The 115,343-nt window shown below is 41.1% G+C and carries 82 protein-coding genes, 2 rRNA genes and 3 pseudogenes (2 of these 87 cut by a window edge); 43 read left to right on the top strand and 44 right to left on the bottom strand.

The genetic code is table 11. The annotated features are described in order from the left end of the window. Both IPO83_06295 and IPO83_06290 read right to left on the bottom strand, forming a co-directional pair. On the bottom strand, positions 1 to 1,785 hold the 5' portion of the coding sequence (locus IPO83_06295; GenBank protein ID MBK9730878.1) for a TonB-dependent receptor. The gene continues 1,056 nt to the left of window position 1, outside the view; 1,785 of the gene's 2,841 nt are visible here — the first part of the coding sequence; it begins with the start codon at positions 1,783 to 1,785; the stop codon falls past the left edge of the window. A 486-nt stretch (positions 1,786 to 2,271) separates the two neighbouring features. Further along, the gene (locus tag IPO83_06290; GenBank protein ID MBK9730877.1) at positions 2,272 to 2,679 is read right to left on the bottom strand and encodes a hypothetical protein; all 408 of its coding nucleotides are present in this window, start codon (positions 2,677 to 2,679) and stop codon (positions 2,272 to 2,274) included. A 272-nt stretch (positions 2,680 to 2,951) separates the two neighbouring features. Between IPO83_06290 and IPO83_06285 the strand changes: the two genes are divergently transcribed. Further along, positions 2,952 to 4,772: a hypothetical protein gene (locus tag IPO83_06285; GenBank protein MBK9730876.1), complete on the top strand. Its 1,821-nt coding sequence runs from the start codon at positions 2,952 to 2,954 to the stop codon at positions 4,770 to 4,772. Between the two features lie 278 nt (positions 4,773 to 5,050). Here IPO83_06285 and IPO83_06280 read toward each other — a convergent pair whose 3' ends face one another. From IPO83_06280 to IPO83_06265, 4 genes are all read right to left on the bottom strand, one after another. Continuing rightward, positions 5,051 to 6,901: a tetratricopeptide repeat protein gene (locus IPO83_06280; protein MBK9730875.1), complete on the bottom strand. Its 1,851-nt coding sequence runs from the start codon at positions 6,899 to 6,901 to the stop codon at positions 5,051 to 5,053. Positions 6,902 to 7,047: 146 nt separating this feature from the next. Beyond that, the gene (locus IPO83_06275; GenBank protein MBK9730874.1) at positions 7,048 to 7,458 is read right to left on the bottom strand and encodes a VanZ family protein; all 411 of its coding nucleotides are present in this window, start codon (positions 7,456 to 7,458) and stop codon (positions 7,048 to 7,050) included. 53 nt (positions 7,459 to 7,511) lie between these two features. Beyond that, positions 7,512 to 7,892 carry a glycine cleavage system protein GcvH gene (gene gcvH, locus IPO83_06270; GenBank protein MBK9730873.1) on the bottom strand — a complete coding sequence of 127 codons (381 nt, stop codon included), beginning with the start codon at positions 7,890 to 7,892 and terminating at the stop codon, positions 7,512 to 7,514. 70 nt (positions 7,893 to 7,962) lie between these two features. Further along, positions 7,963 to 8,166, bottom strand: coding sequence for a hypothetical protein (locus IPO83_06265; protein ID MBK9730872.1), 204 nt, complete (start codon positions 8,164 to 8,166; stop codon positions 7,963 to 7,965). A 105-nt stretch (positions 8,167 to 8,271) separates the two neighbouring features. Between IPO83_06265 and IPO83_06260 the strand changes: the two are divergent. The 13 genes and pseudogenes from IPO83_06260 (at position 8,272) to IPO83_06200 (ending at position 34,164) form a co-directional block, all read left to right on the top strand. Then, positions 8,272 to 8,780, top strand: a pseudogene (locus IPO83_06260) (PhzF family phenazine biosynthesis protein). Between the two features lie 118 nt (positions 8,781 to 8,898). Continuing rightward, on the top strand, positions 8,899 to 10,065 hold the full coding sequence (locus tag IPO83_06255; protein ID MBK9730871.1) for an IS4 family transposase: 1,167 nt from the start codon (positions 8,899 to 8,901) through the stop codon (positions 10,063 to 10,065). Between the two features lie 16 nt (positions 10,066 to 10,081). Further along, positions 10,082 to 10,369, top strand: a complete 288-nt coding sequence (locus tag IPO83_06250) for a PhzF family phenazine biosynthesis protein (GenBank protein MBK9730870.1) — start codon at positions 10,082 to 10,084, stop codon at positions 10,367 to 10,369. A 123-nt stretch (positions 10,370 to 10,492) separates the two neighbouring features. After that, positions 10,493 to 12,085: a T9SS type A sorting domain-containing protein gene (locus IPO83_06245; protein MBK9730869.1), complete on the top strand. Its 1,593-nt coding sequence runs from the start codon at positions 10,493 to 10,495 to the stop codon at positions 12,083 to 12,085. A gap of 244 nt (positions 12,086 to 12,329) precedes the next feature. Further along, on the top strand, positions 12,330 to 13,418 hold the full coding sequence (locus IPO83_06240) for a beta-lactamase family protein (GenBank protein MBK9730868.1): 1,089 nt from the start codon (positions 12,330 to 12,332) through the stop codon (positions 13,416 to 13,418). A 1,484-nt stretch (positions 13,419 to 14,902) separates the two neighbouring features. Continuing rightward, on the top strand, positions 14,903 to 17,173 hold the full coding sequence (locus tag IPO83_06235; protein ID MBK9730867.1) for an NADP-dependent malic enzyme: 2,271 nt from the start codon (positions 14,903 to 14,905) through the stop codon (positions 17,171 to 17,173). 4 nt (positions 17,174 to 17,177) lie between these two features. After that, positions 17,178 to 17,777, top strand: coding sequence for a Holliday junction branch migration protein RuvA (gene ruvA, locus IPO83_06230; GenBank protein ID MBK9730866.1), 600 nt, complete (start codon positions 17,178 to 17,180; stop codon positions 17,775 to 17,777). Between the two features lie 251 nt (positions 17,778 to 18,028). After that, positions 18,029 to 25,357, top strand: a complete 7,329-nt coding sequence (sprA, locus tag IPO83_06225; protein MBK9730865.1) for a cell surface protein SprA — start codon at positions 18,029 to 18,031, stop codon at positions 25,355 to 25,357. A gap of 382 nt (positions 25,358 to 25,739) precedes the next feature. Beyond that, complete coding sequence (locus IPO83_06220) at positions 25,740 to 26,999, top strand: MFS transporter (GenBank protein MBK9730864.1); 1,260 nt, start codon at positions 25,740 to 25,742, stop codon at positions 26,997 to 26,999. Between the two features lie 232 nt (positions 27,000 to 27,231). Next, the gene (locus tag IPO83_06215; GenBank protein ID MBK9730863.1) at positions 27,232 to 29,178 is read left to right on the top strand and encodes an alpha-1,4-glucan--maltose-1-phosphate maltosyltransferase; all 1,947 of its coding nucleotides are present in this window, start codon (positions 27,232 to 27,234) and stop codon (positions 29,176 to 29,178) included. Positions 29,179 to 29,279: 101 nt separating this feature from the next. After that, complete coding sequence (locus IPO83_06210; protein ID MBK9730862.1) at positions 29,280 to 30,878, top strand: putative maltokinase; 1,599 nt, start codon at positions 29,280 to 29,282, stop codon at positions 30,876 to 30,878. Positions 30,879 to 30,967: 89 nt separating this feature from the next. After that, positions 30,968 to 33,034, top strand: a complete 2,067-nt coding sequence (gene glgB, locus IPO83_06205) for a 1,4-alpha-glucan branching protein GlgB (GenBank protein ID MBK9730861.1) — start codon at positions 30,968 to 30,970, stop codon at positions 33,032 to 33,034. 299 nt (positions 33,035 to 33,333) lie between these two features. Continuing rightward, on the top strand, positions 33,334 to 34,164 hold the full coding sequence (locus tag IPO83_06200; GenBank protein MBK9730860.1) for a class I SAM-dependent methyltransferase: 831 nt from the start codon (positions 33,334 to 33,336) through the stop codon (positions 34,162 to 34,164). Between the two features lie 347 nt (positions 34,165 to 34,511). Here the strand turns inward: IPO83_06200 and IPO83_06195 are convergent. After that, positions 34,512 to 35,030 (bottom strand): annotated as a pseudogene (locus IPO83_06195) (transposase). A gap of 41 nt (positions 35,031 to 35,071) precedes the next feature. Here IPO83_06195 and IPO83_06190 point away from each other — a divergent pair. Both IPO83_06190 and IPO83_06185 read left to right on the top strand, forming a co-directional pair. Then, positions 35,072 to 35,383, top strand: a complete 312-nt coding sequence (locus IPO83_06190; GenBank protein ID MBK9730859.1) for a T9SS type A sorting domain-containing protein — start codon at positions 35,072 to 35,074, stop codon at positions 35,381 to 35,383. 667 nt (positions 35,384 to 36,050) lie between these two features. Beyond that, positions 36,051 to 37,763 carry a T9SS type A sorting domain-containing protein gene (locus IPO83_06185; GenBank protein MBK9730858.1) on the top strand — a complete coding sequence of 571 codons (1,713 nt, stop codon included), beginning with the start codon at positions 36,051 to 36,053 and terminating at the stop codon, positions 37,761 to 37,763. 233 nt (positions 37,764 to 37,996) lie between these two features. Here IPO83_06185 and IPO83_06180 read toward each other — a convergent pair whose 3' ends face one another. Beyond that, positions 37,997 to 38,515, bottom strand: coding sequence for a transposase (locus IPO83_06180; GenBank protein MBK9730857.1), 519 nt, complete (start codon positions 38,513 to 38,515; stop codon positions 37,997 to 37,999). Positions 38,516 to 39,174: 659 nt separating this feature from the next. Here IPO83_06180 and IPO83_06175 point away from each other — a divergent pair. Then, a complete protein-coding gene (locus tag IPO83_06175) occupies positions 39,175 to 39,606 on the top strand; it encodes a hypothetical protein (protein MBK9730856.1) in 432 nt (143 codons plus the stop codon). 162 nt (positions 39,607 to 39,768) lie between these two features. Here IPO83_06175 and IPO83_06170 read toward each other — a convergent pair whose 3' ends face one another. The 10 genes from IPO83_06170 to IPO83_06125 form a co-directional block, all read right to left on the bottom strand. After that, positions 39,769 to 40,542 (bottom strand): hypothetical protein, encoded by a 774-nt coding sequence (locus tag IPO83_06170; GenBank protein ID MBK9730855.1) that lies wholly within the window; start codon positions 40,540 to 40,542, stop codon positions 39,769 to 39,771. Then, positions 40,539 to 42,761, bottom strand: a complete 2,223-nt coding sequence (locus IPO83_06165) for a M48 family metallopeptidase (protein ID MBK9730854.1) — start codon at positions 42,759 to 42,761, stop codon at positions 40,539 to 40,541. The genes IPO83_06170 and IPO83_06165 overlap by 4 nt, the downstream gene beginning before the upstream one ends. Before the next feature lie 158 nt (positions 42,762 to 42,919). Further along, the gene (locus tag IPO83_06160) at positions 42,920 to 43,960 is read right to left on the bottom strand and encodes a hypothetical protein (GenBank protein MBK9730853.1); all 1,041 of its coding nucleotides are present in this window, start codon (positions 43,958 to 43,960) and stop codon (positions 42,920 to 42,922) included. Positions 43,961 to 44,450: 490 nt separating this feature from the next. Next, positions 44,451 to 44,633 (bottom strand): hypothetical protein, encoded by a 183-nt coding sequence (locus IPO83_06155; GenBank protein ID MBK9730852.1) that lies wholly within the window; start codon positions 44,631 to 44,633, stop codon positions 44,451 to 44,453. 191 nt (positions 44,634 to 44,824) lie between these two features. After that, the gene (locus IPO83_06150) at positions 44,825 to 45,520 is read right to left on the bottom strand and encodes a hypothetical protein (GenBank protein MBK9730851.1); all 696 of its coding nucleotides are present in this window, start codon (positions 45,518 to 45,520) and stop codon (positions 44,825 to 44,827) included. Between the two features lie 34 nt (positions 45,521 to 45,554). Continuing rightward, positions 45,555 to 48,779, bottom strand: coding sequence for a type I restriction endonuclease subunit R (locus IPO83_06145; GenBank protein ID MBK9730850.1), 3,225 nt, complete (start codon positions 48,777 to 48,779; stop codon positions 45,555 to 45,557). Continuing rightward, a complete protein-coding gene (locus tag IPO83_06140; protein ID MBK9730849.1) occupies positions 48,776 to 50,062 on the bottom strand; it encodes a restriction endonuclease in 1,287 nt (428 codons plus the stop codon). The genes IPO83_06145 and IPO83_06140 overlap by 4 nt, the downstream gene beginning before the upstream one ends. A gap of 1 nt (position 50,063) precedes the next feature. Continuing rightward, the gene (locus tag IPO83_06135; GenBank protein MBK9730848.1) at positions 50,064 to 51,524 is read right to left on the bottom strand and encodes an AAA family ATPase; all 1,461 of its coding nucleotides are present in this window, start codon (positions 51,522 to 51,524) and stop codon (positions 50,064 to 50,066) included. A gap of 1,454 nt (positions 51,525 to 52,978) precedes the next feature. Further along, a complete protein-coding gene (locus IPO83_06130) occupies positions 52,979 to 54,124 on the bottom strand; it encodes a restriction endonuclease subunit S (protein ID MBK9730847.1) in 1,146 nt (381 codons plus the stop codon). After that, the gene (locus IPO83_06125; GenBank protein ID MBK9730846.1) at positions 54,121 to 56,223 is read right to left on the bottom strand and encodes an SAM-dependent DNA methyltransferase; all 2,103 of its coding nucleotides are present in this window, start codon (positions 56,221 to 56,223) and stop codon (positions 54,121 to 54,123) included. Before IPO83_06125 ends, IPO83_06130 begins: the two co-directional genes overlap by 4 nt. Before the next feature lie 104 nt (positions 56,224 to 56,327). Here IPO83_06125 and IPO83_06120 point away from each other — a divergent pair, with 104 nt between their 5' ends. The 5 genes from IPO83_06120 (at position 56,328) to IPO83_06100 (ending at position 60,045) form a co-directional block, all read left to right on the top strand. Beyond that, positions 56,328 to 56,828: a hypothetical protein gene (locus IPO83_06120; GenBank protein MBK9730845.1), complete on the top strand. Its 501-nt coding sequence runs from the start codon at positions 56,328 to 56,330 to the stop codon at positions 56,826 to 56,828. 68 nt (positions 56,829 to 56,896) lie between these two features. Beyond that, positions 56,897 to 57,700: a hypothetical protein gene (locus IPO83_06115; GenBank protein MBK9730844.1), complete on the top strand. Its 804-nt coding sequence runs from the start codon at positions 56,897 to 56,899 to the stop codon at positions 57,698 to 57,700. Between the two features lie 205 nt (positions 57,701 to 57,905). Further along, positions 57,906 to 58,598, top strand: coding sequence for a hypothetical protein (locus IPO83_06110; GenBank protein ID MBK9730843.1), 693 nt, complete (start codon positions 57,906 to 57,908; stop codon positions 58,596 to 58,598). A 609-nt stretch (positions 58,599 to 59,207) separates the two neighbouring features. After that, positions 59,208 to 59,636, top strand: coding sequence for an HD domain-containing protein (locus IPO83_06105; GenBank protein ID MBK9730842.1), 429 nt, complete (start codon positions 59,208 to 59,210; stop codon positions 59,634 to 59,636). An 85-nt stretch (positions 59,637 to 59,721) separates the two neighbouring features. After that, positions 59,722 to 60,045, top strand: a complete 324-nt coding sequence (locus IPO83_06100; protein MBK9730841.1) for a hypothetical protein — start codon at positions 59,722 to 59,724, stop codon at positions 60,043 to 60,045. 303 nt (positions 60,046 to 60,348) lie between these two features. Here IPO83_06100 and IPO83_06095 read toward each other — a convergent pair. After that, positions 60,349 to 60,530 (bottom strand): annotated as a pseudogene (locus IPO83_06095) (DUF4142 domain-containing protein). A gap of 544 nt (positions 60,531 to 61,074) precedes the next feature. On the opposite strand from IPO83_06095, the gene IPO83_06090 reads away from it, so the two are divergent. From IPO83_06090 to IPO83_06080, 3 genes are all read left to right on the top strand, one after another. Further along, positions 61,075 to 63,981, top strand: a 23S ribosomal RNA gene (locus tag IPO83_06090). A 123-nt stretch (positions 63,982 to 64,104) separates the two neighbouring features. Next, a 5S ribosomal RNA gene (rrf, locus tag IPO83_06085) occupies positions 64,105 to 64,216 on the top strand. 411 nt (positions 64,217 to 64,627) lie between these two features. Further along, positions 64,628 to 65,203 carry a hypothetical protein gene (locus tag IPO83_06080; GenBank protein MBK9730840.1) on the top strand — a complete coding sequence of 192 codons (576 nt, stop codon included), beginning with the start codon at positions 64,628 to 64,630 and terminating at the stop codon, positions 65,201 to 65,203. Positions 65,204 to 65,397: 194 nt separating this feature from the next. On the opposite strand, the gene IPO83_06075 is transcribed toward IPO83_06080, so the two are convergent. From IPO83_06075 to IPO83_06060, 4 genes are all read right to left on the bottom strand, one after another. Beyond that, the gene (locus IPO83_06075) at positions 65,398 to 67,551 is read right to left on the bottom strand and encodes a GH92 family glycosyl hydrolase (protein MBK9730839.1); all 2,154 of its coding nucleotides are present in this window, start codon (positions 67,549 to 67,551) and stop codon (positions 65,398 to 65,400) included. A 285-nt stretch (positions 67,552 to 67,836) separates the two neighbouring features. Further along, a complete protein-coding gene (locus IPO83_06070; protein MBK9730838.1) occupies positions 67,837 to 69,822 on the bottom strand; it encodes a glycoside hydrolase family 127 protein in 1,986 nt (661 codons plus the stop codon). After that, positions 69,819 to 70,652 (bottom strand): sugar phosphate isomerase/epimerase, encoded by an 834-nt coding sequence (locus tag IPO83_06065; GenBank protein MBK9730837.1) that lies wholly within the window; start codon positions 70,650 to 70,652, stop codon positions 69,819 to 69,821. Before IPO83_06065 ends, IPO83_06070 begins: the two co-directional genes overlap by 4 nt. After that, the gene (locus tag IPO83_06060; GenBank protein ID MBK9730836.1) at positions 70,642 to 71,475 is read right to left on the bottom strand and encodes a phytanoyl-CoA dioxygenase family protein; all 834 of its coding nucleotides are present in this window, start codon (positions 71,473 to 71,475) and stop codon (positions 70,642 to 70,644) included. Before IPO83_06060 ends, IPO83_06065 begins: the two co-directional genes overlap by 11 nt. 128 nt (positions 71,476 to 71,603) lie before the next feature. Here IPO83_06060 and IPO83_06055 point away from each other — a divergent pair, with 128 nt between their 5' ends. Further along, positions 71,604 to 72,446, top strand: coding sequence for an AraC family transcriptional regulator (locus tag IPO83_06055; protein MBK9730835.1), 843 nt, complete (start codon positions 71,604 to 71,606; stop codon positions 72,444 to 72,446). A gap of 210 nt (positions 72,447 to 72,656) precedes the next feature. Here IPO83_06055 and IPO83_06050 read toward each other — a convergent pair whose 3' ends face one another. After that, entirely contained in the window at positions 72,657 to 73,010 is a 354-nt protein-coding gene (locus IPO83_06050; protein ID MBK9730834.1) for a nuclear transport factor 2 family protein, read from the bottom strand. A gap of 355 nt (positions 73,011 to 73,365) precedes the next feature. Between IPO83_06050 and IPO83_06045 the strand changes: the two genes are divergently transcribed. From IPO83_06045 to IPO83_06015, 7 genes are all read left to right on the top strand, one after another. Beyond that, positions 73,366 to 74,157, top strand: coding sequence for an ABC transporter permease (locus IPO83_06045; GenBank protein ID MBK9730833.1), 792 nt, complete (start codon positions 73,366 to 73,368; stop codon positions 74,155 to 74,157). Positions 74,158 to 74,173: 16 nt separating this feature from the next. Further along, positions 74,174 to 74,947, top strand: coding sequence for an ATP-binding cassette domain-containing protein (locus IPO83_06040; protein MBK9730832.1), 774 nt, complete (start codon positions 74,174 to 74,176; stop codon positions 74,945 to 74,947). Positions 74,948 to 74,949: 2 nt separating this feature from the next. Further along, positions 74,950 to 75,921 (top strand): MCE family protein, encoded by a 972-nt coding sequence (locus IPO83_06035; GenBank protein ID MBK9730831.1) that lies wholly within the window; start codon positions 74,950 to 74,952, stop codon positions 75,919 to 75,921. A 154-nt stretch (positions 75,922 to 76,075) separates the two neighbouring features. Continuing rightward, on the top strand, positions 76,076 to 77,266 hold the full coding sequence (locus IPO83_06030; protein MBK9730830.1) for a molybdopterin molybdotransferase MoeA: 1,191 nt from the start codon (positions 76,076 to 76,078) through the stop codon (positions 77,264 to 77,266). 66 nt (positions 77,267 to 77,332) lie between these two features. Continuing rightward, positions 77,333 to 77,815 (top strand): cyclic pyranopterin monophosphate synthase MoaC, encoded by a 483-nt coding sequence (gene moaC, locus IPO83_06025; GenBank protein ID MBK9730829.1) that lies wholly within the window; start codon positions 77,333 to 77,335, stop codon positions 77,813 to 77,815. Continuing rightward, positions 77,796 to 78,959: an NTP transferase domain-containing protein gene (locus tag IPO83_06020; GenBank protein ID MBK9730828.1), complete on the top strand. Its 1,164-nt coding sequence runs from the start codon at positions 77,796 to 77,798 to the stop codon at positions 78,957 to 78,959. Before moaC ends, IPO83_06020 begins: the two co-directional genes overlap by 20 nt. 77 nt (positions 78,960 to 79,036) lie before the next feature. Then, complete coding sequence (locus IPO83_06015) at positions 79,037 to 80,110, top strand: HesA/MoeB/ThiF family protein (protein MBK9730827.1); 1,074 nt, start codon at positions 79,037 to 79,039, stop codon at positions 80,108 to 80,110. Positions 80,111 to 80,146: 36 nt separating this feature from the next. Here the strand turns inward: IPO83_06015 and IPO83_06010 are convergent, their stop codons facing one another. The 7 genes from IPO83_06010 to IPO83_05980 form a co-directional block, all read right to left on the bottom strand. Next, positions 80,147 to 80,530, bottom strand: coding sequence for a hypothetical protein (locus IPO83_06010; protein MBK9730826.1), 384 nt, complete (start codon positions 80,528 to 80,530; stop codon positions 80,147 to 80,149). Positions 80,531 to 80,532: 2 nt separating this feature from the next. Continuing rightward, positions 80,533 to 81,414, bottom strand: a complete 882-nt coding sequence (gene fdhD / locus IPO83_06005) for a formate dehydrogenase accessory sulfurtransferase FdhD (GenBank protein MBK9730825.1) — start codon at positions 81,412 to 81,414, stop codon at positions 80,533 to 80,535. A gap of 36 nt (positions 81,415 to 81,450) precedes the next feature. Continuing rightward, positions 81,451 to 83,175, bottom strand: a complete 1,725-nt coding sequence (locus tag IPO83_06000) for a hypothetical protein (protein MBK9730824.1) — start codon at positions 83,173 to 83,175, stop codon at positions 81,451 to 81,453. Between the two features lie 85 nt (positions 83,176 to 83,260). After that, entirely contained in the window at positions 83,261 to 83,917 is a 657-nt protein-coding gene (locus IPO83_05995; GenBank protein ID MBK9730823.1) for a phosphatidylserine decarboxylase family protein, read from the bottom strand. A gap of 48 nt (positions 83,918 to 83,965) precedes the next feature. Then, the gene (locus tag IPO83_05990; GenBank protein ID MBK9730822.1) at positions 83,966 to 84,823 is read right to left on the bottom strand and encodes a phosphatidate cytidylyltransferase; all 858 of its coding nucleotides are present in this window, start codon (positions 84,821 to 84,823) and stop codon (positions 83,966 to 83,968) included. A 46-nt stretch (positions 84,824 to 84,869) separates the two neighbouring features. After that, positions 84,870 to 85,085: a DUF2007 domain-containing protein gene (locus tag IPO83_05985; protein MBK9730821.1), complete on the bottom strand. Its 216-nt coding sequence runs from the start codon at positions 85,083 to 85,085 to the stop codon at positions 84,870 to 84,872. 110 nt (positions 85,086 to 85,195) lie between these two features. Further along, entirely contained in the window at positions 85,196 to 86,140 is a 945-nt protein-coding gene (locus IPO83_05980; GenBank protein MBK9730820.1) for a CPBP family intramembrane metalloprotease, read from the bottom strand. A 145-nt stretch (positions 86,141 to 86,285) separates the two neighbouring features. On the opposite strand from IPO83_05980, the gene dusB reads away from it, so the two are divergent. Together dusB and IPO83_05970 are read left to right on the top strand one after the other, a co-directional pair. Next, positions 86,286 to 87,281 (top strand): tRNA dihydrouridine synthase DusB, encoded by a 996-nt coding sequence (gene dusB, locus IPO83_05975; protein ID MBK9730819.1) that lies wholly within the window; start codon positions 86,286 to 86,288, stop codon positions 87,279 to 87,281. Between the two features lie 89 nt (positions 87,282 to 87,370). Next, a complete protein-coding gene (locus IPO83_05970; protein MBK9730818.1) occupies positions 87,371 to 88,456 on the top strand; it encodes a hypothetical protein in 1,086 nt (361 codons plus the stop codon). Between the two features lie 63 nt (positions 88,457 to 88,519). Here IPO83_05970 and IPO83_05965 read toward each other — a convergent pair whose 3' ends face one another. The 12 genes from IPO83_05965 to IPO83_05910 form a co-directional block, all read right to left on the bottom strand. Continuing rightward, positions 88,520 to 89,548 carry a sulfotransferase gene (locus IPO83_05965; protein MBK9730817.1) on the bottom strand — a complete coding sequence of 343 codons (1,029 nt, stop codon included), beginning with the start codon at positions 89,546 to 89,548 and terminating at the stop codon, positions 88,520 to 88,522. A 24-nt stretch (positions 89,549 to 89,572) separates the two neighbouring features. After that, positions 89,573 to 90,829 carry a chromate efflux transporter gene (gene chrA / locus IPO83_05960; protein ID MBK9730816.1) on the bottom strand — a complete coding sequence of 419 codons (1,257 nt, stop codon included), beginning with the start codon at positions 90,827 to 90,829 and terminating at the stop codon, positions 89,573 to 89,575. 163 nt (positions 90,830 to 90,992) lie between these two features. Continuing rightward, a complete protein-coding gene (locus tag IPO83_05955) occupies positions 90,993 to 93,059 on the bottom strand; it encodes a LysM peptidoglycan-binding domain-containing protein (GenBank protein ID MBK9730815.1) in 2,067 nt (688 codons plus the stop codon). A gap of 238 nt (positions 93,060 to 93,297) precedes the next feature. Further along, positions 93,298 to 94,728, bottom strand: coding sequence for an Asp-tRNA(Asn)/Glu-tRNA(Gln) amidotransferase subunit GatA (gene gatA, locus IPO83_05950; GenBank protein ID MBK9730814.1), 1,431 nt, complete (start codon positions 94,726 to 94,728; stop codon positions 93,298 to 93,300). A 29-nt stretch (positions 94,729 to 94,757) separates the two neighbouring features. Beyond that, entirely contained in the window at positions 94,758 to 94,970 is a 213-nt protein-coding gene (locus IPO83_05945) for a twin-arginine translocase TatA/TatE family subunit (GenBank protein ID MBK9730813.1), read from the bottom strand. Positions 94,971 to 95,085: 115 nt separating this feature from the next. Further along, positions 95,086 to 95,595, bottom strand: coding sequence for a hypothetical protein (locus IPO83_05940; protein ID MBK9730812.1), 510 nt, complete (start codon positions 95,593 to 95,595; stop codon positions 95,086 to 95,088). 16 nt (positions 95,596 to 95,611) lie between these two features. Beyond that, a complete protein-coding gene (locus tag IPO83_05935; GenBank protein MBK9730811.1) occupies positions 95,612 to 96,178 on the bottom strand; it encodes a hypothetical protein in 567 nt (188 codons plus the stop codon). 301 nt (positions 96,179 to 96,479) lie between these two features. Beyond that, the gene (locus IPO83_05930) at positions 96,480 to 96,989 is read right to left on the bottom strand and encodes an RNA polymerase sigma factor (protein ID MBK9730810.1); all 510 of its coding nucleotides are present in this window, start codon (positions 96,987 to 96,989) and stop codon (positions 96,480 to 96,482) included. Positions 96,990 to 97,125: 136 nt separating this feature from the next. Then, positions 97,126 to 98,091 (bottom strand): transketolase family protein, encoded by a 966-nt coding sequence (locus tag IPO83_05925; GenBank protein MBK9730809.1) that lies wholly within the window; start codon positions 98,089 to 98,091, stop codon positions 97,126 to 97,128. A gap of 118 nt (positions 98,092 to 98,209) precedes the next feature. Continuing rightward, positions 98,210 to 99,625, bottom strand: coding sequence for a VWA domain-containing protein (locus IPO83_05920; protein ID MBK9730808.1), 1,416 nt, complete (start codon positions 99,623 to 99,625; stop codon positions 98,210 to 98,212). Between the two features lie 56 nt (positions 99,626 to 99,681). After that, positions 99,682 to 101,112 carry a VWA domain-containing protein gene (locus IPO83_05915; GenBank protein MBK9730807.1) on the bottom strand — a complete coding sequence of 477 codons (1,431 nt, stop codon included), beginning with the start codon at positions 101,110 to 101,112 and terminating at the stop codon, positions 99,682 to 99,684. 82 nt (positions 101,113 to 101,194) lie between these two features. Then, positions 101,195 to 102,037 carry a transketolase gene (locus tag IPO83_05910; GenBank protein MBK9730806.1) on the bottom strand — a complete coding sequence of 281 codons (843 nt, stop codon included), beginning with the start codon at positions 102,035 to 102,037 and terminating at the stop codon, positions 101,195 to 101,197. Positions 102,038 to 102,396: 359 nt separating this feature from the next. On the opposite strand from IPO83_05910, the gene IPO83_05905 reads away from it, so the two are divergent. From IPO83_05905 to IPO83_05875, 7 genes are all read left to right on the top strand, one after another. Further along, complete coding sequence (locus IPO83_05905; GenBank protein MBK9730805.1) at positions 102,397 to 102,759, top strand: hypothetical protein; 363 nt, start codon at positions 102,397 to 102,399, stop codon at positions 102,757 to 102,759. 209 nt (positions 102,760 to 102,968) lie between these two features. Next, positions 102,969 to 104,477, top strand: a complete 1,509-nt coding sequence (locus tag IPO83_05900; GenBank protein MBK9730804.1) for an oligosaccharide flippase family protein — start codon at positions 102,969 to 102,971, stop codon at positions 104,475 to 104,477. 878 nt (positions 104,478 to 105,355) lie between these two features. Next, complete coding sequence (dut, locus tag IPO83_05895; GenBank protein MBK9730803.1) at positions 105,356 to 105,790, top strand: dUTP diphosphatase; 435 nt, start codon at positions 105,356 to 105,358, stop codon at positions 105,788 to 105,790. A gap of 153 nt (positions 105,791 to 105,943) precedes the next feature. Further along, positions 105,944 to 106,945, top strand: coding sequence for an NTP transferase domain-containing protein (locus IPO83_05890; GenBank protein MBK9730802.1), 1,002 nt, complete (start codon positions 105,944 to 105,946; stop codon positions 106,943 to 106,945). A 207-nt stretch (positions 106,946 to 107,152) separates the two neighbouring features. Next, positions 107,153 to 108,916: a tetratricopeptide repeat protein gene (locus IPO83_05885; protein MBK9730801.1), complete on the top strand. Its 1,764-nt coding sequence runs from the start codon at positions 107,153 to 107,155 to the stop codon at positions 108,914 to 108,916. Beyond that, the gene (locus tag IPO83_05880) at positions 108,909 to 109,655 is read left to right on the top strand and encodes a DUF4292 domain-containing protein (GenBank protein ID MBK9730800.1); all 747 of its coding nucleotides are present in this window, start codon (positions 108,909 to 108,911) and stop codon (positions 109,653 to 109,655) included. The genes IPO83_05885 and IPO83_05880 overlap by 8 nt, the downstream gene beginning before the upstream one ends. A 19-nt stretch (positions 109,656 to 109,674) precedes the next feature. Continuing rightward, on the top strand, positions 109,675 to 110,988 hold the full coding sequence (locus IPO83_05875; GenBank protein MBK9730799.1) for a peptidoglycan DD-metalloendopeptidase family protein: 1,314 nt from the start codon (positions 109,675 to 109,677) through the stop codon (positions 110,986 to 110,988). A 246-nt stretch (positions 110,989 to 111,234) separates the two neighbouring features. Here the strand turns inward: IPO83_05875 and uvrA are convergent, their stop codons facing one another. Then, complete coding sequence (gene uvrA / locus IPO83_05870) at positions 111,235 to 114,117, bottom strand: excinuclease ABC subunit UvrA (protein ID MBK9730798.1); 2,883 nt, start codon at positions 114,115 to 114,117, stop codon at positions 111,235 to 111,237. Positions 114,118 to 114,458: 341 nt separating this feature from the next. Between uvrA and IPO83_05865 the strand changes: the two genes are divergently transcribed. Continuing rightward, positions 114,459 to 115,343 carry the 5' portion of an alpha-amylase gene (locus tag IPO83_05865; protein ID MBK9730797.1) on the top strand. Its footprint extends 492 nt past the window's final position, so 885 of the gene's 1,377 nt are visible here — the first part of the coding sequence; the start codon lies at positions 114,459 to 114,461; the stop codon falls past the right edge of the window.

Genomic DNA, 115,343 nt, shown 5'->3' with positions numbered 1-115,343 from the left:
TTTGAAGTTATCAGCTTTGTCGTAGCGCAAAGCAGCTAAAAGTTTCAGCCGGTCTTTAAAAATTTGTTTAGTTGCCTGTGCGTAGCCTGCATATTGATTAATATACAAAGGTTCACCAGGTTCATCAATAAAAATGGTGCCTTCTGAATTCAGACGGGTGAGCCTGTAGTCGGCGCCTGCAATAAGGTCAAAGACTTTAATCAGATAGCTGAAATCATATTCACCCTGGGCGATATAACGGGAAGATCGATCAATCACTTTAGCTCCACCACTACTGAAAGGAATGCTTTTCTGGGTCTCCATCACTTGATTAAAAGCATCAGTTCCGGGAAATAACCTTCCGCTGTCCGCATAGTTTCTTGCCGCATTGAAATCATAGCTGGTTACGCCATCAACTTGTCCATAATAAGCTTGCTTATAAGCATTAAACCAATCGGTATCTGGTTGCCAATCTTTGTTAATTGCGGTTGCAAGCACACTAGCATTATAGGTATCACCTAAATCATTGAAAACTGCTGCTGTGCGAATAAAAAATCGCGGACCTGTAAGCTCCAGCTTATTAGTGTACATCGAGATATTCTTCAAATTGAAAAAGCTAAGACTACTATACGACGTGGTAGCCTTCGCATAATTAAAATCGTAGGAGAGCTGCAGGCGATCATTCAGTTTATAGTATAAGGCAGTATTAATTTTGGCTGAATAAGAACTATTGTCAATCAGTTCAGTCGCATCATAACCTGTTCTTGATATATCCACCTTTGCACCAGCTGTGTCTGTAACCCAGTCAACCCTTGCTACCTCATCGCCGTAAATATTTACCGCATCGCGTGCCGGGTTATCTGAACCGCGCTCGTCTGCAGTTACATCTTTATAGATGTCAGAAGAGTCGGTGATCAGCCAGTCATCACCGCTCAAATAACCAACATTTACTTTAAAGGCAAAGCGGTCGTTAAATGCTTTTGCATAGCGCAATTGCAGATCCGAATATAAAGCCGGATCATGGGCATCAGTACCCAAATGGTTGACACCGGTTTTCACTGTTACAGCAATTCCCTGGTAGCGAAACGGATCTTTGGTAGTAACTGATAGCAAGCCATTGAATGCGTTGGCACCATACAATGCTGATGCCGGACCCGGAACCAGTTCCACTTTTTCTACATCAAGGTCAGTGGCTCCCAATACATTACCCAATGGCCAGCCCAGGCCAGGAAGTGAATTATCAACGCCATCGATCAATTGCGCCAGCCGGAAGTTTGCGTTGTTGTTAAAGCCACGCGTATTGATCGTTTTGTAAAGAATGGAATTCGTAATCACATCCACTCCTTTATATCCTGATAAGGAAGCGTAAAAATTTTCCGAAGGAATTTCTTTTACTGCATTGGCATCCATTTTAAGAATGGTCACCGGTGCTTCTAGTATCGTTTCGCTGATGCGGGAGGCTGTTACAACGACTTCTTTTGCTAGTTGTTGATTCTTCGTCATTTTAATATCGATATTAGTGGAGCCTCCTGTAACTTCTATTTTTTGTGTTTCATAGCCTACATAGCTGATGAGCAGCAACACGGCTTCTTTTGATTCAGGAATCTGAATTTGAAAATGGCCAAGCTGATCTGTAATAGTCCCTGTCGTTTTATGCTGAACTGAGATGCTGGTGCCGGAGAGCAGGTCGTTAGTGCTGGCATCACGCACCGTGCCGGTAACCGTCCATATAGTTTGAGCATAGGCCGTTATTCCATTTAGTTGGAATAACATTATAACAACGAGGTTCAATGATGACGTTTTCATATAAAAGAAAATCAATTTGATAAAGTGAGTATCAACAACGAATGCTTTGTTGCTATTTCCATCAAGTACTGCAGGCAGCAATTTTAAGGAGAACAGCCAACAGATTCTTTCGACAGCAGTATATCGGTATTAAATGTAATAAATGTTACAGCAGTTTTACAAAAATCATATAATAAATAATCGTAGAATTATTTAAGAAATTTGAAACCATCTGTTAAGATTTTTTAGCATTGAATATGGTAGTGCAAAAAAGAATTGCAGGATATTTTAGCATATCAACGGCAAAATTTTTCATAAGCTTTGAAGAATTAATCTTTGATCTTTAACGATCATTTTGCTGACTTTGGCAGCTGATTGCTATTGACACAGATCTACCTTCTTCAGCATTACAAAAAGGACGGAATGAAAAGGTAAGTGTAACAAATTTATGTAACTCACTTTTTGAAGGAAAAAAACCTACCAGTTATGTTCTGCTATGAAAATGAGTTACATCTTCATCACATCAGCCGGTGAAATTGGAGTTGGAACGGCATTGCTGATTGGAGGCAAAGATTTAAGGTAAGCAAATACTGATTTCAGATCGTCGTCTGTCATCTGGCCTACAAAAGCCCATGGCATCGGTGGCATTATTAATCTTCCTCCGGGTAATCCAAGATGATGGCCTGTTCTGAGTGTACCCATAAATGCATCTTCGCTCCATGCACCAATGCCTGTAGTTGAATCAGGAGTGAGATTGGCAGTAAACGACATTCCCCATGGGCCTACCCATGCAGTTAAGTCCGGACTTCCGGTAACCCAATAACCCGGATGCAAAGCATTTGTATCAATTTTGGGCAATGGGCTATTCGCGGGATGACCGGAAAGCAAACGTGTGCTATCTAAAATTGGTCCCATTGCAGTAAATATTTTCGGAGAATGACAGTCATTGCAGGAGGCTATCGTAACCAGGTATTTTCCCCTTGCAATTTTTTGCTCGTTGGTTAATTCCTTTGGAGTTGAATTATTTGTGCACCGGGTCTGTAGAAAAATAATCGCGACAAGACCAACGCATGCCAGAATGCCTAAGGGAAGTCTGAAGTTTTTCACTAAATTCGTTGCATTAGATTCTTGAACTGAAGATAGTAATTTATACGACGGAATAGTTAATAATTTTAAAATACTGTGCTATGGTTCAAAAATTATTTATGGTGAGTATCATCTTTTTCTCAGCGCTCAGTTTCACCAATGAGTTAAAGGGACAAACAACCATCTTTATTCAATACGCTGACGATTCTTTGTACAGTTCGCATTGCCCTATACCATTAATGCTTCCATTTCAATTAAGCGGACAATGCTCGGGATATAACTACCTGACTGATTCAATAGAAATCAATGTCAATTTTGGAGATGGCAGTGACACGCTTTTTAAAGTAAATATTATTCCTTCATTTGACATCGATTATTTCAGTGCGTATTTTTTCAAACATAAATATCTTTTCGCGGGAAGCTATTCAGTAGCCTACGTTGCCACAGGACCTGATGGCAATGCAGATACTTTGATTCACAATGATGAGGTGCTTGCGGGAGACACTTGTGGAAATGTTTCCGGGTTGGTTTTTCTTGATCAAAACAATAACTGTATTTATGATGCAACCGATCTTGCTGAAACCTACGTGCCCGTTCTTCTGTATGTAAATGGAAATTATGAAGCGTGGAGTTATACAGATGCTAATGGTTATTATTGGTTTTCGGTGCCAAACGGACTTGATTGCGAAATAAGGTTGGATACAGTTGCAATCAGCAGTTCCGGTTATGCTTCCGGTTGTCCTTTGTCTGCCGGTTATTTTATTACTGCACCGGCAAGTGGAAATAATTTTGGACTGGTATGTAATTCAATAACTACCTCTTATGACCTTTGGGGTGGATTAAATGGACCTTGTAATGGAGTGATTTCCTTTGTACCAGGGAACATCCGTACCATAGAATCATTTGTTTCCAACCGTAGTTGCATCCCTTCGAATGGCATTGCTAAATTGATATTGGATGATCCTAACCTGATCTATATTTCCACAACACCGCCTGCGGATTCTATTAGCGGTGATACATTGATGTGGAACTTCAATGCGAACAACAGCAATAGTTTCTGGGCATTTTGGAATAACACAGTGTCCGCTACCATCGTGCAAATAGATTCATTTGCTGTAATTGGAGATACGATTTGCATCACGTTGATTATAGACCCTATTGCGGGAGATCAAAACCCTTCTGACAATGTTTTTATTTTTTGCGATACCGTACGATCATCGTATGATCCAAATTATAAGTCTGTAATGCCGGCGGGCATTGGGTTGGAAGGTAAGATTCCTCCTGACACAGATCTTTCATATACCATTCACTTTCAAAATACAGGAACTGCACCAGCTACAGATATATTTATTCTCGATACACTTGATTCGGACCTGGATATTCCCTCTTTCCGGCCGCTCATGTCGAGCCATCCTGTCACTTTTGATGTACTCGGCAATGTGGTAAAATTTTCATTCAACAATATTATGTTGCCTGACAGTTCCAGCGATGAAGCCGCAAGTGAAGGTTATGTTTCCTATTACATTGATCAAAAACCTGAACTTGAAAGCGGGACTCAAATTTTCAACAGTGCAGGGATTTATTTTGATTTTAATCCTCCCATTATTACCAATACCACCTTAAATACTATTGATTTGGGAATTAATGTGAATGATCTTTTTTCAAAACAGAATTTTCTACAAGTGTATCCAAACCCCTTTTCTGATGAAGTCACTTTTGATTATCAACTTCCCGCTGAGACAAAAGAGGGAAGACTTCTGGTTTATAACTTCCTCGGAAATTTGCTTTTGGATGCAAAACTAAAAGAGAATAGCGGCACCTATTCCTGGACATCAAATACACAAACAAGTAATGTTTTAATTTACCATTTAACAGCAGATGGAATCAGCATTTCCAATGGGAAACTTATTTTGATTAAATAATTCAGAAACATTTTTTGCAAGTATACTGCAGTCAATTCGGATTTTTAATCCTTTTTCCTTGACTTCATTATTTAAAAGGTAGTTTCAAGGATACTAACTCAATAATCCAAATGAGATTTGTTTCGCAGTGCTGTTAACTGATCAGTAAAATGAACAATTTTGCATTCTGTTATTTCTGATATGAATTCAGCGTTAATTTCCGATTATAAAAAAACACCGGCAGAAATAATCTCCTCAATTCCGACAAGTATTTCAACCGGATTCTTTATTCTCAATTCTCAATTCAACTCATCACCTCTCAATTCCCTGAACCGTTTCCTCGCTTCCACCACATAAATACTGCCTTTATATTTCAGCAGAATATCTTTATAAAGGTCCATCGCTTTTGTTTTATCGTTGAGATAGTTTTCATATAATTCCGCCAACTGAAATAATGCATCATCAGCCAACAGATCCGTGGAATAGTTTTTATCTAACTGATCAAACACTGCTGCTGCATTCGCGTAATCCTGTTTCGCGAGATAAATTCTTCCTTTGGAAAACAGCACGTCATCTGCCAGTGAATTGTCCGGAAATGTTGTAGTGATAGAATCCAATGCCTGAATGGCTGATTGAAATTTATTCTGAAAAATAAACAGGTCGGCACGTGAATACATTTCCATCGGAACGGTGGTTGTATCCAATCCTATATTATCGGTCATGAAGACAGATAAGGCCAGCGCATCATTCGCCACTAATTCAGAAGTAGAACCCTTCAGCACATCCAATTGCGCCTGCGACCATGGAAAATCACCCATGTAAAAACTGAGCTGCGCATTTTTAAAACGCGCTTCTTCTCCCAATTCATCTTCTTTGAATGCTTTGTCAACCTGCGAATAAAGCAAGGTAGCTTCCCACACTTCATTTTTAATCAGGTTATAATCACCGAGGTCCAGCTTAAGAAATCCGGTCAGTTTTTTTTCATTGGTCGGAATTTTCAGCGCTTCCTCGGCGATGTCAATAGCTTTGTCAATATTGTGCAGATACTTCGCTTCGAGGTTAGCATAATCGCGCATCGTGACGGCAGTTTGTGCGCTCTTACCGAACTCAACAAAATAGGATTCGTAATTGCTTTCGAGCCTTGTGAGTTCTTCAGTCGTGTAAGTATGCTGAATGGTAATTTTTGTTTTCTCCGTAGTAAGCTCACTCGTTCGCGCTGGTAAGTAAAGCATGCTGTTTTTTCCTTTTTCCGTAACGATATAACGATAGGCAATCAACGCTGCTTCATAATTACCTTCATCATATGCGGATTGCGCAAACTGGAACACGCGCTGACCTTCTTCCTTGTTGCGTTTGTCAAGGGCCTTCACTTGTTGAAATGCGGATGTGAAATCTTTCTTCTGAATAAAATACCAGATCAGCATTTCTGCAAATACTTCATTGTCCGTTTTTTTCTGAATCCTTTTATATAACTCTGACTGCAATGCACTTGCATAATCTGCCGATTCAATCAGCGGTTGAAGCTGGCCTTCCACATCATCAACCATAGATGGATTGTAATTCACAATATCGAGGTAGGTTTTGATCACATTGGGAACATCATTTTGTTTCCGGTAGAGTGAGGCCAGCTCCGACAAAAACAAATCAGAATTTTCAGCATTAAAAATCCTGCGGGCTTTCATATAAGATTCAATCGCGTAATCATTTAATGCTGCACTTTGAAATTTGTACGCCAGCTTATTTACCATCGGCATATCAGGGCCAATCAATTTGAGCGCTTCTTCATATTGTTCAGTCGCCGCTTTGTCGTCTCCTTTCAGATGATATACATTTCCAAGGTCAACATAAAAGGTAAGGTCGCCGGGGAATTTTTTGATTTGTTTTTTTATCGTCTTTATCGCATCGTCATATTGTGTTAATGCGTTGAGACTTTGAATATAGTTTTGGAAAAAAAGTGTATTGTCTGGTGCCTTAGTATACAACTTCTCGTACATCACTGCCGACTTCTCAAACTCGCCATTCTTAAAATATTCAAGTGCGAGTTGAACATCCTGTTGTGTTTGCGCATGCAATACTGTCGATAGGAACAAAACCAATGCGAACAGTCCTGCTTTTTTAAACGAAACAACTTTCAAGAATACCTTCTTCATCTTTTCAAAATTACATTAAACAGTATATATCACCACTTTAAGTACCGCGACTTTAAATCATACGTCCCGTTTTTCTTTGCATGATTAAATTTCCATATTATCAATCTCCTATTCAAGTATGAGAAACAGTGCATGCCAAAAAACTATTATTTTCTATATGCCGCTTTCCATCCCATCTTTCTTCTTGAGAGCAGCCATTTGAAAATAAACACGCCACCCAAAGCACCCGCAGCGTTTGCCACCATATCCATCCATTCAAATTTCCGGTATTCGGTAAGCATGGGCTGCAGAAATTCTACTGCTACGCCCACGCTTGCAGAAAAAATGAATGCAATTAAAAGCGCTTCATAACGTGGCAGTTGTTTGATTTGTTGCCGGAACATACTCCGGATCAAAAGAAAACTCAATACGGAATACATGATAAAATGCACTACTTTATCAATATATAACTTTTGAAAAATGGTCGGTTGCGGCCAGCTTTTCAATGGCGTAAATGACAAATAAAGAATCAGCACCAACCAAAGAAGGAAGAGCACATACTGTTTTACCAATGTCATAAGAGGAAATATGAATTCAATTGAAAGCCGGATCAGTGTGTCGAACTCACTAATTACTGCCCGATCAATTGCTTGTAGGCTACAGCATCCATCAGCTCGCTGAGCTCTGCAACATCAGTAATGGAAATTTTCACCATCCATCCGGCACCATAAGGATCTTTATTTACTGCATCAGGCTGATCATTCAGCGCGGCATTTACTTCCAGAATTTTTGCGCTGACAGGCAGCAAAAGGTCTGATACCGTTTTAACTGCTTCCACTGTACCAAACACTTCGTCTTTTGAAAGTGTTTGTCCGGTGCTGCCGATATCAACATACACAATATCACCCAGCTCGCCCTGGGCAAAATCGGTGATGCCCACATATCCGTCATTGCCTTCTACCCGAATCCATTCATGATCCTTGGTATACTTTAAGTTGTCAGGGAAATTCATATTGTGTATTTTTTTACGGAGGTAAAGGAACTTTAAAAAAGGTAAATAGACAATACCAGGTCATAAAAATCTATTCTTCAATTTCTTTGGAAGCAGTGGAACGCCTCTTCAACACCATGCGCAAGACACTCATCACGATTAAACCGGATCCCAATCCGATCAATATGCCAGCGGTAAGATCATTGGTAAGGAAACCAGTGGCAGTGCCAATAAAAAAGCAGGCAGCCAATGCAATTCCGGGTACGGCTTTTCGAATGCTCCGTTTTTCTGTCATGGTGTAAAAATAGTAGAAACCACTGCTTATGGACTAATTGCTGAATTGTACTTTTGAAGCAATTGAGAATTAGAAATTAGGAATCAGGAATGAAAATTTTCCACCATGAAACTTAAAATATTCCAGGTTGATGCTTTCACAGATCATTTATTTGGTGGTAATCCCGCGGCAGTTTGTCCATTAAACGAATGGCTCCCAAAAGAAAAAATGCAGCAGATTGCATTCGAAAATAACTTATCGGAGACTGCCTTTTTGTTCCGGTGAAAGACGGATTTGATCTTAAATGGTTCACACCTGTTACTGAAGTGAATTTGTGTGGACATGCAACGCTGGCAACTGCACATGTTTTGTTTCGTCACATGAATTATGCTGGTGAATTAAATTTTCACTCCAACAGCGGTTTGCTCGGTGTAAGAAATGATGGAGAATGGCTGACATTGAATTTTCCAACTGATCATCCAAATCCTGTTGAAGTGCCTGACGCATTATTGAAAGGCTTGCACCTTACTCCCAAAGAAGTATATAAAGGATTTGAAAACTATCTGGTCGTGTTGAACACGCGGGAAGAAGTCTATCAATTGAAACCGGATTTTCAAATGCTTCGGCAACACTAGCGTTGCGTTGTTTTTGAGGTTTGTTCTTTGAAATCCTTATCAGTAAAGGCATACAGCCATTTTGAAGTTGGCGTTGATTTGAATTCATTCCTGGCGTTCTTTGTATAAAACGCTGATTATGAACCAAGGAAAAATGACATTTTCCCAAATTATGGATTTTGCAAGCCAAGATATCTTCAAAAATATAGTTCGACAGTATGATGGCAATTACAAGACAAAGGAGTTTTCAAGTTGGAAACATTTTCTGTGTTTAGTCTTTGGCCAACTAACTCATCGTGAAAGCATGAGTGATACCCTATTGTGTCTTAAACTAAATGCTCCTAAATTATTTCACCTCGGAATCGGAAAAGTGTTTGATAAATCTACCGTTTCGCGAGCAAATGAAAATCGAGATTGGAGAATTTTTCAAGATTTTGGAATGAAGCTAATTGAGCAAGCTAAAGAACTCTATGCGGACACCAATCAGCTAGATTTAGATTTGAAAGGTGATATTTTTGCTCTTGATTCAACAACAGTTGATCTGTGCCTGGATGTCTTTTGGTGGGCTACATTCCGATCAACAAAGGGCGCGGTTAAAATTCATACTCTATTGGATTGTAAGACCGCAATTCCTGAATTTATTTTTATTTCAGAAGGAGATGTTCATGATGTTAATGTGTTGGATAAAGTACCTATAACAGCAGGTGCATATTATGTTATGGATAAAGCCTACGTGGACTTTGAGAGGTTATTTGCTCTTCACACAAAGAAAGCTTTCTTTGTTGTTAGAGCTAAGGAAAATCTCCAATTCTGTCGAGTGAAATCTAAGCTGATAAATAATAAAATGAATGTACGTTGTGATCAGGAAATAAAACTAAAGGGGTTTTACAGCAGGAAAAATTATCCTCAACTTCTTCGGAGAATAAAGTATTACGACTACGAATTTGATAGAACTTTTGTTTTCCTAACAAATAACAAAAAATTAAAACCACAAACGATTGCTAAGCTTTATAAAACCAGATGGAATGTGGAATTATTTTTTAAATGGATAAAACAACATCTGAAAATAAAATCATTTTGGGGTCAAAATGAAAACGCTGTAAGATCTCAAATTTGGGTTGCAATTTCAGCTTATGTTATTGTAGCAATAGCTAAAAAGAAATTAAACATTCCAAATTCTCTATATGAATTCTTGCAGTACATTAGTATAGCTCCATTTGAAAAAATGCCATTGACAGAAACATTCTCAGAAATAAATTTGGAAGGAAAAATGAAATCAAATGATAACCAGCTGATAATGTTCTGACTAAGACGCAACGCTAGTGCTTCGGCAACTGAAATCACTCGGTGTAATTGTAACTGCTAAAGGAAGTGACGTTGATTTTATTTCCCGTTTTTTTGCTCCGAATGCAGGTGTTGATGAAGATCCTGCCACCGGTTCTGCGCACACCACTTTAACTCCTTACTGGTCTCATCAACTCAATAAAACGGAGCTCTCCGCACTCCAGGTTTCAGAACGTGTCGGAACCTTCAGATGTAAACTGCTTGGCGAACGGGTTGAAATCTATGGAAATGCGATTACCTATCTGGAAGGAGAGATTACTATTTAGTAAGCAGAAGCGATAAACCAGGACTAAATAACAGAAATGTCGTACACCCGTTTCTCAAACCGAAAACTGAATTTTTCAATTTGTTTACTTTTGTTTTTTCTACAATCATTCAATTAATCATAGATGAAATTTTATTACTTATTGTTGTGTTTTGTTTTATTCCAATTCAGTAGTCAATTGGCTTTCTCTCAAACACCTCCATCGATTGCCTGGCAAAAAACACCGGGCGGTCCGGGCAACGATATTATTGAAGATATTTACCCGACAGCGGATGGCAATTACATTCTCTTCGGACTTATAACTGACAATGGTGGTGATGTTTCATCCGACTGTGATGTTCATGGTGTGCATGATGTTTGGATTGTAAAAATGGATCCGGCCGGAAATATCATCTGGCAACATTGCTATGGTGGCAGCAAAGAAGAAGGCAATCCATTTTCAAAAATTATTCAAACCAGCGATGGCGGATATCTTTTTGTAACGGAATCATGGTCAAACGACTTTGATGTTGTTGGTCATCACGCCTACAGCGATGCCTGGACCATGAAACTGGATGCAAATGGTAACATGCTTTGGGCGAAGTCATTCGGAGGATATATTTACGATGTGCCGAGAAATCTTTATGAATTGCCCGGACACAAATACATGGTAATGTCCCGGACCAGTTCATCCGATGGCGATGTGCCGCCGAGCATGGATTCCGTTTTGTTTGATGCCTGGGTTTTTATTATTGACGATTCGGGAAATATTCTTACGAATAAAATATACGGGGGCAACGGATATGATGATTTTTACAAAGCATTGCCGGCAGCTAATGGAAATATTGCTTTATTCGGCCTTACCTCTTCTACGGACGGCGACCTTGAAGGGCAAAGTGTAGATTCCACTGATGCCTGGGTGCTTACGATCGATACGCTTGGAAATATTGTTTCCAGTTTCACCTATGGCAGTCCGCACAACGAATACATTTTTGATGCGCTGAACACTGATGATGGCGGTTATATGTGTTTTGGTGAATCCGGTGATCCCGGCATGCCGGTTGAAAATGGTTCATGGCATGGTGACATGGATTTCTGGGCCATGAAACTCGATGCGGCCGGCCTTGTGCAATGGCAGGGTATATATGGTGGCAGCGACCGCGAGCAATTCAGAAGAGCTTGTAAATTATCCGATGGTTCAGGTTATTTTATGGCCGGATCTACCAATTCTGTTGATGGTGATGTGGTGAATGAAGACGGATCAGGCAAGGACTTTTGGATTGTACAAATTGGTAACAATGGTAACCTCGCTTCCAGTGTAGCTTTGGGTGGTTCGGGTTCTGATTTTGCCTATGCAATCGTTGAACCTGGAATTGTTGCTGGAGCAGCTTTTTCAGACGATGGAGATGTGATTGATTTACAGGGAACATCAGACGGGTGGGTAATGCAACTTGATTATGCCACTGGTATTAATGCGTCCGCACAGCAACCTGCTGAAATTTCCCTTTATCCAAATCCGGTAACTGACAGGTTAACTATTGATTTGAAAAACAATTCCGGCTGTGCCACTTTTGCTATAAAAAATGTGTTGGGGCAAAACATATCTTTTGAATCGTCAAATGAAAAAAGACTCTTTTTGGATGTCAGCGGCTATCCTCAGGGTATTTATTTTATGGAAGTAGTATTGAACAATGGTGGGGGCCAACATTATTTTACTTCATTTGAAGTAAATAAATAAAGGCAATGTGATAAATAATTTGTTTTAAGGATAGCGCGTTTTCCACAGTTCTGAGAAGATTTGGAAAGATTAAATGTGTTTCCTCAATGGCTTTGGATGTTTTGAATCATTCCAAAATCAATAAAAATTACTGCTCAGAAATCAGACTTCAGAAACAGGAAACCAGTAAACACCCATGACCAAAAGCATCCTGTTTTTCATTTACGTGTTCAGTTCCTTGCTATTGTGTTTATCACAAATTTCCTTGGCCCAATTGCCTGAGTTTAATAGTATCGATTCCGTGGTGTGGAAAGAAATGGCTGATCATAAAATAATCGGACTTTCAATTGGAATCGTCAAAGACGGCAGCATATTTTATACAAAAGGTTATGGAACAAGAGAAGTCCGTAAAACAGCACCTATTGACAGCACGACCAATTTTTTGACCTGCTCCATTTCAAAACTGTTTACAGCATCAGCAATAATGCATCTAAATGAGCAGGGAAAAATTGACATTCATAAAAAACTCATTGATTATGTTCCTGAGTTTGAAATGAAAGATGAACGTTACAAGAACATTACGATAGAACAAATGCTCACGCATACTTCAGGGTTGCCAAATATTTTTAACAGGCATTTTATCAGGACAGAAAATGACAGTCTTGCTTTAACTGAATTTGCAAGAAAACTCAGGAGTAAAAAGTTGCGTTTTGAACCCGGCGTTCAGTTAAGTGAAAAAACATACAGCAATACAGGATATGATCTTTTAGGTCTTGTTATAGAAAGAGTAACCCACAGGGCTTACAGTAATTACGTTCGTGAAAATGTGCTGCTTCCTGCAGGCATGGACAGCAGTAGTTTTTTTTATAACCAGATTAGTGAAAACAGGAGAAGTAAGCCACACAAAAAAAACTGGCTTACAGGCCGGATAAAAACAGCCGGCTATTATCCGGATATTCCGCAGGACAAACCGTGTGGTAACCTCAATTCCTGTTCTTATGATTTATGCAAATGGATGTTGTACAACCTTGCTATTTACAATGAAACAATTTCATCAAATGCTATAGTTGAGCATTCGACACTCATGGATATGTGGACCACCAGGAAGGAAATACCATCGTTTAAAACCTCGATTGGATTAGGATGGTGGGCATTTCAGTCCGATCAATATGGAAAATATGTTTTTCATGTCGGAAATGATCCAGGGTATTCCGCACAACTGATCATTTCGCCTGCTAATAATTTTGGAATCGTAGTCTTATGTAATGCCCTTTATCCAAAAGACATCGTATGGAATAAACTGCCTTTCGAAATCATCGACTTGTTTAATAGCGAATGGAAATGTACTCCCTGAGTTTAGCTCGTAACTATTTCTGTGTTCTAAATAATTTACTACGGAGTCATGTAATGAAGGTGAATAGATTTTCCGTGTTTATCGTTGATTCCGTTGCTATTATTATTTGAAGTAAGTGGAGATACAAACTGTGAACAGCTTCGAAAAAAAATTGCCATCTATCCGTGTTTCCGTGGCAAATGCAATCTGAATCTGTGAATCCTGACTATTTTTAATTTTTCCGTATAAATCCGTGTTTTCCGTGGCAAATACAATTTGAATCTATGAATCCTGACTATTTTTTATTTTCTCCGAGTAAATCCGTGTTTCTGTGGCAAATGCAATCTGAATCTATGAATCCTGACTACTTTTTTATTTTCTCCTTATAAATCCGTGTTTCCATAGCAAATGCAATCTGAATCTGTGAATCCTGACTATTTTTTATTTTCTCCGTGTAAATCCGTGTTTCCGTGGCAAATACAATTTGAATCTATGAATGTGCTTCCGTGGCAAATGCAATTTGAATCTTTGAACCCTGACTATTTTTAATTTTTCCGTATAAATCCGTGTTTTCCGTGGCAAATACAATTTGAATCTGTGAATCCTGACTACTTTTTAATTTTCTCCGTGTAAATCCGTGCTTCCGTGGCAAATGCAATTTGAATCTATGAATCCTGACTACTTTTTTATTTTCTCCGTGTAAATCCGTGTTTCCGTGGCAAATGCAATCTGAATCTATGAATCCTGACTATTTTTTATTTTCTCCGTGTAAATCCGTGTTTCCGTGGCAAATACAATTTGAATCTATGAATCCTGACTACTTTTTTAATTTCTCCGTGTAAATCCGTTCTTCCGTGGCAAATGCAATTTGAATCTATGAATCCTGACTACTTTTTAATTTTCTCCGTGTAAATCCGTTCTTCCGTGGCAAATGCAATTTGAATCTATGAATCCTGACTACTTTTTTATTTTCCCCGAGTAAATCCGTTCTTCCGTGGCAAATGCAATTTGAATCTATGAATCCTGACTACTTTTTTATTTTCCCCGAGTAAATCCGTTCTTCCGTGGCAAATACAATTTGAATCTATGAATCCTGACTACTTTTTAATTTTCTCCATGTATATCCTGTTTCCATGGCAAAGGTTTTCCGAATTTATAATCACTGAGGCAAAAAGAATATCCAATTTTCAGTACACCACCTCCCATTTTCCAACTTGATTTATCTCCGAATTCCCTATCTTCGGCCTTCCAAAAAAATCGTCGCTTATCGATTCTAACTTTTACCTGCAGTTTAAAATCAACTTACAAGTCGAACAGCTATTTATTCCTACCGGGAAGACGCATCACATTTACGAAAGTCAACCTGAACAGAAAGTTTGATCCTTGTTCATTTTAGTAACCTTGCTCATCCATGCTTTGATACAGTATCAATCATGTTTTGCCTAGGTTCTAAATGTCTATTTTAGCGGCCTTTTACTTTTTGATTTCTTTGGAAAATAATAATCATGGCGGTAAAGATCAGTAAGCAGGACGCGCTTAATTATCACAGTAAAGGGCGCCCGGGAAAGATTGAAGTGGTGCCTACCAAGGAGACAAAGACCCAGCGCGATCTTGCGCTGGCCTATTCTCCAGGCGTAGCTGAGCCATGTCTCGAAATTGCAGAAAACAAAGACAAGGTTTACACCTATACTGCGAAGGGTAACCTCGTCGCAGTAATCACTAATGGAACCGCCGTATTAGGTCTGGGCGATATAGGTCCCGAAGCGGCCAAACCTGTTATGGAAGGCAAAGGGATCCTGTTCAAGATATTTGCTGATATCGATGTCTTTGACATAGAACTAAACACTACAGGCATTGACCATTTTGTGGAAGTGGTAAAAGCCATGGAACCAACCTTCGGAGGCATCAATCTCGAAGATATCAAATCGCCTGATTGCTTTGAAATTGAAGCGCGGCTACGTAAAGAGATGAATATTCCGGTTATGCACGATGATCAGCATGGTACGGCAATCATTTCCGGTGCAGCGTTACTCAACGCTCTTGAAATCGTAAATAAGAAAATTGAAGAAGTTCAGGTAGTGGTTTCCGGTGCCGGTGCTTCCGCTCTTTCCTGTGCAAAGCTTTACATGTTTTTAGGAGTTAAAAAAGAAAATATCCTTCTTATAGATCGTACCGGTGTAATACGAAGCGACAGAACCAAAATTGATAAATACAAAAAACCATTTGCTACCAATCGGAATGTACATACACTTGATGACGCGTTAAAAGATGCAGATGTCTTTCTTGGGTTGTCCAAAGGAAATATCGTTTCGAAAGAAATGGTAAAAACAATGGCAGAGAACCCAATCATCTTTGCACTCGCCAATCCTGATCCTGAAATTCCTTACAATGATGCATTCGAAGCACGTCCGGATGCAATCATTGCTACGGGCCGTTCCGATTTCCCCAACCAGGTAAATAATGCATTGGGTTTTCCCTTTATTTTTCGTGGCGCGCTTGACGTAAGAGCCAAAGAAATCAACGAAGCCATGAAGCTGGCAGCAGTGCACGCATTGGCTGATCTTACGAAAAAGCCGGTGCCTGACATGGTAAATATGGCTTACAATGAGAAGAATATTTCTTTCGGGAAAGAATACATCATTCCTAAACTCATCGACCCAAGGCTACTCGCCACAGTGGCACCCGCCGTTGCAAAGGCGGCAATTGATTCAGGTGTAGCCAGGCATATTATTTCAGATTGGGATGCTTACGCGAATGAATTATCCCAACGTCTTGGAAGTGATGATGCCATTGTAAGGGTGATGGTGAACAAAGCTAAGCGGGATCCCAAAAGGGTGGTTTTTTCTGAGGCCGACAATTATAAGATTTTGAAGGCTGCTCAGATTGTTAGCGAAGAAGGTATTGCAAAACCAATTCTTTTAGGGCCTGTAAAAAAGATACAGGATCTGATTAAAGAAAACGGCCTTGATCTCGAAGACGTATTGATTATTGATCCCAATGTTACAGAAATGGAACCGGTGCGTTCCAATTACGGTGCGTGGCTTTTTGAAAAAAGAAAGCGCAAAGGCCTTACGCTGTATGAAGCAAAAAAGCTGATGCGCGACCGCAACTATTTCGGTTCCATGATGGTGATGGAAGGTGAAGCTGATGCATTGATTTCGGGGCTTACCAGGAATTATGCGCAAACGATCCGGCCTGCCTTGCAGGTGATCGGCACACGCGATAGTGCAAAGAAAGTGGCAGGCATGTACATCATGCTTACCAAGCGCGGTCCGTTATTTTTTGCTGATTGTACAGTAAACGTTAGTCCCACGGCTGAAGACCTGGTTGATATCACCACTCTTGCAGCCAATGCTGTGCAGCAACTCAATATTCAGCCACGTATCGCCATGCTTTCCTATTCTAACTTTGGATCTACAAAAGGAAAAGAACCGGAAGCTGTTGCGCAAGCGGTGCAAATGCTGCGCTCAAAATATCCGGGCATGATCGTGGATGGAGAGATGCAGGCCAACTTCGCTTTTAATGCAGAACTACTGAAAGACAATTATCCGTTTTGCGAATTGATTAACGGGGGCGCTAATACCTTAATTTTCCCGAATCTGTCAGCAGGTAATATTGCGTATAAGATGATGCAATCGCTCGGAGCAGGAGAAGCGATTGGCCCTATTCTTCTGGGATTGAAGAAATCGGTTCACATTCTGCAACTTGGAAGTTCCGTTCGTGAAATTGTAAATATGGTTACCATTGCTGTAATAGATGCACAGTCAAAGCCCTGATCGAATGATAGCTTATTTACAAGGAAATATAACTGTAAAAACGCCGACGCATGTAGTGATTGAATCCGGTGGACTGGGTTATTTTGTAAATATTTCATTGAACACCTATGCCAGGATTCAGAACAAATCATTTTGTAAACTCCATACCTATTTGCATCTTGGCGGCAGTGTGCAAAGTCCCATTACAGTATCTCTGTATGGTTTTTTTGAGGAATCAGAACGACATATTTTTACTGAGTTGCTCGGCATTTCGGGTGTAGGTGCATCCACTGTTCGCATGATCCTATCAGCCATGTCACCTGAGGAAATTCAACGGGCAATCGTAACCGATAATGTGAAATTGCTGGAGAGCATCAAAGGCATTGGTCCGAAAACAGCCAAGAGGATTATACTTGAGCTGAAAGACAAACTGGGAAAGAATTTTACAGCAACTTCAGCTATCGTTCCCGGAGGTAATAATGTAAAAGAGGAAACGTTAGCTGCGCTCGTAATGCTCGGGTTTTCAAGGATGCAGGCAGAACAAGCGGTGCAAAAAGTAATGTCCGGCAGCAACGAGGAGCGGAGTACCGAGGAGTTGATAAAACTAACATTAAAGGCGATCTGAAATGGGTACATATAAGTCAGCTTTGGAAGCGTATGAACGTGAAAGGTGTGATCAGATTGGGCACATAAAGGCTTCCAAAGTTTGCATAGAAGTGTAGTAGTTCATTTTTCAAACAAAAATTAACAATTTGCCCCCGATAAATGCGTTCAACAACACTTTTCAATTTGTTTGCTGTCATATCCTGTAACAGTAATCATGTATCTGTGTGATCCGGCGTTCCATTTTATCAAGGGCTTAAAAAATTGCGTGGCTTGAATCTCAAAGTAAATAGTGCTTTCCTGGTTGTAGCGTCTGTTGTTTCCTTTACCATCATTGCGGCGGTTGGGAAAAATGGTGGCATGAAATGGCCGTTGAATTCATCAACTGCCACGAGTGAATCTTTAGAAACCAACCTAAGTCAGCTTGCGACTCCTGATGTTTCAATGGAAGCTACGGTTGATACGCCACCGGAAGATAACAATCAAATCGATCTTGCCTATCCGATCTATGACCGGTTTACTGACTGGCTCACTACACCCTCCAATGCTTTCGATCTTCAGGATCCATCCATCGTTGAGAAGAACATTGATTACGATCCCGAAACCAATCAATATATTTTAACGGAAACCATCGGTGGACAGTTTTTCAGGAATCCAACCTACATGTCATTTCAGGAATACCTCGATTATCAGTCAAAAAATTCCGAACAACAATATTGGTTTGACAGGAGCAATGCTGCTTCCGCGCTGTCACAAAAAGGCGTAATTCCGGAAGTGAACGTAAACAACCGGATCTTCGACCGCATATTCGGTGGCACAGCCGTAGACATTCGTCCACAGGGAAATATCGATCTCACTTTTGGCGGTAACTATCAGAATATCCTAAATCCCATTCTTACTAAAAGTCAGCGTCACCAGGGTGGTTTTGATTTCGATATGAATATTCAGATCAATGTGATTGGCAAGATTGGTGATAAATTAAAAATAACGACGAATTACAATACTGGTGCAGTTTTCAATTTTGAAAACCAGGTGAAGCTTGATTATACTGGTTACGAAGATGAAATCATTAAGAAAATTGAAGCGGGTAATGTTTCGCTTCCGCTGAAGGGCTCACTGATTACAGGCAACCAGAGCCTCTTCGGATTGAAAACGCAATTACAGTTCGGCCGGCTTACTGTTACCAATGTGATTTCGCAGCAGCAGTCTCAGGCAGAGAATATCACTGTGCAAGGCGGTGCCCAAACACAAGTATTCCGAATTACAGCTGATCAGTATGATGAAAACAGAAATTTCCTGCTCTCACAATATTTCCGTCAACATTATAATGAAGCACTTGCCGGAATACCAATCGTAAACTCCCAGGTAACCATCAATAAAATGGAAGTGTGGGTGACCAATAAAACAGGCGCCACTGTAGATGTTCGTGATGTAATTGCTTTTATGGATTTGGGCGAATCATCTCCTTATTCAACGTCGCCTGCCGTGGGTCCGCCAACTAACAATGTGTTACCATATGCGAATAACCTGACTCCTGCTTTAAATTCAAACAACCTTTATCCTACTATATCTCACGATCCTTCAGTACGTTCTCTTGATTTTGCCTTGCAGACCTTAACAGGGCCTTCCTATAACCTGCAGCCCATTCAGGATTTTGAGAAAACATACGCCCGCAAACTGGCTCCCAATGAATATACTTTTGATTCCCGTGTCGGTTTTTTGATGCTGAATCAGCAGCTCAATCCTGATGAGGTACTTGGTGTTGCTTTTCAATATACAGTAAACGGCCAGGTTTACCAGGTGGGAGAATTTGCTGCTGATGTTCCTCCCAATGTAGACACGCCTTCTGTATTATTCTTAAAAATGTTGAAGAGCACTTCTACCCGCACCAAGCTTCCAATCTGGGATCTGATGATGAAAAACGTATATTCTCTCGGAGCTTATCAGGTAAATTCACAGGATTTTTTCCTCGATGTTTACTACCTCGATCCCGGAGGAGGCGAAAAAAGATATGTGCCTGCTGATAATATTAATGGAACACCTCTGATTCAGGTGCTCGGATTGGATCGTCTTAATAATAACAACGATCCGCAACCTGATGGTGTATTCGATTTTATCAATGGCATCACCATTAATCCGGCCAATGGCAAAGTGATCTTTCCTGTGTTGGAACCCTTTGGATCAGACTTAGCCAAGAAATTTTCTTCAGCCGTTGCAGCGCAGCCCTACGTATATCAGGTGCTATATGATTCCACCAAAACCATTGCTTACCAATTTCCGGAGTTTAACCGCTATTCCATCAAAGGGTCTTACAAATCAAGTGTTTCTTCTGAAATTTCTTTGGGAGCATTCAATGTACCCAGTGGATCGGTAACTGTAACTGCGGGTGGTCAGAAGTTAACCGAAAACGTGGATTTCACGGTCGACTATAATCTTGGTCGTGTAAAAATCCTGAACCAAAGTCTGTTGAATTCCGGTGTGCCCATCAATGTAGCATTTGAAAACAATGAGTTATTCAGTTTTCAAACCAAAACCCTGTTCGGCGCACGATTCGATTATTATATCAATGATAAATTTACGCTTGGAGGTACCTTCCTGAAATTGTGGGAACGCCCTTACACGGTAAAATTAAATGCAGGCGACGATCCGATATCAAATGCCATTTATGGAATTGACGGAAGCTATACCTCTGAATCCGCCTGGCTTACGAAAATGGTAAATGCCATTCCACTCATCAATACGAAGGAAGTTTCTTCTATTACGCTTTCGGGCGAGGGAGCACGGCTTGTTCCCGGCCATTCAAATGCTATTGGTGATGAAGGAACTGTTTACATTGATGATTTTGAAGGAACACAAACTTCTTATGATTTACGTTTTCCGTTTGCCAGCTGGTCTCTCGCCAGCACACCGCAAGACCCGCAGGGAGGCCTGTTTCCGGAAGGAACCCGCATCAATGACCTTAGCTATGGCTTTAACAGGGCTAAGTTATCATGGTATAATATCGATCCCTACTTTTGGGGAACACGCGCACCAGATGGCATAAAAGGGATTGGAGAAGAACAGAATAACTTTTATTCACGCCCTGTAGAGTCCATTGAGATTTTCCCGCAACAGGACAACAGCAATGAGCCATTCAACCAGAATGAAAATACTTTTGATATACGCTTTGAACCCTCCAAGCGCGGACCTTATAACTTCGACACCGATAGTGCAGGTCAGCAGCTCACAGTTGATGCAAACGGAGAAATTCAACTTCCAAATCCTGAAAAAAGATGGGGAGGCATTCAGAGATCTATAGACCAGACTGATTTTGAAGAAGCAAATATTGAGTACATCCAGTTTTGGGTGCTCGATCCATTCTTAAATTCTGCTACAGAGGGTGGAGATCTCTACATCAACCTCGGCAATATATCGGAAGATGTGTTGAAGGATTCAAAATTTCAGTATGAAAACGGGTTATCCCCGACAGGCGATACCACAATTGAAAATAAGAGTGCCTGGGCATACAATCCAAAAGTGCCACCGGTTACAAGGGCATTTGATAACGATCCTAATGCACGACAGTATCAGGATGTTGGATTTGATGGCAACAGAACCATTGATGAGGGACGCTTTTTCAAGTCTTATCTCGATGCGCTGGGAAATATTTACGGCTTCAACTCTACCCTTTATGAAGTCGCGGCAGCAGATCCGTCAAACGATAACTATCGCTACTTCGACGATCCATTTTACACCGATGCACAAACCGGTATTCTTGACCGCTATTCAAGGTACAATGCAACAGAAGGAAATTCACCCATATCGAGTGGCAATCAGGCAGTTTCTTATGCTGCTACCAACGAACCGGAATCGGAGGATCTGAACCGTGATAATACCATCACTGAAAATGAAGAGTATTTTCAATATAAAGTGCATGTAAGCCCGCAATCACTATCGCTTATCGGACAGAATTATGTAACCGATATGGTTACCTATGATGTTCCTACAGTGAATGGCTACAGTCCGGGACAGGAAAGATGGTATCAAATTAAAATTCCGATCAACGAATACAATAAAAAAGTAGGGAGCATTCCCGATTTTAAATCCATTCGGTTCATACGCATGTATATGACAGGATTCGACACAACCGTGATCATGCGATTTGCACGGATGGAATTGATCCGTAACCAATGGCGGAAATACCTGTTTTCTCTCGAACAACCGGGCGAATATCTTCCAGGAGATAATTCAGGGAGCACTTTTTTCAACCTAACCTCCGTGAGCCTTGAAGAAAATTCCAGCAAATTGCCTTTCAACTATGTGCTGCCTCCCGGCATTCAGCGTGAACAGATTGTTGGCCAGGTAAGTACAACCTATCAGAATGAGCAATCACTGTCTTTGGAAGTGTGCAACCTTAATAATGGTGATGCACGTGCTGTTTATAAAAATATCAACCTTGATCTGCGGCAATATTTTAACCTCAAAATGTTTGTACACGCAGAATCAGAGGCAGGCAATGATCCCTTGAGTAACGGCGATGTTACCGCTTTCCTGAGATTGGGCAGCGATTTTACCAGTAACTACTATGAATATGAAGTACCGCTCATTATTTCAACGGAAGGAGATCAGTCTGCCAGCAATATATGGCCGGACTCTAATAATTTTGATATCTCTCTGGATGATCTGGTAAAGGCTAAACAAGCGCGAAATTTTGCCGGTATTCCACTCACGGTTCCTTATGTGGTGCAACTTGGAAATGGAAAACAAATAACTGTCGTGGGAAATCCTGACCTGGGTATTGTTGCTACAGCCATGATTGGAATCCGTAACCCGAAACAGGGTTTGCCTGATGATAATGGAAATCCTGTTTGTGGAGAATTCTGGTTCGATGAACTTCGCCTCACAGGTTTTGACGAATCGGGAGGTTATGCTGCCATTGCCCGCGCAGACATCCGGCTCGCTGATTTTGGAACAGTTACTTTATCAGGCTCTATGCATACGATTGGCTACGGTCAGCTCGAGCAAAAGCTCAACGAAAGATTTAAGGACGACTACTTATCGTATGATGCAGCCACTGTTTTGGAATTGGGTAAATTTTTTCCAAAAAATGCGGGCATCCGGTTGCCCATGTATGCCGGCATATCAAAAGCCAATAGCACACCACAGTACGATCCATATGATCATGATATTTTGTTGAAAGAAAAACTGGATCTCATCGATGATCCTACGCTGCGGACTGCCGCAAAAAAAAATGCACAAACGTACCGCTCAATCGGAAGTCTCAACTTCTCAAATGTCCGCAAAGTGAGCATGGGTAAAAATGCAAAAAGCAAACCCGTGATCTATTCACCTGAAAACTGGAACCTGACGTATGCTTATACGCGAACATTGATTCATAGCCCGATCATTTCGTCAGACATTACGCGGCAGCATCACGGTGAATTAGGTTATGCCTTTCCGGGAAAATCAAGATACATCACACCTTTTGAAAAGCTGATTCCTTCAAAAAATAAGTACCTTAAGATTGTCCGCGATTTCAACCTGAATTTTCTGCCCACTAATCTCACTTTCCGTACAGCAATGGACAGACAGTTTAATGAAACCATCCTGCGTCCCATTGCCAAGGATGAAATCATTATTCCGACTTACAATAAATACTACACGTGGGATCGGGCGGAAGGTTTGAAGTTCGATATTTCAAAAGGATTGAATCTTGACTTTAATGCACTGGCCAACACCCGTATTGATGAGCCGCAAGGACTGATTGATACAAAAGAAGAAAAGGATTCCATCTTCAATAACATCAAAAATTTCGGCAGAACAACGAATTACAGCCACAATGGAAATATAAATTATACTGTGCCGCTGAGCAAGATTCCTTTCCTCGACTGGACGCAATTGACGGGCCGCTATGGAACCAATTACACCTGGATCACAGCACCATTGGTGCTTGATAGCGCAACTAACAGGATCATTCCAAGTTCGTTGGGCAATACCATTTCCAATACCCAAAACCTGAGCTTTAACGGAGAAATGAATTTTAGAAATCTCTACAACAAATCAAAATTATTGAAGCGATATGATACCAACGCTGCCATCCCTAACAGGAAGAAAGCACCTGGCAGTAAAACTTCAAAAGATAAGGAGGATGAGGAAGATTCAGGCGACAAACCTGCCACCGATCCCAAAAAGTCAACGGCCAACAAAACCAAACCTATTGGAATAGAAGCTTACGCAATCAGGATTCCATTGATGCTGAAACGGGTAACACTCAATTACACGGAAAACCACAATACCGTGCTGCCCGGTTATTTATTCAAACCCAGGTTTATCGGACAGGATTTCAGTCAGAGCGCTCCCGGATGGGGATTTATTTTTGGTTATCAGCCCGATTCGACCTGGCTCAACAAAAAAGCTGATGAAGGATGGATTTCGTCTGATACTACGCTGAATTATATGTTTGTGCAGAATAGTAATAAAAATACCAGTATGAAGGCTACACTTGAGCCGTTTAAGGATTTGTTGATTGATCTCAATTTCAGCCGTACTATTTCCGATAATATTTCAGAATATTTCAAACGACCTACCTCCATTTCTGATTTTCAACACCTGAGCCGTATGGAGTTTGGAACCTATACCTCCTCTTATATTCCCATCAAAACGAGTTTTGTTCCTTTAGAACCCAACGCCTTTTCGGAAACTTTCAAAGAATTTGCAAAGTACAGGGAAACAATTTCGTCCCGGTTAGGAGATGCAAATCCAAATTCAATTGGCGAATTCAGTGATTCTTTACCAAACTATCAAAAAGGTTATGGTCCGTTTTCTACTGATGTGCTGATTCCTGCATTCCTTGCTGCTTATGGTGCCAAAGATCCTAATACGATTGGCCTGGGTTTACCATTGGATAAATTTCCATTGCCCAACTGGCGTGTTACCTATAATGGACTAACCAAACTTCCATGGGCAAAGAAGATATGGAGCGCCGTGAATATCAGTCATGCTTATAATTCCACCCTGTCCATTGCTACTTTTTCTTCCTCCCTCGATTTCGTTGGTGCTACCGGCGATGAAGTTGCATTCCCATCAAAGATTGATTCCCTGTCGGGAAATTTCATTTCCTATTACGATATTCCTGCAATCTCCATCACTGAAGTTTTTTCTCCCTTGATTGGTATTGATATGACCTGGAAAAACTCACTCACCACAAAGTTTGAATACAAGAGAGGCCGCAATCTCTCCTTCAGCTTTCTTGATTATCAGTTGACAGAGTCAAGAACTCAGGAATTCACCATAGGACTCGGATACAAATTCCGAAATGCTACATTGCCTTTCAAAGTAAATGGTAAAAAGAAGCGCTTAAAAAATGACATCACTTTCCTGATGAATGTTTCTTATGGAGATAACATCACCCTAAGTCAGAAGTTGAATCAGGAAACACCCGCACAGGCTACAGCAGGTATGGAAACACTTGCATTTTCTCCAACATTTGATTACGTGGTCAACAACAGGCTCAGTGTCCGGTTGTTCTTTAACAAGCGATACACCATTCCAAAAATCTCCAATTCCTATCCAATCCATTATACCGATGGCGGAGTTACGATCCGCTTTACCCTCGGTCAATAACTTCTGCAGCATTTGCGCCTGATTATTTCTTTCATAGTCAATTTCGCAAAGCCCGTAAAGAGCCTCATGGTTCCTGACTTTGCAAACTTAGCGCCTTTGCGAGCATATTATTTTTTGATGGAGGTGTTACAATCCGTATTCCCTATTCATAGTAAATATTCGCAAAGCTTGTATAATACCTTTTGGTTCCTGACTTTGCGCTCTTTGCGCCTTTGCGAGCGGAACCTTCCTTTATTTTTCGAAAAACCCGTAATAAACCCTGAAGTGCCTGACTTTGCGTTCTTCGCGCTATTGCATGCATTTCATTTTTATTTTCACTCCAATATTTCGAATTCTCCCGTTTAGTTTCAATCATGTTTTATATTTATCGCTCCCAAAAAATATGACAGAGAAAAAAACACTTTCGAGCAATGTGCTCAACATGGCTGTAATTATTGCAGCACTTGGCTACTTCGTAGATATCTATGACTTGCTTTTATTTGGAATCGTGAGAAGACCGAGCCTGATTGCACTTGGTTTTACAGATGATAAGCAGTTGCTTGATATAGGTGCCTATCTCCTTAACTGGCAAATGACCGGTATGTTGGTCGGTGGAATACTGTGGGGAATTTTGGGTGATAAACGCGGACGACTTTCTGTTCTCTTCGGATCAATCATTCTTTATTCACTCGCTAATATTCTTAATGGTACTGTGCAATCGCTGGAGATGTATGCGCTCTATCGTTTTTTGGCGGGCATAGGTTTGGCAGGTGAACTTGGTGCGGGCATTACGCTCGTGGCCGAAGTGATGACGAAAGAACGACGTGGTTATGGAACTACCATTGTGGCTGCATTTGGAATTTTTGGTGCTGTAGTAGGCGGATTAGTCGCTAAATTATTTGATTGGAGAATGGCCTATTACATTGGTGGCGCACTTGGAATTGCTTTATTGATTTTAAGAATCAGCGCGTATGAATCAGGAATGTTTCATCAATTGAAAAGAGAAACAGTGCGGCGCGGAAATTTCCTGAGTCTGTTTACACAACGCAATAGATTTTCAAAATACCTGAAAGGAATTGTGATTGGATTGCCTATTTGGTTTGTAATAGCGGTACTCATAACCTTCGGCCCTGAATATGCGCAGGCACTTGGTATCGGCATCGACGCTGTTACAGGCAAAACAATCGTAACAGGCGCCAATACCATTATGTACCATTATGCCGGCGCTGCGTCCGGCGCGTTGATCTGTGGATTGCTGAGTCAATACCTGAAAAGCCGCAAACGTGCCTTATTGTATTTTTTGATCGCAGATACCATTTGCGTATTTGTATATGTTTCTTTGAAAGGAATTCCTGTGCCTTTGTTTTACTTTTTTACATTCTTCTTCGGTATTGCCAATGGATACTGGTCTGTTTTTATGACAGTGGCTTCAGAGCAATTCGGTACCAATATCAGAGCTACTGTAACTACCACTACGCCTAATTTTGTTCGTGGCGCGGTGGTTCCAATGACCTCTGTTTTTCTTTGGATCAAAGGTTATTCAGGCAGTATTATTACTGCAGCATTAATAGTTGGAGGAGTGGTGTTGCTGCTTGCATTAGTTGCCGTATCGAAAACAACAGAAACCTATGGCAAAGACCTCGATTATCTTGAAGACAATTGAAGCAAAAATAAATTACTCACCTTATCAGGATAAAAATTCATGATCATGATGATGTAACACAAATTTTAAGTTTCCTGTTATTCTCCGTGCATTTTCGTGCTTCCACGGCAATAAACTCAGAGACATTTGTAACACAACATAAAAGGACACAGAAATTGCATCAGCATAAAATAATTATCATTGTACAAAGATTTCCATCCGGCTTTTGAAATTAATTGCTCATACCAAACCTATGCAAGGAAAATTACGTGTAAACATTGAAAACCTTACTCCTGAAATCGAAGGTGGAAGGTACAGCATCAAACGCATCGCTGGAGAACGGGTTACGCTGGAAGCAGATATTTTCTCCGATGGTCATGATGAAATGAATGCCCGTATCGCTTACAAACATTCGAAAGCTTCCGGATGGAAACATGTTGCCATGGAAGCAACCGGTAACGATCAGTGGAAAGGAAGTTTTGTAGTGGAAGAAATGGGATTCTGGGATTTCAGGATACAGGCCTGGGTAGATCATGCAATGACCTGGCAACATGATCTCAAAAAGCGGGTGAAGGGAAAACAACAGGTGGCTGTTGAGTTGCTCATCGGTGCCAATCACCTCGAGAAGATGCTGATGAAAGCAACGAAAAGAGAAAAAACGGAAATCGCAAAAGTGGTGGCACTCTTTCGCGATGAAAAGAAATACGAAAGGGCAGTAGAAGAAGGATTAAGTGAAAAGGTGGCACAATGGATCAGAAAGTATCCTGATGATGCCATCATCTCTGAATATCCCGTTGCAGGAAAGGTTTTTGCCGACCGGAAAAAAGCCGGCTTCAGTACCTGGTATGAATTGTTTCCACGATCAACCTCCACTATACTCGGAAAGCATGGCGATTTCAAGGATGTAGAGAAGGTATTGCCGCGGTTGGAGGAAATGGGAATTGATGTCTTGTACCTCCCGCCTATTCATCCTATTGGTGTTTCCAACAGGAAAGGAAAAAATAATGCAACGGTTGCGAAGAAAGGAGAATATGGTTCACCCTGGGCAATTGGTTCAATGGACGGCGGACATAAATCCATCAGCAAAGAGTTGGGAACTTTAGAAGATTTTCAATCACTCATAAGAACAGCTGCAACGCATGGTATTGAAATCGCACTGGATTATGCATTGCAATGCTCACCTGATCATCCTTATGTAAAACAACATCCCGAATGGTTTACCTGGCGACCAGATGGAACCGTGCAGTACGCGGAAAACCCACCGAAAAAATACCAGGACGTGTTGCCGATTAATTTTGAAACAGACGACTGGGAGAATCTTTGGAAAGAATTAAAAAGCATCGTTGATTTCTGGATAGAGCAGGGTGTTAAAATTTTCAGAGTTGATAACCCACACACCAAAGCTTTTCCTTTTTGGGAATGGTTGATCCGTGAAATAAAAGAACAACATCCGGAAGTACTATTTCTTGCAGAAGCTTTCACCCGGCCCAAAGTGATGCAACTGCTTGGTAAGATTGGCTTCTCGCAATCATACACCTACTACACCTGGCGAAACACCAAACATGAAATTATTGAATACATGAATGACCTCACGCAAACCGAAATGCGTGAATATTTCCGTCCCAATTTCTGGCCCAACACGCCCGACATCAATCCTTATATGTTGCAAAGTGGTTTGGAATCACAGTTCATCACGCGTTTTTTTATGGCCGCTACGCTCAGCTCCAACTATGGTTTTTATGGACCGGTGTATGAAATGATGGTGCATGATGCTATACCCGGAAAAGAAGAATACCTCAATTCAGAAAAATATGAAGTGAAATGGTGGGACTGGGAGGCAACCAATAAATTGAAAGAGCTGATTGCTATAGTAAATGAAGCGCGATATGAAAATGAAGCATTGCAGCAAACCAACAATATTCAGTTTTGCGAAACAAGTAATGACAAGCTGATTGCATTCTTCAAACAGAATGACCATGGCACCAATTCAATGCTGATGGTGGTCAATCTTGATCCTTATTATAAACAGGGAGGAAACATTAAGGTGCCGCTTCACCGTTTTGGCAAGAGTGATTATATTGCTTACGTGGTACATGACCTCATTAATGACACATCTTACACGTGGAGCCGGGAATGGAATTACGTGGAGCTCGATCCTTATGTGATGCCGTGCCATCTTTTCAGAATTGAAGAGGTTTGAAAAAGGATTTCTTCATGAATAATCTATTCAGATCATAATTTAGGAAGTTAACGTTCATTAATCGTAATGCAAATAATCATTAATTGCCTAAACCCTAAAGTATGGAGCAGGTATCGCAAGTTGAAGTAAATAAGCTGTTGCACCTTGCACTGCCATGGGAAGAGCTTGGCAACGATAGACTGGCAATTGAGCAATTGGAAAAGCAAATGCTGCCCGCTTATGTAAAATCGTGCCGGTGGTTTGCCGGCAAAGCAAGACGGATCACTGCTGTTTGCCTCGATAGTCTTCTCACTATCACTGCCCCAACCATTGTCTCAACAAGCGCAACTGTATTTCATTTATTAATTATAAAAGCAAAATACAGGACAGGCAAGCTCGAACAATACTTGCTGCCATTGGCGCTTGTTCAGGCAAATCCTGCTGATGAAATCAACCTTAAAGGAATTATTGGTGCTGTACGCTTTAATGAAACAGACATGATACTCATCGATGCCATTTATGATGAGGCCTTCAGGAAAATGTTGTTTCACCATGTGTATCATTCATCAAAAATTAAGCAGACTAACGGCTCACTTTTTTTTGTAAAAGGGAAAGCCTTCCAGGAAGCTGATTTTTCTGAAAGCATTTCATCACGTGTTCTCGATGCCGATCAAAGCAATTCATCGCTGATTTTTGGTGAGAAATATTTTATGAAGCTCTACCGGAAACTTTTCAGGGAAACCAATCCTGATGTGGAGGTGGTGAGCTTTCTCACAGAGAAGGCCGGCTATTCTCACATTCCTGCCTTTGCCGGAACATTTGGATGGAAGAAGGCATACAGTGATCCAATTACCTTTGGAATGATGCAGGAAAAAGTGGAAAGCATCAAAGACGCCTGGTCACTTGTAGGTGACTATCTCAATGAATATATTTTTGGAGTGGTGGATGGAAATAACACGATCAATCAATTTGTGCTCGACCATGTTGGATTGCTTGCAACAAGAACAGCGGAAATGCACCTTGGCCTTGGTTGCGATCCAAATGATCCTGCATTTACACCTGAACCTTTCACCGACGAATACCGTGATTGGTTGTTTGCGCATTTTGAATCATTGTTGAAACGTCGCATACAATTAGCGAAAGAAAATTTCAATGCATTGGATGAAAAAGGAAAAGCACTCGCTGAATTTTTTATGCAGCATGCTGATACCATCCGCAATTTCTTTTCACGCATCAAAACACAACCTGTTCACTCTTTGCGTACACGCATCCATGGTGATTATCACCTCGGACAAGTATTGTACAACGGAAGCGATTACATAATACTTGATTTCGAAGGGGAACCTGAAAGTTCCATCAGCGATCGAAAGATCAAACATTCACCTTTAAAGGATGTTGCCGGCATGCTCCGCTCATTTCATTACGCAGTAAGTGCCAAGCTTTATTTCAGCGCAGAAACAAAAAACATGGATGACGAATTGATTGAAAATGCAGCGCAGCATTGGTACAAAGTAATCTCTGAAACATACCTTCATCAATATTTTGAAACCGTGAATGAAGGTACCCTGATTGCCGCAGATAAAAATGAACAGGCGTTTTTATTGCAAATACACCTGCTCGAAAAAGCGATCTACGAATTGGGGTATGAATTTAACGGACGACCAACGTGGGTCAAAATTCCATTAAAAGGCATTCAACAGGTAGTAAACGAAATCACGTAGAGACGCGATGCTTCGCGTCTCTCAACAACAATGCGGTGCTTCGCGTCTCAGACAACGCATCGTGCCCCCACATTAAAAACAGAGGCGACATGGACCATACATCATCGGAGCAAAACGGCGAACAGCAACAAGAAAAATTACAGCCTGTAGAAGCATATTCCAGGTTTACAGAATATGACATTAATTTATTCAAAGCGGGCAAGCACTTCAAGCTATATGAAAAAATGGGTGCGCATCTCGTGGAATATAAGAATACGAAAGGCACTTGTTTCGCTGTCTGGGCACCTAATGCATCCATGGTTTCTGTAATCGGAAACTGGAATGGCTGGAACAATCAGTCGCATAAGCTGATTGCCCGCGGCGATGAATCTGGTATATGGGAAGGCTTTATCCCTGAAATCGGCAAAGGGGAAGCCTATAAGTATTTTATCCAGTCAAAATTTGGAGGAGCATCTTTTGAAAAAGGAGATCCTTACGCCTTTTATTGGGAGCAACCACCAAAAACAGCATCTGTAGTTTGGGATACCTGGAAAGAGTGGGAAGATGAAGCGTGGATGGAATTCCGCAAAACAAAAAACAAACTCAACCAACCGTTCTCTGTGTATGAAGTGCATTTGGGTTCGTGGAGAAGAAGTCCGGATGATCCTGAAAAAGTACTCGATTATAAAAAGCTCGCGGAAGAATTATCTGCCTATGCGAAAGAGATGAATTTCACACACGTGGAACTGTTGCCCGTTATGGAACATCCGTTTTATGGATCATGGGGTTATCAGGTCACCGGTTTTTTTGCGCCAAGTTCCAGGTTTGGCGAGCCGCAGGATTTTATGCAATTGATTGAAACGTTGCATAAAAATGGTATCGGCGTAATTCTCGACTGGGTGCCTTCCCATTTTCCCGGCGACGGTCATGGACTGATTTATTTTGATGGTACTGCATTATACGAGCATGCTGACCCGCGCAAGGGATTTCATCCCGACTGGAGCAGTTATATTTTCAATTATGGAAGAAATGAAGTGCGTTCTTTCCTGTTAAGCAATGCTTTCTTCTGGCTCGATCGTTATCATGCTGATGCATTGAGAGTGGATGCTGTGGCATCAATGCTTTACCTGGATTATTCCCGCAAGCACGGAGAATGGGAACCTAACATTCATGGAGGAAGAGAAAATCTCGAAGCCATATCTTTTCTGCAGGAATTCAATACAGAAGTGTTCAAAGAATTTCCGGATGTACAAACCATTGCGGAAGAATCTACCAGCTTTCCAAAAGTAACCAGGATGGTTTCTGACGGTGGTTTGGGTTTCAGTATGAAATGGATGATGGGTTGGATGAACGATACGCTCAAATATTTTTCCACGGATCCGATCTACCGCAAGTATCATCATGAGCAGATTACTTTCAGCATCATGTATGCTTTCGCTGAAAATTTTATGTTGCCTTTTTCTCATGATGAAGTGGTGCATTTAAAAAAATCACTGCTGGAAAAAATGCCTGGTGATCAGTGGCAGCAGTTTGCCAATATGCGGGTTATGCTGGTGTATATGTTCACGCATCCGGGTACCAAGCTTTTATTTATGGGCGATGAATTTGGCCAGTACAAAGAATGGAACCACGAGCAAAGTGTTGACTGGCACTTGTTGGATTTTTCTCCGCATAAAGGGTTGCAGCAACTGATGAAGGACCTGAATGCATTGTATAGCAAAGAGCATTCTTTGTACGATAAAAGTTTTACTGCTGATGGATTTGATTGGATGAAGGTAGATGATGCAGACAACAGTGTTTTGATCTATTGCAGGAAGGGCGTAAAGAAAACAGACATTACGCTCATCGTGCTGAATCTTACACCTGTGGCACGTTATGATTACCGGACTGCTGTACCGCTGGGAGGAGAATGGAAAGAAATTCTGAATGCTGATGCTACTTATTACTGGGGCGCCGGATTTACGACAAGAGGAAATGTTCATTCGCAACCAACTGCCTGGGATGGAAAGAATGATTCTGTGGAGATTGATATTCCGCCAATGGGAGCATTGGTTTTCAAATATGTGGAGAAGCGGAAGAAAAGAAGGGTTCAACTGCCATCAGATCCGGTGATTTTTTCTGAAGAATTACCTGCGCCTAAACCGGTAAAAACAAAACGGATCAGGAAGAAATCCTGATCGATTTTTCAAATGGAAGAGCGACGAAAGTCTGTTCGGTTTACACCTTTGATTTAGAGTGGATGTATTGATCCGTGCCAGTTGCGTCAAGGGATTGTTCATCACATTTTCAAATCCGTAACAACTGGAAAACTGGAAAAGCCCGAAGACATAAGGTCCCCTGGTTACAGTATCTGTACTGACCATTTAGAATGTGTAATCAGTCCCATTCTATTTGAAATCACTTAAATATCCATTAATCTTGCTCCCGGCCGGAATATTTTATGGACTCCCGGCCCATACCACCCTAACAATTTTGCATGAAAAAAATCAAGCTGATTATTCCATTTATCAATACACTTTTTACAAACCCCTCTGCAATATTTAAGGCATTGTATCATGTAGTGGTAGCAAATGACAGTAAAAAAATGGTGGCCGGAAAATTCAATATGACAGCGGGTCTGAGAGAGGTAGACCTGTTACATCTCTTCCCCGGCTTTAAAACAGAAGTAAGCGTATTCACCAATTTGTACGGCGCCTCTTTGCCCATTGACATGGCGATACTGAAGCTCCTGGCACAACGATTCAGCAATGGTGATTACCTTGAATTTGGAACATGGCGGGGAGAGAGTATGGCAAACATTGCACCCTTCACCCGTTCTGCTGTCTCCATCAGTTTATCGAATGAAGACATGGGAAAATTAGGATGGGGAAAGGAATTTCAGCAAATGCAAAGGTTGTTTTCCGGTGATCTTAAAAATGTGAAACATATTGAAGCCAATTCAATGCATTTTGATTTCGCATCCTTACATCAAAAATTCGACTTGATATTCATCGATGGTGACCATAGTTATGAAGGCGTAAAATCGGATACAAAGAACTCCTTTCAGTTATTGAAGAATGAAAATTCAATAATTGTCTGGCACGATTACACAAGCAATTATGAGCACATCAACTGGGAAGTGTTTGCAGGTATTCTTGATGGTGCTCCTGAAGAAAAAAGAAAAAATATTTACCATATCTCCAATTCGCTGTGTGCCATTTACCTGAACCAACCGATTGAATCGAGGCCGTTTAAATACCCCTATTTTCCGGATAAAAATTTTAAAATGACGATTGAGGCAGCAGAATTCAGGAAAAGCGAAGCTTAAGCAGGTAGGAATTTCGTTCAACAAATGCATGCAAGGAGCGACTGTAAATTTTAGCTTCCGTTTATTTATCAATACGTTATTCTGTGGAGCTTAGGTTACATTGACTGATTGACTTCTTATGGAAGTTTTCCCGATGAAAATGTTGGATAAGCTACAGGTGCAGCAGTTTGAGGTTGACCTTACGTTGGTCAGAAATTATTATAGCACATTTCTTTGCTGTTGGATTTTTAATCCAATAAACTCTCGTTGGCGCGGATTTGTAATCCGTGTCTACTGAGCAAAGGGATTTTAATCCCGCCCTTATGAGTATGACCTTCAGCCTGTGGTCGGTGTTTTCACCGACCTCCTCATAGATGTTCCATATAATGGGTTATGAAATCAAATCTTACCTCATTAAGTAAGTAATACCTTGCGCTGGAATAATAGTAGTCTTCCGGCTTCTCAACCAATTTCCATTTTTCTACAACAGGGTTATGATGAATGTAATCCAGTTTCTGCTCCATCACCGGCCTGTTGTGTATTGTCGAAGTGTAGGGCCTTCGTTCCCAAAAATGATATTCCCTGTCACTTTGTGTCGACTTAAAATAAGGAAGTACCTGCGGATGTTTTTCAAGCAGGTCAAATTTGATTTTTTGTGCCGTGAATTTTAGAAAATCGCGTTAAACCTTTTCTTGTGTAAATCCTTCCTGCAATCGCCAGAGAATATGCAGGTGATTTGGCATGATCACAAAACCATAGATCCAAACGCGTTTGTCATTCACTAAAAACTTCATGCTATCGACAATGATCTGTTTATATTTATCTGGCTTTAAAAGATTTTGCCAGTTTAAAATTGTTGCAGTAAAAAATTTGATATAGCTATCCATCAGACAAAGGGATATGGGACGACGAAAGATATGAATGAAGGATGACTAAACCAACCGTTCTAACGCTGGTTGGTGAAAACACCAACCAGAGGCTGAAGGGCATTGCAGTATATCCAAATCCTTTTGACCAGCTGACTTCCATTTCTTACAACATCACTGCCGATGCTGCAGTAACGGTTGTTCTTTATGATCAATCCGGCAAGGAAATAAAAAGACTGGTCGATAATGAAATGCAAAACACAGGCTCCTATCAACTGACATTCGACGGAACTTCACTTCCTGTGGGTTCTTACATCTGCCAGGTGATCAGTGATGGAAAGCCGCAGGTTGAAAAATTGTTTATAGCGCGATAATCAAAACTAATTAAGCATTTGGGTTGAACCCGGGAAGAACTTCTGCCGATAACAGAAGTTCTTCCTGTTTTATGGAACTAAGTGGATACAATAGGTTGAAAAAATGATGAGAATGTTTTAATTGAGAAGTGGACGCATATTCGTTCGCCCAATGTCATCAAGTTAAGGTTAGACTTACAGTTTTCAGAATCTTGAAAGGATTCCATGTTTATAGAAAATGGCTACAAGGTGAAAACGCGATGCTGAAGGCATCGGACCAACTTAAAACAATGTGTGATACCTTCGGCATCAATTATAAGTGAACGTACTTTTTTCTATAAACGTGAAATGCCTTTGGCATTAAAAATCCTTCACTTAATGACATTGCGCGTGGCCAGCAGGGACCTGTGAATCCTTTTTGTTAAATGTTCCAACCAACGTTGTTACGACTATAGATCAGATGGATGCTGAACACGCTCACTATATTTTTCCAAATCCCGCTCACAATTACATTACATTAGCTTTCAAATCTGAAGGTCTTTCGATTTACAATGCTCTTGGTCAATTGTGAGGACCGGTTGATTAAATAATTTACCCGAAGTACGCAACCTGATTTCAGAAACTGACCAACGTTTTATCTTTACTGCATCTATTGCATACTGTTTTCTCACTTTATAAAATTTACCATATGAAATTATGTAATGGAATTACCCGCCAGATCATTTGCATAACGGTGCTCATTATGGTTTTAACAATTGCCGGAAGTACTGATAGCAGGGCAGATACATGGACACAAAAAGCAAATTTTGGAGGCTTGCCAAGAGAGTGTGGCGTAGCATTTTCCATTGGAAATAAAGGATACATGGGATTAGGAGATTATAGTTTATCAAGCGATTGGTGGGAGTATAATCCTTTGACAAATTTATGGACGCAAAAAGCAAATTTCGGTGGTGGAGTCAGGGGCCGCGCCGTAGGTTTTTCTATCGGCAATAAAGGATATGTAGGAACCGGTTGGCATGGTTCGAATACTGATCCGGATCTTACTAACGATTTCTGGGAATATGATCCGGTAACCAATATCTGGACAGAAAAAGCCGATTTAGGCGGCGCCCCCCGACAAGAGGCCATAGGATTTTCGATCGGTAATTACGGGTATATTGGAACGGGCAAAGGTTCGTCATCTAATGGTGGTGTATTTTCTACATCTGATTTTTGGAAGTATGATCCCGCTACAGATTCATGGAATCAAATAACTACTTTTTCAATCAATGGATCGTATGCCGCTGTGGGGTTTTCCATCGGCAATAAAGGATATCTTGGAACCGGAGCCTGGACTTCGAATAGTTTATGGGAATATGATCCTGTAACGGATACATGGACACAAAAAGCGGATTTCGAAGGAGATGAAAGAACGTATGCAACGGCATTTTCCATAGGTAACAAAGGGTATATAGGAACCGGAATGGATGGTTTATATGTAAGAAAAGATTTCTGGGAATACGATCCTGTTACAAATTCATGGACTCAAAAAACTGATTTCGGAGGGGCAGCAAGAGCTGGTGCATCCGGATTTTCAATTGGTACTAAAGGATATATTGGATTGGGAGGTTTTGAAAATGATTTTTGGGAATACACTCCTGATTGCAAGAGCTTCATGGTTTATGCTGATGCGGATGGTGATAGTTATGGTAATGCATCGGACATTTTATTTACACCGGATTGTATTGCACCGGTCGGCTATGTTTATGGCAGCACTGATTGTAATGATGCAGTTGCAGCCATCCATCCTGGAACTACAGAGATTTGCGGTGGCCTGGATGATGATTGTAATGGAATAACGGATGATGTAATGTATCCTGCAAATCTCCTTTCGAGCCTGGTGACCGATTCAAGTGCTAAACTTAAATGGGATGCAGTTGCAAGTGCTTATGGATATAAAATTCGTTATAGTACTACCGGTAGTAATAACTGGATCATAAAAAATTCCACCAACCTATATAAGAAAATTACCGGCTTAGCCGGAGGTGTTCAATACAAATGGAGTGTGAGAACATTGTGCTCGGTATCTCCGGTAAACACGTCCCCATGGTCACCGAATGAAACATTCATCACTCCGCTTCGCATGGGTAATGAAGCAGCCGGGCAAAAAACATCCCTTCAACTCTATCCGAACCCTGCAAGCGACCAGGTTACTCTGCAATTCAGCTTACCGCAATCATCACACATCAGCATTAAGATATTTGACACAAATGGGAGAGCAGTTAAATCATTGGTTGATGCGGATATGGATGAAGGCAGTCAATCAGTACGAGTTTATGTGAAGAATCTTCCGAAAGGAATTTATTTTGTGAGAATGGTTGGGTTGAATGAAATCGAAAATCAGAAATTGATTGTAGAGTAATGGAAATAGTGCCATTGCCTGGTCTTAAAGACAAGGGTGGAACGACGAGGACTGATTCTATACATTTGTTGATGGCATCACTTATCTAACTATCAATGTCATTTTCAAAAGAACTTGATGTGAAAAAATAGTTTGTGTTCAGCATGGCAAAGTCTGCTGCGATTCGCTTTCAATTGTATTCGTGCATTCATAGCAGCTTATTCAGCCTGTGGTCGGTGTTTTCACCGACCTCCTCATAGATGTTCCATATAATGGGTTATTAAATCAAATCTTACCTCATTAAGTAAGTAATACCTTGCGCTGGAATAATAGTAGTCTTCCGGCTTCTCAACCAATTTCCATTTTTCTACAACAGGGTTATGATGAATGTAATCCAGTTTCTGCTCCATCACCGGCCTGTTGTGTATTGTCGAAGTGTAGGGCCTTCGTTCCCAGAAATGATATTCCCTGTCACTTTGTGTCGACTTAAAATAAGGAAGTACCTGCGGATGTTTTTCAAGCAGGTCAAATTTGATTTTTTGTGCCGTGAATTTTAGAAAATCGCGTTGAACCTTTTCTTGTGTAAATCCTTCCTGCAATCGCCAGAGAATATGCAGGTGATTTGGCATGATCACAAAACCATAGATCCAAACGCGTTTGTCATTCACTAAAAACTTCATGCTATCGACAATGATCTGTTTATATTTATCTGGCTTTAAAAGATTTTGCCAGTTTAAAATTGTTGCAGTAAAAAATTTGATATAGCTATCCAATCAGACAAAGGGATATGGGACGACGAAAGATATGAATGAAGGATGACTAAACCAACCGTTCTAACGCTGGTTGGTGAAAACACCAACCAGAGGCTGAAGCTACAGGTGCAGCAGTTTGAGGTTGACCTTACGTTGGTCAGAAATTATTATAGCACATTTCTTTGCTGTTGGATTTATTAATCCAATAAACTCTCGTTGGCGCGGATTTGTAATCCGTGTCTACTGAGCAAAGGGATTTTAATCCCGCCCTTATGAGTATGACCTTAATTTTTTGGAATGATGAGGAAGGTAAATGGATTAAAAATCCCGACCAGCGCAGTCGCATATCCGGACCAACGGGGGAAACACCCTATGTTCAAATGCATCTTCATGCTGCCTGAAAAAAAATTACAGAAAATGCTTGGTGGAACCTTAGAATACACGACTAATCTGCTTAGTAGCATAAAACAATTTCCGGTTTAGTTCTAAAAATGAGCTTAACTAAACGACATTGCCCTTGAAGGGCCATAGGGTGACGTTCACTTGTTTCCGACTTTCTATCAAAACACAAACCCATAGATTGTTCAATAACCTTATGGGATTTGTGGTACACCCACCACTGTTCATTCATACGGGTAGTGCGAATAAAATATTAACTTTGCTTCATAATATTATTTTTTATGGAACACTCCGGATATTTGTTCAAGTCCCTTACGCTCCTTGTCGTTTTGCTCATTTCAGGAAGTTGTAAAAAGGATGATAAAGTTGATCCATTCCTCAACATGGATGAATATTATTTTGAAAAAACACACTACGATTCAGTTGATGGCAATTTCAACAGCACTACCACTCATGTTACCATTTACCTGGATCCGATCGGAAAAGATTCCGTTATCAATTTTAATGGAGACGCGCTTTCGTGGTGCACCTATTTGCAACCGGACAGTGCCTGTTGGTACTTCACCATTGATGGCCTTTATCCGGGCAGTCCTTATAACGGTTCATTGTTTTGCTACTATCCTGCCAATGACAGCATTGAATACTCGAAATGGTATGGTGGCTCTCACACCACTGCTCACAGCGATGTGTTCAGAGGTAAAAAGGTTGATTAATAATTTTGCTGCGCAACAAACAGACTAAAATTGAAATCGCGTGCATTCAGCAAAGAAACAAACTGCAGGTAGTAGAATGAAGGAGAAGTAATGATAAGAATAAGAAATATCAAAAACAGCGCACGAGAACTGAAATGATCATAGCAGGTATCACTCTGCCGATCAGAAAACAATAAATCCGAGACCAGCATTTACATTCAATATAAGCATGGAGGTAAGGCGCTGATTGATCGCATCAATGCCATCCTGGATTCCTTCTTCAGTATCATATTGATCATTAATATTCCCTTCTTCGAAACTGTTTTGTATCAGCGGTCTCCATCCTTTTGAATTAATTCCGCATTCTACTCCCAGGTTAAAGGTCATACGTTTGAAGATTACATTCTGATAGCCGGCTCCCACTATAAGAACAAATGACTTGATGGGTTCATAAGCATACCTGATATATTGAGAAGAAGCAGGAGATTCACCGGTGGTACCGATTTCACCATTGCTGACCATGTAGTTTAATCCAAGCTTGGTATATCCTCCGAGTGGAGCTATGAACCCCTTTTGCCATTTGAAGAAAGTGGCATGAACACCTGCCATTGAACTTTTTACATTCATCCAGCCATCCACTACAGGATAATTTTCAGGTTCCGATACAATATGATTCCGGATTTCAATCGGCGATCCCGTTTTAAGAAACCTGAAATCGGCACCCACGCTTATATTTCTTGTCAGCACATATTCGCCTTCAATATTATTGCGGAGATTGAGTGTAATGCGATTTTCGTCATTGAAATCTTTATTGTAAGATTCAGAATTAAAGTTCGGAAACATGGTTGCATAATAAGCCACGGTAAACCGCTTGCCCATATAACCGGGTACCTGCTGCGCATGCAGGTTGCTGTTGCCCAGTATCAGCAGTGAAATGAGGTAAAATATCTTTTTCATTTGGGTTGTCTTTTCATTTGTTGCATGATATAGTAAATGTTGCTGTTCTGAATAGGATTGCCATCTCCTGCTTTTACATAATTTATATATTTCATTTTGAATTGCCCGGTGTTGGCATCTGCCACCAGGGTAACAAAATAAGTGGAGTTAGCAGGGTGAACGAAATAATAGATCCCATAAGGAAGCATAGGATAAAACAATATGCTAAGGGCAAGCATTGCTCCTCGGTTGGTATGTTTTTCTTTAATACCGGCTACTCCCATGAAACAAAGATTTTCTGTACCGTATTTCTGCATCACTTCCCGGAAAGCGATGGTATTGGTTGCCTCCATTTCCATTTCTTCATGGTTCAATTTCTCATCCAGCCATGTCTTGATAATGGAAAGATCATTGAACTTTTCAGTTTCTGAAAAACCAAGCAATTTTCCATCGAGCATCTCATATTCCAGCTGAACGGCACTGGCTGAATGCCGGATCTTTTCTACCAGATCTATTTTTGCTGCTTCAGAAGCAATGTACCGCTCATGTATCTTGCGCGTATCGGTCCATTTAGCATAGAACGGTGCGATAAACAATACTTTATTCATACCGAGCGAGACACCATTTTTAACTTCACGTGCTTCCACCCGCTCTTGTTTCCTGGCTTCTTTCTTACTGATATGCTGCTCAATGATTTTACTGTTCTCCATATCTTTTTTCAAATCCGAATTTGCAAAAAGACTTACAAAGGCATACTTATAATAATCATTTGATTGGTCGGTTTCCTTTTTAACGGGCCTTGAATAGGTATAGGCGAATTCACGTGTATCTACCCCTTTTAATTTCTTGGGTTTTTGTCGTGGCACTGTGTCTGCTTTGACAATCACTGAATCTGGAACATCATTAAACGCAAGGAAAAAATCTTCGGAGTTCCGTTCATTGTGATTAACGAGATCTGACACGAGGCCGTTGTACATGGCTTTTATTTCACCATCCTCCGGAAATTCATTTTTCAGATCTCCAACATACCTGAGCGCAAGCACATTCGCTTCAATTTGTGGAAGCATATAAAAAAAGTACGCTGTTTCGTACATGTACCCTGCTGTCTTATCAAAGTCACTTGCGATATCATTGTATGCGCCGTAATTCTTATACTTCGCAATGCCGTACAATCCTTTTGCAATCACCATTTTAAGGAAATAACTTTCGCCGTCCTCCTGCATCAGCAGGTTTGCACTATAAATCGCTTCAGCGTAGCGACCTGTGCGGAGCATCTGCACACAGTTTTCGTAGCGACAGATTTTCTTCACCTGCCTTAAGCCATCTTCATTTAAAATGAATAAACTTCCTCCGGTGGAATCAGTTGCCAGCTTGAGAAGCGCAGCTCGCCGGGTTTTTACATTCGGATGTGTAAAATAATCATCATCGTAATCATCTTCAGGAGCAATTGCTTTAATAGAATCGGGGAAATAATCTTTTGGAAAGCTGTAATTGTGATCTTCAAATTTGGAAAAAGGCACTTCCTTGTCTTCATAAGGCAGGTAAGAATACAGCAGCAGATCCATCGTGCTGTTTACTATGCTTTTGGAATAGGAAGATTTTTGAAAAATAGCCCAGCCACCTTTGTCAGCATCAAGCTCCTGCGATTTTGAAAATTTATAAGAAGCCATTTGGCTTTCATCATAATCCATTTTCTTATAGATACCTTTCCCTTTTTCAATCTCCTTGTTGGTGATGTATTGTTTCATCGAATGGTGCTTTTGATAATGCACGATTTCGTGAGATAATATAAAAGCAAGTTCTGCCTCATTGTTTAACCTTGCGATCAGGCCGGTACAAACGAAAATGATTCCGCTTGGTGTGGAAAAAGCATTCACATTTGAAGATTTCAATGTGTAAATCCTGATCTTCTTACGAAGGTCAGGATCCTTCTTCAGCAATTCGTCAGCTACCCTGTTTACATAACGCGACACCGTATCATTAAAGAGGATAAGGCCGCTTTGCAGCATTTCATCGATTCCAAAACTTGTTTCAAGGTAAAAGACCTCTTTTGCCTTTCGGGTTTTACGGTTATCATTTTTAGATATCGAACTTTTTGAGGATTCGAATTTTTTGCTGGAAAGCATCGTAAAATCATCCGGAATGTTGCCCTCGCATTTCAGGGAAGTGTAATGACTGAAATCCTGGGAACACGCATGATTTACCATGAGCGCACAGATCAGAAAAAGAATACTTTTCATTTTAGGGGTGTATGAAGGATGAATATGATTTCAGAATTTTAAAAGATGGCCTGGAAATAATTCTAAAAATTTCGCTTTTCCGCCCTGCATCAGGCCAATCTGACAACATTGAAAAGATAGATTCTTTCAATGCATAAGGTAAGGTGAATCAATCCGGATTATTTTTTTTGCACCCGTTCCGCATCTTCTTTAACCTCTTTCATCACCCTTTCTGTGACGTAAGGGTTTCCCAACCCTGAAACCCCGCTCATAGCTGTCATATAAGATCCTGCTGAAGGCATCACATAAGAAAGTAATTCACCCGATTTCACATCCATTACGTAAGGAACATAGGCCATTGTAGATCCATGACTATTGGTACTCATCATCGGAACAATTACAAGAATAGCAGTTTTCTCTGCCTGTGCGATCACCTGATCGTCAAATTGCGCAGGCTCTAAAATTTTAGCTGCATAAGGGTAGGCGGATTTAATAACCGATGCAGTTACATTTTTACCCAAGTCTTCTTTATTGATAAACAAAGTATATGTTTTAAGCCTGCTCCCATTGTTCTTTATAATGTCTTTTAAGTCACCGGTCTTCGCATCGCTCAGGCGGGCATCCATGTACCAGATGGTTGATTTAATGGCAAACAGGAGGTCGGCCTTTAATGGGAAATCCCGTGGCATTCCAATCTGGAAAACCGGTACTTTTAAAAACTCTTCACTGAGTGCCACTATAAATAAAGCTGTTGACGAAAGGTCACGACTCCCTTCTTTGCTTTCTTCCACGCCTTCCTTCACATCGGAATAGCTCCAGTTTAATCCGGCCGTGTAACTTGCACCGTTGGATGTTGCGCTGACTGCAGCAATCCATATAACCGCATATTGTTTGTTCTTTGCTTTTTTTAATGCCTCAGCCGTTGAAGATGATTTGTATTCCCACGTTTCGTGGTAGGTCCAGTTTTCCTCCATCATGGCCTTTAGATTATTGTTGAATTCTTCAACGGCGGCTTTATAGTCATCGATATAAGCCGATTTTCCTTTTTTCTTCAGTTTGTCAATTACTTTTTGAGACGGCTCCTCCAGTATGACGATGAGCTTTCGCTTCTTTAACTCGGCAATCTCTTCCGGCTTGCCCATTCCCATTTGTGCGCGGGAGAGTGTTACGGTGGTTAACAACAGCAGGGAGGCTAAGAAATAATTTTTAAGATAGGTCATGTTAGGCAGTTTTAATATGATAAATCCTGACAAATATAATTACGATCCTGAAAAATAATAATAACATGGAATTTTTTTAACAAAAACATGGAGGTGTTTCTAACTGAATTAATATTGATAATCAAAAAGGATTATGTCTCGTTGGCGCGGATTTGTAATCACAAGCGTTCGAAACATCATCAAAGCCTTATCCAATATACATCGTAGCTCTTTTCACAGGAACTTAGTTTGAAGTAAGTGTTCCGTTCTGATTATGACGCTGATTATTTTGCAGAGTGAAAAACGTTTAAAGGACAATTCATGTTTAATTTAACCTTCAATTTTATTCGCTGAAAGGATCATTGTAATCCATGCCAGTAAAGGCTTTCAAAGGTTTCGAACACCTATGATTTGTAATCCGTGTCTATTGAGCAAAGGGATTTTAAACCCGCCCTTATGACTACGCCGTTAAATTTTTGGAATTATGGAAATGGATTAAAAATCCAAAAGCTCAGTCGGTGCACCAGTGACGCTGCACAAAAGCCATGTAAGAGCTCAGCGCATTCGCCGAATAGCCGATGGTAGCATACAGGTTCGGCATGCGGCCCGTTAATTTGATGTACTGATCGAAAACGGGTTTTGCGGCGTCGGATACTTCTTCGTAGGAGGGGACTTTGAAAAATGGGTGGGTCATGATTTGAGGATTTAGGGATAGGGATGGGATTGATTGGTTTTGGGAAAATTAGCAAATGAAAAATTACGAGGAATTGCTGCATGTGCATTTGGCTGCGGAGGCAGTTTCGAAGGCAATAAAGGAAGGGACGGTGAAGTAGGAGTAATTGTTTTGAAATGGGCCTGCCATCTTGCTAGCCTAGTATCAGAATACTATGACAATTCTTTTGGAACTGAGAAATCCATCTTTTTTAAAATAGAAAGTTCTCTTTTACCTTGCATTGTCCTTGTTAATTCATCATCGTTTGAGTAAAGATTCTTTTCAAGCCAGATTACGATGTCTCTCAAGAAGTCAATTTGTATATTAACACGAATCAAAAAGTCAAGGCTGATCTCATACTTTCTTTTTTCATAGCCCTTGGCTGTTTTTACATCCTTACTTCCTCTTAATTTTCTTACAGGATCAAAGCCAGGAATAATCGATAAAAGATAATTGGAGTGTATCATCACATTTCTAAGAAGGATGCATTCCTTACATCTTTTGAATGCTTCTATTGCAAATTCATACCGAAATTTATTCACTTTGAACATTTCCCCATTCCACCAGTATCTATAATCTCCGTGCTTCATTTTTTGTCTATCGAAAAAATCGATGAAGCAAGATTTGGTGCTCTCCACAATTTCCATTGCACCCATATTTTGAATCAATATTTTAATCAACCGATCCTGGTCTTCATCTTCCAATTCATTCACTTCATCATCTTCATCATCACAATAATTATATGATATTCGAATCAGCGCAATCAATAATTCTCTTTGTTTTTGAATAATATTTTCAAATAACAAATTGAATTCGCCGTAAGATTTGAACAATTCCCATTGTTTCAGTTCGCCTTCGATATCTCTCATTGCTATCGATTAAATGTTAATTTCGGCAGTGTGTTCAATACCTTCCATAAATACTTTCCCCTCCTCCATAATACTGACTTCTAAGATGATTGTAGATCAAGTTTGTCTTCAAATCAATCTCATCATTTTGGTAGGTTGGATAAGGTAATTGATCAAAGAGGATTTTATTTACTGTATTGAAAACGGCAGCTGAAGTTTCTGACTTTTCCCATACCTGGTCTACTTTTAATTTATCCCGCTTCAATACTTCCAGCATTTCAATCGCAATTTCTTTTACACGTTTTTTGACTGGCTCTGCCAAGATAGGTTTGCGTAAAATATCAAAAACAGCTTTCTGCTCTTCAGTTAAAGCTTCCCGTTTGGTTTCGGCTTCTTCTTCTGAAAGTGAATTAACGAAATCAATGAGTTTTTTGAATGTCTCCTCAATTGTTATTGTATCTTTTCCCAGATTGTATTCTGTAATTATCTCCTGGTAACGAGTGTAATAGTCCACTCTTAATGGATTTCTGTCCACCATTTGTTTCAGCTGCTTTTCGATTTTGTCCTTTAAAGATTGAACCACCGAATTTTTATTTTTCGTTTTTAGAAAATGTTGCTCCAGTAGCTCAAAGTTCAATACACTTAGGTCAATCACTTTGCCGGTATCCTGAGGAACTTCCGTAATCATATGTTCGATGCTTTCATCTACAACCTCCTGAATCTCCTTCATGATTTCTGAAACATCGGCACTCTCAATATTACCTTCAATCGCTGTATAGATCGCATCAATTGCGTTCTTTTTCGCTGCATATGCATTCAGAACAATATCAGGCATGATCGCTTTGTACTTCTTAAAGACTTCCCTTGCAAGCAATTGAAACTTTCGCTTTGTTTCATCATTGGTGTAAACAGCATTCATGGCTCTACCCATCGCTTCAATCTTGCCAAGCCCAGTTGATTCAACCAAATCATTCAAATTAAATCTAACTTCATCCTGCAAAAATATTTCAGTATTTCCGAGGGCCTGTTCCAAAAGTTGAATCAATTCATCTTTTGGTTTTACAGGTGGCTCTTCTCCATCTTTTCCTGCTCCAGCCGATTCACCTGCACCATAAATTGCGAGTGCATCCAATAATGCTGTATAGGTTTCAATATAGTCTACAATCATCCCATTATTCTTTCCTTCGCTGATCCTGTTAGCCCGCGCAATCGTTTGCATAAGTGTATGCGACTGCAATGGCTTATCAATATACATGGTTGAAAGTGTTGGAACATCAAAACCGGTGATCCACATCGCACATACAATTACCAGTCGAAACGGATGGTCTTCATCTTTAAAGTCAGTTTCCAAATCCCTTGTAGGATCATTCATTTTTTCCCTATGTGGTTCAATATCCAAGGCCCACTTTTTAAATTTCAGAATTTCATTCTGTTCCGGACTTACCACCACAGCAATCTCTGTTTCCTTAATCCATTCCAGCTCTCTTGCTTTTTCCAATGTCTCCTGGTCGCCGTATTTACTTTTTTCAATGTCCTTTTCCAGATTAGTTACGTAGTCTGCCCAATGCTCCGTAATGTTGTTGTACATCTTAACTGCAGTGAGCTTATCCAGCGCTACCAACATTGCTTTCCCTTTATACCCACGATTACAGAAATGCCAGACAATATCCTTTGCAATCGCATTCAATCTTTTCTTCGCAGTGAGTACAGGATACTCTTTTGAAAACAATTGCTCCAGCCTGGAGCGCTGATCACTGTCAAGATCTTCGTTATCGTCAAGGATCTTGCGGATTTGTTGTGTAATAGCAGGATTCTTCAAGTGCAGATACTCACCCCTGTTTTCATAGTACAAAGGAACCGTCGCACCATCATCCACACTTCGTTTAAAGTTGTATTTTGAAACATAGTCTCCAAATATCCGCTTTGTCAATTCATCATCCTTAAAGAGAGGTGTTCCGGTGAAACCAATGAATGATGCACTTGGAAGTGCATTACGCATATTCAGTGCTAAGCTTCCGCCCTGCGTCCTGTGAGCTTCATCAGAAATTACAATGATGTTATCACGATCTGTAATTTTCTCATCAAAGTTGAATTTGTGAATTAGGGAAAATAGATAGCGATGGTCTTGCTTTAAAAGTTCTTGCAAATCTTTGCCACTGCCTGCTTTGATGGAGCTTTTTGATCCGGCTTTTATTTGCGGAACCGCCCCAACCCCACTAAATGTTCCATAAATCTGTTTATCCAATTCATTGCGGTCTGTTACTATTAGAAAAGTATAGGAACCCGCAAACTTCCGATGGATTTTCTGACACATAAAAACCATGGAATAGGACTTTCCGCTTCCCTGTGTATGCCAGAACACACCAAGCTTTTGTTTTTCCTCCAGTGTAATTGTTCCAACCTGGTATTGTTGCTCCTTTTCCGTGATGTTGTCAATTGCTTTATTTACACCAATGAATTGATGATTACGCGCAATCAGCTTCACTACTTTACCTAACGAACGGTCAAACAAAATAAAATTCTCAAACAAATCCATGAACCTATTCTTCTCGCACACTCCCACAATCATTTTATCCAGCGCAACAATTCCCTCTTCCTCTTCAGTAATTCTTTTCCATTCATGAAAGTGATTGTATTTACCGGTGATGCTTCCAATGCGGCTTTCCATTCCATTGCTTAAAATCACAAAAGCATTCAAATGAAAAAGCTTTGGCATCACATCTTTATAGTCGGTAAAATTGTCATTGTAGGCATTCTCTAACTTTTTGTGAACAGCTTTTAGCTCAATGAATAAAAGCGGAATACCATTTACAAAACCTATTATGTCCGGACGTCGCTCTCTGCGACTCTTACCTTCTATCCACATTTGCTGAACAGCAATAAAATCGTTGTTTGCAGCATTTTCAAAGTCAAATACTTTTAGCTTCCTTTCCTTTATCAGTTGCCCTTTCTCATTAGTATAATCAACAGGAACACCATCTTTTAGAAAGAGATACTTTTCGAGGTTGAGATCTGCTAATGTTTTGGTCGTGCTCTCTTCGAGGAGCTTTTCAAAAGCTTGCAAGTAAGCCTGCTCAGGTAATCCTTTGTTGAATTCCTTTATCTTCTTAAAGAAATTTCTTTTAAGTATTATTTCTCCCTTATTTCCCCTTCCAAGTGAGCTATCATCTCCAAATGTTTCCTTATTGTAAGCAATAGCTGTATCCCAACCGAGCCGGTTGTGGAACAAATCAATTGCTGTTTGTTCTATCAGACGATCTTCCGAATACTCCCAGCTCATGTTGATGTTTCATTAGGGAATGATTCCATCCACCTCCTGAATTCCAGGTTTATTTTATGCTGCCATACTTTTATCTTCCCCTCGACCTCAAAGCAGATAACACTGCACATCTTATCAATTGCTTCGCTGGTATCCGAGTGTAAATAATTTCCGTTCGATTGAGAAAATTCATTTCCCGGGTAAACCAATGCCACCTTTTTTGCTCCATAGTACTCATGATAAACATACATCTGCCTTAAGTCTTCTGGTGAAGGATTATAACCGTTCAGATTTTTCCATTTGGTATCCAAAACAACACAATCCGCTGTTCCTTTATTCACTACAATATCCGGTCGTATTGAGGAACGGACACCAGTTTCCGGCTTCCAAAAGAACTTTGACGCTTGAGCAGTAATAGTAGTAGACGGATCTTTGTGTTTCCGTAAGCTCACATAGATAAATTGCTCCCACAGCTTGTTCATATCAAACATAAGCGCTAACACGTGATGTCTTCCTCTGCTTACATCAGGATGATATTGCAACAACAGCAACCTGGCAATGCCAAGTGCTTTTTCATATGGCTTATTCTTTCTTGTAAAAATCAATTTTTCGAATGTTCCCTCTGTAACTTTAATATCCGGCATCTCGGGAAAGTGAAGCAGTAAAGTTCCGATGCGGCTGTGCAAGCTCACATTCATATTGATTTGTTTAAGCAGGCAAATCGTTTTATAGAGAATCAAATGAATCTTGTGCTCATGATCGTAAGTTGTGTACCGGACATAAAATCTTTCCTGGTGCGTCAGGTTCTGCGATAGGTGTTTACTAAATTGCAGATTGCCTTTCAATGCCATTACATTTCCATCCTTCTTGCGGTATTGCTTTACCAGCCCCCTGTGTAGTAGGTACTCAACTTCATTAATAAAAAGGGCAAAGTAAAGATCAAGGATAGAGTTTGATTTAAGCTTTAAAGAACTGCTGCTCGGTGCCTGAATATCAAATACCCCCGCAGCAAACAGCATATCAATTAAAATATCCCGCCATCTCTTTTTCTCTTCTCTATCATTATCACTACTATCAGCTTTCGGTAAAACTTCAATAACTGTATTTCCAACCTGGATCACACCAACGTATTCATTGAAACGAATGCCATTGTATATTAATGAGTAATAAGGAACACCCTTACTGCCGTAATGCTTCTGCATGGTGGCTAACCGATCTTTATCAAACAATACCCCATCAATTACCTGGTTTAGTTTGATGGCCTGATGCTCAAAAACGGTTATATGTTTTCGGTTTAGTCTCAACTCATTTTTTTAATAGCGAATTGATAGCATTACTAAATTCCTCATGTTGCATGCGACCAATGTCCTTTATTCTGTAAATAACCCGCTCTGAAAATTCCGCATAGTCGTAATCGGCAAATTCAGCAAAGAGATTTTCTTCAACTCTTTCAACCTCCTCAAAGAAACCTTGCCCGAGTACCAGACCAATTTTACCATAATCTCCGAAAAAATACTCTTGTAATAACGGTATCATCTTATGCTGAAACACTGCTTTCAATTCTTCCATATTCGTTACCGACATAAAATAACTGTGACCTATATGATGATCTTTATCCAACAGCTTTTCAATTCGCCTGTTGATGATTTTGAGCAACTCCGGCAAGTTAATTCCTTCTAGTATTCCATTTTGTGCTTTAAGTTTACCATCCGTAGCAATCAATGATGCGTTAGCGGGTATTTCTTCAAAACTAAATCGCCTGCGTAACGCAGCATCCAATGCCTCCACACTTCTGTCTGCTGTGTTCATGGTGCCAATGATAAAGAGATTGGGAGGCACTCCAAACGTTTCTTTGCTATAAGGCAATGCAGCTTCTAACGCTTCATCTTTCCCAAGCCTTTTGTCTTCTTCAATAAGCGTGATCAGCTCACCGAAAATTTGAGACACATTCCCACGATTGATTTCATCAACGATCAACACAAATGGTTTTGCTTGCTTGTTTTTAAAATCTGAATGAGCAAGTGATAGTACAACATCCTTCTTATCTTCAAAACTATACGTTCGACCTTCTTTTTGAATCTTACTATTGGATTTTTCTTTTCTAATTTCATTTAGCAATGCCCAATAAGCAGAAGAGTTGCTCCCCCCGATAATTTCCCTGAATTGATTGTTTATATTGCTAATATTGTTTAGGTCTTTTATTGCAGTATGTAGGATAGTCAATCTCATCTTTGATACAGTATAGGTTCTGCCGCCATCATGGTGCTTAATGATAAAATTGCCTTGCTGCGAAATACTGTCCACCATTACTGATCCACCTGATTTTGTCTCGAACTTCACTTTGTCACCGTTTAATATTTTTTCTTCTACACTATCCGCCAGGTTATCGTATAAAATAGAAAAGGCTAAAACATCCTCTGTGGTGGTACTTTCTCTTATCTGAGCGATAGCAAAAGAAGCTTCAACACAGAGCTTCCGGAAAATCCCCAGCTCAACTCTATAAATTACTGGATCGCCTTCTTTCAATGGTTCTAAGGGCTTAATGCCCTCAATAAAATCTTCATAGCTCATGTTCTGATGAAAGGTGGTAAATACTATTTGTCCTTCTTTCATTCTCGCGTCAAAAAGATCTTTGATATCTTTTCTTGATTTTCCGTCAATCTTTTCCCCAATAATTTCTAATGATTTATTGACGGTATTAAATGTCTTTCCTGTACCGGGAGGACCGAACAAGATTTGGTTTAAAGGGAAGTTCATTCCATTCATACTATGCTCATTTTTTGGATTAACATGAGGGGTTTCCTTTTCTGGATTTTTAGGTTCCTGGGTAACAGGAGATAAATTGTCTTGTGTAGGCGGCTTATGATTCTTATAAAACTTGAAATCCTTTACAGGTATTGGATTGATTTTTTCGAGAGATTTAGCCAAGAAAACTATAGTAGCACCTTTACTGTTATCCTTATATTCACTGAATTTATTTTGGTAATACATAACATTTCCATAGATATTATCCCAATTCTTCTGATCAAGTTCTTCCTGAGTTTCAGCAAAATCTAGAATGGTTGCCTTGTAATTAACAAAACCTTGTGAACTATAGTAAAGGTTAAATGAATTGCCATCGTCAATGATGTTTCTTAAGAAAGCTATTGTTTCGTCAGTACCGCTTGGTCTTTTACTGTTCCAAATAATAGAAGCATCGAAATTTTTTAACTCTTCAATATGTTCATCCTGCCATCCGGTGCCATCTGATGCCATTAAAGCAACTACACCATTCATCTTCGGTATTCTATCCAATGTTTGATATAAAATGTCTTGAGCCAGTATTTTGTGATTAGGATCCTTATAATAATTTAAGGGAATTATTCCATACACCAGATCAAGAAGTTCCTGATCATCATTTATATATTCACTTATAAGTTCTTCAATCAGTTCCAGATAATGCAGATATTTCTCGCCTGCTCTCTTTGCATCAATTCCAATCAGTTTACAATATTTTTGATAGAAGGAATCTTTGTAAAATGAATATTTATCAGGATCATGGTAAGTTAGAAAAGTTGCAATTGTTCTTTCATCCTGATGATGCGAAAGCTTTTCTTTCGGTGCAATTACTTTATAAAGTTTAAGCGTTTCCTCATTGAAGTGCTTTAACCTCTGTTCAAGCTCAATATTCTCGTCAAATAAAACTTTGAAACAGCCTCTGTAAGGTTCAGTTTGATCCTTTGCAAGGTGATGAACAACCGAAATACCGACGGGATAAATGAGATTTTTGAAATTTATACTCTTGATTTCATTAAAGAAGTCCTTCGCATTTACGTCTGGTCTGCCTTTAAATTTAGCCAACAATTCCCACTTGTATATTTCACCTTCCAGGCGATATTTCCGGACATGCTCTTTGTATTTTTCTATTAATTCTGATATTATATCCATTTCATTCTTTTTTCTTACTGTAAAACCAAACTGCCGAAGAAAATCATTAACAGGTTCACCTCCAGCACGTGTGGGAATATTAATTTCTGGATGATTTTCTGATATGTAATCCATCGCAGATCTTAAAACTAATTTTGGAGGATAGGATTTTCCGTTATTTACAAAATCATATTTCCTACTGTTGTTTTGTTTATCCCACTTATTAGAATCTAAATGGGATATGGCTTTTTCAATGCCCTTCAACCATGCCTGTTTATCCTTCTCTTCCATATTCGGATATTTAAATTCAATTTTTAAACTTCTATCTCTCCACTCATCAATCTCGGCAACAATAAATCCCGCGCCTCCCGAAGTTTGGTGTTTTGCTGGTGAATGTTTTTGATTAATTGATAATTCGGGGTCATTTCAAAATTGAAAATTTTCAAATCAGCTTCTTTGGGAATTGTAACTAAAAGATTTTTAATTACTTGTTGACTAATATTTTCTTGAGCCGCGCCCATTCTGAAACTCAAAACATATTCACGATTTTCAAGTAACCAGTTTAAAATGTAGTAATTGCTTCGAACCTTATCTTTTTCAACAATGGCACAACATGCCTGATTTGTTGTAGAAGGCATTGAAAGCATACCTAGCTTACCAATAGTAGCTCCATACATTGCCATTATCACTGATCCGGTTGGAAATAATTTGGCGGAAGATTTATCAACCGCCCCTTCAGTTATTTTCTCTTCACTTTCTAATAAAATACTATCAGCTAATTCTTTTGATTTAAACCAATTAATTTCTCCTGTAAAATATTCTGCATTAGATCTTGATGGTGTTCCTCCTGAACTTGTATCATATAAATCAGAGAGTTTGTATTTATCAACTTTATCCATCAACATGTAGCTAACAAACGCCTTCTCCTCCAACAATTCTATTCGCTTCAAATTGTTTTCTATCAAATCATCATAAGCCGATAAGATGGAGGCGATTTTGTGTTGGGTGGGGAGAGGAGGAAGTTCAATTTCAATTTCGCCAAGATCAGTTCTCGAAAGCTCTAATTGTTGGGTTGAACCTTTTCCCAACGCTTCAATGTATGGTTCTTTAAATGAAATTAAATGGCCCAAATAGAAAGGATCCATATTTTCTCCAGCACGAACAATTGTAATATGTGTATCCACTAAAAGGGGTTCCTCAAAATCTGTTTTTATTTGTGCTGATCTTCCTAATGTTCCTTTGCCTGTTGAGTTAATTAAGATATCTCCTCGTCTTAAGAATTTTTCTTCTGGTATATCTTTTAGGTTATCACACACTTTAGAAAATTCAAAATGAATTCTTCTTTGACGAATGCATTTCTGATTGATAATTGTAATTCCATCTCCTTCAACATATCTAGGAGAAATACCTCTTTTCAAATACAAGGTTTCATTTGCAAGATTGCTTTTTTTGAATTTCATATAGCAATCTCTTTAAAATTACCTGCAATAGCATTAGCCAAAGCGATAGCTTCCTCATTCAATCCTTCCAATTCAATGTGTATTTCATTAAGGCGTTCTTCGTAATCAAAATCATCATCAGTAGCAGTATCAACGCCGACATACCTGCCAGGGTTTAAACTCCAGTCTTTGCCTTCAATTTCTTTTTGGGTTACTACTTTGCATAAACCTTCCACATTGGTATAAATACCATCCGGGAAACGGCTTTGCAGCCAGTGGGCTTGTTTCCAGAAATATTCGGTTTCGTGTAACAGTCCTGGTTCATCTTCATTGGGGTTGCCACTGAGTTGTAACTGTAAGACACGTAGTTGATCGAGTTGTTCTTTCAGGTTCAACTCTTTCCAGTCTTTGTTTTTGTTCAGTTGGTATTCTTTTGTAGCAGTTGCAATGGTGTCCAGCAACTGTTTAACAAGTTTGTCCTGTGGCTTACGGATGGCTTTGCACAGATGTGCTATGTTTTCTAAAGTAGTTGTTTCAGTTTTTCTCATTGCCGGGCCCATGTTCACCACCTCAACAAGATTATTTTGTTGTTTGTAGATGCTGATGGTTTCTATCTGCTTTAGCGCATCCTTAAACGGGGTAACTGTTGTGTTTTCTTCGTGGTATTTAGCAGCAAAATCGTAAACCATTTGATACACTTTCTGCAATTTCTTTTGCAATGCAATGGTTTCTTGAGCGGTTTCTTTCGCCAAAGCGGAAGCTGTTTCCAAATAGCTTTTTACAGTGCGCTCAAACTTTTTAGTGTTGCCCCTGTAGAGATTTACAATACAAATTAAGTTTTGTAGTTGCTCTGGGCTAAAGTCATTTACCTTGCTGGTTACCTTGCGGTAAATTTTTCGGGCATCCAGCATCAGCACGGTATCTGCATTGCGCTTGCCCTTAGTTAGTGGAATGAGTTCCTTTCCACGATCAAAAAACCACAGAGTGCAAGGTAATGATCGGGTGTAAAAGAAGTTGTTGCCAATAGCCAGCATCACATCTACTGCTCCGGTTTTTACCAGCTTCTCGCGGATATCTTTTTCGCTGTGTCCAGCATCGCTTGCAGAAGAGGCCATTACAAAACCTGTCCTGCCACCAGAGCCTTTAATTGGTGCTTTGAGATAGGAATAGAAATATTGTATCCACAGATAATTGGCGTTGTCGTTCTTCGGCAAACCGAACGACAATCGTGGGTCGCGCTTTACAATATCTTTTGCTTTGTCAACTCCATCCACATTAAAAGGCGGATTGGCCATTACAAAATCACACTTGCCTCTTAAATCGTGTTTGTCTTCATAAAAGGTATTGCCTTCCTGTATGTTTCCTTCCAAGCCATGCACAGCTAAATTCATTTTAGCCAAGCGGGTATTTGTTTCCGCTTTTTCCTGTCCGTAAAAAGTAACTTTTTCTGCCGGTTTCAGGCCTTCACTTTCTATAAAATAGCCGGTCTGTACAAACATGCCTGCACTCCCACAAGCAGGATCGAAGACTGTTCCGTGATCCGGCTCAATTACATTCACAATTGTTTGCACCAGGCTGAAAGGCGTAAAAAATTCTCCGCCTTCCTGTGCACCGGTCATGGCGAATTTGTTGAGGAAGTATTCATAAATTTTCCCGAACACATCACCTTCTGCTTTCTGCAAAACTTCTTTGTTGAAAATGCGCAGCAACTCCTGCAATAAATCTTTACTGAAAATGGAATAGTTCTTAGGTAAAATGCCAATCAGTTTAGGGTTGATTTCTTCTATTGCCTTCATGGCTTCGTCAATGGCAGCACCTAAATCACTTCCTTCAGGGAGTGAAACCAATTTGTCAAACCGGGAATTCTCCGGCAAAAACATCGCAGATTTTTCTTCAAAGTCTTTGGGAGTTACTTTCCGTTTACCTCGTTGCGGATGTGTGGGTAAATTCTTTTCAATTTCGTCCCTTACTTTTTCAAAGCGGTTAAAGGCATGGCGAAGAAATATCAAACCTAATACGGGCATTGAATATTCGCTGGCCGTCAACTTGCTATTAGCTCTTAGCTGGTCGGCGGCTCTCCAGAGCTCGGCTTCTAATTTTCGTAGTTGGTTACCTGTCATAAAATTTTACAATAGCCTTTAGGTTCTCAAGATCGACAAAAAAAGCATTTGATTCATATTCTTTATAGGGAACACCAAATCCAGCAATTTTGCTATTCAATTAATTGAATTATGAATATTCCACGGAAGAAATTAGTGAGAGTGAGAATCTAATAGCAACTCGCAAATTTTTTTATGACGATTCAACTATTGACAAGGCAGCTATTCCGCTTGTTAAGATTGAAGAGCGCTTAACAGGCAATTACGAAAATAGGTATGGATTCATTGATTATGCAGCCGCAGATTTTGCGGATACTCGTGAAGCATATCCAAGCCTTTCTTATGAACAGATTGCCCATAAAATTTTAGCTGGATGGAAGGAATCGAGTCAAAGCAATAAAATTCTTTTTAAGAACAGTTCGCCTCTGGTTTATTTCCGTAACTACAATCTGTTTGCCCTTACTCCTTATTTCGATCTGAAAAATGTTTCTTACAACAGAATTCTAATTCGGCAAACAAAGTATTCATTTGAGCAATCACTTGCGCGCTATAACTTGTTCCTGGGAAATTATGAACCGAGCAGGTATTATCTTGATATCGAACACGTAAATTTCATATCAAAATGAATATACATTGGATTATAATCTCTTAGTTTGGCAAAGTTTTCTTTCTAGCAGGTAGTGATACTAAAATTATGACTTATCAGGAACTTTTAAATACAGATGAATGGAAAGCAAGAAGAAAAAGCATTCTTTTGAGGGACCTGAATCAATGCCAAAAATGTCAGAATCAAAGAATAGTAGATCCTTTTAAACGTGGCTTGTTGACAATAAAAACAAAAGTAAAGGGCGGCTTCACCCTCATTCTTCATGGAAAGGAATTACCTGGTAACATAGCTTACATTTCTGAAGACCAGTCAGGAAAATTTCAAGTGCTTGATACCGTTTTTTTTGAAATTGAAAAGGAAAAGGAGTTGGTAAAAATTATTGCGAGCCGTGAGAGCCATAAAACTGAGTTTGATTCTAATTTGGTAAAAGTTATAAATGCACATAATTTAATAGAATATGTAAGAGTCCAGGAGAAAGAGAATAGAATTTTGGCTTATCAAATCAGGCACAGGCAACAACCGAGCGTGAGTAGGAAAGAAAATGAGAGTTATAAGCTTTTCCAATATGGAAAGGAAAATTTTTCCAAAAAGAACATAAAAGACTTGGAGTGGAGATTTGTGAACGGACTTCATGTCCACCACCATTATTATCAGGTTGATCTGCTTCCATGGGAATATCCAGACGCTGCCTTAATAACATATTGTTGGCTTTGTCATGAGGATCTTCATAAAAATGTGGAAGTTCCTGTTCTAAGTAAAATGCATAAGCAAGTTGATGTTTATACTCCATGTCCGAGATGCCACGCAGCTGGGGAATTCCCCCAGTATAGACACGTGGAAATGGGCATTTGTTTCAAATGTCATGGAGCCAAGTATGTTGAGTTATTTTAAACGTTTATAATAATATTCTGTGTGCCCCGTTGTCGGGATTTTCAATCACAAGTGTGCTAAATTTCTCGTTAGTCTCAATTTGTATTTCTATAAATTATACCGACTCAGGTCGCCGGTAGTGATTTATCAATCCCACTTCTTGAAAGGTAAACACGGCTCTCATTCGTCAAAAGTGATATCTGTAAGCAATTACTATTTTTGAAAGATGGATAAGCTTACATTGTTTCGTGGCATTTCTGTTCCCGAGGAAACCGAAGATATGTATATGGACAGAATTAAAACGAATGGAATAGGTGGAAATGAAGGGAAATGGAAAATCACAGTTTTCGATTTAAAAAATCATTTACAAGGTTTATTTTATAAGGACAATCTATCAACGGATGATACTCACTCTGGAAATAAAATTAATGGAATATGTGCAGCTGATAAATTGGGAGCAATATATTATGCAGTAAAGCACAATCGGAGTGCCAGTTCACCAATTCCACTTTTGATTTCATTTGACGTACCTCTCGAAAATGTTTGGATTGACGGGAGAGACTTCCTCTATACGATTTTCCAGATGTGGGATAAAAAATCGAATGACAATTTTATTAATTCAAGAAATATTCTGGCTGAGACATTTGGGAATTCAATTTTACAATATTTTGATCATTGTCATAATTCAAAATCTCAGGAAAGGGTTGCATTTTGTGACCTAGCCATTAACGATCCTAATGTTATTAGGGAACATTACCAAAATTCTACAGTTATCTTCGGTAGACATGGCACAATGTTTCGCAGTGCTTTTATTGTGAAGCCACCTATCTCACATTTCCAAATAATTTCAGTAGAAAAGGTTGATATCTTCATTCCTCCTTTTCAAAAATCATATAGGTTGATTGATATTATAAGCTAATTTCAACTAAAAGGCTAGCGTGTTTTAGATGCATTATAATTCTTACAAATGGTTTTCTTCAGCGAGTCAAGCATTTATTACTTTTTCAAAGTTGAGCACCTCTGCCCCGCTAGGCAAGCCTTTCAAACTTTAAGAGAGAGGTAAACTTGCGCTGTTACTTTCGATAGAATTAGTTGGCCTTTACAAATTATATAAACCATCATCCAAAAGCCAAGAGGGGGACAGACATCAATATTGAATTATCAAGATTAATGTCTGTCCCCCAAATTTGCGGCGGGAGAGGGATTCGAACCCCCGGACCATTACTGATCAACAGTTTCTTAGGCTGTCGTCTTAAGCCACTCGACCATCCCCGAGATGAAAACACCATCTCGATGATATTCCAGTTGAGCACAAATTTACATTCTTTTTAAAATGTAGCAACTACAAGAAAACTTATTCTGTCACCTTTTTCGTTGGGGGGAATTTGTAATCCCGTCCTAATGAGCGTCGAATTTTAAATCCGATAACACCGTATCTCTTGCACTCGTGAATATTCGGACTTTCAACTAAGGAAGCTCATAATTTCTATTATTGGAAAACTGCAATTGTAATTTACTATTTTGCAACATGAACCTAACACGGGCAATTAACATTGCAATAGACGCACACAAAGATCTAAAAGATAAGGTCGGCAAACCCTATATCACGCATGTGATGCGAGTGATGGAACGTTGCAAAACGGAAGAAGAAAAAATAGTAGCTGCATTGCATGATGTGGTTGAAGATACTTCCACGTCAATTGATGATCTGCGAAAAGAAGGGTTTAGCGAAAAGGTGCTGGCCGCAGTAGCTGCTATAACTAAAAATAAGGGAGAGTCAAAATCACATTATATCGGACGTGTCAGAAAAAACACGCTTGCCATTCGCGTAAAGCTCAATGACCTGGAAGACAACATGGATATTCGCCGCCTGCCAAAGATCAGTGATACTGACGTGGAGAGATTGAGAAAATATTTGCAGATATACAAGTTGTTGCTGAAAGATATTTCTAAGTAAAAAAGAACTTCCAGGCGGTTGGTATTTGGTACCAATAACGGGTCTTCATTTAGCTACGGAAAAGACAATTAAAAATATTTATCCTATGATGCTTTCATACGGGGAATTTGTCGGAAAGATGAAACTGATTCCTGATAAGGTAGTTACCGCCAATGAGGCAAGCTATAACAATGTAAAGGTTGAAGGCGAGAATATCACCTATTTCAGGGGTAGCCGTGAATTCTTTACCGGAAAGAGAAAGCCCCTTGTAGAGAAGTTGATACTGAAAGAACTATTTAACGCCTATACATACCTGGATTTCATCAATAGGGATCTTGTTAGACCTTATATTTCAAGGAAGCAGTACGCTCCTTCTGTTGCATTTCTTAAGGCAACTGGATTGTATGATGATAAGGGGAACCGTGTTTAGCATAGTTTTAAAAACAGGCTTAAGAAATTAAGAGAACATACAGATAGAATGAAACCAGTTGTAATTTTCATATTTAAAATTTGGCTTTTCTCCTTCCTCTTTGCTCCTGCAATCACACTTTGCACCGCCGCCATGTCTTCATCATGAGGCACAGGTGCAAGCCAATGAGACACGGTGGTATTCAGAGCTATTATCCAGCATCCTCTAAACTGAAGCAGCTAAATCTTAATCTCACAGTCAGGTCAGATTAAGTTTTAGCTGCTATACAAAATAGCTTTATTGAAAGATAATTGATAAAGGCTCTTATCTCATTTTGTTCTTCAGCATTGACTGCACAGTCTGCGCAGAGTCCAGGTGCATTTGTAATACCGGTAATGTTTTAGCAACGAATGCTTTCACCTGTGCATCATCACCATCGTTAGCTTCTTTTGAAACTTCTCAATATCCTCCTTGTGATCATCCACCCCGTTAGTCCGGATATACAACTGCGCTGGTCGGGATTTTTTTTAATCCCGACCGATTGAGCATTTGGATTTTCAATCCAATCACATGACATGACGTTTATCAATGGAATGAAGCAAGCACTCGAGCCTGGCATTGTTGCCCGGTGATTTATGGTTGTTCGATACACTTCTTGACGCATCCTTACTCTTCTTTTCAGGTATTCCTCCGGAATTGCTTTTGATTTCTTCAAATCTTAATAATTGAAAATCAGCTACTTACGACGAACAGAATATTTTTTTTAAGCACATAGTTGTAACTTCAGAAAATGCCTTTACCTTTGTGTCCCGCTTTTGAAAAAGCACTCCCTTAAAAGTTCCTTAAAAACAACTGATTCTCCTCTGAATAATTGATGGGGAGGTGCCTTTAACGGCTGCTCGGTTACTGATTCAGTGAAGCCGCAACAACAGATAAGCTCATTTGTGTTGACGCAAGCTGAAGAATGTTCTTTGACATATTGAAACGGAAGTACAATTAAATTAAAATGAATTAACAATAACTCAAAATCGAGTGCGAGATATTGAAGATACGAAAGCAAGTAAGAGTATACGGAGGATGCCTTGGCTCTCAGAGGCGACGAAGGACGTGATAAGCTGCGAAAAGCTGCGGGGATCCGCAAATAGGAAGTGATCCGCAGATGTCCGAATGGGGCAACCCAGTACGTTGAAGACGTATTATTCCGGCGCAAGTCGGAAAGCAAACCCGGAGAACTGAAACATCTAAGTACCCGGAGGAAGAGAAAACAATTCAGTGATTCCGTAAGTAGTGGCGAGCGAAAGCGGATTAGCCCAAACCCCGATAACCACGGTTGTCGGGGGGTTGTAGGACTGCATTTAGAAACCATCATCAAGCAGAAGCTTCTGGAAAGCTGAACCAAAGAGGGTGATAGTCCCGTAAGCGAAAAATGATGGGGACGAGCAGTATCCTGAGTACCGCGGGGTCGGAGACGCCCTGTGGGAATCCACCAGCACCATCTGGTAAGGCTAAATACTCCTGAGAGACCGATAGTGAACTAGTACCGTAAGGGAAAGGTGAAAAGCACCCTAAACAAGGGAGTGAAATAGTACCTGAAACCGTATACTTACAAGCTGTGGGAGTTTCGATAGCAATATCGGGATGACCGCGTGCCTTTTGCATAATGAGCCTACGAGTTACACCTCTCTGGCAAGGTTAATGTCCGCAGGACAAGAGCCGCAGCGAAAGCAAGTCCGAATAGGGCGTTTAGTCAGTGGGGGTAGACGCGAAACCTTAGTGATCTACCCATGGGCAGGATGAAGTTCCGGTAACACGGAATGGAGGTCCGAACTTATTAGCGTTGAAAAGCTACAGGATGACCTGTGGGTAGGGGTGAAAGGCCAATCAAACTGGGAGATAGCTCGTACTCCCCGAAATGTTTTTAGGAACAGCCTCGGTTAAAACGTGTCATAGAGGTAGAGCTACCGATTGGGCTAGGGGACTTCACCGTCTACCAAACCCTGACGAACTCCGAATGCTATGACATAAAGCCGGGAGTGAGGCTTTGGGCGCTAAGGTCCAGGGCCGAGAGGGAAACAACCCAGACCATCAGCTAAGGTCCCTAAATCCATGCTAAGTTGATCAAACGATGTTTTACTGCTATGACAGCTAGGATGTTGGCTTGGAAGCAGCCATTCATTTAAAGAGTGCGTAACAGCTCACTAGTCGAGTGGTAGGGCGCGAAAAATAATCGGGCATCAAGCATGGTACCGACGCTATGGATTTGTCCCGACTTCGGTCGGGATGAATGGTAGGGGAGCATTCCAATTGCATCGAAGGTTCCACATGAGTGGGGCTGGAGCGATTGGAAAAGCAGATGTAGGCATAAGTAACGATTAAGCATGTGAAAAACATGCTCGCCGTAAGTCTAAGGGTTCCTGATCCACGTTAATCGTATCAGGGTTAGTCGGGTCCTAAGGTGTAGCCGAACGGCGAAGCCGATGGAAAATCAGTTAATATTCTGATACCGGCATATGTTGTGATGGGGTGACGGAGTAGTGAAAGGTCTGCGTTCTGACGGAATAGAACGTTGAAGCCCGTAGGTATAGGTTGGGTAGGAAAATCCGCCCGGCTTGCTGAAAGGTGACAGTACGGTGAGTCTTCGGACAAGCCGATAATGACCCTAATCAGACTTCCTAGAAAAACCTCTAAACTTCAGATGTATGCCGCCCGTACCGTAAACCGACACAGGTAGACGAGATGAGTAATCTAAGGCGCTCGAGTGAGCCGTGGTTAAGGAACTCGGCAAATTGGTCCTGTAACTTCGGAATAAAGGACGCTCTTCGCAAGAAGAGCCGCAGTGAAAAGGCCCAGGCGACTGTTTAACAAAAACACAGGGCTATGCTAATTCGTAAGAAGACGTATATGGCCTGAAACCTGCCCGGTGCTGGAAGGTTAAAGAAGGGGGTTCGGCGCAAGCCAAAGCTCTCGACTGAAGCCCCAGTAAACGGCGGCCGTAACTATAACGGTCCTAAGGTAGCGAAATTCCTTGTCGGGTAAGTTCCGACCTGCACGAATGGTCTAACGATCTGGGCACTGTCTCAACCACGAGCTCGGTGAAATTGTAATACCGGTGAAGATGCCGGTTTCCCGTCACGGGACGAAAAGACCCCATGCACCTTCACTATACCTTAACATTGAGTCTGAGTAAATGATGTGTAGCATAGGTGGGAGACTTCGAAGCGGCCTCGTTAGGGGTCGTGGAGTCGCAATGTGAAATACCACCCTTTGTTTATTTAGATTCTAACTCCGCATCAGCGGAGAACAGTGTTAGGCGGGTAGTTTGACTGGGGTGGTCGCCTCCTAAAGTGTAACGGAGGCTTTCAAAGGTACCCTCAGCACGGTTGGTAACCGTGCCTTGAGTGCATTAGCAAAAGGGTGCTTGACTGCAAGACCTACAAGTCGAGCAGGGACGAAAGTCGGATAAAGTGATCCGGTGGTTCCGCATGGAAGGGCCATCGCTCAAAGGATAAAAGGTACGCTGGGGATAACAGGCTGATCTCCCCCAAGAGCTCATATCGACGGGGAGGTTTGGCACCTCGATGTCGGTTCGTCACATCCTGGGGCTGGAGAAGGTCCCAAGGGTTGAGCTGTTCGCTCATTAAAGTGGCACGTGAACTGGGTTCAGAACGTCGCAAGACAGTTCGGTCTCTATCTGTGATGGGCGTTGAAATTTGAGAGGAGATGACCCTAGTACGAGAGGACCGGGTTGTACGAACCTCTGGTGTACCTGTTGTGTTGCCAAATGCAGTGCAGGGTAGCTACGTTCGGCCATGATAAGCGCTGAAAGCATCTAAGCGCGAAGCATTCCTCAAGATGAGATTTCGCAGGACCGTGGCAGACGACCACGTTGATAGGTGGCAGGTGTAAAGGTGGTAACATCAAAGCCGAGCCATACTAATTGTCCGATTGCTTTCTATTTTTTTAATTTTTCTTTGATTGTATTTCCGTTTTTCAATATTGTCACGATATAAGTCGGAAGTAATTAGTCCTTAGTCCTTAGTTGGGCTTCGGATAGCGTTCATTGCTTCATACTAAAGATTTTTTGGTGACTTTGGCGAGCGGGTCCACCTCTTCCCATTCCGAACAGAGAAGTTAAGCCGCTCAGCGCTGATGGTACTGCACCAAAATGCGGGAGAGTAAGTCGTCGCCAGATCCTAAACCCTGACCTTGAAAAAGGTTGGGGTTTTTTTTTGCCCGGAGTGAAAAAGTCGTTAGTTGTTAGTCCTTAGTATTCTCATAGAATGCGGTTACGAGGGTTTATCAGCGTTGCTGGTGCTGCATCCCTATATCCATTTCGGGAAAGAATAAGTTTGATTCGTTCGTCCAGAGTTATTACTCTTTAGTATCCTAGTGGTATGCAACATTTGGTTTTGATCCTGGCTTTAATTAAAGGACAACGAGCAGCCTTTTCATTTGATGATTAATAATTCCCAATGCTCCATGCAACCTAATACATATCCCGATTGACGGACCTTATTTACCTTTGGAGAAAGTAAGTCAATTGTTATTTTTTAAGCTCCCCATAAAAGAAATTAATCTCATATTTGTAACGAAAATCAGCACTATGAAAATAAAATCGATTCTCTTCTTTTTCCTGGCAACTTACGTGATTGCCTGTACTCCCTCTACTCAATTACAAAAAACGTGGACTGATCCTTCCGTAACACCTGAAACTTTTCAAGCATTTACTAAAGTCCTCGTGGTTGCCTCCATGACCGATGAATCTTCCAAAAGAATAGCAGAGGATAAGATTGTTGCCGCATTAAGGCCGGGAGTTGGTCAGCAATCCTACAGCTATCTTCAAGCATCCGACACTAATGAGGCGAAATTGAGTGCGAAACTCCTGAAGGATGGTTTTGATGGTATACTATTGATGCGACTTACAAACGTTGATAAAAGTGTTTCCTACAATCAAGGCGCCAGTTATGGCGGATGGTATGGCTACCGTTATTCAGAACCAGGATATTACTCCGAAGATAAAACCTACCTCGTTGAAACCAACGCATATTCCTTACAACCCAATAAATTGTTATGGTCAGGAACCACTGCCTCTATGAATCCAACTAAACTGGAGACCACTTTGGATGCAATAATTTATGCTGACAAGACCCAACTCTTAAAACAGGGATTGATTAAATAGTGCTCCTGTTTTTTAAAAAGCGTGGTTTTTTTATGCCTGCTGCGGAGGAGGCGCAAGATTTGAGTCTGTAAATCCCAGGGTTTTGTATCCGGATGGAATGCACTTATTGGTAGTGTTTGTGGCGTTGTTACTTCATCCCAAAATTCCGGTTGGGAAAGTTTGCTTGAAGGGCAGAAAATTTTTGACTTGCCATTTCACTTAAACTCCAAAGATCCGCCTTTGTTTATTGTTGTATGATTTATGAAAGCAGTGGAAACCGGCTGCTCATCAAAATAAATTCTGAGATTACGAGTTTCCTTCATTTCATTTTTAATGATGAACGATTTACCATTGCTGAGATGAATAACTGCTTTGGTGATCTGGGGCATTCCAAACACATATTCTCCGCTTGCAGGATTTACCGGATAAAAGCCAAGTGTTGAAAAAATATACCAGGCACTCATTTGCCCGCAGTCATCATTGCCAATCATTCCGTCGGGTGTATCGCTGTAAAATTGATGGCAGATTTGCGAAATAATTTCCCTGCCTCGTTCCGGCTTATCAGAAAAAGCATAGAGGTAAGCAATGTGATGGCTGGGTTCATTGCCATGGGCATACTGGCCTATCATGGCTTCCTGTCCTAAATATTTATTTGGGTTTGGAGTTTGAATACTGAAGAAACTATCGAGTTGCGCTGTAAAGTTTTTCTTACCGCCCAACAATTGCGTAATGCCTTCTACATCATACTGTGCCGGAGTCCAGAAGTATTGCCAGGCATTGGCTTCTGTATAATCTCCGGGATTACTCAACGGAGACGTTGCTGTTAAAGGATCAAATGGAATACGCCAATTTCCTTTGCTGTCTTTTCCTCTCATTTGTTGTGTGGTGGTATCATACAGGTTTTTATAAAGCACGGAACGTTTGTAATAGGTCTGCGCAATGTCTTTCTTGCCCATTTTATCTGCCATCACGGCAATGCAATAATCATCCACACCATGTTCGAGTGTTCTTGATACAGCTTCATTGTCTAAACTGTCGAATGGATAATAGCCATACTTGTCGAGCAAAGACCAATTGCTGTTATGGTGGTTTACCGTTGTTGATTGTATCATCTGCTTCAAAACTTCTTCTGCATCAAATCCTGAAAAACCCTTCAGGTAAGCATCGGCAATCACCGGAATGGAATGGTTACCAATCATGCAATAATTATCCTGTCCCCATACCGTCCAGATGGGAAGAAAGCCTGCTGCCTTGCTGTGTGCGATCATGGTATTCACAAAGCCATTCACTCTTTCGGGAACAAGGAGGGTGTACAATGGATGTGCAGCGCGATAAGTATCCCACAAGGAAAGCGTTGAATAGTATTCGCCATTCTCAGCAGTATGGATGGAATCATCAGCACCTCTGTACCGGCCATCCACGTCAGCAATATTAGACGGCTGAATAAATAGACGGTACATACAAGTGTAAAATATTTCTTTCTGACGTTGCTCCCCTTCAATATCAATCCTGCTTAAATAATTGTTCCAGCTTTTTTTTGCATTGGCAACTGTTTGTTCAAAGTCCCAATCGGGTAATTCTTTTTGCAGATTACTTTTGGCGCCGTTTATACTTACAGTAGAGAATGCAATTTTGGTTTTGAGACGTTTGTCCTTCAAATAAAAACTCAAAATATAACGGGGTGCATTTTCCAACGGCTTCCTTTCCAACTGTACTGAATAAGTAAATGGTTGATTGAAACTGATCACAAAAAAATATTTGCGCTCCACCCAGTTCTTTGTATGACAGTAACCTGAAATGGTGGTATCGTTTTCAATTTTTACATCGCTTTCCAATACCAGTGAGTCAGTAAGAAAATGCAATCCATGCTGTAGATCTACCAATAATTTTGCTTCGTGATCCGGATAGTTGTATTGATGGAAGGTGACTCTTTCTGTAGCTGTTAGTTGAACCTTTACTTTGTTATGTAGTGTAACAGTGTAATATCCGGGGGATGCTTTTTCTGATGCTTTCAGATAGGTTTCGCCAAAACTGTCTTTTCTTTCATCCGTAATGGGTTGCAGCAGCACATCGCCAAATTCATTAATGCCTGTGCCATTGGCTCTTGTCTGCGAAAAACCAAGGATGATGGAGTCTTTGTATTGATAGCCGCTTGTGTATTCCCATCCTCTGTCTGCGTTATCGGGTCCGGGTTGTACCATCCCAAAGGGTATACAGGGACCTGGAAATGTATGGCCAGTGCCATCTGTACCGATGAAAGTGTTTACGTATTGGGTGTAGTCGGTTTTTGTTGCGGGTGATTCTTCTTTACAACCCATCATGTTGAGCAAAGTAAAAGCGGAGAGCAGGATAATAGTTTGTTGCTTCATCTCAATTTATTTCTTCAGCAAAAAATCAATACGCTCAGTTGTTTTAATTTTTTAACAACATCAACAACCTGTAAATTGAAACGCGGCAGGTTTGATGATCACATTGTAAGAAGTTGTTTTGAAATCAATCAATATAATTGTTACATCGTTTACCCTTCGGCTGCGCTCAGGGTGCGCTTCTGGCAAAGCCGAACCAAAGAGCATTGTAAAAAAATTAATTGATTTCAAAACAGACCTTCTAAGTAACCGAGAGCTATTTGCAATCATTACTTTATGCACTAACTGTTATTTCTTTTTGAAAGTCACCTGCCTCAAAATGGTTTTCGACATCGGTATTAAATTTATTTCTTCCTGTATTCCTGATGCAGGATTGAATAATGTTGCGCTGAAATTTATTTCAGCGGGAAGAATATCTGATTTGGTGGGCCGAATAGTACTGTTGTCGGTGTACTGATAAATAGTAAGCTGATCAGGTGTGCAGGTGAATTCTTTTAGACCTGCTACCGGAAATTGCTTTGTTAATTTTTCTGTAGAAGCAATTGGATGTGCAAGCACGAGTGCGCCATAGGCGAAGTAATATTCACCGTTTGATGCCTGTTCGGTTATCACTGCTGCGTCAAAACGAATGGTGAAAGTGTCACCATCTTTCCATTCTCTGGTGATGACGATGAAGTCATCTTTTATTTGATGTGCTGATGAACAGGAAATTTTTTCAGCCCAAACAGGTTTTCTGACTTTGATCGAGAAGGGGATGTTTTGTTTTGTATTGATTTTAAATGTAATGGTGTTATCGAAAGGATAGTTGGTTATTTCCTGAATGAAAACCTGTTGTCCATTTAATTGTGTAGCCACTTCACAAGGACCAAGCAAAGTCGCAATCAGGTCATTTCCATTCTTCATCCACATACTTTGAATGTAAGCAGGCCCGATCCTTCCTGCATTCGGTACACAACAAACTGCTGCTTCTTTATGCACCGGTGAGTAACGGTATCTTGTTTGCTTTTTATTGGTGGTATCGCCATTCATTCCACCCGTCAGATAATAGGTATTGTCTGTTTTCAAATAGCAAATAGAATTCCCGGTAGGATACCTTGCTCCTTGTGCTGCATTGAAAAAAAGTTGTTCTGTTTTGTCTCCATAAGTGGCATCACCAGTTTTGGCAAGCAGACTGGTGTAGGCCTGAAGAAGTTCATGCAGGGAACAATATTCATAACCGGTGATGAGCGCATCTGCTTTTCTTCCGCCGATATATTCATCGCCAAGCGGTGCACCGGAAGGCGTGATACAAGCGGCAATTTTTTTCAGGAAATTATCCAGGGCAATTTTTAAATCAGGATTTCCGGACGCATAATACGCCGCTGCTACGGTACGCAGGTGCTCATAGGTATGTACGCCGTGTCCCTGTAGTGCAAGCGTGCTGTCAATGAGTTTTTTGTACTGTGCATCTTCATTTAAAACCTGACGGGAAAAATCTTTGTATAGAAAAAGACAATAATCAAGGTACAGTTGATTGCCTGTAAGCTGATACAATTTTTCAAGCACATCCGTAAATGCCAGACCGTGAGTAAGTCCGCCTGCATTTGGATTTACAGAGTGGAATGGATGGGATTGATCTTTAGGATAATTGACGATTACATTATCTACTGCCCGTTGTATCGCGTTTAAAACTGTTTGGTCATGGGTGTATTCATACCATCCGAGTAATCCACGAAGCAAGGTTGTTTTCGACCATAGCTCTCCGTTTTCATTGTCGAAATGATAACGCAACTCCTGATCGTAGATGCCTAAATAACCATCATCGTCCTGAGTGCTTATAATTTTTTGAATGTGCTTTTGAGCTTTATCCAGTGCAGCGGAATCATTCAAAAGTATGGCAGTCCTGATATAACCATCCCACCAGTTACTTTGTGTTTCACTGTTCCACCAGAGAAACTGCACCTGCCAGTCGCCACCTTCAGCAACAGCTCCTACATCTTTACCTTTTACATGTTTTGTCAAACGGTCTGCGCCATAGATATCGTCTGCCACCAGCAGATCAGGAGCTAACTCATCCAAGTGGCCTGTAAAACCATCCATATTTTCGCGAAGCTGCGATTGCAGCCAGCCGGTTGGTTTGACTGCATGGAGTGGTAATTGCTGAAACTGTTCGGGAACAGGTTTTATTTTTTGAAATGGATCAGATGTCATGCGCTGTGAGAAGGCGTTTTGAAATGAACACAGGTAAAATGCCGAAGCAAAAACGATGGCGCTGTGCAGTTGTGAATAGTTCATGGTGTAAGATTTTCCCGGAGGTAATTTTTCATTGCACTATTTATTTTCCATTGGTAAGCGATAGGTTTTTCTGAAGATGAAATAGCAGGCATATATGGAGTCGGACCAAACTCCGGACAAATTGTAAATGTTTCATTGCCTTGCTGATGATTGCAAAGAATGATTTCCTTCCACCAATCCAAAAATATTTTAAGATGGCCTTTCCATTCCGGCGCAAACGGATCGCTTACCTGCGGCGACTGTTCGTGACCTATTCGTGCATGCAGGTGAAGAATGTGTGGGAAGATCTTTTGAAGAAATGTCTCCTGATCTTGCAATAGACTTTCTGAAACCACACAAAAATGGGAGAGGTCACCTACAAGTTTCAGTTCTGGAAATTTTTCCAGATATGGAATTAAAGTAGTGGCATGAAATGAAAATCTGCCACGATGGGTTTCGTGCAAGATACTGATGCCTGATTTTGCGCTGATGTTCATGCAAGTTTCAATGATCCGGCAATTGTCGTCAAATGAATAATGATCTTTACCGGTATGCGCATTGATGAAATCAGGTTGGAAACTGACTAACTGCTGCAATCTTCTTTCCATGCTGCTACGGTATTCATCCACCTTGTTATTGACGGGTGAGACGATTGCTTGTGCAATGAAAACAAATTCAGGATTCATTGAACGGATGTTTTCAATGGTTTTTAGAAACTGATTAGTGAAAGAACCTTCAGCAGGCAGGTTGATTTCAATGCCATCAAATTCAGCGTCAATTACTTTGGCCACGAATGCCGTTGCTTCCAAATGTTCCTGTCCCCAGAAAGGGCATGCATATTTAATCTTCATCGCGGGAATAAAGAACGGGATTTAAAGGAGAGTTGATCACTGCTCCAACTTCAGCTCCGGGGCACCATTGATTCAGATCATTCATTTGATTTTCGTTTTCCGGCTTTTTCAGTTTCATTTCTTTGTCCATATAAATCATAGTCATCACTTTGCGCATCTCACCGCTTTTATTAGCGCCTGCACGATGAAACAACCAGCCGGAATGAAAACTTACTTCCCCTAATTCAAATGGTTCAACGATGTGCGGGAAATTATTTATTCTCAGATTGCGCTCTAGTTTTTCCTGGCTTTCATCGCTGATCATCAACTCACGTCCAGCTATGAGCTGGTAACTTTGAGCAGCAAATTCGAGCGGTCCCATTTCCAAGGGTGTTTCCTGCAGTGGAATCCAGACAGTGATGGTTCTGTCTGTTTCAAGCGGCCAGTAAAATTGATCAGCATGCCAGGGCGTATGACCTCCGCCAGGTTCTTTAAACAATGCCTGGTCGTGGTATAAGCGCGTACCGGAAACCTGCATCAGTTCAGCAGCAATCTTTGCAAGTCGTTTATTGAAAACAATTTCTTTTACTGCGTCGGATTTTGTCCAGATGTTCATGATTTGCAGGAATGCTTTACCATAAGTGTCACGTTCCTGCAAAGATTTTTGTTCGGTGTTCAATCGCTCCACTTCGCGGGTAATTACCTCATTCATGTATTGAAGTTCTTCAGGAGTCAACACATTTTTGATTTTGATGAAACCATTCTTTTTAAAGAAATCAATTTGTTCGTGGCTTATGGAATAGGTTTCATTCCACTTTGGTGCAAGTCCGGTTATGATGTTCATGAGCAGTTTTATTTGACACAAAAATGAGAGAAATTCCTATAGCCATATAACACGATTTATTCCACTGTTGGCACTATATTGACACTACAGTTTAATTTATAGATTTGTGTAATGAAATATAGTGCAGTATGAAAGCAACTTTTGAAGATATCAAGGTAAAGAAAGGCATGCATTCATTTCTTGCCTTCCGGTTTACTGCACCCGGATTTCCTTTCAAGTGGCACTATCATCCTGAATATGAACTTACACTGATTGAAAGTGGCTGCGGTAAGCGATTGGTAGGCGACAGTCTGAAGAATTTTGAATCCGGCGATTTGGTATTGCTTGGGCCTGAACTGCCGCATACCTGGGAAAGTGTACCAGCCAATCAAAAGAAGAAATGCACAGCCACTGTGATTCAGTTTTCTGATGAATTTATGAAGCCGTTCATAGAACTGTCAGAGTTCAAGGATGTGAAGAAATTATTAACTGACTGCAGAAGAGGACTGTATTTTAAAACCGGTGCGACCGAAGCCATGATGGAAGTCAAAACCCTTGCTGAGGAAACAGGTCCGCAAAGGGTAATTCGTTTGTTGCATTTGCTCAGTATGCTTTCAGGTCTGAGATCACAGCCACTTACTTCCAGCTATTTCCACCCTGTGAAAGGAGTGGAAAATGAAAATCGCATCAACCAGGTTTGCGGATATGTGCTCCGGAATTTTTCAAAAGACATTTCGGTGAATGATGCCGCGAAGCAGATTCATCTTTCTTCCAGTGCCTTTTGCAAATTTTTCAAACGGACAACAGGCAAAACTTTTTCTGATTATGTGAATGAAATCAGAATTTCGCAGGCATGTACCTTGCTGACTGAAACCGATCGCACCATTGCAGATATTGCATGGGCAAGCGGATTTGAAAGTATTACTTATTTCAACCGGGTCTTTAAGAGAAAGAAAGTATTGACGCCTGTGTTATTCAGAAAAAGGAGGTGATTGACCAAGACCAATCAGAAAGGTTACTGTGGATTTTAACGTTAGCACTTATTTGGCCAGGTACTTAATTGATGTTTCAAGTTCCATTATACTCGCATTTGGGGCTTAATTGTCAGATTGGTGTATCTGTAATGGAAGATGGAGAAATCCCTGACCTCCATCACCGGTCAGGGCTCTCTTTTCATGATATTATATCGACGGTTGCAGTTTTCAGTAGAAAAACTGTTCCTTCACGATCTTGCCATCCTTCACTTCATAAAGGCAGATTTCATCCAACGTCATTCTGCCCTGTCCTTTGAAAGTCGCATCAAGCACCATCGCGAGGCTGAAATATTTTCCGCCTACTACAGGTTCTGAAAATGATCCTCCATGACGTTCTTCAATCATTTGCGCAAATTGTTGCCCCTTTTCTCCTACTGCCACCTTTCCCTTTGCCGATTTGATAGGACCATATTCAGGTTCCATACTTTCAATATTATCAGCGTAAAGTTCTGCCCCTGCTTCTGCAATTTTTCCGTTGCGGCAAAGTAATACCAGCCGCTCGGCGACTTGTTGTGTTGTCATCATGGTTTTTGTCTTTTAGGTTTGAAATGTTTGAAAATTGTTTGTAATGACGTTGGGAATTTTACAAACAGGACAGGCATTGGGATTTTTTTTTTAAGGAAGGGTAGCACCTGATGTTGCTGCCTATTTTTAATATAAAGAAAGCAAACACGTGCCCTGTCAATTGGCGCAGCGATTGCAGAATTGACAGGATATTTAGTTTTTCAGTTAATAATAAATAACTTCAAGCCTTTAATTGCCTCATACTGGGGAAACGGAATTTCTTTGTGAATGATCGAGAAATATTTTCCCCGTACTGTAAATAAGGCAGTTAAAAAATTTCAAGTCTTTATTTCAAAATAAGTACAAATTATTAATGAGTTCTACGCCCAGAGAATATGTGATTTCAAAATGGATTGATCCGATTTTCCTGGAACTCTACAATTCATTCAAATTCATTTTCCGTTTTTTCAAAGAGGTTTTCCAGCCGCCCTTTGAATTCCGTGAAATTATCAGGCAATGTTTTGAGATCGGTTATAAATCGTTGCCATTAATAACCTTAACAGGTTTTGTTACAGGCGTTGTGTTTACTAACCAGTCCAGGCCATCATTGGCCGAATTTGGCGCTGCTTCCTGGTTGCCCTCTTTAATTGCCATAGCAATCATCAGAGCGTTGGCACCACTTGTTACCGCATTGATCACAGCAGGAAAGGTAGGATCGAATATAGGTGCGGAATTAGGGTCTATGAAAGTGACAGAACAGATAGATGCTATGGAAGTTTCTGCGGTAAACCCTTTTAAGTTTCTGGTGGTTAGCCGAGTGGCTGCTACCACACTTACCGTTCCGATTTTAATGATCTACAGCGCATTTGTAGGATTGATGGGAGCGTATTTGAATGTGCATTTAAATGAACTCACCAGCTTCACTTCATTTTTTCAATCTGCTTTTCAGCAAATCACTTTTCTCGATATTTTCTCTTCCTTGTTTAAAGCTATCGTTTACGGATTTACAATCGGCATTGTAGGTTGTTATAAAGGATTTAATGCTACGCAGGGAACACAAGGCGTAGGAAGAGCCGCTAACACTTCCGTGGTTGTTTCCATGTTCCTTATTTTTATTGAAGAAATTTTAATTGTACAGGTAGTCACCTGGATCAGAATGTCGTGATAACAAAATTGATAAAATGCGAAAGCAGCAGCAGGAATTAGATAAAGAGCACGTGGTGATTTCGCTCAAAGGCGTTTACAAATCTTTTGGTGAATTGCAGGTTTTGCGTGGGGTTGATCTTGATGTTTACAAAGGAGAAAATGTGGTTGTGCTCGGCCGTTCCGGAACCGGGAAATCCGTTTTAATAAAAATAATTTCAGGCTTGCTGAGACCTGATAAGGGTACGGTAAATGTGTTAGGTAATCATGTGGACGAATTGAATGAAAAGCAGTTGCAGGCATTAAGATTGAAAATCGGATTTTCTTTTCAGGGAAGCGCTTTATATGATAGCATGACCGTACGTGAAAACCTGGAGTTCCCGCTTGTAAGAAATCTAAGAAACCTGAAGAGCGATGAGATTGACAGCGCTGTAAATGAAGTGCTTGAAGCAGTTGGATTGCAGGATAAAATCAACCAGATGCCATCAGATCTTTCCGGTGGCCAACGTAAGCGGATTGGCATTGCACGCACACTGATCCTGAAGCCTGAAATCATGCTGTATGATGAGCCAACGGCCGGTCTTGATCCAATCACCTGCATGGAAATTAATGATCTTATCAATGAAGTCCAACATCGCTATCACACCAGTTCTATCATCATAACGCACGATCTCACCTGTGCCAAAGCAACAGGTGATCGCATGGCGATGCTGATGGAAGGTCAGTTTCTGAAAGTCGGTAGTTTTGAAGATGTTTTTGAAACGGATGATGAAAGAGTGAAAAGTTTTTTTGACTATAATTTTATTCAATAACAATGGCAATCACAAATAACAGGCGTTCAATCGTAGTAGGAATTTTTATCCTGATCGGACTTGCATTCTTTATCGCAGGAGTTCTTGCGATAGGCAGTCTGAACAAAAGTTTCATTAAAAAAATAGAAATATCTACCGTCTTTGAGGATGTGGGTGGATTACAACAGGGCAATAATATCTGGTTTTCCGGGGTAAAAATCGGAACTGTCAAAGACCTGAGTTTTTTTGGTGAATCACAGGTGCTGGTAATCATGAACATTGATGAGAAAGCGCAACCGTTTATCCATAAGAACGCAAAAGCCAAGATCAGCTCCGATGGATTGATTGGTAGTAAAATCATAGTTATTTATGGAGGAAGTGCCACTGCTCCTACCGTTCAGGAAGGAGATCGCCTGAGCGTTGATAAGGCGTATACTACGGAAGACATGTTCAACACATTGCAGGAAAACAATGTAAACATTCTGGCGATCACAACAGATTTCAAAGAGATTGGTAAGAAAATTATGAGCGGAGAAGGAACACTGGGAAAATTACTGATCGATAAAACGTTGTACAATAATTTATTGTCAACCACTCAGACACTCAGTGAAGCATCTTTAAATGCAAAGAAGGTAACGGGTAATCTTAACACCTATACCGCTAAGTTGAACCAAAATGGCGGATTAGCTAATGAATTTGTATCTGATACAATGATTTTTAGCAGCATACGTGAAACAGTAGCACAGCTCAACCAAATTGTTGCCAATGCAAATGCGGTGGTGAAGAACCTTGAAGCGGCAAGCACTGATTCCAATTCACCTTTGGGTGTTATGATGAGTGATGATTCTACTGCACAAAGCATGAAAGCAACTATCAAAAACCTGGAAACGGGTTCAGAAAAACTGAATGAAAACCTGGAGGCCATGCAACATAATTTTTTATTGCGTGGCTATTTTAAGGATCAGGAGAAAGAGCAAAAAAAAGAGCAGAAGTAATTTCAGGAATTGAAATTTCGCTACCGTCATTGACATCAGAGAGCATTTTTTATTTCAAACAAAACGCTGCGCTTCGGTCTTTTTATTCAATTAATTCTCCCGCATTATTTTTAATCTTTCTCTTTAACTGTTTCTTACCCGTCTTAAAAACAGCATGATTACTGTTGCCGAAGCCGATGAAATTATTCGTGCGCAAAAGAAAGATTTTGCTACGGAGAAAATTTCTTTCGCAACATCATTGGGTCGTGTATTGGCGGAAGACATCCTTGCTGACCGTGATTTCCCTCCTTACGATCGCGTTACCATGGATGGCATAGCCATTCGCTATGCAGCTTTTAATAAGGGTATCCGTGCGTTCAGTGTAATTGGTATACAAGCAGCCGGAGAAGTGCCCATACAAATACAATCGGATCATGAGTGCGTTGAAATCATGACCGGTGCTGCAATCGCTTCAAGTGTTGATACCGTTATTCGTTATGAAGATATTGAAATGAAGAATGGAGCGGCAACTGTGCTTGTTGAAACCATTGCACCTTCTCAAAATATTCACTTCAAAGGCAGGGATAAATTGCAAGGTGATGTAGTGTGCCGGACAAATCGGTTTATTACACCTGCCGTAATTAATATGGCTGTTTCTGCCGGTAAGAATGAATTGTTAGTGAAGAAACTTCCACGTGCGGTGATTGTTTCTTCCGGAGATGAATTGGTGGAATTAACCGACACACCTTCTAACTTTCAGGTGCGGCGTTCCAATAATTACGCGGTGCAGGCAGTGTTGCAGCAATTTAATTTGAATCCTGATCTGCTGCGCATTCCTGATGACGCTGTTATTACAAGAGAAGAAATCCGCAAGTGCCTTGATAAGTATGATGTGATGATTATCAGCGGCGCCATCTCAGCAGGCAAGTTTGATTTTGTACCGAAGGCATTGGAAGAACTTTCGTTCAAAAAATATTTTCATAAAGTAAAGCAACGGCCCGGAGGACCATTCTGGTTTGGAAAACATGAGAATGGGTTACTGGTTTTTGCCCTACCGGGAAATCCGGTCAGCACTTTTATGTGCCTGCACCGTTACTTTCTTCCATGGTTAATGAATAGCTGGGAGGTGAAGCCGGAAAAGCAATTCGCCATACTCAATGAAGATTTTGTTTTCAACCCACCACTGCAATATTTCCTGCAGGTAAAATTAAGTGTGAATGAAAAAGGCCAATGGCTGGCCAATCCGGTGATGGGTAATGGCTCAGGAGATTTTGCAAACCTGGTGGACATGAATGCGTTTATGGAACTTCCTCTGGAACGGAATAACTTTACGAAAGGCGAAGTGTTCAGGGTGTGGAGATTTTGAAGAGTTTAAGGGTTTGAATTGTTTGAAGGGTTTATGTTGTTTAGCGTTTCGTAAATATCTGGTTAAATGAAGAAACAAGAGATTACACATTTAGATGAAACGGGAAGAGTGAAAATGGTGGATGTGGGAGAGAAGAAAATTTCTCATCGTATTGCGGTGGCGCAAAGCGTTGTCGTATTGCCTGAAGAAGTAGTCTCAAAATTTGCTGAAGGCGATATCCGTACGAAGAAGGGCGCTGTATTTCAAACAGCAATTATTGCGGGCATTATGGCCGCAAAAAAAACCGGTGAACTGATTCCATTGTGTCATCCGTTGGGATTGGAAAATTGTAACATCACCATTCAACTCAGGAATAAGAACGAATTGGTGATTGAATGCACAGCAAGCATCACTGCCAAAACCGGTATTGAAATGGAAGCGCTTGTAGGAGCAACCATCGCTGCGCTAACTGTTTATGATATGTGCAAAGCCCTGAGTCACCACATCGTAATTAAAGAAACAAAACTGCTAAAAAAAACAGGCGGTAAAAATGATTTCGCAGCCACATAAAAAACATGCAGAGCTGATAAAGCCTGCGCAGGGAAATTTCGGAAGAAATGAATGGGCGTTTATGGGCGCTCCCTGTTCTGATATCAAATTACTGGCTGCAGAAATCATTGGTAGTCTTTCGGCGAATTATAAATGCGCCTATGTTGATGCTGCTCACTCCAAAGAAAATGAACCTGCAATCTTGCCCGGACGACTTGCCTGCGGTGCAATGACGGAATATGCTGATAAGATCGATCATCATCAATTCAACTTTAATAAATCATTCAACCCGTTTCAATTCCGCCAGTTAATGAATGATGCGGATATTGTTTTTGTAAATGGAAATCATCAGCAGGCAAAGGCGCAGGTGGTGGTGATGCATTCTGCTAAAGAAGATTCACTGAGAAAAAAAGTGCAGCAACTTACAAATGTGCAGTTGTTTTTATTGGCGGAAGGAGTTGATGATGTTTTTGAATTTGTAAAAGAAGCGCTTCCGGATTGGAAAAATATTCCGGTTTGCAAGCTGGCTGAAAAGGAAAAAATTATTTCATTCTTTCGACAAAAAATGGAAGTTGCCAAACCGGTATTGAATGGATTGGTGCTTGCCGGCGGAAAGAGTCTGCGACTGGGCAACGACAAAGGAAAAATCAACTGGCATGGAAAAGAGCAACGGATATTTATGGCAGAGTTGCTGCAACAATTTTGCAGCGAAGTTTTTATTTCCTGCCGGGAAGATCAGCAGCAGGAGATGGATGAAAAATTCAAAACCATCGCTGATACTTTTATTGGATTGGGTCCTTATGGTGCAATACTCTCCGCGTTTCGTGAACAACCCAATGCAGCATGGTTGGTGGTTGCCTGCGATTTGCCTTTGTTAGAGGAAACTATATTTCGCTTCCTGATTGAACATCGCAACACTGCATCAGTAGCCACTGCTTTCGAAAGTCCTCACGATGGATTACCAGAACCGCTGATCGCTATCTGGGAACCGAAAAGTTATGCGGTATTGTTGTCGTTTCTGGCACAGGGATATTCTTGCCCTCGAAAAGTTTTGATCAACAGCGAGGCTACTATTATCAAAGCGCCTTTGTCAGAGTCATTGATGAATGTGAATACAATGGAAGAGTTTGAGAAGGTGAAGGGAATATTAAATAAGAACTCTTAGAAAAGCAAAGTGAAAATTGTTTTTTGAATTACGCTTTTCTTAATTTTTAATGGCTTTCAAAATCATTATCTCTTCAAATGAACTCACTCCTTGAATCCCTCCGCTACAGTTGCCAAATGCAATTGCCGGATTTTGGAGAAGCAAAGCAGCAGTTATTAAAGCAATCGAAAGTTTTAATGATTGGTGCCGGCGGTTTGGGTTGTCCTGCGGCGCAATACCTCGCAGCAACAGGAGTGGGAACCATTACTATTGCTGATTTCGATACTGTTTCCATTGGCAATCTCCACAGGCAGATTCTTTTTACTCCGGAGGAAGTTGGATTGAATAAAGCGATTGTTGCCTGTAAAAAATTGCAAGTGCAGAATCCGTACATTCTATTAAATCCAGTTGCCGAAAAGATAACTGCCTCAAATGTGTTGCAGGTGATTGGTGACCATGATGTGGTAGTAGATGGTACGGATAATTTTGAAACGCGCTACCTCATTAATGACGCTTGTGTATTGCTTGGCAAACCATTGGTGTATGGAGCAATCTATCAATATGAAGGACAAGTGGCAGTTTGGAATTTTCAAAATGAAGGTGGAACACGATCACCCAACTACCGTGATATATTTCCTGAGGTGAATGCTGCATTGATTCCCAACTGCGCGGAAGGTGGCGTGATTCCAACACTGGCCGGCATCATCGGTTGTATGCAGGCCAATGAAGCAATCAAGCTTATCACTAAAACGGGTGAAGTGCTTGCAGGAAAAATGTTAATGCTGAATGCACAAACATTGCAAAGCAGAATTATCAGCATCGGACTCACGTCAACTGTTTCCATCACGCAGCTTGCAGAAACAATACCTGTGGCATTAATTGCTGTGGAAGAATTGATGGAGCATCTTAACGATGGTAAATTTGAATTGATTGATGTGCGTTCCATAGAAGAGCGGAATGCTTTTGATATAGGAGGCAAACATTTTCCGATTGCTGAATTGGATAACTTAATTCAAAATATAAGTCGTGATAAACCGGTTGTTTTTTATTGCGCATCCGGCAAGCGCAGCACGGAAGCGGTGAAAATGTTCAACAGAAATTTTCCTGAAGTCAATGCGTATTCGTTGGATGGTGGGATGAAAGCGTGGAAGGAGAAGGTGTATGGTCAATAGTCAAAAAGTCATTAGTCAATAGTCCTTAGTCGTTAGTTAGCATTGATTAGGAGGAATGGGGATATCGTCGGGTGTGAAATAATCTTGCTGGTCTTCTTCCGGTATTTCCTTGCAGGGAAAATCTTTTTCTAAGATGATGTCAAGGTTTCTGTTTTCATCAATATGGATGGTGTGATAGATTCCAACCTCATTATTGTTCATCCAGGTTAATGCAATGTTGGTTGGAATGACAACTGTAATGGATTGCGCTTCTAAATTTGCTGCAACTTCCGGTTGATCCGGCGCAATCAATAAGCGGTATTCAAAAGAGCCATTGAGGAAAGGGATCTTTTCGTGAACGGAATTATCGTTGCGTAGTTTTTCAATGTCTGATTTTTTCAAACGTAGTCGCAGCGAATTTTTATCGAATCGTAATTTCATTTTCAGTCAGCAGTTTTGTTTAGCGCAATTCTCTCTGCGCCGCAATAAATATTCATCCTGTCTTTTTTCAGAAAGCCAATCACGGTCATGTTAAAATCAGCGGCCAGCTCAATGGCTAAGCTGGTAGGTGCTCCAATGGAACACACTACGGGTATGCCAGCGGCTAATGCTTTCTGCACGAGCTCATAACTTAATCGTCCGCTGAATACTGCAATGCGGTTTGTTAATGGAATGGATTGTTGTTTCAGCAGGTAGCCAATCATTTTGTCCATGGCATTGTGACGACCTACATCTTCAAAACTTATGAGCAGTTCGCCTTCAAAGGAAAACAGTGCTACAGCGTGTGATCCGCCGGTTACTGAAAATAATCCCTGGAAGGATTGAATCAATTCAGGCAATCTGCTGATCGTGTTTTGAGGAATTGTTTCACCGGTATCCAACGGAATGTAAGTGCCTTCATGTGATGAAACATCAAATGCACCGCTACCGCAAAAACCACAGGCTGAGTTGGTGATGAATTTCTTTTTGGTGGAAAGATCAATAATAACATCTGGTGCCAATTCAATCAACAAAGCATTTTCCTGTAATTCGGGTGCATCAAAATTTCCGGTGAAGCGGATCGAAACTACATCAGATGCACGCTGGATCATATGTTCGGCAAACAGCCAGCCTGTTACCATATTAAAGTCATTACCCGGCGTCCGCATGGTTACTGCAAGCAATTCTTTTTTACGGTTACCGGCACTGCCGTAAGCGATATTGATTTCAAGCGGTGCTTCTTTCACTACCTCATCAGTGTCATCAACACAGTTGTTTCCCAAAATTTTCTTAACCTGAAATTTTTGGGTTTCCTTTTCCAGTTTATGTTTTGCAGTGGAAATCATGAAGAAGAAAGTTACGGGTTATTCCTCGTATCAAAATTATTCAAACGGAATTTTAGTTGCGTTCATCAATCTTCCCACAGGATAACGCCGATACGATTTTTCATAGTAAGCTGAATGCGTGTAAACAAAATTTAATTGTGCTTCCGCACTTTTGGCAAAATCAGGATCTGTTTTTTTGCGCTCTTCCAGCTCCGCTTTTAGTGCTGCATCTTTTTGTAAAAGCTCAGCAGCCAAGTCTTCAAAAACATAATCCGAGAAGTATTCTTTCTCCATCAGGATGGCATCAAAGAAATTCCACGCAAAGTAAGAGTCGACGCCTTGAGGTTCGAGCATTTCCACGATGTAACGGTTGCTGAGTTGATTTGGAAATATTACATAATCTCCTTTGTAATACTGAAGGTGCTGCACTTCACTTCGCAGCTTGACATGGGTATGCAGGAAATGTCCTTCGAACGCGCGATCAACGGTTTTGAAATCTTCGAGGTAATAAACAGTTACCTCGAGTGAAGTGTCTTTAGCCAATTGTTTCATGGCTACTCCATTCCATTTCAATCGATCAATTACATTTCCCCAACCTTGTGGAATGAGATAGGCATAAGGTACTGTAGCAATATCTCCGGCATCATAATGATTGAAATACTTAATTTCTTTTTCGAAAGGTTCATTGCGGTCATAGTACAGTCGTTGCAAGCCACTCACTTCACTGGATTTATGTTTAGCGGTATAACCTTTAAAAGAAATTGGGGTGTACTTTTTTTCATCCAATATCCAGTTCAGCGGGTATTCTTTTTGTGAGGCAACTGCTTCATCCGCTTTCTTTTTATTCATGCCAATCTGTTCATAATCGCGGTTCACGAGTTTGCCCACTTCTTCCAGCAGGCTATAAGTACTTCGGACTCTCGGTGTGTATTCCTTCAGCATATGTGTTTCCGGCATCATACCAATGCAGTTAAAGAGCGCGGCATAACCGGTTGAATAGCGCGCTGTTTCCAGAAATTGAACGAGACCTGAGTCAGGTGATTCGCCTATTGTATTCACGTAAGGAATCATTTCAAACCCGGCATTCTTCATGGCAATGTTTAAATACGGCAACAAGATCTTTTCCTGGTAAGCAGCCAAAACAGGTTGCAGTTTATCAGGCTGTGTTGGAATCAACGTCATCGTATATTGATAATCGGCACCATTGCTTACATGCGTATCAACAAAAATTTCCGGTTGCCATTCTCTGAAGATCTGCGTGAAAGTTTGCGCTTCTTTCGAATCACACTTTACAAAATCACGGTTTAAGTCGTAGTGCTGTGAAGTGCCACGAAAACCATATTCCTCCGGTCCGTTTTGATTCACCCTGCTGGATGATCCGCGATTGAGCATGCCGCTTACATTGTACACCGGAATAATAATGATGACCACGTGATCAAGAATAACATTCAATTCTTTTTTGAGCAACAGGTCACGTGCCAGCATCATGCTTGCATCAATACCATCGGGTTCGCCGGGATGAATCCCATTGTTGATGAGATAGATTCTTTTATTGTTCTTCCGTATTTCTTCAGGTTTGAAAATTTTATCTTTTGAAATTACAACGAGGTGCAAAGGTTTGCCTACACTGGAAGTTCCGTAGGTGAGCAATTGCACTTCTTCAAATTTCTTATCGAGCAATTGATACCATGCAATACATTCATCGTAGGTGCAGGTTTGATTTCCATTTCCTTTTTCGTAGGGAGTAAGCATTTCATTGCCGGTTTGAGCAGGCTGTAGCATGAGAAGAAGATTTAGGAGGAGAATAAACATGTAGGAAATCGGGGAACAAAAAATTATGATTTACCGGATAATGCATTGGAAGTGATCATGAAATGGAAGCGATCACCGTTTCACCACCGCGTACATCCTGGTTCAATTGCACTTTAATTTTTGCATCCAATGGCAAAAATAAATCTACCCTTGAGCCAAATTTGATGAATCCGAATTCTTCGCCCTGATGAACTGTATCCTGCACATTCAGGTAGTTGACAATCCTTCGGGCAAGGATGCCGGCAATTTGCCGCATCAGCAATTCGATTTTATCATTTGCAATTACCACAGTGGTCCGTTCATTATCAGTGGATGATTTTGGATGCCATGCTACAAGAAATTTCCCATGATGGTGCTTTACATATTTTACTTCGCCACTGATGGGATTGCGGTTTACATGTACGTTGGCCGGCGACATAAAAATGGAAAGCTGTCTTCTGGGAGCATTGAAGAATTCCATTTCCATCGTTTCCTCAATCACCACCACTTTTCCATCGGCCGGTGCAATAATTTCATTGGCATTTATTATTGTATTTCTTTTTGGGTTTCTGAAGAAAGAAATCAGGAAAAGATAAAAACTGATTGTAAGGATAATCAGTGCCACCAGCATCCAAACAGGAATTGGTAAAAGCATCATCAACATACCGTTAATGATAATAAGTATAACCGCCATCAGCAACAATGTTGCGGTTCCTTCTTTATGAATTCTCAGCATATGTATAGGTCAACGTTTAAAGATTCATGAATAAAAAATACCTCCTCATTTCATCAACAGTGTAATCATGTAAAATCCAAACACAAACGGAATGCAAAAGATGAAAGCATCAAAACGATCTAAAAAGCCACCATGACCGGGCATAAAGGAACCGGAATCCTTCACACCTACCGATCTTTTAATCATTGATTCTACTAAGTCGCCGATAGTTCCGAAAATTGAAACGATTGCACCCACGATCATCCATCCCATTACATTAAATTGCTTAAAGTAATGAGACAGCACCCATCCAACGAAGACAGCAAAAATAAATCCGCCGATAAATCCTTCCCACGATTTTGCAGGTGAAACGGAGGGAAACAACTTGTGTTTTCCAAACAGTGAACCTGAAAAATAGGCCATGGTATCATTTGTCCAGACTAGCAATACAATGCCAAGGATCAGGCCGCAACGAATGGGAAACCATGCTCCATGCTCGTGTGCATATGGGAAAAAAGCGGCCATGGCAAGCGGAAAGCTGATGTAAATAATTCCAGTAACATTTAATCCGGCATTGCGCAACGGTGATTTGCTGCTAAGAAATAATTCGAGGACAAGGTAGCCTAACAACAGCGGTACCACCAGGAAATAAATGTATTCATTTACGAAAGGTAAAAACCGGAAACCCGTACCGAGCAAATAGAAAATGATGGTGCCGGAAATGATGGAGTAAATAAATGCACGGCGTTGCTGACGTGGGGAATATTCCTGTAGCGTTTGAATGAGTCGATTGTATTCCCACAAACAACCTGTATGAATTACCAGCATCAAAACGAGGAATGCATATTCATGAATTACAATTCCGCCCAACATAACAGCCGCAAATACAATAGCAGTAAGTGCTCGTTTTGACAGATCATTCATGGTTATGATTTTTTGCATTCATCAAAAAAAGTGCAATGGGTTTTATCTAATCATCAGAAAATGCTTCTTCAATAATGTTGATCGCCGCGATGGAATCTTTGAGCGCAACATACACACTGATCTCACCGATGGTAATATAGGAAGAGTCTTGTTGATTCAGTATTACAGCTTCAATGTGGTGCTCTTTGAGAATGCTTTGTGCGATGGTGGCCTGATGCAACATCGGCGATTCATACACTTTTACCCATTCTTCCTGTTGCATCCGATAGTGTTGTAGTAAGCTTGAATAAAAACCAGCTTTACCGGTTTAGTAAGCGAAGATTAAAGAGCTGCCGATCGAAATAAACCTCTAATGTTAACTCTGGTGATTCGTCAAAAAATAAATTTCCTTCGGTCGCTGACTTTTCTGAAAAGAAAGAGCAACCCGGCCAGTAAAAAAGTGCAGATAATAATGGCATAAGCGGGAAGTGCATCATCACCGGCAATATCAAATTGAATGCTGCCATGTTCATGCAGATATGCTAACACAATCTGGCCACCGTTAATAAATCCATGTGCAATAATCGGCACCCACAAATTTCCGCTCCAATAAAACAAATATCCGAGTAATCCACCCAGGAGCATCCTTGGTACAAAACCATAAAATTCAAAATGAATAAAGCTGAAAATGAAGGCGGTGATCCAGATGGCGATATGTGCATTCTTCAACCATTCTTTCATCACTTGTTGCACGCAGCCGCGGAAAAATAATTCTTCAGCAATAGCGGGAATAACTGCCACAACAATCAGGTTGATGAAAAGATCTGCCACTGTTGGCATTTTTAAAAACAACGAGGTTAATTTTTCATTGGAGTCTGCTGAATCCCGGATCATTTTTTCGATAGGATCCAGGAATGCCGGAAGATCAAGTTGTTGATTCAGTAGGTAGGTGAAACTGATAAACGGGCCTGCGAAAGCAAGCACTAATGCAGCCAATGGTAAAAGCCAGGGTGTGAACTTTCTCCTTAGCCGCAGAAAATCTCCTCCGGGAAATTTGAGTAATGCAAAAAGTATTGCAGGAACAAAAAATCCACCGAGCGACGACATGAATTGCAACAGCTTGATCGCATTCACCTGGTTTGCATTCATTGCCACTCCGTTTGTGTTAGTTAAGGCATTCTGCAAAACAATGTCGATGGTGGTGATGCCAAATAAAGGTCTTACCAGGAACATGGCCAGCATGGTGAACAAAAACATAAAAATGAGGGTAAGCGAGGTCAGGAGTAGCATTTGCATCAGGGGATGCATTCCATCCATCGGAAATCGTCGGCGTATCATGCGTCAAAAATCGTAAATTTGGCGCGCATTTAACAAAAATTCAAACTACTGTGTTTCTTTGCTTTCATGATTGCACAGTTTCTTAGCAGTAGAATGCATGTCTCCTGCAGTTTGAAAGCAAAAATGAATGCACGAATAGCGTACAATGATTAAGATTGGAAACATATCGTTAGGAGAATTCCCGCTGTTGCTTGCACCAATGGAAGATGTAAGTGATCCGCCGTTCAGAGCAGTCTGCAAAATGAATGGCGCTGATCTTATGTACACGGAGTTTATTTCTTCCGAAGGGCTGATCCGTCATGCACGCAAGAGTGTTCAGAAGCTTGACATTTACGATTATGAACGTCCTATTGGCATCCAGTTTTTTGGTGGAGAGATCGACACGATGGTAGAGTGCGTGGATATTATTGAGGAAGCACAGCCTGATCTGATTGATATTAATTACGGTTGCCCGGTGAAAGGAGTGGCTTGTCGTGGCGCCGGAGCTGGTATTTTAAAGGATGTGCCGAAGATGGTGACGATGACGGGCGAAATTGTGAAACGCGCTACGTTGCCTGTTACTGTGAAAACAAGACTTGGTTGGGACGATGACAGCATTAACATCATGGAAGTTGCGGAACGGTTGCAGGATGTTGGCATTGCCGCACTCAGCATTCACGGGAGAACACGTTGCCAGTTATATAAAGGCGTTGCAAGGTGGGAGCCGATTGATGAAGTGAAAAAAAATCCACGCATCCGCATTCCCATTTTTTTAAACGGCGATGTTACGTCTCCTGAAAAGGTAAAATTTATCCGCGAAAATTTTGATGTTGATGGTGTGATGATCGGTCGTGCAGCCATCGGTAATCCATGGTTTTTCAATGAAGTAAAACATTTCCTGAAAACAGGCGAGCATCTTCCACCGCCAACCATTGATGAACGTATTGAAGTATCTCGTACGCATTTGCAAAAGTCAGTGCAATGGAAAGAAGGCAGGCTGGGTATTTTGGAAATGCGGAAACACTATGCAAATTATTTCAAAGGACTGCCGAATGTGAAAGAGTTTCGCGACAGGCTGGTTCGGTTGGAAGAGATTGGAGATATAGAACAGGTTTTTGAGGAGATGAGGTTGAGATATGCGGGAGAGGTTGTAACCTTGTAATTCAGATCTTTGCAAAAAAACCGTCTGAACAATACCAGAATTAATTTTTCTGCTTCAACTTATTTTCTTTCATCCACATTTCACCATTCATGTTGAAGTATTGTTCGTTACTCTTAATTCAATGTATCATTCCGGGGAGTTTATTTTCGCAAGGTCTTTCTGCCTATCTCAACACCAGAAATGCCTTTTACGTATTCGACGATTCCATCACCAAAGAAATTGAATACCTGCCACCTGGAAATTTTAAGATTGGAGGAAACTGTATTGCTTATATCTCGAGCGACAATAGTTTCAAGGTTTATCAGAAAGGTAAAGTGATAAAAGTGAATGAAGGATTCACTACCGAATATTTCATGACCGGTAATTATGTGGTGATGAAAAATAATACCTCGTTACATGTGTACGACAATGGTAAATCGATGCTGCTGGTTCGCAACCCTTATGATTGGGTGGCTTCGGATAGCCTCATCGGTTTTGCTGATCCGTTGTCCAAAGCTTATTTCATTTACGCTGATGGAAAAATTGTGGCACTCAGTCAGGATCTTATCGGCGATCCGATTAAGATAAGTGACGTCGGCAAAAACATTTTGGCTTATACTACGATTGACGACAGTCTGAAAGTATTTTATCATGGTAATATTTATCCGCAACCGGTACAAAATGTGACTGAAATTAAAACCGGAAAAAATATTGTCGCATACCAAAACGATTACAATAGCGAGTTCAAAGTTTTTTACAAAGGAAAGCCGCTTACACTTGAAACGTTTAAGGTGCGGGTGTTTTTTACAGGCGACGACTTAGTGGCTTATCTTACAACAGAAGGAAAATTCAAAATATTTTATGAAGGAATAGTTTATACCATCGGAACTTTCAATCCTGGTAATTTTAGAATTAAGGACGACATCGTCACTTATACTGATGAAGTAGGTTTTTTCAAAGTGTTTTACAAAGGCAACACGTACCAGCTGGAACAATACACACCTGATCATTATGAAATGGCGCAGCATTCACTTTATTATGTTGGCCTTGACGGTCGCATCAATTTCTTTTCATTTGGCAGTAAACAGGAGTTGCCGATAGAAAATTATGTAAGTCTGCGGCTTGATTATGATGTGTTGCAGGTGGAAACTTCACCGCATCAATTCAGCTTCTATTACAAAGGAAAGGTGTTCTAAAAACAAAAAGTCCTGCTGAAACCTCAACAGGACTTTTAGATTACAATTTATTTCCGGAAAGTATCAGGACATTACTTTTTCCTTCGACCATTCTTTTGCCAATACTTTAAGATCGGTGAGCACCTGTTCCTGGCGGCGGCGGTTTTCCATGTCTTCCGGATCGGTCTTCGCCGTTTGTTCCTTTTTCCGGCGGTCATTTTCTGCATTGAAGGCAGCTATCTGTTCTGCTGTAAATTGCATTTCTTCTCCTTTCTTCACAAATGCTCTTTCATAACCCAGCTCATCCAGTTCATTGCCTGCAACGGATTCAAAAATACGCAGATCTGCTTCAGACATTTCTTTCAGAAATTTATTGAAGTTATGGTGCATGATCGGCTTGGTCACATTTTCCCAAAGTGAACTTGCAACAGCGGTATTTTTTGCTTCCTGACTGTCATAAAATTCCATCATCTCAGGCATGAATTCGATGCCGAGAAATGCACACATGTTACGTAACGTGCTTTCTGTTTCTTCTGTTAATTCAGTATACGAAACGGTGAAATAACGATCAGTGGATAAATTAGCTCTTGCGTCAAGACAAAGTCTTTGTAATTCCGACCATTGCTTGGCAATGCAATACACATGCTTATCACCAATTACTGCTTTTGAAAAAGACAAAGCCACATCCCGGCCATCGCGGTGCAGAAAGATGTATTTGTTATTTCCGAAATATTGATTCAGGTGATCAGCCCAACGAATGTTCTGCATGCTTTTACATAGCCATGCCTGTGCACCATTGGATTCACCATAGATATCCATCACGGCCCCGTAAATGGCGATCACATGTTTTTCACGGCAGCGTCGCTTCACTTCCTGACGATTCAATGTTGTATTGAGCCACAACACAGGATTTGTTTCCACCAAACGGCAAACAATTTCTACCATCTGGTTAAACTTATCATCATCAAGTATTACATGAACGGGAATGATCGGATCAATCCGTTGCAGGATATGAGGGGGATGTGGGGCCGCAATCTCATGCGAATTCGAAATCATCAGGCGTAGTAAATTGGATCCTGACCTTTGTTCACCTACTAGGAAAAGTGCTTGCATACTCTTCTGTTTAATTCTTAATTTTTATGGGTAAAGAAAAAATCCGACTAATCCGGCAGCCGGAATTAAGTACACTACATCAACATTAAATTTTATGAGCGCCACTAAGGTTCCGCCAAAAATAAGTAATGAAGGCCAAAAAGCAGCAAAAGAGGAATAATCTGTTGTTTTGGTAAGCTCCCAGGCTGCAAAAAAGATCATACCGATTACACCACAACGGATGCCGCGCAAAACAGATTTAGCGATCACAGACTTCTTAAAAAATTCCATTGCTTTAGAGGCTGCCACCATCAGGATGGCAGGTGGTGTAAAAATGGCAATCGTAGAAAGTAAAGCACCAGTTATTCCTTTTACCTGAAAGCCGATAAAAGCCGCGGCAATCAGGATCGGACCCGGCATTACCTGGCTGAAAGCAATGCCATCTTTAAAAGATGTTTGCGTAACCCAATGAAATACTTCTACCACATGGTGTTGAATGATGGGAATAATTACATAACCGCCACCAAATAACATCACACTTAGTCCACCAAAAGTTTTTACAAGGTTGAAAAGACTCTTTGGATCTTCAACGGGAACGTAAAGTCCTGCAGCGAGTGTCGCAATCATCACCAACACAAGACTTGTGGTTATATAAGGAAATTTTATGCGCGCAATTTTAGGTGCATTGGCAAGGGCTTTCTTATCAGTGAAAAGAAAATAGCCAATTAATCCGAAAGTGAGCACTAAAAGGAAAGTCACATATAACCGGTAATCCCTTGGAATAAAGATGAGTCCTGCTATAGCCAGCAGTACCAGAAACAATTCAATCTTGCCTTTTACATTCTGCTTTGCCATCCGGTATGCTACGCTGATAATTACCGCCACTACAGCAGGTACAAAACCCTGGAAAAATCGTTTTACTTCAGGAATATTTCCATAAATACCATAGAGATAACTCAACATTACCATTAGCAGGAAGGATGGCAACACCACTGCTACCCCTGCAACCACAGCTCCCCACGGACCTTTTAATTTATTACCAGTATAAGCGACAACATTTACGGCTTGCGGTCCGGGAAGAAGGCTGGCCAGGGAAATACCATCCAGCATTTCTTCAGGAGTAAGCAATTTCCTTTTTCTTACGATAATACTTTCAACAACTGAAATGAGCGACATAAATCCACCGAAGCCAAGACACCCTGCTTTCAAAAAGGTGGTGAAAATGTAGAAAAAGGAAACAGGTTTCTGAATTTCTATCTCGGAGTTCAATGCCGCCTGCGGTTGTGTATCCTGGGTAGTCAAAAAGTATAGAAATCTAAGCGTTCAATGATGAATGAAATGGGTGCTATTTCTCCCACAACTGGTAGGAATGAAAAGGCCGCCAAAAATACACTTATTTATTTCAGAAGTGCAGACTGTTTTTTATTTTTTATGTATCAGAATGACCGTATTGGTTCAGCAACAACTAACCTTTTGAACTTAGTTTTAAAACAGTACCCACTTTTAAGTTATTGCACTTTGAGGCACCGTTAAGTTTCCTGATTTCATCTACCGTTGTTCCATGACGTTGGGCTATTTCCCAGAGCGTATCTCCATTCCGCGCTTTGTAATACACATAGTTGGAAGGTGCTTCAGGCTTAATAGCACCAGTGGATTTTGCAGTTGCAGTGTAAGGAGATGCAACTGTTGCCGGTTTGTTGGCAGCAATTGCCAAAGGTTCGCTTCCGGAAGGATAGATTTTTAGTTTTTGTCCTACTGTTACAGTCGTGCTTTTCAACTTATTCCAATTCCTGATTTGGGAAATGGTTACCTGGTGCTTTTCTGCAATTTTTCCGAGATAGTCTCCTTTTTTTACCGTGTAAGTAATGCTCTTTGCGGTGGTAACAGGAGTTGTTTTAGAAACAGATTGAGAAGCAGCAGTTGCTGTATTTGCCGGTTGTTTTTCATTTGCCGTATCGGCAATTGTTGAACCTGAACTTTCTATTGTTTTGGGATTGTAGAGCTTTAATTTCTCTCCCGTTTTTATAGTGGAACTGCTCAGGTTATTCCATTCTTTAATTTGAACAACACTTACCTTTTGTGAAGCAGCAATTTTATTCAAATTATCTCCCTGGCGAACGGTGTAGGTCTTTTTTACAGTTGCGCTGTTCGATTCATTTCCGGTAGCATTTTCAGCAACAGAAACTTCAGACTTTGCTGATGGTGGTGCCGGAGTAATAACTTTTTTGGTAGCAGAAGCGGTGGCTGTTGAAGTGCCGTGGCCGTTATTGATTTTAAGCTTTTGACCAACATGAATCGTAGAACTGTGAAGGTGGTTCCATTTCTTGATTTGGGTAACCGACACATGGTATTTGCCGGCGATTTTTCCAAGATTATCACCCTTGCGAACAGTATATGTAGTATTTGCGCCCGGAATATATCCTCCTTCAAAAATGCCTTTTGCATTCAATGAATACAGGATGATGGAATCTTTGCTTGCATCAAACATGGCAATGCGGTCGGTGGGCAACTTACATTCATAAGAACAAACACTTCCGCCGGGAATCACGCTGCATTTAAGTCCGGGATTTAAAAATTTAAATTCTTCCATGCTTAAGCCGGTATACTTTGCAATCTGGTCGCAGGACATTTTATCGCTTACTGTAACACTGGTAATCGGCTCAAAGCTGTATTTCGGATAGTCAGGAGAAAGATCATGCAATTCATAGTACGTCATCACATAAACGGCCGCAATAAAGGCAGGCACATAGTTTCGGGTTTCACGCGGTAAATAATTACGGATTTCCCAAAAAGTATTGCCACCGGATAATGAAATAGCACGGTTCACATTGCCCGGACCACAATTGTAGGAAGCAATGGCCAGCAGCCAATCGCCATATACATCATACATGCTTTTCAGGTATTGTGCTGCACCTTCGGTTGAACGGATAATGTCCTTTCGTTCATCCACATAAGAATTAATATTCAGTCCATACTGCTTTGCTGTACCATACATGAATTGCCACATTCCTGTTGCGCCCACGCGGGAAACGGCGTGTGGATTCAGTGCTGATTCAATGATGGAGAGGTATTTTACCTCAGGCGGAACACCATATTGTGCAAATACCTGGTCGAAAATCGGGAAATAAATCTTACTCAGTCCAAGCATTCTCGACACCTGTTCACGCCGGTTGAGCACGTACAGGTTGATGTATTTTTTTACCTCCTCATTATACGTTAAGGTCACCGGTGTTACCATGGCACCCAACCTTGCGCGGTAAATGGAGTCCTCGTACAATGGGACGTCCACGTTGGCGAAGGAAACTTTTGGTTCCTGCATGCTATCTGATACAGCCAACTCATTATCCACCTCGTTAAGGGAGTCATTGCTTTCAAACTGATCGGGCAAAAGCTGTGGTTCCGGCAACACAGGTTCATTCGTATGAACCCATGGTGGTTGCTGCGCAAAGGCAACATTGATCTGAAGGACTAAGCAGCTAAAGGCGAAGAGAAAAGCTGCAAAGATTTTTTTAAAGAGGTCGTTCTTCGTCATTACGAGGTTTTAATTACATCTATAGTGAGGGAAAATTTGCTGCAAAATACGGAAATTATTACCGGAAAGGGAATGACGTTGGCATTTTTCCGGCTGCTTTAACACCTGATTAACGAGTTTATTGTTCAGGTAATTCAAAAGGAAACTCTTCATTACTAATCAGTTAAAATATCAGGAAGCACCTCAGATTGATATCTTCATCACGGCTTTCCTGATTTACGGTCTTGGTTTTTAAGGATTATGGTATCGTAAATTTTTTCATGAGGTATTCTGAAAAGGCAAACAATTCACTTTCGTTAAAGCGTGCGGACATTACCTGAACACCAAATGGTAACCCATTTTCATCTTTGCCCAATGGCAAGGAGATGGCAGGAATTCCTGATAAGTTAGCCTGCACCGTAAAAATATCGGCAAGAAAAGATTGTACGGGATCGTTTCCTGATGCACCTATTTTAAATGCGGCAGCAGGTGTGGTGGGCAGTATGATGAAATCGTGCTCACTAAGTATTTTTTCGGTTGATTCAAGTATCAGTCTGCGGACTTTTTGCGCGCGGCTGTAGAAGGCATCGTAGTAGCCGGCACTCAGGACAAATGTGCCGAGCATGATGCGGCGCTTCACTTCCTTTCCAAATCCTTCCGACCGGTTTTGCCTGTAGAGTTGCTGAAGATCCTGCGCATTTTTCTGACGATATCCGTACCTGATGCCATCATATCGGGCGAGATTAGCAGATGCTTCGGCAGTAGTGAGCACATAATAAGCGGGAACGAGATAATCCAGGTATGGAAATGAAACGGGAGCAACGTCATGTCCAATGGATTTCAGTTGATCGAAAAAACCATCCATCCAAAATCGGATAGAAGCATCCACTTTTTCATGCGTTGAAACTTCCGGCAGGCAGGCAATCAAGTATTTTTCTTTTGGTTGCAGTTTTTTTGAATACGCCTCCACTGTTTTAGATGCAACGGTACTGTCATATTCATCTGGTCCTGCCATTATTTCAAGCAACAAGGCTGCATCAGTTATATTATGGGTAAGCGTTCCGATCTGATCGAAAGAGGATGCATAAGCGACTAATCCATATCTGGAAATCCGGCCATAAGTTGGTTTCATCCCCACCAAGCCGCAGAAGGAAGCAGGTTGACGGACTGAACCACCAGTGTCACTTCCGAGTGCTGCCAGACACATATTCATTTGAACAGAAACTGCAGCGCCACCAGATGAACCTCCCGGAACCCTTGATGAATCGAAGCCATTTAAAACATTTCCGAAAGCAGAGTTTTCATTCGAAGAGCCCATCGCAAATTCGTCACAATTGGTGCGGCCGATTATAATGGCATCTTCCTGCAAAAGGCGTTCAACCGCAGTTGCTGTGTAGAGAGCAGTAAAGGATTCCAGCATTTTGCTGGCGGCAGATACTTTATGATTTTTATAGCAGAGAACATCTTTGATGGAGATCACCATACCGGCTAATTTTCCGGCTGTGCCATCTTTTAATTTCTGATCAATAACAGTTGCCTGTTCGATTGCTTCTTCTTCAAATACTTCAATAAAAGCATTTAAATTTTTGTGAAGATGGATATTTGTGAGATAATGCTGCACCAGTTCAGTGCAGGAAACAGCACCACTTTTCAGATCAAGCTGAATAGTTTCGAGCGAAGAATAAAACATAGCGGTGATCTGAAACTGCGAAAAGCAGTTTATGCGGGACGGTCTTTTTTATCGGCTTCTTTCATTCCGTCTTCCAACTCCTGTTGCACATTTGCTTTTGCACTGTTGAATTCACGGATTCCTTTACCAATACCCCGCATCAGCTCGGGAATTTTTTTGCCACCAAAGAGCAGCAGGATTGCGAGAAAAATCAATATCCATTCACTGCCGCCGGGCATGCTGATTAAAAAGAGAGGTTCCATCGATTTTGCATTTAAGGCCGTAAAAGTACTTGAAATATCGGAAAGTGATTTGAATGATTGGGAGGTCAGGGCAGGCCGGGAAGTGTGCTTGCTTTTTATTCAAATCGAAGGTTGATTAATTTTTTGGGGCAGGAGCAGCAGGTCCTGGCTTCGTGCCTCTTTCCTGGTGCATATCCTTGAGTAAGGAAATTTTAAAAAGCTGTTCGGCGCGGTACAGCTTGGCCACTTTTTTAACCGGCAAAATTTTCTTGAATTCATTGTTGTAGCGCTTTGCAATATCAAGTTCCTTTTGTCTTGAAATGAATTCATTTTCAATCACCTTATTTACCTGTTCATCAGTATAGCTGTCGAAGTTGATTTTGGCAGACAGCAATTCTGTTACACGCTCTTTCTTAAGTGTTTCCACTTCATCACGGTATTTATTGTAAACGGGCCAGAAGACCTGTGCTTCTTCGGGTGTGAGTTGCATCTCATTGGTATAGAAACCGATGCGGCGTGCTTCCACATCGTCTTTCCTATCCTGTGCAACAAGAGGTTGTGCCATCACGGATGTGATCGAAAGCAAACAAAAACAAAAAAATGTGGCGGAAGTAGCCAGGCGATTGACAGACATTCGGGTTAACATGGTTATTTGATTTATGTCAGATTTGATCAAGGTATGCATCATCAATTTCAATAACATCTATTAAGGAAGGATCAGTGGAAGTGGCGGTTGAACCGGTAGTTGCATCATATTCAATCAGTAATTGCACGATCGCGTCGTCATCGATATCTGAAACATTCATCATCAGGCTGCTTTCTTCATCAGTCGTTATTGCTATTTGTTCCTGAACAAGTTGATCTGATTGCTGATGCTGGTAATTGTACACCAGGATGGAGCTGAAAAAAAGAATAGCGATAGATGCAGCAGCGAGCCAAACGCTTCGTGACGGAAGCCGGCGGATAACCGGAGAAGACTGTTTCTTAATTCTCGAAAGAATAGTCTCAGGTAACATTTCAAAATAAGATGCAGGCAGTTCAAATGGCTGATCAGTTGCAGAAGCAACGAGGGGAGAAAAAATTTCTTTTCCTGAAATGGCAGCTAAGATGCTTTCTTCTGCTTCCGTAAAATAATTTTCTGAAGTATAGAAAGGATGCTCACGCGACAAACTTGCGAGGTAAGGTGACAGTGATTTTAGTTCTTCTGTTATTTCGTTTCTTGACTTCATGGTTCTATTTATCTTCTATAATCCTCATTCCCGGCCCTCTCTCAAATTAAAAACCGCTAAAAACATTTATCTATTTAAAACAGTTCCGGGTTCTATCATAGCCGTTTGTGAAGACAAAACGCCCCCCTCGCCGTTGGCTGTGTCTTCACAGCCAACTTCAGTAACCCATCTCAACTTATTAAATGATTTTTAAACGCTAAAGGCACCGACATCATGCTACCGGATTTATTTTCCTCCAGTTCGTGATTGCACCTCTTGACTTTTCTCATCAACTTTAGTTTAAATGCATCCGGTAAAAACATTATTGATGATCGAGCATGTATTTCTCCACTTTTTTAACTGCATGGTGATAGCTGGCCTTCAATGCACCGACTGATGTATCAAGCATGCCGGACATTTCTTCGTAAGGAATTTCATCGTAATAGCGCAGTTGAAACACAAGCCGTTGTCTTTCAGGTAAGGAGAGAATGGCTTCCTGCAAATGCATTTGAATATTATTGCCATTGATGAAATTTCCTGAATGTAATTTTTCCATTAAAGAATCTGCTTCCTCAGGAATTGGCAATAATCCTTTGCGTTTCTTCTTATCTAAATAAGTGAGGGTGATGTTGGTGGCGATGCGATAGAGCCAATAAATGATTTTTGATTCACCACGAAAGCCTGACAAACTGTTCCACGCCCTGATAAAGGTGTCCTGCACGAGGTCGTTGGCATCATCATGATCGATCACCATTCGCCTGATGAACCAGTATATTTTTTTCTGATCGCGCTTTACCAGCCAGGTAAATGCAAGTTCCCGCTTTTCCGCCATGCGAAAAGCCGCAAGAATCTCTTCGTCTGTTACAGTGTCCTCTCTGTGCAAAGTATGTCCAGGAAGCAAGCTATTGGTGGTCGGTTGCAGTTCTCAAAAATAAAAGCTGAAGAATAGCTGCTTCCGTTTCTATCTGTCAGCTTTTTTTCTTCCTGTTGACGGCCTGGTGTGCGGCCACTACGATATGTGGTGTATCAATTCCATATTTCACCAGCAGTTCTTCGGGCTTTCCGCTTTCTCCAAAAGAATCATTCACAGCTACCATTTCCATCGGAACCGGTTGATGACGTGCCACCACACCTGCTATCAAATCTCCCAATCCGCCAAAAATCTGGTGTTCTTCCGCAGTTACCGCGCAGCCCGTTTTGGAAACAGAAGCGATGACTGCCTTTTCATCCAATGGTTTAATGGTATGAATATTTATCACTTCCGCTTTGATTCCTTCGCCAGCGAGCATACGCGATGCTTCAATCGCTTTCCAAACCATATGCCCTGTTGCAAAGATGGATACATCACTTCCTGAAATAAGCAGTTGTGCTTTTCCAATCTGTAATGGTTCGCTTTCTGAAGTGAAATTAGCCACTTTCGGCCGACCGAAACGAAGGTAAACCGGACCCACATGATCCGCGATGGCAAGTGTAGCCGCTTTGGTTTGATTGTAATCACAAGGAACAATCACCGTCATGCCCGGCAACATGCGCATGAGGCCGATGTCTTCGAGAATCTGGTGCGTGGCACCATCTTCACCCAAAGTTAGACCTGCATGTGACGCACAGATCTTTACATTTTTTCCGGAGTACGCAATGGACTGACGAATCTGATCGTACACACGTCCGGTGGAGAAATTGGCAAATGTTCCGGTGTAAGGAATTTTTCCGCCGATGGTAAGTCCTGCTGCAATGCCCATCATGTTTGCTTCCGCAATACCAACCTGAATAAATCTTTCAGGAAATTCTTTGATGAATGCATCCATACGAAGAGAGCCTGCAAGATCCGCGGTTAAAGCAACCACCTTCGGATTTTTCCTGGCCACTTCTACAAGCCCTGCGCCGTAGCCGCCCCGGGTTTCTTTTTGGTCTTTGTCACTGTATTGGTCAGTCATGGTGAGTAGTGAGTAGTGAGGAAAAGTCGTGAGTCGTGAGTCCTTAGTCGTTAGTTAGTCTTTAGTCTTTAGTCTTTTAGTCTTTTAGTCTTATGTCTTTTTGGTCTTCAGTGGCCGGTTACAACTTCAACTGCGCCGATTCGCCGCTTTTGATACGAAAGGTTTTGGTGATGGAATCGTTTGTTTTCTTAGATGATTTCGGGCGATAGATGACAATGTATTCGCCGGCCTGCAAACCTACCAATTCGTTGGACAAATTTTCATTGAGGGTGTAAATTTTTTCCAACTGACCATTGTCGTTGATAAAAACAGACCCGTATCCGGGATAAGTTTTTGAAATGTTGAGGAGCCCGGGCACATCAATTTTCACGGTAGTGGTAGAACTTTGGGTAACCGCAACATTTTTGATTTGCAACCTCGGAAGCGTGAGCACTTCGAGGTCATAACTTCCTGATAAGTATTTGGAAGTTGTGTTCATGTCCTGTACCATCACGGTTTCATTGCTGCCGGATTTGCGGATGATGCATTTTATTTTACTGTTCAGATTGTTGTTGACCGTGCTGCTGCTGAGCGCCACATTCAGAAATCCCTGTGAAGCCGGAATGCTGATCTCCTGGTTTTTTTTCTCAGCAAATTCCAATTCTTTTTTTTCTATGGGCGGCGTTGTATGAATCACCATATTATACGTAACCACCGGATCCAACTGCAACGTATCCGGAACGCCACGATAATTAAGCGTGTGGTAAAAATTGTATTTCACTTCACCGTTTGTTGCTTCATAAAAAGTCATGTCGACATCAGTTTCCAAAGGATTGCCTGCTGCATCGAGCAGGTTCACACGAACTGACGCGGAAGAAAGCAAACGTTCCACTACGGATTTCATAATGCCACGGAGTGCCTCGGGATTTTGTGCATTGAAATAATTGCCGATACAATCCATCGAGGATTTTGCGCCGGGATCGAGATTCAAACCAATCACAAACGGCTTGAGGAATATATGCTGCTGCTGCATTTTTAAGGAAACAGCACAAGGATCACCATCACATGATTCCTCACCATCTGTTACTAAGAGTATGATATTTCTCCCTGAGGCATCAACAGGAAAATCACCTCCTCCATTTTCAATCGAACGTGCCAGCGGTGTAATTCCTTTCGGATGAATTGCATTCAACATATTCCGGATGGGCACTGCATTGGCCGGCGCAAAAGCCACTTCCAGCTTCGTATCGTTGCAGTCATTTTCTGTGTTGATGGTTTGATGCCCGTAGACGCGCAAAGCTGTTTCAACATTTGGAATGGATTGAAGAGAATCAGCAATCTCTGAAATAATGGAACGCGCGATTTCCATCTTCGTTTTTCCTTCCCATGGATTGAGCATGCTGAAAGAAGCGTCTAACACAAAAAGAATTCTTGTGACAGATTGATTGCCGGTATTTTTTTCTGTTGAAGAAGTTGGCGCAGGTTTTTTGTTTTGTGAAAAACAAAAACCGGAACAAAGTAAAAATGATGTCGTGCATAAAAGTGCAAAGCACAAACACGCAGGTTTGAAAAACCTTTCTCGCTTCCTGTTTTTATGTAGGCGTAGCACAATCATAGTTTCACCATGGTTGTTTTTCCGGAGGAGATTTGCACGGGATATTCTTTTGTCTTTGCTGACTGTTTTCCTTTATCGGGCCTGAAAATGACCACATAACTTCCCGGTTGCAATGCAATGGTTTTAGTGGAGGACAACTTCGTGAAGTCCCACACTTTCTGCAGGTTTTTTTCCTGTTTTACTAATACACTTGCTACACCTGCTGCTGATGGACTCACCGACAAAGTGCCGGTTCTCGGAATTTTTATAGAAGTCGTTTTTGCTTCATCCAACTGAACATCGTGCATGATGATGCGCGGCAAGGTGAGAATTTCCAGATCGTATTTGCCGACGAGATATTTCTGCAAACGGTTGATATCCTGCACAGCCATCAGTTCTGTTTTTCCTGCTTCACGCACTAAGCAAGGCGCACTTGGATTGGTTGGCGATGTGGTTTCCCATTTCAGCTCAAGTGTTCCCTGTGGCACATCGGCGGCAATGGTATTGTGAATGCCTTTCACCAGTTCAATATCTTTTTTAATTACCGGTGGAATACTGTGAACCAATAAATCGTAATGTACCTCAGGATCGAGTATCAGCGTATCCGGATTTCCCTTTGCATTGAGTGTATGAACGAAATTGTATTTCACTTTTCCCGATAGGTGATCGTACAGTGAAAGCTCCACATTTGTTTCTGAAGGAATGCCAAACGCATCGAGTAAATTGATTTGAGCAGTGGTTGCATTGAGTGCCCTGGAGATCACCACGTTCATGATACCGGCGAACATATCATCTTGTTGTACATCGTAGAAGGCACCGGCACATTCAAATTTTTTCTTTATAGAATCGCTGAGGCCGAGACCGATGATAAATGGTTTGAGCACAATTCCTTTTTCCGCCATTTGCGAAGCCACGCTGCAGATATTTCCGTTGCAGGTTTCATTACCATCGGTAATCAGCACAATGGAATTGTTCGACAATGAATCTGTTGGAAAATCGCTGATGGATTGCATCAACGTGTATTCAATGGGAGTTTGTCCCTGTGCTTTTATTTCCTCTAATCGCTTTGCTACTGCAGCGCCATTATTTTTCCCGAAAGGAATTTCAAGCCTGGTGTCTTTGCAGTTGTTAGCGGATCGTGGCGACTGGTGACCGAATACACGCACTGCAAATTCTACATTCGGATTCGCTTTTGAAATGCTGTCGATGGTATGAATCAGCATTTGTTTGGACAGCACAAACTTTGTTTGTGTTGGCGTATTTGAAGAAGTGTTTTTCAGTGAACCCTTCATGCTGCCGGAAGCATCAAGCACAAACAATATCCTGTTTGTTTTAGCCCTGTAAAGTGCTGACTCCTGCGAAAAGGCGGAGCATGATATTGCAAGCAGCAGAAAACAAAACAAAGCACTCCGGCGATATCCTTGTTTTTTATTGGAGCTGCTTTTCAATGCGTTTTATTTCAGGTTTCAGTTTGCCAAATACACTTAAACGTTTGCAGAAAGTAATTTATGCGTTGCAAACAACCCGTCGCTAATAATCAACCATCGTTAAGGGAAGCTGTTCCAATGCTTTCGCAAGCTGTTCATCGTTTGGTGCAACACCATGCCATTCGTGCTTGTTCATCATGAAATCCACGGGATAACCCATGGCAGTCTTCATCAGAATGACAATAGGTTTACCATGGCCGGTCATTGATTTTGCTTTGTTAAGCACCGACACAACTTCTTCCATATTGTTACCATTCATATCGAGCGTAGTCCAGCCGAATGCTTTGAATTTTTCATTCAGATCGCCGAGTCCCATCACCTTGTTGGTGGGGCCATCAATCTGCTGTCCGTTCCAATCCACTGTGCTGATGAGGTTATCTACTTTTAAATGAGCTGCGGACATGATTGCTTCCCAGTTCTGGCCTTCATCCAGTTCTCCATCGCCATGTAAGGAGAACACGAGGTGCGGATCGCCGTTAAGACGCTTGGCCAACGCGGCACCAATGGCAACGGACATGCCTTGTCCGAGTGAGCCGGATGCCACACGAATGCCGGGCAAATGTTCATGCGTGGTAGGATGCCCCTGCAGGCGCGAGTTGAGCTTGCGGAAAGTGTACATCTCTTCCAGTTCAAAATAACCGGAACGTGACAGCACGCTGTACCAGACCGGTGAGATGTGACCATTGGAGAGGAAGAAAATATCTTCATCATGACCATCCATTTTAAAGTTGCGGTCATGCTTCATGATTTCAAAATATAAGGCGGTAAAGAAATCAGCGCAACCGAGGGAGCCGCCCGGGTGACCGGACTGGCAACCATGCACCATGCGCAGGATATCTCTTCTTACCTGGGAAGCAATATTTTTCAAATCGTCAATTGAAGCCATTCAGTTTTTTTTAGAAGCGTCAAAAATAACAGAAATAGTGCTTCGCGTTGAAATTTATTCTGTGAAATTCATCAAGGTATAGTCATCGGATGACTTGCCCGGACTTAACTTAATGACATTATTCTCAAGCAAAGTGGTTGCGTACGGACAGGTCGCGACCTGTCCGTACACAGCCGATGAAGGTTTTCATTAGCCGGCAGATTGTCCCCGGGATAATTGCTATTCGAACCTGAATATTAGCCAAAAAAACAGATCAATTTCATTTGCTGATATGAATAATTATCACGTAATTTTAATATTCATGAACCTTATATGCTAATTAAATAAATACACCATCTGTTTTCTAAAATAATATCACCATGAAAAAAATTGCTACCAAATTGAACAGTTCTCTTTTATGCATTGCATTATTCTTCCTGAGCTTTTTGTTTACCCTTCCTGCTTCAGCGCAATGGGAACAAACAGCCGGACCGGAAGGCATCACCATCAACGTGTTTTATAATTATGGCAATTACGTGTTCTCCGGATCGGATGCCAAAGGTGTATTCCGTTCTGATGATCACGGACTCAACTGGATTCCCGCGAATGCAGGACTGGAAAATTCCGCCATCTTCTCTTTTACAATTACTCTTGACGGACGGAATTTTTCACCGGGCATTTACATCGCGCAACTGAAGGTGGATGATACTTTGAAGCTGATTAGGATGGTGGTGGAGAGGTGATGTTATTTTTGAAAAAATGGGGCACATACTTAATTGGTTGTTAAGTGCTGCATTTTGACTTGCAATGTGTCCGGATAATTCCAATCAAATTTAATAAATGGGGTAAACCGTCGGTTCAGTTCTTCTGATCATCTTATAAGGTTTATTCAGAATTCCTGCCCTCGGCTATCCGATTTGTAAATGTATCTTCGCCCCCGAAAATTTTTCTCTTGCATCCATTAGTTAAGAAACTGGCACAGCAAACTGCCATTTACGGACTCTCCAGCATATTGGCCCGCTTTCTTAATTATGCATTGGTTCCTATTCAAACGCGTGTTTTTCATCCGGATCAGTTTGGGGTGGTCACCCAGTTTTTTGCCTACACGGGTTTTCTCAATATCCTTTTTACTTACGGAATGGAAACGGCTTTTTTCCGTTATGCCAGTCACAAAGAAGATCAGAAGCAGGTATATGATACCGGACTTGCCTCAATGATTTTTACGTCGTGCATGTTTGCTGCCATCATCATTTTGTTTCGTTTTCCGATTGCAGATCTCATGCAGTTCAGCGGGCACACTGAGTATGTGACCATGCTGGCGCTGATACTTGCATTGGATGCCTTGGTCACCATTCCGTTTGCCAGGCTGCGCCAGGAAAACAGGCCGCTGCGGTTTGCCACTTTTAAAATCATCAGCATCAGCATCAATGTGATCCTGAATGTTTTTTTCCTGATTGTTTGTCCGTGGATTTTGAGCAACGCTTCATTTGCATCGCTTCATCCATTCATCAACATGGTGTATCAGCCGGCATTCGGCGTTGGATACATCTTTATTGCCAACCTGGTGGCAAGTGCGTTTACGGTTTTGGTGATGGGACAATATTTTTTCATCCGTCACTGGCACATCAATACCAGGCTGCTGAAAGAGATGTTGCGATACACCTGGCCGCTGATTATTGTAGGCCTTGCCGGCATGGGCAATGAATTATTGAGCCGTGTTCTGCTCACGCGGCGCTGGAATGGAAGCTACGATGAAGCCATTCATGCATTGGGTGTTTTTGGAGCTTGTTATAAGATGTCGCTGCTGATGACCTTGTTTGTGCAGGCGTATCGCATGGCGGCAGAACCTTTCTTTTTCGGTGAATCAAAAAAGCTGAATCCACAGCTCACCTATGCGCGCACGATGAATTATTTCGTGATCTTTTGCGGTTTCATCTTTCTGCTGGTGGTGTTGTTCATCGATTTTTTCAAGAAGATATTTATGAGCGCTGAATATTTTGATGGTGTGCGTGTAGTGCCTGTTTTATTGCTCGCCAGCTTCTTCCTCGGTGTTTATTATAACCTGACCATCTGGTATAAGCTCACGAATAAAAATTTCGCAGGGTCTCTCATTGCATTCGGCGGACTGCTCATCACGCTCATCTTAAACTGGTGGTGGATACCTTTGTATGGATATTATGGATCTTCCTGGGTTACTTTTATCTGTTATGGCGGCATGATGGTGGTGTCGTATTTTCTTGGGCAGAAATATTATCCGGTGCCGTATGATGTACTGCGATTCATTGTGTATGTAGGATTGGCGGTTGGTTTTTATTTCCTGCATGAGCAATTAGTGATGCTGCTGCCTGACTCTCTTGTCTTTCTCAATTATCTTTTGGCCTTCCTGATCCTGGGAGCTTATATCGGGTTGGCGTATCTTTTTGAAACGGGGAAGGTGAAGGTGTTTAAGGCGATTCAGTGAAATACTGTTTCATCCATTTTAGAAAAAAATAGTGAGGACGTTGATAGAACTACCAGAACTGGAAGTTCTATCTTACTTCGTTACCATCGTGTGTGTCTTCACACACGATTTTTTAATTAAAAATCATTCAAGAGAGACAACATTATAAGAAAGCTCCTTCGATAAAGCAATACCGTCTGCAAATTGTAAGGAGGTTCCTATTGTATGACTTTATGGGAGATGGCGTCGCCGTTTTTCAATGCACCAGCTTTGATACAGCAATACTATCTGTTTGTTGTAAGGAGATTCCTCCTGAATGACTAAGAGAAGATCTATGTCTCCGTTTAGAAAAGCAGCATTTATCTGCAAAAACATGCAGTCCCATTTCGTTTATTTATCTGCGTGTAATTCCGTGCATCGTAGCAATTACATTCGCGGGAATTATGCAGAAGAACCTCCTGAGATAAGGCAATACCGTCTGCAAATTGTAAGGAGGTTCCTATTGTATGACTTTATGGGAGATGGCGTCGCCGTTTTTCAATGCACCAGTTTTGATACAGCAATACTATCTGTTTGTTGTAAGGAGGTTCCTCCTGAATGACCAAGAGAAGATTGGTGTCTCCGTTTAGAAAAGCAGCATTTATCTGCAAAAACATGTAGTCCCATTTCGTTTATTTATCTCCGTGTAATTCCGTGCATCCGTGGCAATTAATGTTTGTTGTAAGGAGGTTCCTCCTGAATGACCAAGAGAAGATTGGTGTCTCCGTTTAGAAAAGCAGCATTTATCTGCAAAAACATGTAGTCCCATTTCGTTTATTTATCTCCGTGTAAATCCATGTTTCCGCGGCATTTACACCCGAATTCCCATTTCTGAAAAGGATGGTTAACTTTGCCGCCCCATGAAAGTAAAGGTCATCAATCACTCTCCACATTCTTTGCCTGCTTACGAGACTGCCGGCTCAGCCGGACTTGATTTGCGTGCCTGGCTGAACGAAGTTGTTGAACTGAAACCATTGGAGCGAAAACTCATTCCGACCGGATTATTTATTGAGTTGCCTTCCGGATACGAAGCCCAGATACGACCAAGAAGCGGTTTGGCAGCTAAAAAAGGACTGACTTTATTGAATACGCCCGGCACCATCGATTCCGATTACCGCGGAGAAATAAAGATCATTCTGGTAAACCTGTCTGATGTTGCGCAACAAATAGAAAACGGTGAAAGGATTGCACAAATGATTATAGCAAAGTATGAAAGGATAGAATGGCAGTTGACGAATGAGCTGGAAGCTACAGACCGTGGAGCCGGAGGATTTGGGCACACGGGCCTGAAGTAGTAAAATAAAAAAGGATCACGAAGAAAAGATGAGCATAATTAAAACTTCACGATAGCAGAATAACAATTGCGATTTGCTGATCGTGATTTTGAAAGGTTATTGACAACCATAACCGTTAAATAATTTTTGAACCAAGCAAGAAATTAGTTAAGCATGAGAGTAATTGTTCCAATGGCCGGAATGGGTAAAAGGATGCGGCCACATACACTTACCACCCCAAAGCCCTTGATTCCAGTGGCCGGTAAACCTATTGTTCAGCGGCTGGTAGAATACCTGGCTGAAATGTGCGAAGACAAGATTGAGCACATTGCATTCGTGGTAGGTGACTTTGGAAAAGAAGCAGAGAAAGGTTTGTGCAAGATCGCAGAAGACCTTGGCGCCAAATGTTCCATTCATCACCAGGAAGAAGCGTTGGGCACCGCTCACGCCATACTATGTGCGAAGGAACATTTAAAAGAACATGTGATTATCGCATTCGCCGACACCTTGTTTTATGCGGACTTTAAAGTGAATGAAGATGCAGATGGTGTGATCTGGGTTCAGAAAGTAGAGAACCCGCAACAGTTTGGTGTGGTGAAACTGGCTCCTGAAGGTCACATTACAGAGTTCATTGAAAAATCGCCTGTCCTTGTTTCAAACCTCGCGATCATTGGTATTTATTATTTCCGCGATGGTGAAAACCTGAAGCATGAACTGCAATATTTGCTGGATCATGATATAAAGGAAAAAGGTGAATACCAGCTCACGACAGCCATGGAGCACATGAAGAATAAGGGGCTGAAGTTGTTTCCTGGTGAAGTGGCGCAATGGCTCGATTGCGGGAATAAAGACGCAACTGTCGACACCAATAAGCAGGTGCTTGAACACGAAAAAAACAAACGGCTGATTGACAAATCGGCGCTGATCGAAAATTCTACGATCATTCCGCCAACTTATATTGGTCCGGATGTGGTTATAAAAAATTCCGTGATAGGCCCACACGTTTCTATAGGGGGAAAAACGGTAATTGAAAATTCCATCCTCAAAAATTCCATCATCCAATCAAATTCCCGCATTAAAAACCGGTTGATACAAAATTCGATGGTAGGAAACCACGTTTCACTCACCGGCCGTATGGAAGAAGTGAGCGTGGGAGATTATTCGGTCGATAACTGACAAACATTTTTTCATCAGGTACCGGCGAAGTTCAGGAAACACAGCTTGTAATCGAACCTGTTCAATTTATCATTGCATTTACAGAGAATTCATCCTAAAAATAAGGCTATGAACAGTAATGCAGTTCGATCAAACAGACCCTGAAATTGCGATTCATTTTTTGTACGTAGGTTTGAGGTTTATTATAGGTTGGTTTAAATTTTAAAGATGAAATTAAAATCATATATTCAGTTAATTATGCTGCTTGCACTGGTCCTCGTGCAGGTTTCCTGTTCAACTTCGAAGAACGGTACTTCTTCAGTTCTTGGCGATGGTATTGGTGCTTCGAAAACAGTAGTAATAGATGAATCGAAAAAGCGCGAAGCAGAAGCGAAGCTGATCGAAGCGAAGAAGATGGAAATTCTGAGCGATGAACAGGCAGCGCTTAACCTTTATAAAGAATGTATCCGGCTCGATCCTGAAAATGACGCTGCATATTACAGTGCGGCGACTATTCTTTTTAACCAGAAGCAATACCAGGATGCATTGGGATTTGTGTCGGAAGCTGTAAAAATCAGTCCGGGCAATTCGTGGTATCTTGATCTTTACGGAACGTTGCTGGGCGGAATCGGAAATTATAAGGAAGCTATCAAAGTATATCAGCAGATGGTGCAGCTTGATCCCGACAACACGGATGCGTGGTTTAACTGGGCATTTTTCCTCGATCAGAGCAAACAAACGGAAGAAGCGATCAATGTATTCAATAAAATTGAAGCACGCTTCGGTGTGAATGAAGATATTTCTATTGAAAAAGAAAAGTTGTGGCTGAAGCTCGGCAAGGTGGATAAAGCGGCGGTTGAATTGAAAAACCTGATCGCGGCATTTCCAGACGAACCGAGATATTATTCCTTGCTGGTAGATATGTATATGTCGAACAAGATGGAGGACAAAGCCTTTGAAGTATTGCAGCAGATGATCAGTATTGATCCTGACAATCCAAGAGCGAACCTTGTAATGGCCGACTACTATCGTAAAAACGGGGAAGAACAAAAATCATTTGAAGCACTCAAACGTGCTTATGCAAATCCTGATCTTGATGCCGCGATAAAAATTTCATTACTGGCTTCCTTTCTGCCGATGATGCAAACAGACACCGTTAAAAAATCTGAAGCACTTGAATTGGGAAAATTGCTCGTGAGTGTTCATCCAAATGATCCGATGGCGCATGCATTAATGGGTGATATTCTTTACCAAAATGATGAAGTGAACGGGGCATTGAATGAATACAGGAAATCGCTCGAGATCGACAACAGTAAGTTCCTGGTATGGCAACAGGTGATGCTGATTTACGATCGTGAACAAAACCGTGATTCGTTGCTGGCAGTCAGCGAACGGGCGATGGATTTGTTTCCTGATCAGAACATGGCCTACTACTTTAACGGTTATGCAAACATGCAACTGAAAAAATATGAGGCAGGCATCGCTTCCATGGGAAAAGCAATTGCGATGGGTTCGGAAGACAAGCAGTTCATTGCACAACTTTATTCTTCGATGGGTGATGCTTATTACAGCCTGAAAAACTCTTCGGCCTCTGATAGTTGTTATGATCTTGCCCTGATTTTTGATCCTCAAAACGCTTATGTGCTGAATAATTACAGCTATTATCTTTCGTTGCGCAGCACGAAGCTCGATGAAGCGAAGAAGATGGCGGAACGCGCGAATAGCATTGCACCAAACACAGCAGCCTATGAAGACACTTACGGATGGGTGTTGTTTAAGCTTGGCGAATATGAAGAAGCAAAAAACTGGATCGACAAATCTTTGAAAAACGGATCAGGCGACGATGGAACGGTGCTGGAACATTATGGCGACGTGCTGTACAAATTAGGTGATGTGAATGGCGCTGTTCAATACTGGATGAAAGCAAAGGAAAAAAATGTGGATTCAGACTCGATTGATAAGAAGATTGCAGGCCGGAAATTATATGATTAAATTTTTTTTTGCTGCTATAGCGTGCATCATAATATTGGCCGGTTGTAAAACAACATCTAAAGTTACAACAGCATCAAAACAAAGCGATGTTAAAAACAATGCTTCGCAGGCAATGCTGGACAGCCTGGAAAAACATGCTTTTCGTTTTGAATGGTTTACCGGAAAGGCAAAAGTTGAAATCCTCCAGGGAACAGATAAAACTGAATTTACCGCCAACTTAAGAATCAGGAACGACAGCGCCATCTGGGTTTCCATTTCTCCTGCACTCGGACTGGAAGTGGCACGGGTGCTGCTGACCAAAGATTCCATCCGCATAATTGACCGATTGAACAATGATTATGACAGTAAGGATTATCATTTCTTCAAAACGTTCACCTCATTTCCTATCACGTATGATGTAGTTCAGGATTTGATTGAAGGAACACCTTTGTTTATCAATAACCGGGAATTTAATGTTGACAGAACGGATTCAACTTACTCCTTGAAATGGGAACAGTCATCACAAACCAATTTGATTCTACTCGATCATAAATTTCTCGAGAAGAAGCAAACTGTCACCGACAGTACAACAGCAAGCATGAATATTATTCAGCAACAGTATGATATACCATACACTTCTGCGTTTTCGTTGTGGAGAAAAATTGAATTGATCCGTCCTCAACAGATGCAGATCGTAATTACCTTTAGCAAAATTAAAATCAACGAACCTGTTAAGTTGCCTTTTACTGTAAAGGATTAACAGTCAACTTCTATAATTAATGATCACCACAATTTTTTATGAACGAAAAAATGCGCATTACCGGACATTGAATGCCGCAGCGCGTTTTTTGTTTCCAGACTGTTTATTGACTGTAGCTAAAATGGCAACGGTGTTTTTTCTGTTGTTGACGGTGAGTTTCTCAGCTTCTGCTCAATCGAGCAAGGACGACCTTGAAAAGAAAAAAGAACAGCTGCTGAAAGAAATCGAGACGATGCAGCAGCAACTCGATCAAACAAAAAAATCAAAGAATGCAAACCTGGGACAGCTCACGGCATTGAAAAAGCAAATTGGCGCGCGTGAAAAACTGATTGGAAATTACAACAGCCAGATCAGCCAGATTGACAAAGAGCTGACTGCAAAAGTCCGCACGGTGCGTGCATTGGACCGCGACCTTGATACGCTAAGAGTCAATTATGCCAATATGGTTTACTATGCTTACAAGCACAGGAGCGCTTATGATAAATTACTTTTCCTTTTTTCGGCGAAGGATTTTAATGATGCATTTATAAGGTTGAAATATATCAAACGCTATAGTGCTTATCGCCGGATGCAGGCAGATTTGATTCGTACGACTCAGAAAGATCTGTCAAAAAAAATGACGCAATTGAAAGCGCAGCGCACGGAGAAAAAGCAAGTGCTGTCGGAACAGGAAGAACAGAAGAAAAAACTAGCAAAAGAAAAAGCGGCGAAGGATAAGCTGGCTAAAACATTCAGCAGCCAGGAGAAAACATTGAAGACGGCGTTAGCAAAAAAGAAAAAGGAACAGGATCAGTTAAAGAAGCAAATTGCTGATCTGATTCGAAAGGAAATTGAAGAATCGAAAAAGAAAAACGGAACCGCTTCGGGTAAAACCACTACCGCTTCATCACTCGGATTAACTCCGGAAGCCGCCGCGCTCTCCGCAAGTTTTGCATCCAACCAGGGCAAGCTTCCATGGCCCGTAACGAAAGGAGAAATTGCAGAAACTTTTGGCGAGCATGAACATGCCATTCTTGAAAATGTGATGACGAAGAACAATGGCGTGGATATTAAAACTTCAGCAGGCGCTGATGCACGTGCTGTATTTAAAGGCACTGTGGTGAGTATTATTTCCAATCCCGGTTATCACAAAGGTGTGCTGATCAAACATGGAGAATATTATACCGTTTACAGCAACCTGGCTTCTGTGAAAGTAAAAGCCAACCAGGAAGTGGACACCAAGCAATCCATCGGAACAGTGTTCACTAATGAAAGCGGTGAATCCACTATTCACATTGAAATCTGGAAAGGAACATCGTTGTTGAATCCTGAGAGTTGGTTGATTTCGAAATAAAAAAATCACCCGGTTTTTTCTGTTATATCTTTAGGAATGAGTTTCTTTTTTGTCGTGCTGAGGAACGAAGCATCTGTTCATTTGATCCAGATTCCTCCTTTGTCGGAATGACTAAATGAGGATATGAATTGTTGTAGTCCGAAGGGCAGGCGAATTTAGAACGGAGCATCATTTTTCAAACGATCTGATATTTTTTTTGAAAAATGCAAATACGAAAGTTGATGCTGTAATGAATTTCCTGAATTTTCAATTCAACTCCCGCTTCAAAAACTCACCCGTAAAACTCTTTTTGCTCTTCGCAATGTCTTCCGGCGTTCCATCAGCAATGATATAACCGCCCGCCTGGCCACCTTCAGGTCCAAGATCTACGATATAGTCGGCGAGTTTGATTACATCAAGATTGTGTTCGATAATTAAAACAGTGTTGCCTTTGTCAACGAGCTTGTTGAGCACTTCCATCAATACGCGGATGTCTTCGAAGTGCAATCCTGTGGTGGGTTCATCAAGAATATAAAATGTTTGTCCGGTATCTTTTTTCGAAAGCTCTGTTGAAAGTTTAACACGTTGTGCTTCACCGCCACTCAACGTTGTTGCCTGCTGACCCAAACGAATATAACCCAAACCAACATCCTGCATTGTTTTGATCTTGCGATGAATCTTATGCATGTTTTCAAAAAATGTAACGGCTTCATCCACTGTCATTTCCAGGATATCACTGATGGATTTTCCGCGGTAGCGCACTTCCAGCGTTTCACGATTGTAACGTTTGCCCATGCATTTCTCACATTCCACATATACATCAGGAAGAAAATTCATTTCAATCAACTTCATGCCGCCTCCCTGGCAATCCTCACATCGTCCGCCTTTGACATTGAAAGAGAAACGACCGGTTTTATAGCCGCGGATTTTTGATTCAGGCAGTTGTGCAAACAAATCGCGGATGTCAGAAAATACAGAGATATAAGTGGCAGGATTAGAACGCGGTGTTCTGCCAATCGGTGACTGATCAATCTCAATTACTTTATCAAGCAGCTTCAATCCTTCAACAGCACGATACTCCAATGGTTTTTTTCTGGAGCTATAAAAATATTGGTTGAGAATCGGATACAATGTTTCAGTGATCAACGTGGATTTTCCACTTCCTGAAACGCCTGTCACACAAATCAATTTGCCCAATGGAAAACTCACGGAAACATCTTTCAGGTTATTTCCCCTGGCACCAATCAAATGCAGAAACTGTCCATTTCCTTCCCGCCTTTGAGCAGGAACTTTAATTGCTTTTTTCCCTACCAAATAATCCACTGTCAAAGTGGACTGCCCATTAAATGCTGCAGGTGGTCCTTCTGAAACAATATAACCGCCATGTTCACCCGCACCCGGACCAAGATCAATTACATGATCAGCCGCCAGCATGATGTCTTTGTCATGCTCCACCACTAATACACTGTTACCGACTTCCGTTAAATCTTTCAATGCTTTTATCAGTCGTTGATTGTCGCGCTGATGTAGTCCAATACTCGGTTCATCAAGAATATAAGTGATGCCAACCAGTTGCGAACCAATCTGAGTTGCCAGCCGGATACGTTGTGATTCGCCGCCCGATAACGATCTTGAAGGACGATCCAAAGCAAGATATTCCAAACCAACATCCATTAAAAAGCTGATGCGTGAACGGATCTCCTTCAACACTTCACGACCTATTTTCAACTGTCGCTCGGATAATGTGTCATCCACTTCATCAAACCATTGCTGCAATGCTGAAATGCTCATAGCAGATAATTCAGCAATGTTTTTTTCATTGACGCGAAAGAAGAGCGATTCTTTTTTCAGTCTTGTTCCATTGCAAACCGGACAAGGCACCGCATCCATAAATTCTTCTGCCCACCTGCGCAAACCATCTGATGCAGTATCACGATAATAACGGTAAATCATATTTACCACGCCTTCAAACTCTGTGGAATACGACTGGTCCAGTGCGTCAAAATTAAGTGACACATCTACTTTTTCTTCTTTAGATCCGTAGAGGATCATGTTCAATGCTTCTTTCGGAATTTTTTTGATGGGTGTCGCCAGCGTGAATTTATATTTCACGGCAATGGCCCGCACTTGCTGGTATAAAAAATTGTCGCGCACTTCTCCTAACGGGATGATTCCACCGTCGTTGATACTTTTTGAGTCATCGGGAATAATCACATGGCGGTTGATCTCAAAAACAAATCCTAATCCTTTGCAATGCGGGCAGGCACCATAAGGTGAGTTGAAAGAAAATGTATTGGGTGAAGGTTCTTCATAGGAAATACCTGAAGCAGGATCCATCAGCGTTTTACTGAAACTCTGCGCTTTGCTTTCATCATCTGCCATCACCACCATGATCAAGCCTTTCCCCATCTTCAGGGTGAGTGCCACGGATTTCTTCATCCGTTCAATAGATTTTTCATTCACCTCAATCCTGTCAATCACCAGTTCAATATCATGCACCTTGTAACGGTCTACCTGCATCTTATCTTTCACTTCCTTAATCTCTCCATCAACACGCACTTTAAGATATCCTTGCTTTCGCACCTGCTCAAACAATTCACGGTAGTGTCCTTTACGGCCTCTTACCAGCGGAGCCAGGAGGATAATTTTTTCGTCTTTAAAATTTTCATTCAGTTGATCGATGATCTGTTCCTCAGTAAAACGAACCATCTTTTCACCAGACTCATAGGAATAAGCTTCTGACGCGCGTGCGAACAGCAATCGAAGGAAATCATAGATCTCTGTAATCGTACCGACTGTAGAGCGCGGATTTTTATTCACCGTTTTTTGCTCGATGGAAATAACCGGACTTAAGCCGGTGATCTGGTCTACATCCGGACGTTCAAGATCACCCAGAAACTGGCGGGCATAGGATGAAAAACTCTCCATATAACGCCGCTGACCTTCCGCATAGATCGTATCAAATGCCAATGATGATTTTCCACTTCCGCTGATGCCCGTGAGCACAACTAATTTATTGCGTGGAATTTTTACATCAATATTTTTCAGGTTGTGAACACGTGCTCCCAATACTTCCAGGAATTCCAGCTCAGGCTGACTGGCAGGCGGTAAAGATTCAACAGCTTTTTTGGGAGGATTTTTAACCGGCATAAAAAAAATAAGGGCGCAAAGATAGGGAATAAACGCGGTGCGGAAAAGGAAGGTATGAAAATGGTGCACGACAATTTCCACTATGTGGTTTTTCCCGCAAAGGCGCAAAGCACGCAACAACAGATATCGATAATTCCTTTGAGGGCTTTGCCCCTTCGCGAGCACGCCTCCTCCTGCCGCACCGTGAGCCTGCCGAAGGGCACTTATTCTTAACCGCTTACACAAACCTGATGTTGACTTCGTAACATTTTTATCCGCTAATACTTAAATCATCGGAAATTTGCATCTTGTGTGGTGCAAAGTTCTTTTGCATTCTTCACTTTTAAAAGATATCCCATCGCATGAAATTAAAATTACACACCTTCTGCACCATCCTTGTTGCATGCTTCATTTCCTTAGCTGTTTTTTCCTGCAAGAACACACCGGAGAAAAAGGCCACGCCAGAAAAAATCATTTCCAATGTTCCGGCAGTGAGCAACGTTGTGATGTATGAACTGTTCATTCATAATTTTTCAAATGAAGGAACTATCAATGCAGTAACAGCAAGGTTAGATGAACTCAAAGACCTTGGCATTAATACGATTTGGCTCATGCCCATTCAACCCATTGGTCAATTACAAAAAAAAGGAACCTATGGTTCTCCTTATTCGATCAGTGATTATTATGCCATCAATCCTGATTATGGCACAAAGGCGGACTTTAAACGATTGGTGGATTCAGTGCATGCAAAAGGTTTGTATGTAATTATTGATGAAGTGGCCAATCATACAGCATGGGACAACGCATGGGTGAAAGAGCATCCGGATTGGTACACAAAGGATTCTACCGGAAAAATGATTCCACCGGTTCCTGATTGGACTGATGTGGTTGATTTGAACTACGACAACCAGGAGTTGAGAAAAGAAATGATAAAATCAATGAAGTATTGGATCGACAGTTTCAACATTGATGGTTACCGTTGCGATGTTGCAGGGGAAGTTCCTTTTGACTGGTGGAAAGAATGCATCACCGAACTTCGCAAGAGCCGCCCGATATTGATGCTGGCTGAAGGAGATGATCCGAAGTTGTATGAAAGTGGGTTTGACATGACCTATGGCTGGCAGATGTATTCAACGATTAAACAGGTTTGGAATGGCAAGCGATCACTTGCTGCCATAGATACAGTGCTTGCAAAGGAGAAAGCTGATTTTCCTTATAACTACCGTCCGCTCCGCTTCTCGGATAAC

Source organism: Chitinophagaceae bacterium (assembly GCA_016717285.1).
Taxonomy (GTDB): domain Bacteria; phylum Bacteroidota; class Bacteroidia; order Chitinophagales; family UBA10324; genus JACCZZ01.
This window is presented reverse-complemented; position numbering and strand designations above follow the sequence as displayed.

Bases quoted from the DNA above. Each gene is read 5' to 3' on its own strand.
- IPO83_05970 (MBK9730818.1), top strand. From the start codon at position 87,371: ATGTTGAAGTATTGTTCGTTACTCTTAATTCAATGTATCATTCCGGGG.
- IPO83_05925 (MBK9730809.1), bottom strand. From the start codon at position 98,091: ATGACTGACCAATACAGTGACAAAGACCAAAAAGAAACCCGGGGCGGC.
- IPO83_06210 (MBK9730862.1), top strand. From the start codon at position 29,280: ATGGAGCAGGTATCGCAAGTTGAAGTAAATAAGCTGTTGCACCTTGCA.
- IPO83_06290 (MBK9730877.1), bottom strand. From the start codon at position 2,679: ATGGGACCAATTTTAGATAGCACACGTTTGCTTTCCGGTCATCCCGCG.
- fdhD (MBK9730825.1), bottom strand. From the start codon at position 81,414: ATGATTTCCACTGCAAAACATAAACTGGAAAAGGAAACCCAAAAATTT.
- uvrA (MBK9730798.1), bottom strand. From the start codon at position 114,117: ATGCCGGTTAAAAATCCTCCCAAAAAAGCTGTTGAATCTTTACCGCCT.
- IPO83_05905 (MBK9730805.1), top strand. From the start codon at position 102,397: ATGAAAAAAATTGCTACCAAATTGAACAGTTCTCTTTTATGCATTGCA.
- gatA (MBK9730814.1), bottom strand. From the start codon at position 94,728: ATGTTTTATTCTTCGCTCGAAACTATTCAGCTTGATCTGAAAAGTGGT.
- IPO83_05955 (MBK9730815.1), bottom strand. From the start codon at position 93,059: ATGACGAAGAACGACCTCTTTAAAAAAATCTTTGCAGCTTTTCTCTTC.
- IPO83_06035 (MBK9730831.1), top strand. From the start codon at position 74,950: ATGGCAATCACAAATAACAGGCGTTCAATCGTAGTAGGAATTTTTATC.
- ruvA (MBK9730866.1), top strand. From the start codon at position 17,178: ATGATAGCTTATTTACAAGGAAATATAACTGTAAAAACGCCGACGCAT.
- IPO83_05945 (MBK9730813.1), bottom strand. From the start codon at position 94,970: ATGGAACCTCTCTTTTTAATCAGCATGCCCGGCGGCAGTGAATGGATA.
- IPO83_06020 (MBK9730828.1), top strand. From the start codon at position 77,796: ATGATTTCGCAGCCACATAAAAAACATGCAGAGCTGATAAAGCCTGCG.
- IPO83_06275 (MBK9730874.1), bottom strand. From the start codon at position 7,458: ATGACATTGGTAAAACAGTATGTGCTCTTCCTTCTTTGGTTGGTGCTG.
- dusB (MBK9730819.1), top strand. From the start codon at position 86,286: ATGATTAAGATTGGAAACATATCGTTAGGAGAATTCCCGCTGTTGCTT.
- IPO83_06265 (MBK9730872.1), bottom strand. From the start codon at position 8,166: ATGACAGAAAAACGGAGCATTCGAAAAGCCGTACCCGGAATTGCATTG.
- IPO83_06015 (MBK9730827.1), top strand. From the start codon at position 79,037: ATGAACTCACTCCTTGAATCCCTCCGCTACAGTTGCCAAATGCAATTG.
- IPO83_06110 (MBK9730843.1), top strand. From the start codon at position 57,906: ATGGATAAGCTTACATTGTTTCGTGGCATTTCTGTTCCCGAGGAAACC.
- IPO83_06045 (MBK9730833.1), top strand. From the start codon at position 73,366: ATGAGTTCTACGCCCAGAGAATATGTGATTTCAAAATGGATTGATCCG.
- IPO83_06150 (MBK9730851.1), bottom strand. From the start codon at position 45,520: ATGAGAGATATCGAAGGCGAACTGAAACAATGGGAATTGTTCAAATCT.
- IPO83_06075 (MBK9730839.1), bottom strand. From the start codon at position 67,551: ATGAAGCAACAAACTATTATCCTGCTCTCCGCTTTTACTTTGCTCAAC.
- IPO83_06280 (MBK9730875.1), bottom strand. From the start codon at position 6,901: ATGAAGAAGGTATTCTTGAAAGTTGTTTCGTTTAAAAAAGCAGGACTG.
- IPO83_05985 (MBK9730821.1), bottom strand. From the start codon at position 85,085: ATGCAACAGGAAGAATGGGTAAAAGTGTATGAATCGCCGATGTTGCAT.
- IPO83_06105 (MBK9730842.1), top strand. From the start codon at position 59,208: ATGAACCTAACACGGGCAATTAACATTGCAATAGACGCACACAAAGAT.
- moaC (MBK9730829.1), top strand. From the start codon at position 77,333: ATGAAGAAACAAGAGATTACACATTTAGATGAAACGGGAAGAGTGAAA.
- IPO83_05890 (MBK9730802.1), top strand. From the start codon at position 105,944: ATGAGAGTAATTGTTCCAATGGCCGGAATGGGTAAAAGGATGCGGCCA.
- IPO83_06170 (MBK9730855.1), bottom strand. From the start codon at position 40,542: ATGAAAAAGATATTTTACCTCATTTCACTGCTGATACTGGGCAACAGC.
- IPO83_06255 (MBK9730871.1), top strand. From the start codon at position 8,899: ATGAACCAAGGAAAAATGACATTTTCCCAAATTATGGATTTTGCAAGC.
- IPO83_06245 (MBK9730869.1), top strand. From the start codon at position 10,493: ATGAAATTTTATTACTTATTGTTGTGTTTTGTTTTATTCCAATTCAGT.
- IPO83_06115 (MBK9730844.1), top strand. From the start codon at position 56,897: ATGACTTATCAGGAACTTTTAAATACAGATGAATGGAAAGCAAGAAGA.
- IPO83_06215 (MBK9730863.1), top strand. From the start codon at position 27,232: ATGCAAGGAAAATTACGTGTAAACATTGAAAACCTTACTCCTGAAATC.
- IPO83_06160 (MBK9730853.1), bottom strand. From the start codon at position 43,960: ATGACCTATCTTAAAAATTATTTCTTAGCCTCCCTGCTGTTGTTAACC.
- IPO83_06145 (MBK9730850.1), bottom strand. From the start codon at position 48,779: ATGAGCTGGGAGTATTCGGAAGATCGTCTGATAGAACAAACAGCAATT.
- IPO83_05980 (MBK9730820.1), bottom strand. From the start codon at position 86,140: ATGATACGCCGACGATTTCCGATGGATGGAATGCATCCCCTGATGCAA.
- IPO83_06055 (MBK9730835.1), top strand. From the start codon at position 71,604: ATGAAAGCAACTTTTGAAGATATCAAGGTAAAGAAAGGCATGCATTCA.
- IPO83_06135 (MBK9730848.1), bottom strand. From the start codon at position 51,524: ATGAATGGAATGAACTTCCCTTTAAACCAAATCTTGTTCGGTCCTCCC.
- IPO83_06065 (MBK9730837.1), bottom strand. From the start codon at position 70,652: ATGAAGATTAAATATGCATGCCCTTTCTGGGGACAGGAACATTTGGAA.
- IPO83_06125 (MBK9730846.1), bottom strand. From the start codon at position 56,223: ATGACAGGTAACCAACTACGAAAATTAGAAGCCGAGCTCTGGAGAGCC.
- IPO83_06165 (MBK9730854.1), bottom strand. From the start codon at position 42,761: ATGAAAAGTATTCTTTTTCTGATCTGTGCGCTCATGGTAAATCATGCG.
- IPO83_06220 (MBK9730864.1), top strand. From the start codon at position 25,740: ATGACAGAGAAAAAAACACTTTCGAGCAATGTGCTCAACATGGCTGTA.
- IPO83_05875 (MBK9730799.1), top strand. From the start codon at position 109,675: ATGATCACCACAATTTTTTATGAACGAAAAAATGCGCATTACCGGACA.
- IPO83_06285 (MBK9730876.1), top strand. From the start codon at position 2,952: ATGGTTCAAAAATTATTTATGGTGAGTATCATCTTTTTCTCAGCGCTC.
- IPO83_06030 (MBK9730830.1), top strand. From the start codon at position 76,076: ATGATTACTGTTGCCGAAGCCGATGAAATTATTCGTGCGCAAAAGAAA.
- IPO83_05935 (MBK9730811.1), bottom strand. From the start codon at position 96,178: ATGAAGTCAAGAAACGAAATAACAGAAGAACTAAAATCACTGTCACCT.
- glgB (MBK9730861.1), top strand. From the start codon at position 30,968: ATGGACCATACATCATCGGAGCAAAACGGCGAACAGCAACAAGAAAAA.
- IPO83_06190 (MBK9730859.1), top strand. From the start codon at position 35,072: ATGACTAAACCAACCGTTCTAACGCTGGTTGGTGAAAACACCAACCAG.
- IPO83_06100 (MBK9730841.1), top strand. From the start codon at position 59,722: ATGATGCTTTCATACGGGGAATTTGTCGGAAAGATGAAACTGATTCCT.
- IPO83_06080 (MBK9730840.1), top strand. From the start codon at position 64,628: ATGAAAATAAAATCGATTCTCTTCTTTTTCCTGGCAACTTACGTGATT.
- IPO83_06050 (MBK9730834.1), bottom strand. From the start codon at position 73,010: ATGACAACACAACAAGTCGCCGAGCGGCTGGTATTACTTTGCCGCAAC.
- IPO83_05910 (MBK9730806.1), bottom strand. From the start codon at position 102,037: ATGGCTTCAATTGACGATTTGAAAAATATTGCTTCCCAGGTAAGAAGA.
- IPO83_06060 (MBK9730836.1), bottom strand. From the start codon at position 71,475: ATGAACATCATAACCGGACTTGCACCAAAGTGGAATGAAACCTATTCC.
- IPO83_06130 (MBK9730847.1), bottom strand. From the start codon at position 54,124: ATGAAATTCAAAAAAAGCAATCTTGCAAATGAAACCTTGTATTTGAAA.
- IPO83_06200 (MBK9730860.1), top strand. From the start codon at position 33,334: ATGAAAAAAATCAAGCTGATTATTCCATTTATCAATACACTTTTTACA.
- IPO83_06155 (MBK9730852.1), bottom strand. From the start codon at position 44,633: ATGACCCACCCATTTTTCAAAGTCCCCTCCTACGAAGAAGTATCCGAC.
- IPO83_05965 (MBK9730817.1), bottom strand. From the start codon at position 89,548: ATGCAAGCACTTTTCCTAGTAGGTGAACAAAGGTCAGGATCCAATTTA.
- IPO83_06000 (MBK9730824.1), bottom strand. From the start codon at position 83,175: ATGCTACAGCCTGCTCAAACCGGCAATGAAATGCTTACTCCCTACGAA.
- dut (MBK9730803.1), top strand. From the start codon at position 105,356: ATGAAAGTAAAGGTCATCAATCACTCTCCACATTCTTTGCCTGCTTAC.
- IPO83_06040 (MBK9730832.1), top strand. From the start codon at position 74,174: ATGCGAAAGCAGCAGCAGGAATTAGATAAAGAGCACGTGGTGATTTCG.
- IPO83_05885 (MBK9730801.1), top strand. From the start codon at position 107,153: ATGAAATTAAAATCATATATTCAGTTAATTATGCTGCTTGCACTGGTC.
- IPO83_05880 (MBK9730800.1), top strand. From the start codon at position 108,909: ATGATTAAATTTTTTTTTGCTGCTATAGCGTGCATCATAATATTGGCC.
- IPO83_05930 (MBK9730810.1), bottom strand. From the start codon at position 96,989: ATGGCGGAAAAGCGGGAACTTGCATTTACCTGGCTGGTAAAGCGCGAT.
- IPO83_06235 (MBK9730867.1), top strand. From the start codon at position 14,903: ATGGCGGTAAAGATCAGTAAGCAGGACGCGCTTAATTATCACAGTAAA.
- IPO83_05940 (MBK9730812.1), bottom strand. From the start codon at position 95,595: ATGTTAACCCGAATGTCTGTCAATCGCCTGGCTACTTCCGCCACATTT.
- IPO83_06175 (MBK9730856.1), top strand. From the start codon at position 39,175: ATGGAACACTCCGGATATTTGTTCAAGTCCCTTACGCTCCTTGTCGTT.
- IPO83_05990 (MBK9730822.1), bottom strand. From the start codon at position 84,823: ATGAATGATCTGTCAAAACGAGCACTTACTGCTATTGTATTTGCGGCT.
- IPO83_06070 (MBK9730838.1), bottom strand. From the start codon at position 69,822: ATGAACTATTCACAACTGCACAGCGCCATCGTTTTTGCTTCGGCATTT.
- IPO83_06185 (MBK9730858.1), top strand. From the start codon at position 36,051: ATGAAATTATGTAATGGAATTACCCGCCAGATCATTTGCATAACGGTG.
- IPO83_06010 (MBK9730826.1), bottom strand. From the start codon at position 80,530: ATGAAATTACGATTCGATAAAAATTCGCTGCGACTACGTTTGAAAAAA.
- gcvH (MBK9730873.1), bottom strand. From the start codon at position 7,892: ATGAATTTCCCTGACAACTTAAAGTATACCAAGGATCATGAATGGATT.